Origin of the sequence: Paenibacillus lautus NBRC 15380 (genome assembly GCF_004000945.1) — a bacterium.
In the GTDB taxonomy this organism is placed as follows: domain Bacteria; phylum Bacillota; class Bacilli; order Paenibacillales; family Paenibacillaceae; genus Paenibacillus_AQ; species Paenibacillus_AQ lautus.
Map to the genome: position 1 here is coordinate 1 of NZ_BIMF01000018.1, position 114945 is coordinate 114945.

Annotated in this window: 110 protein-coding genes, 2 tRNA genes, 2 pseudogenes and 1 riboswitch (1 of these 115 only partly in view); of the genes and pseudogenes, 87 read left to right on the forward strand and 27 right to left on the reverse strand. The window is 50.5% G+C overall.

Going from position 1 to position 114945, the window contains the following annotated elements; translation table 11 throughout:
• Positions 1 to 524: 524 nt before the first annotated feature.
• Positions 525 to 2546, forward strand: a complete 2022-nt coding sequence (gene tkt / locus PLA01S_RS24500) for a transketolase (RefSeq protein WP_127594430.1) — start codon at positions 525 to 527, stop codon at positions 2544 to 2546.
• Positions 2547 to 2647: 101 nt separating this feature from the next.
• Complete coding sequence (gene ppnP / locus PLA01S_RS24505; RefSeq protein ID WP_006212330.1) at positions 2648 to 2965, forward strand: pyrimidine/purine nucleoside phosphorylase; 318 nt, start codon at positions 2648 to 2650, stop codon at positions 2963 to 2965.
• Between the two features lie 131 nt (positions 2966 to 3096).
• Here ppnP and PLA01S_RS24510 read toward each other — a convergent pair whose 3' ends face one another.
• Positions 3097 to 4023: a copper amine oxidase N-terminal domain-containing protein gene (locus tag PLA01S_RS24510; RefSeq protein WP_127594431.1), complete on the reverse strand. Its 927-nt coding sequence runs from the start codon at positions 4021 to 4023 to the stop codon at positions 3097 to 3099.
• 168 nt (positions 4024 to 4191) lie between these two features.
• Positions 4192 to 5088 carry an NAD(P)-dependent oxidoreductase gene (locus tag PLA01S_RS24515; RefSeq protein WP_127594432.1) on the reverse strand — a complete coding sequence of 299 codons (897 nt, stop codon included), beginning with the start codon at positions 5086 to 5088 and terminating at the stop codon, positions 4192 to 4194.
• A 196-nt stretch (positions 5089 to 5284) separates the two neighbouring features.
• Between PLA01S_RS24515 and PLA01S_RS24520 the strand changes: the two genes are divergently transcribed.
• The 3 genes from PLA01S_RS24520 to PLA01S_RS24530 all read left to right on the forward strand — a co-directional run bounded on the left by PLA01S_RS24520 (position 5285) and on the right by PLA01S_RS24530 (position 7979).
• Positions 5285 to 6640: a glucose-6-phosphate isomerase gene (locus PLA01S_RS24520; RefSeq protein WP_006212326.1), complete on the forward strand. Its 1356-nt coding sequence runs from the start codon at positions 5285 to 5287 to the stop codon at positions 6638 to 6640.
• Between the two features lie 106 nt (positions 6641 to 6746).
• Positions 6747 to 7379: a YigZ family protein gene (locus PLA01S_RS24525; protein ID WP_100539030.1), complete on the forward strand. Its 633-nt coding sequence runs from the start codon at positions 6747 to 6749 to the stop codon at positions 7377 to 7379.
• A 6-nt stretch (positions 7380 to 7385) separates the two neighbouring features.
• Positions 7386 to 7979 (forward strand): TetR/AcrR family transcriptional regulator, encoded by a 594-nt coding sequence (locus PLA01S_RS24530; protein WP_100539029.1) that lies wholly within the window; start codon positions 7386 to 7388, stop codon positions 7977 to 7979.
• Positions 7980 to 8160: 181 nt separating this feature from the next.
• Here PLA01S_RS24530 and PLA01S_RS24535 read toward each other — a convergent pair whose 3' ends face one another.
• Positions 8161 to 8562: a secondary thiamine-phosphate synthase enzyme YjbQ gene (locus tag PLA01S_RS24535; protein WP_071222616.1), complete on the reverse strand. Its 402-nt coding sequence runs from the start codon at positions 8560 to 8562 to the stop codon at positions 8161 to 8163.
• Positions 8563 to 8861: 299 nt separating this feature from the next.
• Between PLA01S_RS24535 and cysT the strand changes: the two genes are divergently transcribed.
• Genes cysT through PLA01S_RS24555 form a run of 4 tightly spaced genes read left to right on the forward strand, consistent with a single transcriptional unit; the run spans position 8862 to position 12631 of the window.
• Entirely contained in the window at positions 8862 to 9677 is an 816-nt protein-coding gene (gene cysT, locus PLA01S_RS24540; RefSeq protein ID WP_127594433.1) for a sulfate ABC transporter permease subunit CysT, read from the forward strand.
• Entirely contained in the window at positions 9674 to 10471 is a 798-nt protein-coding gene (locus tag PLA01S_RS24545) for a sulfate ABC transporter permease subunit (protein ID WP_071222618.1), read from the forward strand. Before cysT ends, PLA01S_RS24545 begins: the two co-directional genes overlap by 4 nt.
• Before the next feature lies 1 nt (position 10472).
• A complete protein-coding gene (locus PLA01S_RS24550) occupies positions 10473 to 11537 on the forward strand; it encodes a sulfate/molybdate ABC transporter ATP-binding protein (protein ID WP_127594434.1) in 1065 nt (354 codons plus the stop codon).
• Positions 11538 to 11572: 35 nt separating this feature from the next.
• Positions 11573 to 12631, forward strand: coding sequence for a sulfate ABC transporter substrate-binding protein (locus tag PLA01S_RS24555; RefSeq protein ID WP_127594435.1), 1059 nt, complete (start codon positions 11573 to 11575; stop codon positions 12629 to 12631).
• A 223-nt stretch (positions 12632 to 12854) separates the two neighbouring features.
• Here PLA01S_RS24555 and PLA01S_RS24560 read toward each other — a convergent pair whose 3' ends face one another.
• Positions 12855 to 13421: a GNAT family N-acetyltransferase gene (locus PLA01S_RS24560; RefSeq protein ID WP_127594436.1), complete on the reverse strand. Its 567-nt coding sequence runs from the start codon at positions 13419 to 13421 to the stop codon at positions 12855 to 12857.
• Positions 13422 to 13610: 189 nt separating this feature from the next.
• On the opposite strand from PLA01S_RS24560, the gene PLA01S_RS24565 reads away from it, so the two are divergent.
• From PLA01S_RS24565 to PLA01S_RS24580, 4 genes are all read left to right on the forward strand, one after another.
• Positions 13611 to 14891 carry a serpin family protein gene (locus tag PLA01S_RS24565; protein WP_127594437.1) on the forward strand — a complete coding sequence of 427 codons (1281 nt, stop codon included), beginning with the start codon at positions 13611 to 13613 and terminating at the stop codon, positions 14889 to 14891.
• A gap of 112 nt (positions 14892 to 15003) precedes the next feature.
• Positions 15004 to 16032, forward strand: a complete 1029-nt coding sequence (locus PLA01S_RS24570; RefSeq protein WP_127594510.1) for a TIR domain-containing protein — start codon at positions 15004 to 15006, stop codon at positions 16030 to 16032.
• Positions 16029 to 16265 carry a hypothetical protein gene (locus PLA01S_RS24575; protein ID WP_071222624.1) on the forward strand — a complete coding sequence of 79 codons (237 nt, stop codon included), beginning with the start codon at positions 16029 to 16031 and terminating at the stop codon, positions 16263 to 16265. The genes PLA01S_RS24570 and PLA01S_RS24575 overlap by 4 nt, the downstream gene beginning before the upstream one ends.
• A gap of 161 nt (positions 16266 to 16426) precedes the next feature.
• Positions 16427 to 17206 carry an MBL fold metallo-hydrolase gene (locus PLA01S_RS24580; protein ID WP_127594438.1) on the forward strand — a complete coding sequence of 260 codons (780 nt, stop codon included), beginning with the start codon at positions 16427 to 16429 and terminating at the stop codon, positions 17204 to 17206.
• A gap of 100 nt (positions 17207 to 17306) precedes the next feature.
• Here PLA01S_RS24580 and PLA01S_RS24585 read toward each other — a convergent pair whose 3' ends face one another.
• Positions 17307 to 17714, reverse strand: coding sequence for a GNAT family N-acetyltransferase (locus PLA01S_RS24585; RefSeq protein WP_246059808.1), 408 nt, complete (start codon positions 17712 to 17714; stop codon positions 17307 to 17309).
• Positions 17715 to 17939: 225 nt separating this feature from the next.
• On the opposite strand from PLA01S_RS24585, the gene PLA01S_RS24590 reads away from it, so the two are divergent.
• Positions 17940 to 18701: a TioE family transcriptional regulator gene (locus PLA01S_RS24590; RefSeq protein ID WP_127594440.1), complete on the forward strand. Its 762-nt coding sequence runs from the start codon at positions 17940 to 17942 to the stop codon at positions 18699 to 18701.
• A gap of 131 nt (positions 18702 to 18832) precedes the next feature.
• Here PLA01S_RS24590 and PLA01S_RS24595 read toward each other — a convergent pair whose 3' ends face one another.
• Both PLA01S_RS24595 and PLA01S_RS24600 read right to left on the reverse strand, forming a co-directional pair.
• Positions 18833 to 19639, reverse strand: a complete 807-nt coding sequence (locus PLA01S_RS24595) for a Cof-type HAD-IIB family hydrolase (protein WP_127594441.1) — start codon at positions 19637 to 19639, stop codon at positions 18833 to 18835.
• A gap of 38 nt (positions 19640 to 19677) precedes the next feature.
• Positions 19678 to 20580, reverse strand: coding sequence for a DMT family transporter (locus tag PLA01S_RS24600; RefSeq protein WP_127594442.1), 903 nt, complete (start codon positions 20578 to 20580; stop codon positions 19678 to 19680).
• A gap of 285 nt (positions 20581 to 20865) precedes the next feature.
• On the opposite strand from PLA01S_RS24600, the gene PLA01S_RS24605 reads away from it, so the two are divergent.
• Complete coding sequence (locus PLA01S_RS24605; RefSeq protein WP_127594443.1) at positions 20866 to 21579, forward strand: metal-dependent hydrolase; 714 nt, start codon at positions 20866 to 20868, stop codon at positions 21577 to 21579.
• Positions 21580 to 21669: 90 nt separating this feature from the next.
• On the opposite strand, the gene lplA is transcribed toward PLA01S_RS24605, so the two are convergent.
• Entirely contained in the window at positions 21670 to 22671 is a 1002-nt protein-coding gene (lplA, locus tag PLA01S_RS24610) for a lipoate--protein ligase (protein ID WP_127594444.1), read from the reverse strand.
• A gap of 174 nt (positions 22672 to 22845) precedes the next feature.
• Here lplA and cobD point away from each other — a divergent pair, with 174 nt between their 5' ends.
• The 11 genes from cobD to PLA01S_RS24665 all read left to right on the forward strand — a co-directional run bounded on the left by cobD (position 22846) and on the right by PLA01S_RS24665 (position 34036).
• Entirely contained in the window at positions 22846 to 23973 is a 1128-nt protein-coding gene (gene cobD, locus PLA01S_RS24615; protein WP_127594445.1) for a threonine-phosphate decarboxylase CobD, read from the forward strand.
• 68 nt (positions 23974 to 24041) lie between these two features.
• Positions 24042 to 24776 carry an adenosylcobinamide amidohydrolase gene (locus PLA01S_RS24620; protein ID WP_127594446.1) on the forward strand — a complete coding sequence of 245 codons (735 nt, stop codon included), beginning with the start codon at positions 24042 to 24044 and terminating at the stop codon, positions 24774 to 24776.
• Positions 24773 to 25750, forward strand: coding sequence for an adenosylcobinamide-phosphate synthase CbiB (gene cbiB, locus PLA01S_RS24625; protein WP_127594447.1), 978 nt, complete (start codon positions 24773 to 24775; stop codon positions 25748 to 25750). Before PLA01S_RS24620 ends, cbiB begins: the two co-directional genes overlap by 4 nt.
• Positions 25747 to 26457 (forward strand): histidine phosphatase family protein, encoded by a 711-nt coding sequence (locus PLA01S_RS24630; RefSeq protein ID WP_246059817.1) that lies wholly within the window; start codon positions 25747 to 25749, stop codon positions 26455 to 26457. Before cbiB ends, PLA01S_RS24630 begins: the two co-directional genes overlap by 4 nt.
• Before the next feature lie 152 nt (positions 26458 to 26609).
• Positions 26610 to 26812, forward strand: a riboswitch (cobalamin riboswitch).
• A gap of 256 nt (positions 26813 to 27068) precedes the next feature.
• Entirely contained in the window at positions 27069 to 28073 is a 1005-nt protein-coding gene (locus PLA01S_RS24635; RefSeq protein ID WP_127594449.1) for an ABC transporter substrate-binding protein, read from the forward strand.
• Positions 28070 to 29116, forward strand: a complete 1047-nt coding sequence (locus PLA01S_RS24640; protein ID WP_127594450.1) for a FecCD family ABC transporter permease — start codon at positions 28070 to 28072, stop codon at positions 29114 to 29116. The genes PLA01S_RS24635 and PLA01S_RS24640 overlap by 4 nt, the downstream gene beginning before the upstream one ends.
• Entirely contained in the window at positions 29113 to 29898 is a 786-nt protein-coding gene (locus tag PLA01S_RS24645; protein ID WP_127594451.1) for an ABC transporter ATP-binding protein, read from the forward strand. Before PLA01S_RS24640 ends, PLA01S_RS24645 begins: the two co-directional genes overlap by 4 nt.
• Before the next feature lie 66 nt (positions 29899 to 29964).
• A complete protein-coding gene (gene cobT / locus PLA01S_RS24650) occupies positions 29965 to 31035 on the forward strand; it encodes a nicotinate-nucleotide--dimethylbenzimidazole phosphoribosyltransferase (protein WP_127594452.1) in 1071 nt (356 codons plus the stop codon).
• A complete protein-coding gene (cobU, locus tag PLA01S_RS24655; RefSeq protein ID WP_127594453.1) occupies positions 31032 to 31610 on the forward strand; it encodes a bifunctional adenosylcobinamide kinase/adenosylcobinamide-phosphate guanylyltransferase in 579 nt (192 codons plus the stop codon). Before cobT ends, cobU begins: the two co-directional genes overlap by 4 nt.
• Entirely contained in the window at positions 31607 to 32428 is an 822-nt protein-coding gene (cobS, locus tag PLA01S_RS24660) for an adenosylcobinamide-GDP ribazoletransferase (RefSeq protein ID WP_127594454.1), read from the forward strand. The genes cobU and cobS overlap by 4 nt, the downstream gene beginning before the upstream one ends.
• Before the next feature lie 213 nt (positions 32429 to 32641).
• Complete coding sequence (locus PLA01S_RS24665) at positions 32642 to 34036, forward strand: L-cystine transporter (protein WP_127594455.1); 1395 nt, start codon at positions 32642 to 32644, stop codon at positions 34034 to 34036.
• Between the two features lie 126 nt (positions 34037 to 34162).
• On the opposite strand, the gene PLA01S_RS24670 is transcribed toward PLA01S_RS24665, so the two are convergent.
• Positions 34163 to 35251, reverse strand: coding sequence for a M24 family metallopeptidase (locus PLA01S_RS24670; RefSeq protein ID WP_127594456.1), 1089 nt, complete (start codon positions 35249 to 35251; stop codon positions 34163 to 34165).
• A 249-nt stretch (positions 35252 to 35500) separates the two neighbouring features.
• Between PLA01S_RS24670 and PLA01S_RS33085 the strand changes: the two genes are divergently transcribed.
• The 4 genes from PLA01S_RS33085 (at position 35501) to PLA01S_RS24690 (ending at position 37640) form a co-directional block, all read left to right on the forward strand.
• On the forward strand, positions 35501 to 35668 hold the full coding sequence (locus PLA01S_RS33085) for a DUF2569 family protein (RefSeq protein ID WP_127594457.1): 168 nt from the start codon (positions 35501 to 35503) through the stop codon (positions 35666 to 35668).
• Positions 35669 to 35759: 91 nt separating this feature from the next.
• Complete coding sequence (locus PLA01S_RS24680; RefSeq protein WP_127594458.1) at positions 35760 to 36260, forward strand: GNAT family N-acetyltransferase; 501 nt, start codon at positions 35760 to 35762, stop codon at positions 36258 to 36260.
• A gap of 214 nt (positions 36261 to 36474) precedes the next feature.
• Positions 36475 to 37053, forward strand: coding sequence for a GNAT family N-acetyltransferase (locus tag PLA01S_RS24685; protein ID WP_127594459.1), 579 nt, complete (start codon positions 36475 to 36477; stop codon positions 37051 to 37053).
• 110 nt (positions 37054 to 37163) lie between these two features.
• Positions 37164 to 37640 carry a GNAT family N-acetyltransferase gene (locus tag PLA01S_RS24690; RefSeq protein ID WP_127594460.1) on the forward strand — a complete coding sequence of 159 codons (477 nt, stop codon included), beginning with the start codon at positions 37164 to 37166 and terminating at the stop codon, positions 37638 to 37640.
• Positions 37641 to 37700: 60 nt separating this feature from the next.
• Here PLA01S_RS24690 and PLA01S_RS24695 read toward each other — a convergent pair whose 3' ends face one another.
• A complete protein-coding gene (locus PLA01S_RS24695) occupies positions 37701 to 38045 on the reverse strand; it encodes a hypothetical protein (RefSeq protein ID WP_127594461.1) in 345 nt (114 codons plus the stop codon).
• A 186-nt stretch (positions 38046 to 38231) separates the two neighbouring features.
• Between PLA01S_RS24695 and PLA01S_RS24700 the strand changes: the two genes are divergently transcribed.
• The 5 genes from PLA01S_RS24700 (at position 38232) to PLA01S_RS32125 (ending at position 45201) form a co-directional block, all read left to right on the forward strand.
• Entirely contained in the window at positions 38232 to 39389 is a 1158-nt protein-coding gene (locus tag PLA01S_RS24700) for a response regulator (RefSeq protein ID WP_127594462.1), read from the forward strand.
• Positions 39390 to 39561: 172 nt separating this feature from the next.
• Positions 39562 to 40053: a hypothetical protein gene (locus tag PLA01S_RS24705; protein ID WP_127594463.1), complete on the forward strand. Its 492-nt coding sequence runs from the start codon at positions 39562 to 39564 to the stop codon at positions 40051 to 40053.
• A 152-nt stretch (positions 40054 to 40205) separates the two neighbouring features.
• The gene (locus PLA01S_RS24710; RefSeq protein ID WP_246059810.1) at positions 40206 to 43337 is read left to right on the forward strand and encodes a hybrid sensor histidine kinase/response regulator; all 3132 of its coding nucleotides are present in this window, start codon (positions 40206 to 40208) and stop codon (positions 43335 to 43337) included.
• A gap of 663 nt (positions 43338 to 44000) precedes the next feature.
• Positions 44001 to 44921 (forward strand): AEC family transporter, encoded by a 921-nt coding sequence (locus PLA01S_RS24720; RefSeq protein ID WP_127594465.1) that lies wholly within the window; start codon positions 44001 to 44003, stop codon positions 44919 to 44921.
• Between the two features lie 115 nt (positions 44922 to 45036).
• Complete coding sequence (locus PLA01S_RS32125; protein ID WP_164817510.1) at positions 45037 to 45201, forward strand: hypothetical protein; 165 nt, start codon at positions 45037 to 45039, stop codon at positions 45199 to 45201.
• A gap of 138 nt (positions 45202 to 45339) precedes the next feature.
• Here the strand turns inward: PLA01S_RS32125 and PLA01S_RS24725 are convergent, their stop codons facing one another.
• Positions 45340 to 46134: an LCP family protein gene (locus tag PLA01S_RS24725; protein WP_127594466.1), complete on the reverse strand. Its 795-nt coding sequence runs from the start codon at positions 46132 to 46134 to the stop codon at positions 45340 to 45342.
• Between the two features lie 118 nt (positions 46135 to 46252).
• Here PLA01S_RS24725 and PLA01S_RS24730 point away from each other — a divergent pair, with 118 nt between their 5' ends.
• Both PLA01S_RS24730 and PLA01S_RS24735 read left to right on the forward strand, forming a co-directional pair.
• Positions 46253 to 46696 carry an Rrf2 family transcriptional regulator gene (locus tag PLA01S_RS24730; protein ID WP_127594467.1) on the forward strand — a complete coding sequence of 148 codons (444 nt, stop codon included), beginning with the start codon at positions 46253 to 46255 and terminating at the stop codon, positions 46694 to 46696.
• A 222-nt stretch (positions 46697 to 46918) separates the two neighbouring features.
• Positions 46919 to 47773: a VOC family protein gene (locus PLA01S_RS24735; protein ID WP_127594468.1), complete on the forward strand. Its 855-nt coding sequence runs from the start codon at positions 46919 to 46921 to the stop codon at positions 47771 to 47773.
• 82 nt (positions 47774 to 47855) lie between these two features.
• On the opposite strand, the gene PLA01S_RS24740 is transcribed toward PLA01S_RS24735, so the two are convergent.
• Entirely contained in the window at positions 47856 to 48371 is a 516-nt protein-coding gene (locus tag PLA01S_RS24740; protein WP_127594469.1) for a hypothetical protein, read from the reverse strand.
• 305 nt (positions 48372 to 48676) lie between these two features.
• Here PLA01S_RS24740 and PLA01S_RS24745 point away from each other — a divergent pair, with 305 nt between their 5' ends.
• Positions 48677 to 49282, forward strand: a complete 606-nt coding sequence (locus tag PLA01S_RS24745) for a winged helix-turn-helix domain-containing protein (RefSeq protein WP_127594511.1) — start codon at positions 48677 to 48679, stop codon at positions 49280 to 49282.
• A 24-nt stretch (positions 49283 to 49306) separates the two neighbouring features.
• Entirely contained in the window at positions 49307 to 50113 is an 807-nt protein-coding gene (locus PLA01S_RS24750; protein WP_127594470.1) for an MBL fold metallo-hydrolase, read from the forward strand.
• A gap of 218 nt (positions 50114 to 50331) precedes the next feature.
• On the opposite strand, the pseudogene PLA01S_RS24755 reads toward PLA01S_RS24750, so the two are convergent.
• Positions 50332 to 51545: pseudogene (locus PLA01S_RS24755) on the reverse strand (serine hydrolase domain-containing protein); the annotation flags it as partial.
• Between the two features lie 448 nt (positions 51546 to 51993).
• Here PLA01S_RS24755 and PLA01S_RS24760 point away from each other — a divergent pair.
• On the forward strand, positions 51994 to 52530 hold the full coding sequence (locus PLA01S_RS24760; protein WP_246059819.1) for a sensor domain-containing protein: 537 nt from the start codon (positions 51994 to 51996) through the stop codon (positions 52528 to 52530).
• A 64-nt stretch (positions 52531 to 52594) separates the two neighbouring features.
• Positions 52595 to 54421 (forward strand): annotated as a pseudogene (locus PLA01S_RS24765) (response regulator).
• 73 nt (positions 54422 to 54494) lie between these two features.
• Here PLA01S_RS24765 and speD read toward each other — a convergent pair.
• The 3 genes from speD to PLA01S_RS24785 form a co-directional block, all read right to left on the reverse strand.
• Positions 54495 to 55310: an adenosylmethionine decarboxylase gene (gene speD / locus PLA01S_RS24770; protein WP_127594472.1), complete on the reverse strand. Its 816-nt coding sequence runs from the start codon at positions 55308 to 55310 to the stop codon at positions 54495 to 54497.
• Positions 55311 to 55686: 376 nt separating this feature from the next.
• Positions 55687 to 56148, reverse strand: a complete 462-nt coding sequence (locus PLA01S_RS24780) for an SRPBCC family protein (protein WP_127594473.1) — start codon at positions 56146 to 56148, stop codon at positions 55687 to 55689.
• An 89-nt stretch (positions 56149 to 56237) separates the two neighbouring features.
• Positions 56238 to 57023, reverse strand: coding sequence for an AraC family transcriptional regulator (locus PLA01S_RS24785; protein WP_127594474.1), 786 nt, complete (start codon positions 57021 to 57023; stop codon positions 56238 to 56240).
• Between the two features lie 187 nt (positions 57024 to 57210).
• On the opposite strand from PLA01S_RS24785, the gene recQ reads away from it, so the two are divergent.
• The 3 genes from recQ to PLA01S_RS32130 all read left to right on the forward strand — a co-directional run bounded on the left by recQ (position 57211) and on the right by PLA01S_RS32130 (position 61301).
• Positions 57211 to 59091, forward strand: a complete 1881-nt coding sequence (gene recQ / locus PLA01S_RS24790; protein ID WP_127594475.1) for a DNA helicase RecQ — start codon at positions 57211 to 57213, stop codon at positions 59089 to 59091.
• Positions 59092 to 59142: 51 nt separating this feature from the next.
• Complete coding sequence (locus tag PLA01S_RS24795) at positions 59143 to 60915, forward strand: B12-binding domain-containing radical SAM protein (protein ID WP_127594476.1); 1773 nt, start codon at positions 59143 to 59145, stop codon at positions 60913 to 60915.
• A gap of 209 nt (positions 60916 to 61124) precedes the next feature.
• The gene (locus PLA01S_RS32130) at positions 61125 to 61301 is read left to right on the forward strand and encodes a hypothetical protein (protein ID WP_164817511.1); all 177 of its coding nucleotides are present in this window, start codon (positions 61125 to 61127) and stop codon (positions 61299 to 61301) included.
• Between the two features lie 203 nt (positions 61302 to 61504).
• Here the strand turns inward: PLA01S_RS32130 and PLA01S_RS24800 are convergent, their stop codons facing one another.
• The 4 genes from PLA01S_RS24800 to mnmL all read right to left on the reverse strand — a co-directional run bounded on the left by PLA01S_RS24800 (position 61505) and on the right by mnmL (position 65129).
• On the reverse strand, positions 61505 to 62482 hold the full coding sequence (locus PLA01S_RS24800) for an alpha/beta hydrolase (RefSeq protein ID WP_127594477.1): 978 nt from the start codon (positions 62480 to 62482) through the stop codon (positions 61505 to 61507).
• Between the two features lie 57 nt (positions 62483 to 62539).
• On the reverse strand, positions 62540 to 63508 hold the full coding sequence (locus PLA01S_RS24805; protein WP_100539515.1) for a type I phosphomannose isomerase catalytic subunit: 969 nt from the start codon (positions 63506 to 63508) through the stop codon (positions 62540 to 62542).
• Positions 63509 to 63585: 77 nt separating this feature from the next.
• Positions 63586 to 64176, reverse strand: coding sequence for a tRNA 5-(aminomethyl)-2-thiouridylate-methyltransferase MnmM (gene mnmM / locus PLA01S_RS24810; RefSeq protein WP_127594512.1), 591 nt, complete (start codon positions 64174 to 64176; stop codon positions 63586 to 63588).
• Positions 64176 to 65129: a tRNA modification radical SAM protein MnmL/YtqA gene (gene mnmL / locus PLA01S_RS24815; protein ID WP_127594478.1), complete on the reverse strand. Its 954-nt coding sequence runs from the start codon at positions 65127 to 65129 to the stop codon at positions 64176 to 64178. Before mnmL ends, mnmM begins: the two co-directional genes overlap by 1 nt.
• A 311-nt stretch (positions 65130 to 65440) precedes the next feature.
• On the opposite strand from mnmL, the gene PLA01S_RS24820 reads away from it, so the two are divergent.
• Together PLA01S_RS24820 and trmB are read left to right on the forward strand one after the other, a co-directional pair.
• Complete coding sequence (locus PLA01S_RS24820) at positions 65441 to 65623, forward strand: hypothetical protein (RefSeq protein ID WP_127594479.1); 183 nt, start codon at positions 65441 to 65443, stop codon at positions 65621 to 65623.
• 190 nt (positions 65624 to 65813) lie between these two features.
• Positions 65814 to 66527, forward strand: coding sequence for a tRNA (guanosine(46)-N7)-methyltransferase TrmB (trmB, locus tag PLA01S_RS24825; RefSeq protein ID WP_100538978.1), 714 nt, complete (start codon positions 65814 to 65816; stop codon positions 66525 to 66527).
• A 116-nt stretch (positions 66528 to 66643) separates the two neighbouring features.
• Here the strand turns inward: trmB and PLA01S_RS24830 are convergent, their stop codons facing one another.
• Positions 66644 to 67771, reverse strand: a complete 1128-nt coding sequence (locus PLA01S_RS24830; RefSeq protein ID WP_127594480.1) for an MGDG synthase family glycosyltransferase — start codon at positions 67769 to 67771, stop codon at positions 66644 to 66646.
• A 230-nt stretch (positions 67772 to 68001) separates the two neighbouring features.
• Between PLA01S_RS24830 and PLA01S_RS32895 the strand changes: the two genes are divergently transcribed.
• The 6 genes from PLA01S_RS32895 (at position 68002) to PLA01S_RS24855 (ending at position 71626) form a co-directional block, all read left to right on the forward strand.
• The gene (locus PLA01S_RS32895) at positions 68002 to 68133 is read left to right on the forward strand and encodes a hypothetical protein (protein ID WP_272868169.1); all 132 of its coding nucleotides are present in this window, start codon (positions 68002 to 68004) and stop codon (positions 68131 to 68133) included.
• 304 nt (positions 68134 to 68437) lie between these two features.
• Positions 68438 to 69676, forward strand: a complete 1239-nt coding sequence (locus tag PLA01S_RS24835; RefSeq protein ID WP_127594481.1) for a glycosyltransferase family 2 protein — start codon at positions 68438 to 68440, stop codon at positions 69674 to 69676.
• 280 nt (positions 69677 to 69956) lie between these two features.
• Positions 69957 to 70451 carry a translation initiation factor IF-3 gene (gene infC, locus PLA01S_RS24840; protein ID WP_071222668.1) on the forward strand — a complete coding sequence of 165 codons (495 nt, stop codon included), beginning with the start codon at positions 69957 to 69959 and terminating at the stop codon, positions 70449 to 70451.
• Between the two features lie 26 nt (positions 70452 to 70477).
• On the forward strand, positions 70478 to 70678 hold the full coding sequence (rpmI, locus tag PLA01S_RS24845; protein WP_007127239.1) for a 50S ribosomal protein L35: 201 nt from the start codon (positions 70478 to 70480) through the stop codon (positions 70676 to 70678).
• A 30-nt stretch (positions 70679 to 70708) separates the two neighbouring features.
• Entirely contained in the window at positions 70709 to 71068 is a 360-nt protein-coding gene (gene rplT, locus PLA01S_RS24850; protein ID WP_006212255.1) for a 50S ribosomal protein L20, read from the forward strand.
• Between the two features lie 204 nt (positions 71069 to 71272).
• Positions 71273 to 71626, forward strand: a complete 354-nt coding sequence (locus PLA01S_RS24855; protein ID WP_127594482.1) for a hypothetical protein — start codon at positions 71273 to 71275, stop codon at positions 71624 to 71626.
• Here PLA01S_RS24855 and PLA01S_RS24860 read toward each other — a convergent pair whose 3' ends face one another.
• Positions 71627 to 72076, reverse strand: a complete 450-nt coding sequence (locus PLA01S_RS24860) for a GNAT family N-acetyltransferase (RefSeq protein WP_127594483.1) — start codon at positions 72074 to 72076, stop codon at positions 71627 to 71629.
• A gap of 598 nt (positions 72077 to 72674) precedes the next feature.
• Between PLA01S_RS24860 and ilvB the strand changes: the two genes are divergently transcribed.
• From ilvB to PLA01S_RS24880, 4 genes are all read left to right on the forward strand, one after another.
• The gene (gene ilvB / locus PLA01S_RS24865) at positions 72675 to 74417 is read left to right on the forward strand and encodes a biosynthetic-type acetolactate synthase large subunit (protein ID WP_100538974.1); all 1743 of its coding nucleotides are present in this window, start codon (positions 72675 to 72677) and stop codon (positions 74415 to 74417) included.
• 1 nt (position 74418) lies between these two features.
• A complete protein-coding gene (gene ilvN, locus PLA01S_RS24870) occupies positions 74419 to 74904 on the forward strand; it encodes an acetolactate synthase small subunit (protein WP_071222673.1) in 486 nt (161 codons plus the stop codon).
• A gap of 167 nt (positions 74905 to 75071) precedes the next feature.
• Positions 75072 to 76064, forward strand: coding sequence for a ketol-acid reductoisomerase (gene ilvC, locus PLA01S_RS24875; protein ID WP_009589347.1), 993 nt, complete (start codon positions 75072 to 75074; stop codon positions 76062 to 76064).
• Positions 76065 to 76232: 168 nt separating this feature from the next.
• Positions 76233 to 77771, forward strand: coding sequence for a 2-isopropylmalate synthase (locus PLA01S_RS24880; RefSeq protein WP_127594484.1), 1539 nt, complete (start codon positions 76233 to 76235; stop codon positions 77769 to 77771).
• A gap of 195 nt (positions 77772 to 77966) precedes the next feature.
• Here the strand turns inward: PLA01S_RS24880 and PLA01S_RS24885 are convergent, their stop codons facing one another.
• A complete protein-coding gene (locus tag PLA01S_RS24885; protein ID WP_127594485.1) occupies positions 77967 to 78947 on the reverse strand; it encodes an aldo/keto reductase in 981 nt (326 codons plus the stop codon).
• 136 nt (positions 78948 to 79083) lie between these two features.
• On the opposite strand from PLA01S_RS24885, the gene PLA01S_RS24890 reads away from it, so the two are divergent.
• The 14 genes from PLA01S_RS24890 (at position 79084) to PLA01S_RS24950 (ending at position 96191) form a co-directional block, all read left to right on the forward strand.
• The gene (locus PLA01S_RS24890; RefSeq protein WP_127594486.1) at positions 79084 to 79854 is read left to right on the forward strand and encodes a hypothetical protein; all 771 of its coding nucleotides are present in this window, start codon (positions 79084 to 79086) and stop codon (positions 79852 to 79854) included.
• 641 nt (positions 79855 to 80495) lie between these two features.
• Positions 80496 to 81572, forward strand: coding sequence for a 3-isopropylmalate dehydrogenase (leuB, locus tag PLA01S_RS24895; protein WP_127594487.1), 1077 nt, complete (start codon positions 80496 to 80498; stop codon positions 81570 to 81572).
• Positions 81573 to 81746: 174 nt separating this feature from the next.
• A complete protein-coding gene (locus PLA01S_RS24900; RefSeq protein WP_009593058.1) occupies positions 81747 to 82286 on the forward strand; it encodes a peroxiredoxin in 540 nt (179 codons plus the stop codon).
• 285 nt (positions 82287 to 82571) lie between these two features.
• The gene (locus tag PLA01S_RS24905; RefSeq protein WP_015737147.1) at positions 82572 to 82979 is read left to right on the forward strand and encodes a hypothetical protein; all 408 of its coding nucleotides are present in this window, start codon (positions 82572 to 82574) and stop codon (positions 82977 to 82979) included.
• A gap of 324 nt (positions 82980 to 83303) precedes the next feature.
• Positions 83304 to 84428, forward strand: a complete 1125-nt coding sequence (locus PLA01S_RS24910; RefSeq protein ID WP_100538969.1) for an ATP-binding protein — start codon at positions 83304 to 83306, stop codon at positions 84426 to 84428.
• Positions 84429 to 84512: 84 nt separating this feature from the next.
• A complete protein-coding gene (locus PLA01S_RS24915) occupies positions 84513 to 86030 on the forward strand; it encodes a leucyl aminopeptidase (RefSeq protein WP_127594488.1) in 1518 nt (505 codons plus the stop codon).
• Positions 86031 to 86172: 142 nt separating this feature from the next.
• Positions 86173 to 87135: an aldolase catalytic domain-containing protein gene (locus PLA01S_RS24920; protein WP_127594489.1), complete on the forward strand. Its 963-nt coding sequence runs from the start codon at positions 86173 to 86175 to the stop codon at positions 87133 to 87135.
• Positions 87136 to 87317: 182 nt separating this feature from the next.
• Positions 87318 to 87391, forward strand: a tRNA-Pro gene (locus PLA01S_RS24925).
• 70 nt (positions 87392 to 87461) lie between these two features.
• Positions 87462 to 87532: transfer RNA gene (locus tag PLA01S_RS24930), tRNA-Gly, on the forward strand.
• A gap of 335 nt (positions 87533 to 87867) precedes the next feature.
• Complete coding sequence (locus tag PLA01S_RS32135) at positions 87868 to 88008, forward strand: hypothetical protein (protein ID WP_164817512.1); 141 nt, start codon at positions 87868 to 87870, stop codon at positions 88006 to 88008.
• 92 nt (positions 88009 to 88100) lie between these two features.
• Positions 88101 to 89969, forward strand: coding sequence for a ribosomal protection-like ABC-F family protein (gene abc-f, locus PLA01S_RS24935; RefSeq protein ID WP_127594490.1), 1869 nt, complete (start codon positions 88101 to 88103; stop codon positions 89967 to 89969).
• 483 nt (positions 89970 to 90452) lie between these two features.
• On the forward strand, positions 90453 to 91487 hold the full coding sequence (gene pheS / locus PLA01S_RS24940; RefSeq protein WP_127594491.1) for a phenylalanine--tRNA ligase subunit alpha: 1035 nt from the start codon (positions 90453 to 90455) through the stop codon (positions 91485 to 91487).
• A 29-nt stretch (positions 91488 to 91516) separates the two neighbouring features.
• Entirely contained in the window at positions 91517 to 93967 is a 2451-nt protein-coding gene (pheT, locus tag PLA01S_RS24945; RefSeq protein ID WP_127594492.1) for a phenylalanine--tRNA ligase subunit beta, read from the forward strand.
• A 259-nt stretch (positions 93968 to 94226) separates the two neighbouring features.
• Positions 94227 to 96191 (forward strand): hypothetical protein, encoded by a 1965-nt coding sequence (locus PLA01S_RS24950; protein WP_127594493.1) that lies wholly within the window; start codon positions 94227 to 94229, stop codon positions 96189 to 96191.
• Positions 96192 to 96283: 92 nt separating this feature from the next.
• Here PLA01S_RS24950 and PLA01S_RS24955 read toward each other — a convergent pair whose 3' ends face one another.
• Positions 96284 to 96670, reverse strand: coding sequence for a cupredoxin domain-containing protein (locus tag PLA01S_RS24955; RefSeq protein WP_100538962.1), 387 nt, complete (start codon positions 96668 to 96670; stop codon positions 96284 to 96286).
• 309 nt (positions 96671 to 96979) lie between these two features.
• Positions 96980 to 97339 (reverse strand): phage holin family protein, encoded by a 360-nt coding sequence (locus tag PLA01S_RS24960; protein ID WP_100538961.1) that lies wholly within the window; start codon positions 97337 to 97339, stop codon positions 96980 to 96982.
• A 156-nt stretch (positions 97340 to 97495) separates the two neighbouring features.
• Between PLA01S_RS24960 and PLA01S_RS24965 the strand changes: the two genes are divergently transcribed.
• The 4 genes from PLA01S_RS24965 to PLA01S_RS24980 all read left to right on the forward strand — a co-directional run bounded on the left by PLA01S_RS24965 (position 97496) and on the right by PLA01S_RS24980 (position 102472).
• Positions 97496 to 99865 (forward strand): endonuclease MutS2, encoded by a 2370-nt coding sequence (locus tag PLA01S_RS24965; RefSeq protein WP_127594494.1) that lies wholly within the window; start codon positions 97496 to 97498, stop codon positions 99863 to 99865.
• 120 nt (positions 99866 to 99985) lie between these two features.
• A complete protein-coding gene (locus PLA01S_RS24970; protein WP_100538959.1) occupies positions 99986 to 100405 on the forward strand; it encodes a DUF350 domain-containing protein in 420 nt (139 codons plus the stop codon).
• Positions 100406 to 100566: 161 nt separating this feature from the next.
• Positions 100567 to 101124, forward strand: coding sequence for a hypothetical protein (locus tag PLA01S_RS24975; RefSeq protein ID WP_127594495.1), 558 nt, complete (start codon positions 100567 to 100569; stop codon positions 101122 to 101124).
• Positions 101125 to 101245: 121 nt separating this feature from the next.
• Positions 101246 to 102472 (forward strand): MFS transporter, encoded by a 1227-nt coding sequence (locus tag PLA01S_RS24980; RefSeq protein ID WP_371860457.1) that lies wholly within the window; start codon positions 101246 to 101248, stop codon positions 102470 to 102472.
• 147 nt (positions 102473 to 102619) lie between these two features.
• Here PLA01S_RS24980 and PLA01S_RS24985 read toward each other — a convergent pair whose 3' ends face one another.
• Entirely contained in the window at positions 102620 to 103846 is a 1227-nt protein-coding gene (locus PLA01S_RS24985; RefSeq protein ID WP_127594497.1) for an NAD(P)/FAD-dependent oxidoreductase, read from the reverse strand.
• A gap of 141 nt (positions 103847 to 103987) precedes the next feature.
• On the opposite strand from PLA01S_RS24985, the gene PLA01S_RS24990 reads away from it, so the two are divergent.
• The 13 genes from PLA01S_RS24990 (at position 103988) to PLA01S_RS25050 (ending at position 114192) form a co-directional block, all read left to right on the forward strand.
• Positions 103988 to 104224 (forward strand): hypothetical protein, encoded by a 237-nt coding sequence (locus tag PLA01S_RS24990; RefSeq protein ID WP_127594498.1) that lies wholly within the window; start codon positions 103988 to 103990, stop codon positions 104222 to 104224.
• 49 nt (positions 104225 to 104273) lie between these two features.
• A complete protein-coding gene (locus PLA01S_RS24995; RefSeq protein ID WP_127594499.1) occupies positions 104274 to 104669 on the forward strand; it encodes a spore coat protein in 396 nt (131 codons plus the stop codon).
• A 176-nt stretch (positions 104670 to 104845) separates the two neighbouring features.
• Positions 104846 to 105346, forward strand: coding sequence for an Lrp/AsnC family transcriptional regulator (locus tag PLA01S_RS25000; RefSeq protein ID WP_071222693.1), 501 nt, complete (start codon positions 104846 to 104848; stop codon positions 105344 to 105346).
• Between the two features lie 14 nt (positions 105347 to 105360).
• Positions 105361 to 106566 carry an aminotransferase class I/II-fold pyridoxal phosphate-dependent enzyme gene (locus tag PLA01S_RS25005; RefSeq protein WP_127594500.1) on the forward strand — a complete coding sequence of 402 codons (1206 nt, stop codon included), beginning with the start codon at positions 105361 to 105363 and terminating at the stop codon, positions 106564 to 106566.
• 118 nt (positions 106567 to 106684) lie between these two features.
• The gene (locus tag PLA01S_RS25010) at positions 106685 to 106948 is read left to right on the forward strand and encodes an aspartyl-phosphate phosphatase Spo0E family protein (protein WP_009590300.1); all 264 of its coding nucleotides are present in this window, start codon (positions 106685 to 106687) and stop codon (positions 106946 to 106948) included.
• Positions 106949 to 107184: 236 nt separating this feature from the next.
• The gene (locus PLA01S_RS25015; RefSeq protein WP_127594501.1) at positions 107185 to 107745 is read left to right on the forward strand and encodes a cob(I)yrinic acid a,c-diamide adenosyltransferase; all 561 of its coding nucleotides are present in this window, start codon (positions 107185 to 107187) and stop codon (positions 107743 to 107745) included.
• A 3-nt stretch (positions 107746 to 107748) separates the two neighbouring features.
• Positions 107749 to 108762 carry an RluA family pseudouridine synthase gene (locus PLA01S_RS25020; RefSeq protein WP_127594502.1) on the forward strand — a complete coding sequence of 338 codons (1014 nt, stop codon included), beginning with the start codon at positions 107749 to 107751 and terminating at the stop codon, positions 108760 to 108762.
• 34 nt (positions 108763 to 108796) lie between these two features.
• Complete coding sequence (locus PLA01S_RS25025; RefSeq protein WP_127594503.1) at positions 108797 to 109159, forward strand: arsenate reductase family protein; 363 nt, start codon at positions 108797 to 108799, stop codon at positions 109157 to 109159.
• A gap of 402 nt (positions 109160 to 109561) precedes the next feature.
• A complete protein-coding gene (locus tag PLA01S_RS25030; RefSeq protein WP_174819249.1) occupies positions 109562 to 110458 on the forward strand; it encodes a 5'-3' exonuclease in 897 nt (298 codons plus the stop codon).
• A gap of 2 nt (positions 110459 to 110460) precedes the next feature.
• A complete protein-coding gene (modA, locus tag PLA01S_RS25035) occupies positions 110461 to 111303 on the forward strand; it encodes a molybdate ABC transporter substrate-binding protein (RefSeq protein WP_127594504.1) in 843 nt (280 codons plus the stop codon).
• A complete protein-coding gene (gene modB, locus PLA01S_RS25040; RefSeq protein WP_246059815.1) occupies positions 111300 to 111983 on the forward strand; it encodes a molybdate ABC transporter permease subunit in 684 nt (227 codons plus the stop codon). The genes modA and modB overlap by 4 nt, the downstream gene beginning before the upstream one ends.
• A 94-nt stretch (positions 111984 to 112077) precedes the next feature.
• The gene (locus PLA01S_RS25045) at positions 112078 to 112974 is read left to right on the forward strand and encodes an ROK family protein (RefSeq protein ID WP_100538947.1); all 897 of its coding nucleotides are present in this window, start codon (positions 112078 to 112080) and stop codon (positions 112972 to 112974) included.
• A 192-nt stretch (positions 112975 to 113166) separates the two neighbouring features.
• Positions 113167 to 114192: an HRDC domain-containing protein gene (locus PLA01S_RS25050; protein ID WP_127594505.1), complete on the forward strand. Its 1026-nt coding sequence runs from the start codon at positions 113167 to 113169 to the stop codon at positions 114190 to 114192.
• 77 nt (positions 114193 to 114269) lie between these two features.
• Here PLA01S_RS25050 and corA read toward each other — a convergent pair whose 3' ends face one another.
• A protein-coding gene (corA, locus tag PLA01S_RS25055; protein ID WP_127594506.1) for a magnesium/cobalt transporter CorA crosses the window boundary here: on the reverse strand, positions 114270 to 114945 show its 3' portion. Its footprint extends 260 nt past the window's final position; 676 of the gene's 936 nt are visible here — the last part of the coding sequence; its start codon lies beyond the right edge, outside the window; its stop codon occupies positions 114270 to 114272.

Consider the following 114945-nt stretch of genomic DNA (forward strand, 5'->3'; position numbering starts at 1 on the left):
CAGGGCGCGCGCAAGGGAAGCGCGCCCACGCCGCCTCCCCCGCCGCCGCAGGCGCAGGGGGACGGCCAAGGCCGGCCCGAGGGAACCGGGCCGGCTCCGGAAGGAGGCTCCTCTATGGATCGCCTCCTCAAAGCCAAAAAACGCGGCACGCGCTGATGTGCCGCCTTACGCTTCGGCCTAAGCTGTCTAATGTGCAGCTAAGGCCGAAGCTTTTTTAATTGTCGAATGAAGTAACTTTTTCCATGCCGCCGATGTCCGAAAAATCGTTTAACGGATGTCGAATCCGGTTATAACCGGACTATTAAGGGAAATAATGCAAGGGGGATGTCGCTCTCCCTGACGGCTTTTACACAACTTTGACAATTACGTTATGGAAATGAAAGACGTGTGGTGATACAATAAGAGTCAAAATGATATTCTCAACATTCCTAACTGCTCTGATACCATATGGATTGGGGTTGGAGGGACGTAAGAAGCCTTCATTTTCGAAGCTTACTATGGAAAAGATTTGAGGAGGACGAATCATGACAACTGAACATAACCAAACGATCGACAACCTGTCCATCGCAACGATCCGGACATTGGCGATCGACGCGATCGAAAAAGCAAACTCCGGTCATCCGGGCATGCCGATGGGGTCTGCACCTATGGGCTACCAACTGTTCGCGAAGACGATGAACCATAACCCGGACCAGCCGGCGTGGATTAACCGCGACCGTTTTGTCTTGTCTGCAGGCCATGGCTCCATGCTGCTCTACAGTCTGCTTCACCTGAGCGGTTATGACTTGTCCATTGAGGATCTGAAGCAGTTCCGTCAATGGGGAAGCAAAACCCCGGGTCACCCGGAATTCGGCCACACGGCCGGCGTTGATGCAACGACAGGTCCGCTTGGACAAGGCGTGGCCATGGCTGTAGGTATGGCAATGGCTGAAGCTCATTTGGGCGCGACTTACAATAAAGAGAGCTTCAACGTGGTTGATCACTATACGTATGCGATTTGCGGCGACGGTGACATGATGGAGGGCGTGGCTTCCGAGGCAGCTTCCCTGGCAGGTCATTTGAAGCTTGGCAAATTGATCATGTTGTACGATTCCAACGATATCTCCCTTGACGGCGAGCTCAGCCTGGCATTCTCCGAGAACGTAGCGAAGCGCTTTGATGCTTATGGCTGGCAAGTGCTGCGCGTAGAAGACGGTAACGATTTGCCTGCGATCGAGAAAGCGATCGAGGAAGCGAAAGCCGATACGAACCGTCCGACGCTGATCGAAGTGAAGACCGTCATTGGTTACGGCAGCCCGAACAAACAAGGTAAAGGCGGCCATGGCGGTACGCACGGTTCTCCGCTTGGAGCTGATGAAGCGAAGCTGACCAAGGAATTCTATAACTGGGTATATGAAGAGGACTTCCATGTGCCTGATGAAGTGCGCGAGCATTTTGGCAAAGTGAAAGAACGCGGCATTGCAGCCTATCAAGCTTGGGTTGACCAATTTGCGAAATACAAAGAGGCTTACCCGGAACTGGCAGCGCAATTCGAGCGCGGCGAATCCGGTGAACTGGCTTCTGGTTGGGATAAAGACCTTCCGAAATACAGCGCGGATGACAAAGCGGTTTCCACTCGCGTGGCTTCCGGTAAAGCGCTGAACGGTTTGACTGCAGGCGTGCCGCAGCTGCTTGGCGGATCGGCTGACCTGGAAAGCTCCACGATGACTCACCTGAACGATCTGGCCTCTTTCACGGCGGACAGCTACGAAGGCCGCAACGTGTATTATGGTGTTCGTGAATTCGCAATGGCCGGCGCCATGAACGGTATCGCTCTCCATGGCGGACTGAAGATTTTCGGCGGCACGTTCTTCGTATTTACGGATTATCTGCGTCCGGCTGTACGTCTGGCCGCGATCATGAAGCTGCCGGTTACGTATGTGCTGACTCATGACAGCATCGCTGTCGGCGAAGACGGTCCTACGCATGAACCGATTGAACAATTGGCTTCCCTGCGCATCATTCCAGGCCTGACAGTGATCCGTCCTGCAGATGCCAACGAAACTTCCGCGGCATGGGCTTATGCGGTTGAGAACACAGATCGTCCGGTAGCATTGGTGCTGACTCGTCAGAATCTGCCAATCCTTGCAGGCACGGTGGATCATGCACGTGAAGGCATCAAACGCGGCGCTTATGTTGTTTCTGACGCGAAGGATGGCAACGTGCAGGCTCAAATCATTGCAACGGGTTCCGAGGTTCAGCTTGCCGTTAAAGCGCAAGCAGCATTGGCTGAAGAAGGAATCTCCGTACGCGTCATCAGCATGCCGAGCTGGGATCTGTTTGACAGCCAGGATCAGGCATACAAAGATTCCGTGCTGCTTCCTGACGTAAAAGCCCGTCTGGCTATTGAAATGGCTCATCCGTTCGGATGGGAGCGTTATGTCGGAGACAAAGGCGACATCCTGGGCATCAACACATTTGGCGCTTCGGCTCCTGGCGACCGCGTCATTGCTGAATACGGATTTACCGTTGAGAACGTGGTTAGCCGCGTAAAAGGCTTGCTGTAATCCAGGCGGATCTAACTCTATATTGATTTTCCGGCACCCGCATCATGCGGGTGCCGTCCATATATTAAGCCATAACGATGTTGGAGGAGGAGAGTTTGTCGATGTCACAATTTAAGAATGCTACCGTTACGAAAGCAGCCAACGTTTACTATGAGGGGAAGGTAACCAGCCGTACGGTGCTGCTGGAGAATGGCGAGAAGGTAACGCTCGGTATCATGCTTCCGGGAAGCTATGAATTCGGAACGGATGGCCCTGAGATTATGGAGATTTTGTCGGGCGATTTGCGTGTCCTGCTGCCCGGAGAGCAGGAGTGGTTAGAGATTCAAGGATCCGCTACCTTTAACGTTCCGGGCAATTCAAGCTTTAAGCTGGAAATCCGCACGGTTACGGATTATTGCTGCTCTTATCCAACCATGTAATAGATGAAATGCCGAATGTGACTTCGTGTCCGTAAATAAACAACAAAAAGGCTCAGAGCCGTTGGCTCTGAACCTTTACTGTCAATGCCGGATGTCAACGCATGCGGTTAACGGTGGTTGTTATAATGGACTCATTCCTCCGGAATCGTCACGATCTCGCCTTTGTAGCCTGGTGAGTGGTTATCAAGCTCTACGTACCCTTCGCCCCATTCCTTGCCGCGGTCGAGCAGTCGGTAGCTGGTGACGCCGGAAGGGTAGCGGAATACGAATTTGGCTACAGTCCAGTTCTTGACATCCGGCTGCTTACCGACCTCGGCTTGAATCGCAGGCAGGAAGAACAGGTTCTGGTTTGCAGCCGCTTTGGCGGAGTAGTCCAGCTTGCCTTGCCATTTCAAATATTTGACGCCACCCTGGATTTCGTAATATTCAGCGATGTCGTTATCGACCAGGAAGAAGCGATTGGATTTGCCTTTTGGAAAATAATAATCCACGCCCTGCATTTCCAGAGGGAGCATTTCCAGCTCAGGTTTCTGCAGTTGGGATGAATAAGGCAGCTTGGCTGCAGCATTCCGGGCGGTGGCCAGATCGGAACTCTTTAAATCAGCGAGCATAATGGCATCTGCCTTATTGATATAAGCTGTTTTTAAAGAGCCGTTCCAATAGACGCTGGCATCAAAGGCTTGGGCAACGGCCCTCAGGGGAATCAGGGTCTTGCCGTTATGCAGCAGCGGGGCTGCAGGGAGCGCCTTCTTAACGCCGTTCACTTCCATGCTGGTGTTTCCGGCCGCGAGAATCACCGTTCGGTTATCACCTTGAATGGTCACCTGCTTCTTGCTGTTGTCATACTTCATGACGTAGTTACCCAGAGGCTTGAGATCGGTAAGGGTAACAAAGGTGGTGCCCTGCTTGATCAGCACGTCACCGCTTGCGTTTACGTTGTTAATGGTAGCGGATGGTTTAACTGCTGCAGAAGCTGGTGAACCGGCTATTGCAGGAGACAGAACAGCGGTTAGTATGACAGCAGCTGCCATTGCTTTTAATCTTTTGGTCCATTTCATGTTGTAATTCCTCCCTTTGCATAGTAGACGGAAGTGAAATGCAAAAAGTTTCTTTCTGAGAGGAAAATGATGGAATGACCAAAAAAAATAGCTCCTTCCTCCTAGTCCGGATGAACCGTAAACCAGCAAGAAGGAGCCATTATAAGATATAGCACGGCTTGTTTGTTATTACTGCTGCTGTTCGCCGATCTTCTGACCGATCCAGGCTTCATAGCATTTCACGACAGCGGAAAGATCCTCTTCGCCGTAGCCTTCGCTCGCACCGGCTTGAAACAGGCTTTTGGCCAGATTCAGCATAGGGGAAGGCATTCCGATGCCATCCGTGAGTGAAGAGGCCAGCTTGAGGTCCTTGAGCATGAGCGCAAGCGAGAATTGGTTGCTGAAATCGCCCTCGATAATTTTGCGTCCCTTCAGTTCTGCCGCTTTGCTGCCGGCCGATCCCAGCTGCACAAGCTCCAGGAAGTTGTCAGCGGGAATGCCTGACTTCGCGGCGATGGCGAAGCCTTCGGCTAGCGCCAGATTGTTAATGCCCACAATGGTATTATGCGCAAGCTTCGCAACAGCGCCGCTTCCGTTAGGTCCCATGTGGATGACTTTTTTGCCCAGGGTGTCAAATACGTCCGCATGCGCTTCGATGACGGCGGCATCACCGCCAACCATGAAGACCAAGGTTCCATCAATCGCTGCAGGCTTGCTGCCGGTTACCGGGGCATCCAGGAAGGAAGCGCCGAGACCGGATACGGCGGAAGCAATTTCCTTGACAAGGCTCTCGGAGATCGTGCTGCAGTCAATGACGGTCATCCCGCTCGTCAGGGAGCCGAGCAGACCATTCTCGCCATAGAATACATCACGGATGGATTGGTCGTTGCTTACCATTGTAATGACAAGATCTTGTCCATCAGCCGCTTCACGAGGCGTCTCCGCAATGGAGGCTCCCTGTTCGGCGAGCGGACGGCACTTTTCGTGGGTGCGGTTATACACGGTCACATCGTAATCCTGCTTCAGCAGATTGGAGGCCATGGGAGCGCCCATGGTGCCCAGTCCGATAAACCCGATTTTTTTCATAGCTATATCACCTTCGATTATGGATTCCTGATCCACTCTATCTTAGCATGGGTTCCTGAAACGAAGCCAGCGTTTGTGAGGAATGGAAGCGGTAAGGAGATCCGCGCATGAAGAATAGATGACAGTTGGCCCGTGAAACTTGCGGTCTTTATTAAATTAAAGTATCCTATTTCTAAATTCACAGGAGGTTTAAGGCATGTCTAAAAAAATCAAGTTTGATTACAGTAAAGCACTGACTTTTGTCAATCAGCACGAAGTTGATTATTTCGCAGAGCCGATCCGCACAGCTCATGAACAGTTACATAACGGTACGGGAGCCGGCTCCGATTATCTGGGTTGGATCGACCTGCCGACGCAGTATGATAAAGAAGAATTCTCGCGCATCCAGAAAGCGGCTGCCAAAATTCAAAGCGATTCGGACGTTCTGATCGTTATCGGAATCGGAGGTTCTTACCTCGGGGCACGCGCTGCCATCGAAATGCTGTCGCATTCGTTCTATAATGAGCTGTCGAAGGACCAGCGCAAGACACCGGAAATCTACTTTGCGGGTAACAACATCAGCTCCACTTATGTGACTCACCTGCTTCAATTGATTGAAGGCAAAGACTTCTCCGTCAACGTCATCTCCAAATCCGGCACAACGACGGAGCCGGCTATCGCATTCCGTATTTTCCGTGCGGAACTGGAGAAGAAATACGGCAAGGAAGAAGCCCGCAAGCGCATTTACGCTACAACGGATCAAGAGAAGGGCGCCCTCAAGAAGCTGGCTACCGAGGAAGGCTACGAGTCCTTTATCATCCCTGACGATGTGGGCGGACGTTATTCCGTGCTGACTGCGGTCGGTCTGCTTCCGATTGCTACGGCAGGCATCAACATTGAAGAAATGATGCAGGGCGCGGCTGACGCATCCAAGGAATACAGCAGCCCGAACGTAGCCGAGAACGAGGCTTACCAATATGCGGCGGTTCGTAATGCGCTTTACCGTAAAGGCAAAGGCATCGAGATCCTCGTGAACTACGAGCCTTCCCTGCATTTTGTATCGGAATGGTGGAAGCAGCTATATGGCGAGAGCGAAGGCAAGGATTACAAGGGCATCTATCCGGCTTCCGTCGATTTCTCTACCGATCTGCACTCCATGGGTCAATTTATCCAGGAAGGCAGCCGCAACATCTTCGAAACGGTCATTCAGGTTGAGAACGTATCCGAACATATTACGATTGAATCGGATCCGGACGATCTGGACGGATTGAACTTCCTGACCGGGAAAACATTGGATTTTGTCAACAAAAAGGCCTTCCAAGGCACCATGCTGGCCCATACAGACGGACAAGTTCCGAATTTGATTGTGACAATTCCAGATTTCACTCCCTATTCGTTCGGATATCTGGTATACTTTTTCGAAAAGGCCTGCGGTATCAGCGGCTATCTGTTGGGTGTCAACCCGTTTGACCAACCGGGCGTAGAGGCGTACAAGAAAAATATGTTCGCATTGCTCGGCAAACCTGGGTATGAGAAAGAGAAGGCCGAATTGGAAGCTAGACTTTCCGAATAACCTGACACTTTCATTGGATTAGACGTAAGACGCTGAAGGAAGCAGTCCGCTGGCATATCGTTGCCGTGGACTGCTTTCTTGGCAATATAGAGGTGGTTGTAGTTTCATGCTGGATCGTTACAAAACGGTACGTCAGGCGGGCTCCAAAGAGATTGTCATCAAGAAATCGCGTTTCATCGGGCATGTGATGCCGGTTGAAACGGAAGAGGAAGCCGTCGCTTTTATTGAAGAGATCAAGAAAAAACATTGGAATGCTACGCATAATTGTTCCGCTTATATGATCGGCGAGCGGGATGAGATTCAGAAGCAATCGGATGACGGGGAGCCGAGCGGAACGGCGGGTAAGCCGATTCTCGAGGTGATCCGCAATCAGGGGCGGAAGAATGTAGCCATTGTGGTCACGCGTTATTTTGGCGGCATTATGCTGGGTGCGGGCGGATTGATCCGGGCGTACACCGACGGAGCCGTGGCTGCAATTGAGTCAGGCGAACCGATTACAAGGGTTCTGCATCGGGAGATTTTCGTGGAGCTGGATTATACCTGGCTGGGTAAGGTGGAGAACGAGCTTCGTAACCGGGGCGTTCGAATGGGAGAGACAAACTTTGCCGACACGGTAACCTTGACCTGCTTGCCGCTCGATGGTGATGCGGAGAGCTTTATGACTTGGATGGTGGATTTGACACAGGGGCAGTCCTTGATCACGGAGGGAGAGCGGCTTTATTTTATTGAAGGGGAATAAAATAATATGGCAAGAAGAGCTGTAGAACGCGAGTTGTCGAGAGAGCGGATACTGGAAGCAGCCAGGCATTTGTTCATAACCAAAGGATACAGGGCCATATCGATGCGAAGCATCGGGCAGCATCTGGGTTATAGCCACGGCTCCTTGTATTATCATTTTAAGGAAAAGGCGGAGCTTTTCTACGCCATTGTCATGAAGGACTTTAATGATCTAAATGATTTGCTGTTGGATGTCTCGGGAAAGCCTCCCTGTGACGGGGTATCGAAGCTGGAGCAGCTGATGCTGGAATTCGTTCGTTTCGGTCTGGATAATCCTTACCAGTACGAAATCATGTTCATGATTCGGGACGAAGAGCTGCTGTCCTACTGTCGCTCTGAGCAGGGACGCTGTTTTGAAATGTTTGCTATGCTGGTCCGTCAGTATTTGCTTGAGGAGAATTACAGTGAGGAAGAACGGCGAACCGTTCCGCTGACTTTGTTTTTGTCGCTGCATGGATTTATATCGTATTATATTCAGGACAGAATTGGTTTTGATGAGATTAAACCGGCCGCTCTTACCCATATCAAAGTGTTATGCCGGAGTCTGTACAGCAGGGTCTGATTTTTAAATGCTGCCAAGACGTGCAGCTTGATACTTCAATCCGTTACAACGACTTAGCGTTGAAACGTCAATCACCTAATGAATAAAACACAGACAGGTCCACACGCCCCCTAGCATGTGCCTGTCTGCTTTTTGTGTTGTTATACATACGCCGGCGTCAACATACATCTTATTTAAGGGATCATCCTTCCATGATCTTCACATGATATTGGCGCTGCCTTGGACCGTCGAATTCGCAGAAATAAATGCCCTGCCAACGTCCGAGAAGCAGGTGCCCGTTCTGAATGATAACGGTCTGGGAAGGGCCGCAGGTGATCGATTTGAGGTGGGAAGCGGTGTTGCCCTCCGCATGGCGATACTTGGGATGATTCCAAGGATAGACCTCATCGAGCGACATCAGGACGTCCCGCTTCACATCGGGATCCGCGTTCTCATTGATGGCAATCCCCGCCGTCGTATGCGGACAATAGATCAGGACCGTTCCTTGCTGGACCCCGCTTTGTTTTACGTAAGAGTGGATCTCCCTTGTAATATCCCTCATCTCATCGCGACCTTGCGTATCCAATTCACCGGTATACAGCATGTACCATACCTCCTCATTTTTTAAGAGATAAGAAAGTATAAACATCCGCGGCTTAGCATCCTTATCTCGCAAGAAAAACTTCCGCTAAAAGCGGTCTGTCTACTGAGAAAGTACGTCGACAGACGTTTTTCTTACCATTTCTATTATTTTACCCGATAAAGTGCAAAAGATGGATTGACGATGGGATTCAGCTTTTGGTAAAGTATGTGTAAAGAAAACCAAGTATACAAATAGGAAATATAAAGATGGTTTGTGAAAGTGTCGACCGGAATGCCATCCGGAGGCGGGAGGGATACGATATGACAACATGGATTCGTCATAAAGGTTGGACTTGGGGGTTTCGAAGTACCGTACTGCTTTATTTTCTTGCCTTGATCGTACTGCCGATCTTTGGGGTATATGTGCAATCATTCTCAGCAGGATGGAGTCATTTTACGGAGAGCATTATGGATCCGATCGCGTGGAAGGCTGTGCTGCTTACCATCAAGCTGGGCGTCATCTCTACTTTCATCAACGTGCTTATCGGAACGATGATTGCATGGGTGCTTATACGCTATAGGTTTCCGGGAAGGACGCTGCTGAACAGTCTGGTCGACCTGCCCTTTGCGCTGCCGACAGCCGTAGGCGGTCTGATGATATTGCTGCTGCTGGGACCCGGGAGCTTTCTCGGTGGTTTGGCAGAGAAATTGGGTTTTGAAATTGTGTTCCACCAGCCCGCGATTGTGATAGCGATGATGTTTGTCACGTTTCCGTTTGTTATCCGGGCGGTTCAGCCGCTGCTGGAGGAGCTTGACCCGCTGGAGGAAGAAGCGGCCTATACGATGGGGGCTTCCAGGACGAGAACCTTTTTTAAAGTTATCCTGCCGTCGATGCTGCCGGGGATTATCAGCGGAGGGATGCTGGCATTCTCAAGGGCGTTGGCCGAATTCGGGGCCGTTGTCTTGGTGGCTGGCAACATTCCGGGAAGAACGCTGATTGCATCGGTTTTTATTTTTGGTGAGGTCGAGAGCGATAATCCTGCTGGAGCAGCTGCGGTATCGATTCTGCTCCTTACCCTCTCTTTCATCATCCTCTGGGTGATCAATGCCGTTCAGCAGAGGGGGAGACGAGTTTGAGACGTCTGTGGATCGGGCTTACGTACGCCGTATTTATCATTCTGCTAATCATCCCCCTGTCTCGAATTGCGATCGGTGCGTTTGATAAAGGGCTGAGCGGGTTTGCCGAAGGTCTGTTCAGGCCGGAAGCCCTGCATGCCCTGATGATGACGGGTCTTATTGTGGTATTCGTTACGTTCTTTAATGCGTTATTTGGCATCATGATGGCGTTGTACCTGGTACGGGCGAATTGGCTCAGCCGAAAGATCAAAGGCATCCTGAACAGCATTGTCGATCTGCCCTACGCTGTATCGCCGGTTATCGGCGGTTTGATGATTGTACTGCTGCTCGGACCTGACAGCATCATCGGCGGTTTTTTTGAAGGGATCGGGTTTAAGGTGGTTTATGCTTTCCCGGGCATGGTGATCGCGACACTCTTCGTCACGTTTCCGCTCATGGTTCGCGAAGTCATGCCTGTCCTGCAGGAAATTGGAAATGATCAGGAACAAGCGGCAGCGACGCTAGGGGCTTACGAATGGACAACGTTCCGGAAAGTAACGTGGCCTTCCATCCGGTGGGCTGTCGTGTATGGCCTGGTGCTCACGGTAGCCCGTTCATTGGGCGAGTTTGGTGCCGTGCTGGTGGTGTCCGGTAATATCATGAACAAAACTCAGACGGCGACGACGCTGGTATATCAGGATGTGGAGAATTTTAACGTGGCTGCGGCGAATGGCGTCGCATTGGTATTGGCTGCCTTCTCGGTAGGACTTTTGCTGCTGATGGAATGGGCCAAAAAAAGAAAGGATGTGCATTGATATGCATGTGGAAGTTCGCGATCTGAACAAGCATTTCGGTACGTTTCATGCGGTCAAAGATGTCAGCTTTGAGATTGAGAAGGGACATCTGATCGGACTTCTGGGGCCCAGCGGAGGCGGTAAAACGTCCATCCTGCGCATGCTGGCCGGGCTTGAGAATCCGGACTCCGGGCAAATCTCCTTTCATGGCCAAGTAGTCAATGATCTGCCGCCGCAAGAGCGCGGGATCGGCTTTGTGTTCCAGAACTATGCCTTATTTAAACATATGACCGTGTTTGATAACATCGCTTTCGGTTTGAAGGTGAAGAAGACTCCCAAAGCCATCATCAAGGACCGGGTGATGGAGCTGGTGGAGCTGACCGGTTTAAAAGGTTTCGAGAGCCGCTATCCGCACCAGTTATCGGGCGGACAGCGTCAGCGTGTAGCCTTTGCCAGAGCGCTGGCGCCCGAACCGCAGCTGCTCTTATTGGATGAACCGTTTGCCGCCATCGATGCGAAGATCCGTCAGGAGCTGCGCTCCTGGCTTCGCGAGCTGATCGAGCGGGTCGGCATTACATCGATTTTTGTTACGCATGACCAGGATGAGGCGATTGAAGTCGCGGACGAAATTATGATTATTAATCAGGGGCGCGTTGAGCAGAAGGGGACGCCTTGGGATATTTACAAGGAGCCGAAGACGCCGTTTGTCGCTTCATTCATAGGGGAATCTACCGTGATTTCGAGCGCGGCTGAGCTGAAGGGATTTGAGGCAGCGGCTAACAAGAATGCGACGCGTGCGCTGATTCGCCCGGAATATATCGAGATTGGAAGCAAGCATGATTTCAGCGTGCTGTCTGCAACGGAGACGGGGATCGTTCGTCATCTGCATTTTCGCGGCAGCGAATGGCTGGTGGAGGTGGAGGTTAAGGGACATAAGCTGATCACCTACCGTTCACTGGAGAAGGAAACGCTGCAGCCGGGTCAAGAGGTCCGCGTCCTCGTTCACCGGGCTTATCTCTTTAATGAGGAGCACAGCTGGATCGAGGAGAATCGACTGAAGGTCGACCCGATGCCAATTATGATCTGATGGTTCAAAATATCCGAAGGGAAGTGGATTCATTCATGCGGATCTTGAATATGAAACGTACCTCATTCCTGCTGGTTGGCATGGCGCTTCTCTTCAGTTTTTTCATGGCAGGATGCGTCAGTGATCAGCCTGATAGCGAGGAAGTGACATCCCCAACCGGAGAGAGAACGATCGTTCTGGGCGCGTATAGCGTGGCCAGAGACGCCCTGTCCGAGATCATCCCTGCTTTTCAAGCGCAGTGGAAGGAACAGACGGGAGAAACCGTTCGGTTTCAGGAATCCTACGAGGCTTCCGGAACACAAGCTCGTGCCATCACGGGCGGATTCGAGGCCGACGTAACGCTGCTTGCCATGGAAGGGGATGTCGACAAACTGGTCAGGGAAGGGCTTGTGGACCCCGAATGGAAATCTCAGCCGTATAACGGCATGGTGACACGTTCGATTGTCGTTCTCGGCACGCGCGAGGGAAATCCGAAAGGGATACGGGATTTCGACGATCTGACCCGATCGGACGTCAAGGTGCTGTATCCGAATCCGAAGACCTCGGGCGGTGCGCAGTGGGATATTAACGCGATCTACGGCGCGGGGCTGAAACAATCGGAAGAGAACGGAAAGCGTGATCCTGCCGAAGCGAAAGCTTTCCTTGAAGCGGTTCACCGCAATGTGGAGTCGCTCGATAAAAGCGGGCGGGCTTCGATGGCGGCTTTTGAATACGGGGTCGGAGATGTAATCGTAACGTATGAGAATGAGCTGCTTGCCCGGATTGCCCAAGGCGTCCAGTATGATATCGTTGTGCCGCAGCATACGATGCTGATCGAGAACCCCGCTGCAGTCGTCAAACGTTTCGCTGAAAAACATGGCACGGAGGATGTATCGGCGGCTTTTGTGGAGTACTTGCGCACGCCGGAGGCGCAGAGCATATTCGTGAAATATGGGTTCCGTCCGGTTGAAGAATCGGTGTATGAACAGACGAAGGATCAGTTTTCCAACCCGCCGGGGCTATTCGATATCGAGTATCTGGGCGGATGGGATCAGGTGCGCGAGACGCTGTATTCCAAGCGAGGGGTTTGGTATCAGGTGCTGGCCGGGCTATGATACTTGATGGCAGACGGAGCGTTGGATGGACTCATGAGGGATAGTCGTGTGCTGAGTTCCGTTTCGTAAATGGCCCGTCGATCAAAAAAAGAGAAAGCGAGCCGTCCAGGATCTACTGGGCCGGCTCGCTTATTTGTACGTACAGAATATTAGCAATCGTCTGAATAATGCCTCATGCGCTGCAAGTATTCTGTGTATAGGGATTTTGCAGTACAATCTTGCTCTATACGCGTGCTTTCCGAGCTTCCCATTCTTCGCGCAGAATGCCCATGCGAATGGAATCGTAGTAGACGCCCTCGTAATATCTGCACTTCCGCATGCGGCCTTCGAGCTGCATGCCGACCTTCTCCGCGCAGCGCATCATTCTCGGATTGCCGGACCAGGTGGTGATGCCGACACGGGCGATGGTGAGATTTTGGAACAGGCATTCCACCCACAGCGAAAGGGCTTCCGTACCGTATCCGCCGCTCCAACGGCTCGGATCGTAAATCAGGATTCCGGCTTCCAGCCAGCGTGAGGCTTCATGCTCCCAATAGAACGTGACGATGCCAATCGTCTTTCCCTCCACTTCGATGAGCAGGTCATTCGGAAATTGATCGGCTTCGAAGTCGGCGTTCCACTGCGTTTCAAATATTTCGTAGGAAATCGGCTTGAGCGGGAAATAAGGAGCGTCGTATTTTTTCCATTCCGGATTTTTGGTGCCATAGATCAGATTATATAAAACCGGGGTATCCTCGGGTTTCCTGGATCTTAGCGTAACTTTGCTGCCTTCAAGGCGAATTTTTTGCATATGTAGAAATTCCTTTCGCTCTGTATTCTGTACATGCTTAAGTACGTTGCGGGTTCTCTACATTGTAACGGTGAAGAAGTTGATTGCCAACTAAATTTGGATAAATGATCCTTTATATGAAACATTAGGCGGTATCATTCCGTCAATAGCAGATAGACAAAGAATCTGACATTGAAGGGGGACAAGGTTATGCGAAAAAGAAAGGTACTCACAGGTCTATGCTTGCTTATGGGGCTTACCGCTTGCGCTCAGGGCGGTGAGATCCAGTCAGGGGAACCGCAAGCGATTGTGGATAAGCAGCCCAAAGTGAAGGAATTGTCGGCTGAGGAACGTAAAGAGGTGTTGAGCAAGATTGATACCGGCATGGTGGAAGCGCAGAATGATTTTGGCTTACGCTTGCATCAAGCGTTATCGAATAACCCGGAGTACGCGAACGGTAATCTGATTATTTCTCCATACAGCATTACGCAAGCTTTGGCACTGGCCTATAACGGGACAGCAGGCGGTACGGCCGCCGAGATGTCCGACGTACTTGGATGGAAGGGCATGAGTGTGGCCGATATCAACGACGGGAACCGCCAGCTGCGATCATTGCTGGAGAACGGAGGAGGCGTCGTGCTGAATGTGGCCAATTCCGTGTGGCACACGCAAGGCATTGAGATGAAGAAGACGTATTTGCAGGCCGTTAAGGATAGCTATCGTGCTGAAGTTAAGGAGGCCGACTTGATGCATGCCGATGCCATGGATGCCATAAACCAGTGGGTGAACGACAAGACGAGCGGCATGATCCCTTCGATATATGATAAGCCTCCGGGCGGCGTTGCGGTTCTGATCAATGCCATTTATTTTAACGGCGGGTGGATGGATGAATTTGATCCGGCGAATACCGTAGATGAAGAATTTACGCTTTCTGACGGCACCACTCAAAAAATTCCGATGATGAAGCGGGAAGGACGATACAGTTACAAAGAAGGGGAGTCCTGGCAGGCGATCCGCATTCCTTACGGAGATGGCCGCATGCATATGCTGGTCATCCTGCCGAAGGACTCCTCATCCATGGATGAGCTGCAGCAGCAGTTGTGGAAGGATGCGTCCGTCTGGAAAGGCGATTTCCCGCATGAGACCATCCAGCTTGGGCTGCCCAAATTCAAGGTAGAACAGACCTTTGAGCTCCCAGATGCGCTTCAAAGCCTGGGGATGATCCAGGCATTCGACAGCGATGCAGCTGATTTTAGCGCCATGGCAGCTGATGGAGAGAAATTTTGGATTGATAAGATAAAACATAAAACCGTAGTTGATGTCAGCGAAAAGGGCACGGAGGCCGCCGCGATTACAGCGGTCGGGATCGATACAACCGCAGCTGAGCCTACTGAGCCGATCGCCATGAATATCAACCGCCCTTTTTTCTTTGCTATTGAAGATCGGGATACCGGCACCTGGTTATTTATGGGGTCTGTTTTGAAACCTTAGCATATACTATACCAACATGCGCCTGCCATAATTTTCACCCAAAAATAGGCAACTTTGTTATAATGGTCGAATAAGACTAAAATGTATAACAAAGGGAGAATAGGATGTGCCTATGACCATACCGAAGCCGAATTTATTCATAGGTTCTTCCAGAGAGGCCATCAAGTATGCAAGGGCGATCCACGAACAGCTTAAACGGTCCGCCCAAGTGACGCCTTGGTACGGCGGAACGTTCGGGGCAAACATGTATACGATGGAAGCTTTGGAGAAGCAGCTGGCGTCCAGTGATTTTGGTGTGTTCGTCTTTTCTCCGGATGATGTCGCACTCATTCGAGGCAAACATGTATTTGTTACCCGCGACAACACGCTGTTCGAGATGGGGCTGTATTGGGGAAGGCTCGGGCGGCGAAGGGTGTACTGCATCATCCCGGATCAGGTAGAGGCAGACAGCAGCTCCGTTGAAGACGTTATTGTTAAGGATTACCATCTACTCTCCGACCTGCAAGGCTTAACGCTGCTCGAATACGAACTGCGAAGCGATGACGATTACAAATCAGCTGTTGATGTCGCTTGCGGGCATATTCTGAGCGCGATCGAAACCGAAGGATTCTACAACAACCCGAGCACCGTGATTGAGCAGAAGGATGCGGAGCTGAGGCGCAAGCAAAGTGTGCTGCATTTTTTCTGGGAATATAATCGAAACGTGCATGTGACGGATGAATCGGAAAAATATCATGCACTGAGTGAAGCTGTCCGAAACTCCTTGCTCCCGCCGGCTGCAGGGGATTTCAGGGTGACCGGCGCCGCCTTCTGGGGCCGAAGAGATGAAGGCATTGCCCAAATTGGGGGTAATGTAGGTAGAGGACGGTATTTCCCGTTCGATGGGAATAAGGAACATTCGCCAAGTAACCAGTCGATTTATGTGATGGATGTCTATCATAGTGGAAAATGGGCATTTTATCACGAAGAGGAAGTTGCACAGGTGTATGTGTTCTGCTATCCTTTAGGAGTAAATCATGTATTGTCCGTGCATTTTACGGGACATGAGATTCTTACGGATGAAGATCTCGCGGAGGTTGTAGAACAGAATCGTGAGCTGCTTCGTACCATCAGGCATTTAGTTGGAGGGGATTCGTCGTGAGCAGGAATGAGAAGAAGAGAACGTCAGGTCATCCGCAGGGGTCCGCCAATGGCAGCAGCTGGGTGGTTCGGGGACCCGTACCGATGATGAGTACGCTGAAATCCCGGAAGCGCTCGGTTAGACGCCCAAGCAAGAATAGTGTATATGTTGGTCCTTCCGTGGAAGGTGTAGATAAGAAGTACGTCAAGGTCATCAGCGGAGCTGTTGACGATAATAAACCCTCGTTTGCTTAATGAATTGCTATCATAGCCATATCAATCGTATGACAGAAATGACGAAAGACCGTTCGGGATGAGCCGGGCGGTCTTTGTTTTTTCTTTGTGCGCTTATACAATATAGGGACAAGGTTTGCATAACCAAGAACGAATCTATAAACACAAATGGGGGATGCCATGTGAGCGGGGATACATTAACTTTTTTGGGAACGGGAGATGCCATGGGCGTTCCACGGGTATATTGCGATTGCGAGGTATGCACGGAAGCCCGGAATACGGGAATCAATCGGCGTTTGCGCTCTTCCGTGATGGTGGAGTGCGGCGAAACGTCCTTCATGATCGACTGCGGCCCGGATTGGCGCTCTATGATTGAGGGGCTGGGAAAGCGGAAGATGAGCGATATGCTGATTACGCACGCCCATTTTGATCATATCGGCGGCCTTCCGGAATGGAGCGATGCTTGCAGATGGCAGAGGGAAAAAGGTCGGTTATACGCCCCTGCCGAGGTGCTGGAGCAGATTGTACGGCAGTATCCATGGCTTCCACGCCAGATGGAGATGACGGCTGTGGACGATGGGATGACGCTTGGCGGCTGGGAGATTTCCTGCTGGAAAGTAAACCATGGCCAGAACGGATATTCTTACGCATACCGGTTTCAGAAGGAGGGGTACACATGGGTATACAATTCAGATTCGATCAATCTAAGCCTTGAGGAAAAGGAGCCGCTGAAAGGTGTGGATCTCCTGGTACTTGGAACCAGCTTTGTTCACGAAACCGCCAAATTCGAGACACGCTCCGTCTATGACATGAAGGAAGCGGCAGAGCTGCTCTCCGAGGTGAAGCCTCGCCAAACGGTGTATACCCATATGTCTCATGACGTCGATGTTCGGAAGGAGCTGCCTCTTCCGGAGGGAGTCCGTGTGGCGAGGGCGGGGATGACAGTAAAGCTGAGTAAATGAAAAAAATAGTGAGTTTGTGTGACTAGGAGTGCAAAAATGTAGCGGAAGCGATTTCGCAGCCCAGTGGGATGCCTTACACAGGTTTGAAGGCGCCGCTCTCTTACACAGACCTGGCCATGCCGTATCGATCAGGGTACAGCAGCTTGAAGCCGACATGCTGGTACAGCTTGATTCCGGGCACGTCCGTGATGACGGTGACCTCGGCTCCGCTTGGTGCTATTTTTTTCAGGCGAGCCAGCAGTTCGGACACGATCGTATCTTCAAGCCCTTGATCCCGATAGGATACCGCGGTCATAATATCTACCAGTTGAAAATAGAAAGCGCCGTCGCCAATCACCCTTCCCATCCCGATCAGCCGGTCATTGCTGTCTCGGGCCAGAAGGGACAGCAAGCTGCGGTTTAGCGCCGTCTCTATGGCCGAAATCTCAACCTCAGGCAGTCCTGCATCTAATCTTAGGTCCATGTATTCTTTACTCTGTGGAAATTCTTCGGTTATGTGCATATTCATCATAGTCAGCCTCCCGCTGTTAAGAAATGAGTTCCACTTGCCTCTACACCACTCAATATACAACATTGATGCAAGTGAGAAGATGCCTTGTAGCAAATTCAACCAAGTCGAGGATGTTATCCCGTAGACCTTCTCAAAGCACTTTAATGTTTTAATTTAAGGTTTGCCAATGGCTTGCGATTCTGGTAAAGTAGGTTCTCAATCGTGATTGGGGAGGGAACCGGCGTGCATTACTACAAGCCGAAAGATATCGCCAAAGAGCTGCAAATCAGCACGAGTGCTTTAAGGCATTATGAATCTTGGGGAGTGGTACCTCCTCCTGACCGGAACGAGAAGGGATACCGTCTATACACGAAGATGCATCTGGCCTACTTCCGTTGTCTCCGCGCCATGTTTCCCGGGTTCGGTTATGCGGTTACTTATGATGTGATTCGACACATTCAGAAGAGGGAGATGGATGAAGCCCTCTGGATCGTGAATGGGGAACAGGTCAAATTGCAGCAGGAGAAGACCATTGCAGACGAAACGCTTGCCCTGCTTGAGAATCCGGAGCTTAACATCATCAAGGACAAAAAGCTCAAAGCCCATATGACGATCGGAGAAGTCGCCGAACTGACCAACGTGGAGTCGTCCGCCATCCGTCATTGGGAGAAGGAAGGATTGATCACCCCGGATCGAAACCCCGAGAATGGATATCGGCTGTACACCCCGTCGCAAGTCAGACAGATTTTGCTGATTCGCTCGCTAAGGCGCACCGTGTATTACTTGGAAAGCATCAAGGAGATTATTCAGGCCGTGGAGCATCAAAGCATTGAGCAGGCCCAAAAAATGGTTCGCGAAGCGTTATCCGTCATTCATCAACGGAATCTGCAGCAATTTAACGGCATCCATAAATTGATGGAGCTGTGCATGGAGGTAGGCCTGCTGGAGTTCGACGATACGGCACTTCTGAAGCCGATTCTAACATTTAACCCGGATCGGGAATAATGGATAGGCCGAGGGCGGCTTTGCGCTGCCCATTTACTTGTTAACGAACACATGGACTCAATTTATAGACATGAATAAGCCCCCATGGATATCATGGAGGCTTATTTGCGTATATCTATTTGTCCCGGATATTAACCTTGGTTAAGCACGAATTTATCAATGACATGTTTCACGCCGTCTTCGTTATTCCCAAGCGTTACGTAATCGGCAATCGCCTTAAGCGGCTCAATCGAATTGCCCATAGCGACGCCAAGTCCGGCGGCCTCCAGCATTTCGTGATCGTTCCAGGAGTCGCCGACAGCGATGGTTTCCTTGAGATCGCAGCCAAAATGATCGGCTAGGAAGGTGAGCGCATGTCCTTTCGTGCCTTCCTTATGCATGAATTCAAGAAAATGAGGCTTGGATTTGGTAATATGCACTTCATCGCCCAGCAGCTCGCGGAATACAGGGATCAGTTCATCCAGATAGTCGGGATCGTCAATAATGAGCATTTTCGGGGTCGGTTTCTGAACCATCTTCATAAAATCAGGCTCGATATAATACGGCGTCCGGTTTAGGGCGCAGTAATCGATTAGCTTCTGGTTCTCTTCGCGGGCATACAGCTTGTCATCGATGTAGGTTTGCAGATGGAGATTATGCTCTACGCAGTATTCATACAGCTTCACGGCAGCGTCGACGGGAACGAAGCGTTCGTAGAGAACCTTTTCGTCGAGCAGATTTTTAATTAAGGCACCTTGGTAGGTGATAATAGGAACATTAAGTCCGGTTTGACGGGCAATTGCCTGAGCCGACGCATAGGCTCGTCCGGTTGCCAGTGTCACAACGACACCGTGGGCTACGGCTTGCTCAAGCGCCTGCTGGACGCCGGGGGTTACTTCCTTATCGTCGTTGATCAGGGTGTCGTCAATGTCGATCGCCATCAATTTGTAAGTTGTCATGGGTATCTCTCCTTTGGATTCTGTCTCTGTCTTTAACTCTATTGTACCTTCTGTGGCGCAGACTTCAATTCCGCAATCATCATTCCTGCCAAAATACATAGACAACCGATGCCGCCGGTGAGCGTAAGCCGCTCTCCCGCAAACAGGATTCCGGTCAGCGCGGCGAATACCGGCTCCGTTGCATAGATGATGGCCACCCTGGACGGCGTCGTATATTTTTGACAAACGGTTTGGATCCAGAAGGCGAATGCGCTGGTGGGTCCGATGGATACAACCAGTGCCCACAGCACGTTCGGTTGGGTTAGCTTGTCCATCAGGTCGGTTACATTGCCGACATGTTCGGTTAGTGCAGATGCCGCTAAGCTAAATACCCCCACGACAGCCATCTGGAGCGCCGCCAGCAGCAAAGAGGGATATCGACCGGCATAAACGCCCGTATAACCAATATGGAGCGCAAAACCGATGGCGCAGACGAATACCAGCAAATCCCCCTTATTCAAGCTCATGCCGGAACCGGCGAAGGTAAGCAGATACAGACCCGCTGCCGCAAGCAAGGCACTGATCCAGGTGAATCTGGAGATGGAGTGCTTTAACAGGGCATAGGATATGAAAGGGACCAGCACCACGGACAAGCCGGTAATAAAGCCTGTATTGGACGTGGTTGTGTACAGAAGGCCCGCGGTTTGAAAGGCGTATCCTATAAATAAAAAAAGACCCAGCAGGCAAGCATGCAGCAGCATTTTGCCGGATATTAGCTTCCACTGACTTCGGTAAAAGAGGGTGATGATCAATACAAGGAGCAGGGCCGCTCCCAAAAAGCGGACGGAATTGAAAGCCATCGGCGGGAGCACGCGGACCGCATGCTGAACGATGAGGAACGTAGATCCCCACATCATAGCCACCAGAAGCAGGCTGAGATCGGCAATTCGTGAGCGATTCACTCGGTAGTCATCCTTTCTTGAAGATGTGAAACTCCTGATGAGATTCCCGTGCATTCGTCCCGGTCGTAACCTTGGGCAAGTGATCAAATTGTATCCCATATCAGAGAATCGGACAACCATTTTTAAGCCTAACCCAAGTGGAAGGGGTAGACAAAAAGAGGATGATTTTGCTATACTATTGAACCGAACGTATATTCTCATAACCCTGGGCTATCGGACGTGAAGACCGGCAACGATCCATCGATCCCATAGTCAGCATTGAGCTTAGAAAGGAAGATTGTCATCATGATGGGCAGAGCTCATTTGATTATTAGCACAGGGGTCACGTTATCCGTCATGGGCATGAGCGGAGTGCCTGTCACATTGCCGGCTGCCGCAGTGGCTTTGGTTAGCGCACTGCTTCCCGACATCGACGAGCCCAACTCTCTGCTGGTTCGCAAAGCCATTCCTTCCGGGCTGCTGCGAATCCTTCAGCTGGCGATGATTGGCGCAGCCATCTTCGTTGTCTTCTACGGCAAGGAGTATGCCCCATGGAACATCGCCCTGGCCGGGCTGATCGGGGTTGTTTCGTACCTGCCAAGCCGGACCCTGCGCCATATTGTCATGTTCCTGATCGGTCTCGGACTGATATCCTTCGGGCAGGGCTTCAGCCCATGGAACACGATCACAGGCAGCGTGCTCATTGCAGGCTCCTTGGTGACCCACCGGGGGTTAACCCATACCGTCTATGCCGCTGCCGGATGGACGGGTCTGCTGTATTTTGCATCGCAGGGCAAGATCGGCGGGGAAAGTCTGTGGTTTGCCGGAGGTTTATCCTACTCGATTCATTTGCTCGCAGATGCACTGACCAACCGCGGAATCCGTCCGCTTCCTCCGTTCAAATGGAGAATTAAACTGAAAATCATGAGCACCGGAAGCAAATGGGGACGCACGGTAGAGAATGCATGCATTGTGTTGACGCTGGTCCTTGTTTGGTATGTGTTTATGGCCTCCTCTTGATCCGAGGTATTCCTGTTTGAAATGAAAGAGCCTCCCACCCTTATGCAAATTGCACACGGGGCGGGAGGCTTATTTAGATTTCAGCCGGATCTATTCCTCAAGAAAGATGAGGCCGATCAGATCGTCGAACTCCAGGTTGCCGAAGTAATGCTTGACGTTGATGCCGGATAGGGCCGTGCGCACCGCAGTTTCTTCATACCGTTTGCCGCGCAGCAGGTTTTCAATATCCGCCACATCGCCGACGCCGAAGAAGTCGCCGTAAATCTTGATCTCTCCGATATGCCCTTCACGGATGTCCATACGGATATCGATAATGCCCACCGGGAACTTCTTGGCATGCTTCACATTGCTTTCAGGGGATAGTCCATAGTTCCAATCCCAATTCTGGTAGCGTTCCTTCGAAATCTGGTTGATGATCTCCCAGTCCTTCTCTTGAAGGACATATTGGGGTACTTGATCAGGCTCCATACCGAAAATCGAGCGAAGCAGCTCCGCGCGGAACTGTTCAATCGTCATATCCGTACCAAGCAGCTCCTTAATGTTCGCCACGCGGCTGCGGACGGATTTGGTGCTCTTGGATTTGAATTTTTCCGGATTGGCATTCAGCGAGGCTTGTACATCATCCAGGTTCAGGTCAAACATGAGCGTGCCGTGGCTGAACATGCGTCCCCGCGTCGAGAACTGCGCGTTCCCCGAAATTTTCTTCTCGCCGACCTGCAGGTCATTCCGGCCGCTGAGCTCGGCGGGTACGCCCATCTTTTGCAGGAAGTTGATGACCGGCTGCGTGAACTTCAGGAAGTTGTGGAAGGACTGTCCGTCATCCTTCGTAATGAAGCTGAAATTCAGGTTGCCGAGATCATGGTACACAGCCCCGCCCCCGGACAACCGGCGTACAACCTGAATGTTGTTGTCACGAACGTATTCCTGGTTGATCTCTTCGATCGTATTCTGATGCTTTCCGATAATTATGGAAGGCTTGTTGATATAAAAGAGAAGGTAGCTCTCGTCCATGGACAAGTGCTTCAAGGCATATTCTTCAATCGCTAGGTTAATGGATGGATCATGGATCCCCTGATTATCGATAAATAGCATAGTATCCTCCGTCGTCACAATTCAAAATGTGGTGCTTCCAGACTATTGTAAACCAATTTTAAGACAGAGACAAAGCATTCCATGTTGACGAGTCAGGGACGGTAGCGACATAATGATGGCATTACATAACGGCAGGGCTTGCAAGAGCCAGGGCATGGAACAGGAGGAGCCCTTATGAACGACAAAAAACAACCCTTGATCGAGGTGTACGGCCACGGAGGGGACGTGGAGACGGCGGCTGCCGCATTCGGAAGGCAAGCCTCGGCTTTCCTGGATTACAGCGCCAATATTAACCCGCTCGGACCGCCGCAAGGGGTAATTACGGCCTTACAAGAGGGAATGAGTGCGGTCATTCGTTATCCGGATCCGGGACATCGCAAGTTTAAGGAGCTGCTCGCAACGGAGTTAGGCACCGATCCCCGGCGAATCTTAGTCGGCAACGGGGCGGCCGAGTGTATGGCGCTGTTGTTGATGGGCCTTACGCCAAGGACTGTGGGCGTGGTTGACCCGTGTTTTTCCGAATACCGGGAGTTGTCCTTAAAATTTGGCTCGGACATCCGCTCCGTGTGCGGACATCCGGAGCGGGACTGGCGTGCAGACAAGGCGGATGTGATGGAGCTGTTGGCTCGCACGGATCTCGTGTTTTTGGGACAGCCCAACAATCCGAACGGGGTTCAGTACAGCCTTGAGGACATCCGTGAAATAGCGGCATGCGCAGAGCAAGAAGGGACCTGGCTGGTGCTGGATGAAGCCTTTATTGACTTTATTCCGCTTGAAGACAGACAGACCCTGATGCCAGAGCTTCATGACTATCCTCGAACCGTGATTGTCCGATCGATGACCAAGTTTTATGCGATTCCGGGTTTGCGGCTCGGGTATACGGCCGCGCATCCCGATGTGATACGCAAGATGGTCGGCAAGCAGGTGACATGGAGCGTCAATGGACTGGCGCTGCTTGCAGGAGAGGCATGTCTTGGCAGCGGCAGGGACTACGAGCAGAATACGCTTCATTTGATTCGCGCAGAACGCGAGAAGCTCATACGGGGTGTACGAACGCTGGGGCTTGACGTTACGCCGGGGGAGGCCAATTTTCTACTCATGGAGCTTCCACGACCATGGAATGCCGAGATGTTTCAGTCGGAGATGGGGAGACGCGGCGTGCTTGTCCGCAGCTGCGCCATGTACCCGGGCCTCGGTGAGCGTCATATCCGGCTGGCCGTTAAACATGTCGAAGATAACGACAGGCTGCTTGCCATTATGGCGGAGGTTTTTGGGATTTCTTCTGAAGAAGAAGCAACCTAGGGTATCAAGCGGCAAATGGAGTTTGGGATCAGGCGGATTTAGATCATAGAGAGCAGGGAGAGAGAAACATGGCCGTACCTTTTCTGAAAGGCAAGAATCACTTATATCGTTCGAATGCGTGGCAAGGAGCGGTGGTGTCCCTCGAATCGGAGCAGGAACAGCCGCATATCCGCATATCGCTCCCGGAGTCGGCTGCGTCTATTAGCAGCGCCATATATGGCGGCGGATTCGTACGTTTGGATTATATCGTGAACCGTTATGTGGACCGGCATTATGATTGCAGCGACCCCGTGAACGATATGTTTAGCTTTATGGGTGCTCACGGTTATCCGGCTGAATCCACAGCTGGATTGATGACGGCGGTAAAACTGAAATATGCCTCCATCCGGGAAGAGCGGAGTGAACAAGCTTCCATCCTTTGCTGCACCACCGCCGGCGTGGGCAATGCAGCCCGCGCCGGGTCGAGCCGGACGACCTTTGCGGCTTACCAGCCGGGCACGATTAATATTATGCTGCTGATCGACGGGATGATGACGCCGGCATGCATGCTGAATGCCGTGTTGACCGCGACGGAAGCGAAGGCCGCCGCGCTGCATGACCTGGGCGTGAAGGATCATGAAACCGGAGCCGTCGCGACCGGGACGACAACGGACGCCATGGTCCTTGGGGTCAGCGGCAATACAGCCTATGGCGTAAATCACCATTATGCCGGAACCGCAACCGATCTGGGCGGCATGATCGGCCGCCTTGTCTACGAGAGTGTTACGGAAAGCATTGTCTCCGAAAGAGAGGACCGGATATGACCGTTGTGTGGGTCATTTGGGCGGCGGTTGTACTGGACCTGCTGATCGGAGATCCGAGATGGCTGCCGCATCCCGTCATTGGCATGGGGAAAGCCATCCGCCGGGTTGAAGGCTGGATTCGCCATCGGGCGACTTCCGCTCAGAGCCTGAAGCGGGCGGGCATTCTGCTGCCGGTGATCGTGGTCGGCGGCTCCTTCGTGCTGGCCTGGCTGCTGCTGTTGTTGTGTGCAGCGATTCATCCTTGGCTTGCGTGGGGGGTGGAGATCGTGCTTATTGCGACTACGATTGCCATCAAGGGGCTGCGTGAAGCAGGATTGGAGGTCTACGGCCATCTTCGCTCCGGCCATATCGCGGAGGCCAGGCGCGCGCTCAGCATGGTTGTCGGGAGAGACACCGGCCATCTGGATGAGCCGGAGATTGTGCGGGGAACGGTGGAGACGGTTGCGGAGAATATCGTGGATGCGGTCATCGCTCCGCTGTTTTTTGCCCTGATCGGGGGAGCGCCGCTGGCGATGGCCTATCGGGCCGTAAACACGCTCGACTCCATGGTCGGTTATAAAAACGAGAAATACCAGCATATCGGCTGGGCATCCGCAAGGCTGGACGATATGGCCAATTGGATACCGGCACGCCTGACCGCAGGACTGTTGACCATGGTAGCTGCGATGTTTTCGCTGCAATGGAAAAAAGCGATCAAGATGGTCAGAAGAGATGCGCGAAAGCACCCCAGTCCGAACAGCGGCTTCCCGGAATCGGCCGTTGCCGGTGCTCTGGGCATTCGTCTGGGAGGCGAGAATTCCTATCAAGGTATCATCTCGTTCCGGGCTTACATGGGGGACGCTGATCGCCCGCTTGAAGCGGAGGATATCCGGGTGACCAACCGTTTGCTGCTGGGCGTATCGGTTTTGTTTACGTTACTGGGTACCGTGGTGCTCGGACTTGTTGCCTCATCAGGAGGAAGGCTGTGGATATGAGGTTTACCCTGCATCTGGTCCGTCATGGCCGCACGCTGTGGAACGAGGAGCGCCGTTATCTCGGTCACGAGGATCAAGGGATTCTGATGGAAGGCAGACAGCAGCTCCTCCCGCTGCGGGAAAGGTTTTTTACCAGGCAGTTCGCCAGGATCTATTGCAGTGATCTCCTTCGATGCAGGCAGACGCTGAATGTTATCCTATCGGATTCAACAATGGCTGCTATTCCTGATGATGAAGTTTTGGGCAGGTTTATACCGGGTGTCGAGTATGATCCGCGCCTGCGCGAGCTTGATTTCGGAGATTGGGAAGGGGACACCTACGAGGATTTGAAGTCGGATACCTCCTATCGGCGCTGGATTGATAACCCTGCAGAAGTTACGCCGCCGAATGGGGAGAGCTGGGAAGCGTTCCGTTCCCGGGTTCAGGCATTTTTGACCGGATTGTATTTGGATTTAAAGGAACTGTTGCATGTGGAGGAAGATCCGGATACCCTTGTGCAGGCAGAGCCTGCTGGTTACGGCCTTGGAACACAGAGAGCGGGGCTTGATGTGCTTGTGGTCACCCATGGGGGCGTTATCCGGCAGATCGCCGCAGCCACCCTTCCGCATACGGAATTCTGGGAGACGCAGGTATCGCCGGGCGAGGAGCTCAAGCTGCAATTGACATGGGATGGAGAACGCTGGCAAGGCGTACGGGTAAGCGAATAAATGAAATCGTATGATATCGGTGCGGAATGGGCGATAACGGGATAAATCCGTATCATAACGCATTTGAAACGACCGAAACTTTCGGTTGTAAGAGGAGGGTTTATCGCCTATAATCTTGGGCAGAGAAACCATGCTTGGCCTATCATACATAAATTCATATTATTTGCGAGGGTCCCGGACAGAAGGCGTTATTGTCTTTCTGCCGGGTTAATAGGGAAGCCGGTGCAAGTCCGGCACGGTCCCGCCACTGTGAAGCAGGGACTTCTCCATATGCCACTGAGCCATAGCGCTTGGGAAGGCGGAGAAGTCGTTACAGCCTGCAAGTCAGGAGACCTGCCCTCGGCGAATGAATGACGGTCCTTCGAGGAGAGGATTACGTTTGCCGGCCCCATGCAGCATGTATGGGCGGAAGTTTAAGGCGCTATCTGTGAACGGTTATCCAGATGTCCTTATGTTAAAACGTAATCCCTGAGTCCTTGTTTACGAGGAGTCAGGGATTTTTGCTTCTTTTGGAGTATGACGATTGATGTTTTTCTCCCGGTAAGGATCAGTTGAAGGAATGTAGACTTGCAGCGCCAGGTTCTCAATTATGTATAGGGGGATTTCAAGAGATGAAAGCATTGAACAAAACATGGTCCGTACTTCTGGTAGCCTTACTGATGGCCCTGGCCTTGATTGGCTGTGGAGGGGAAGAAGCGGCGCCGAAGGATACAACGCCGCCTGCACAGCAGGAAGAGCAGAATAACGAAGCGCCGGCGGATTCAGGCGAAGAGCTTAAAACGACGTATCCGCTGACCGTTAAGGATTCAACCGGGGTTGAAATGACGTTTGAGAAAGCACCGGCCAAAGTTGCATCCCTGACACCGTCCGAGACGGAAAAATTGTTCGCCTTGGGCCTGGATGAGGAAATCGTTGGCGTGTCCGATAATGACGATTATCCGGAAGCGGCCAAATCCAAGCCTAAATTGGGCGGGTTTCAAGTGAATGAAGAGGCTATTATTGCAGCCGATGCCGATGTGGTATTTGCGGCTTCGATGAATGCCCAGAATGCCGAGAAATTGCGTGAGCTTGGCGTTACCCTGTTCGTCAATGATCCGAAAACCATTGATGCCGTGATGGAGAACATCGAACTGATCGGGCAAATTACCGACCGTCAAGCGGAGGCGAAAGCGGTCGTGGATCAGATGAAGCAGGAATTGGCTACCGTTACGGAAGCCGTGAAAGCCGTGAAGGATGAAGACAAGAAGAAAGTGTACGTAGAATTCTCTCCGGGATGGACTGTCGGCAAGGGCGAGTTTATGGATGAGATCATCACCTTAGCTGGCGGCGTCAACGCAGCCGGCGATGCGGAAGGCTGGTTCGAAATCAGCGAGGAAAATATTATCGCTGCGAACCCCGATGTCATTTTGTACACGGACGATGTGGTAGATGAAGCAACCAAGAAAACATTGGATCAGCTGATTAAGGAGCGCGGCGGCTGGGATCAGATCGATGCCATCAAGAATGATCAGGTCATTTCCGTGGATGCGAACCTGCTGAGCCGTCCGGGTCCCCGTGTGACGCAAGGGTTGATTGAAGTGGCGAAGGCCGTTTATCCGGAACTGATGAATCCATGAGTAAAAAACTTGCAGGATTCGGTGCGGCCGGCATACTCCTATTACTGTTAACCTTGGTTGTCAGTCTCGGAATCGGCTCCGTGCACCTGCCTGTGAGAGAGATTGGGGCGATGCTGCTGCACCGGCTGCCGGGAATCGGCGATTCCATCGTTCCGGGCTGGGAAGCTTCATCCGAGCAAATCTTAATGAAGGTGAGATTGCCGCGCATATTGCTGGGGATGCTCGTAGGAGCCTCCCTGGCCGTCGCCGGAGCCGCCTTTCAAGGGGTATTGCGAAATCCGCTGGCGGATCCGTTTACGCTCGGTGTATCCTCGGGTGCTGCGCTTGGCGCAGCATCCCTGATTTTTTTCGGGATGGAATACTCCTTTGCCGGAGGTTACACGCTGCCGCTGGTAGCGTTTATGACCGGAGCAGGCACCCTATGGGCCGTTCTGCTGTTGGCAAGGGATCAAGGAAAACTGCCGATCCACGGGCTCATTCTGTCCGGTGTGGTGATGCAGTCGTTTCTGGGCGCCGTCGTTTCCTTTTTGACGGTCATGTCCAAAGATACGGTAAACCAGATCCTGTACTGGACGATGGGGAGCCTGAGCATGCGTGGATGGTCGTATACGGCCATCCTTTTCCTGTATTTTATCGCAGGTTTTATATACTTATGGAGCAGGTCGCGGGCGCTTAATATTTTGTCGCTGGGGGAACGGCAGGCCGCCCATATGGGCTTGAATGTGGATCGGCTGAAGACCACCGTGCTCATCGTGGCTACCCTGCTTGCCGCCGCAGCCGTGTCGGTCTCCGGCGTGATTGGATTCGTGGGACTTGTGGTACCGCATATGATCCGGCTGATCACCGGCTCCGATTATCGCGTCATTGTTCCACTGTCGGCTCTGGGCGGCGCGATATTCATGGTCTGGTGCGATACGGCGGCACGGTCCGTGCTAGCACCAACGGAAATACCGCTCGGTGTGGTTACGGCATTCATAGGCGCTCCATTCTTTGCGTATTTGCTATACCGGAACAAAAAACGGCGCAGGGAGGGTTTATCATGATTACAGCTCAAGGACTTGGCAAAGCCTATGGCAAGGTGCCGATTCTTGAAGGCGTGGACCTTCATATTGCCGAAGGGGAATGGTGGGGAATTATCGGTCCGAACGGAAGCGGTAAGTCTACCCTCATGCAGGTGTTATCCGGTGTGGAGAGTCCTACGAAAGGAAGCGTGACGCTTCGGGGGAAGGCGCTTGGACACTATAATCGAAAGGCACTGGCCCGGATCGTGGCGGTGCTTCAGCAGGAAGGGCTTGATCCTACCGATTTTACCGTCCGGGAAGTGCTGGAGATGGGAAGATTCCCATTCCTGAACTGGCTTGGCCGTGAAGATAAGGATGCAGCACCGCTCATTGAGGCCATTATCCGAAAGCTGGATCTGCATGGTCTGGAGGAACGGCGGCTTACCGAGTTAAGCGGCGGTCAACGCCAGCGTGTAGCACTTGGCAAGGTAATGGTCCAGGAGCCTTCGCTGCTGATGCTGGATGAACCGACGACCTATCTGGATATCCGCTATCAGCTACAATTCATGGATATGGTGGCGGAGTGGCGGAACTCGTCCGGAATTACGGTGATCAGCGTACTGCATGATCTGAATCTGGCGGCTCAATTTTGCGATAAACTGCTGGTGCTTGATCAGGGAAAGATCGCGGGGGTTGGCAAGCCGGAGGAAGTTTTGACAGCGGCGTATATACGCCAAATCTTCCGAGTGGAGCCCTCGATTGTCGCCCATCCCGAGAATGGTGCTCCGCAGGTGCTGTTAACGGCGAATAGCACGTGGTCCTGACCGATGTTGCCGCATGTTCCGCTGGGGATGTAAGATTTAGGAACAAGATATGAGGAGGTCGTTTCATTGACGGATACAATCGTGAATCGTTTAAATCGTTTCATGGCTAACATTAAACCGCTGAGTGTGGAGGTGCAGAACGAAACAGCCGCTTATTTGGATACGCTGACGAAGCCTCCGGGCAGTCTGGGCAAGCTGGAGTCGCTAGCGATCCAATTAGCGGGGATCACAAGGAATATGAAGCCGTCGTTCACCCAAAAATCCGTCGTTGTCATGGCTGGTGATCATGGAGTCTGTGAAGAAGGAGTCAGCGCATTTCCGGCTGAGGTAACGCCCCAGATGGTCATGAACTTCCTGAATGGAGGGGCGGCTGTGAATGTGCTGGCCCGTCAGGCGGGGGCAGACGTGCATTGTGTGGACATCGGTGTTGCGATCGAGCTGAACCATGAGAAGCTGATGTCGCGGAATGTTGGCAGAGGAACCGCCAATATGGCCAAAGGGCCCGCGATGACAAAGGAAGCGGCGCTGCAGTCCATTGTAACCGGTGCTGAGGTAGCAGCCGAGTTGGTATCGCAAGGAACGCAAATGTTCGTGACCGGGGAGATGGGCATTGGGAACACGACACCGAGTGCGGCGATCTTCTCCGTTCTGTCCGGCAAACAGCCGTCTGAAGTCGTGGGAAGGGGAACCGGCGTAACCGATGAACGGCTGCTACATAAGATTCGAGTTGTGGAACAGGCTATACAAGTTAATAGACCTCATGCCGATGATCCCCTCGACGTGCTCGCCAAGGTTGGAGGTTATGAAATCGGCGGGTTGGCTGGTCTGATTCTGGGTGCGGCTGCCCATGGTTGTCCCGTTATCATTGACGGCTTCATATCCAGTGCGGCGGCGCTGGTTGCCAAATGCATCTGTCCGGATGCCCTCTCCTATATGATTGCCTCTCATGTTTCGCATGAACAGGCGCATGTTCTTCTGTTGAAAGAGCTGGGGCTGCATCCGATGCTGCAAATGGACATGCGTCTTGGCGAGGGTACAGGCGGAGTACTGTGCCTGCATCTGGTCGAGGGGGCGTGCCGGATCATGAATGAGATGGCGACGTTTGAGAGTGCCGGAATCAGCGGAGGGGCCGTATGAGCCATCGTGGAAGCGTGTTGGTAACGGGTGGGGCCAGAAGCGGGAAGAGCTCATTCGCGGAGAAGCTGTGCATGAAGCGCTCGGAGTCCGGAATGTACGTGGCGACTGCGCAAGCCTATGACGATGAGATGAGGGAACGGATCCGAATTCATCAAGACCGTCGGCATGATTCCGCCTACGGTTGGGAGACGGTCGAGGAGCCTGTCGCCCTGCCGGAACTGCTGGATACGCTGGGCCAATCGCAACCTGATGCCCCTGCGGTGGTAGTGGACTGCCTGACGCTGTGGCTTACGAACGTGCTGCTGCAAGCCGAGCCTGAAGGAAGTGCCGCAATGGAAGAAAGGCTGGGACTTCAAATCGGCAGATTGGCAAGAGCGGTGCAGGGTTATCCGGGAATGGTCATTCTGGTAACAAATGAAGTGGGGTCGGGGATTGTTCCGGAATACCCGCTAGGCCGAATATATCGCGACTGGGCAGGGATTATGAATCAGAGGCTGGCTCAGGTATGTGATGAAGTGTTTTTGGTAACTGCGGGAATTCCGATGGAAATCAAGAGCAGGGAGTATCGCATATGAGCAAGATGATCGAAGCGGCTGCGGCCGCTTTTCAATTTCTATCGAGGCTGCCGGTGCGGAGGGAAATTCCTTTTACGCCGGAAGTGCAACAACGGAGCGTCATTTTTTATCCATTGGTGGGGGCGGTTATTGGTATTATCGTTGCCGGAATGGGACTGGGCGTAAGCTTTATGCTGCCTTCCTTTCCTGCTGCCGTCATCCTGCTGGTTGTATGGGTAGCGCTGACCGGAGGGCTTCATCTCGATGGCTGGATGGACAGCGCAGATGCGCTGCTCAGCCATCGGTCGCGCGAACGGATGCTTGAAATCATGAAGGATAGCCGTGTAGGTGCGATGGGCGTCATGGCGTGTATGCTGCTGCTCCTTCTGAAAGCTTCCTTGATCATGTCTATGTGGGATTTGTCAGCCGGGGCATGGAAACAAGAGGCATGGCTGCTGGTGCTCGCTCCGGTTTGGAGTCGCTGGTTTATGGTCCATGCGATGTATCGCTGGCCGATGGCACGGGGAAGCGAGGGTCTTGCCGCTCTATTTCATGGATTGACCGCCGGCAGGAGATCGCTGGCGGGCGTAATGGCTGCTCTGATAACGCTAGTTATTGTAGGTTTCCTATGGATCACGGCAGGCGAGACTAATCTGGGGATGATTGAAATCGGAGGAATCCTTGTGATCCCATTCATAGCCTGGGCAGTTGGAAGTTTAACGGCTGAACGGATGAGCCGAAGACTTGGAGGACTGACGGGGGATACGTATGGAGCGCTCAATGAACTGATTGAGACGGTTGTGTTAATATTTGTGGTTCTCCTTTTGAAGTTTACATGATATGATAGTAGAGTGATATCAGTGGTAATCCGATCAACATAGTCGACATAATCCGCATCGATGGGAATATAACGATTTTTGACAGGAATTTTCTCAATCGGGTAATGATATGTTTAGAGTGGGCTGTAATGGATATGAATACATACTAGCGCACTTATGACATGAGGATGGAGCACATTTATCCTTATTTAAAGAATGGGAGGAATCATTAGGATGGAAACGCTTTGGGTTATCATCAATGTCCTTGTTCTGATTCTGCTGGTCGGTATTTTGTACTGGATGCAGAGAAAGCATTACTCGTTTACCAAACGCGTGTTTGCCGGACTTGGATTGGGTGTGTTGTTCGGAGTGGCACTGCAGCTCATCTATACTTCGACCTCCGATGTGGTGGTGAAATCCACCGATTGGTTTAATCTGATAGGATACGGTTACGTTAGACTTCTGCAAATGATGGTCATTCCGCTGATCATGGTGTCGATCATATCGGCCATCATGAAGCTGAAGGGCGGAAAGAATCTGGGCAAAATGAGCGGGCTTATCATTACGGTGCTGCTTCTGACGACAGCCGTAGCCGCTGCTGTCGGGATTACGACCGCGCTGGCCTTCGATTTGTCCGCGGTGAATATCCAGGGCGGTGCTGCGGAGGAGCAGCAGGGTGCCCTGCTGCAAGAGCGGCTCGGGGATGTTGAGGGCCGTACGCTGCCCCAGCAGATCCTGGATTTCATTCCGAGCAATCCGTTTGCCGACATGACGGGGGCACGAAGAACTTCGACGATTGCGGTCGTCATTTTCTCGGCCTTCATCGGGATCGCCGTTCTCGGGTTGGACCGAAAAAACAAGGAGCAGGCGGAAACGTTCCGCAACATGATCTCTGCGGTCTACGGCGTGGTTATGCGCATCGTGACGCTGGTGCTTCGTCTGACGCCTTACGGAATTCTGGCACTCATGGCCAAAACGATCGCCACGACCGATCTTGCGGTGATCATGAATCTGATCGATTTCGTCCTTGCTTCGTACGTGGCTTTGATCGCCATGTTCATTATCCATCTGGTGCTGCTGGCGATATTCGGGTTCAACCCGTTCAAATACGTCAAGAAGGTGTTCCCGACGCTGACTTTTGCCTTTACGTCGCGTTCCAGCGCGGCCACGATCCCGCTTAACGTGCAGACCCAGAACAAAAAGCTGGGCGTCTCGGAAGGCATCGCGAACCTCTCGGCATCGTTTGGCGCCACGATTGGGCAAAACGGCTGCGCGGGCATTTATCCTGCCATGCTGGCCGTCATGATTGCGCCGACAGCCGGCGTGGACCCAACCTCGTGGTCGTTCATCCTTACCCTGATCGTGGTCGTTATGATCAGTTCCTTCGGTGTGGCGGGTGTCGGAGGCGGAGCTACCTTCGCATCGCTCATCGTGCTCTCCACGATGAACCTGCCGGTTGCCTTGGCGGGCCTGTTAATTTCCGTCGAGCCGCTGATCGATATGGGACGGACGGCACTGAACGTGAATGACTCCATGACAGCCGGCGTGATTACCGGGAAAGTCATGAATGAAGTGGATAAAGACGTGTACAACGACGACAACATTGAACTGGATATGGTTCAGGCATAACATATCCGTGGGAGCCATCTTGAAGGCATTTTTTTGCCGGAGGATGGCTCTTCTAGTACATAGAGAAAGCCCGAATACCGTATGTGAAACGGGAATTCGGGCTTTTTTCGTATGCTGAAAATTGCATTATCCGAGGATGGTCAGTTCTTTCGGGAAAGAGGTCAACACCTCGACGCCATCCTTGGTTACGATCACATCGTCCTCGATCCGCACGCCGCCTACGCCTTGCAGATAAATGCCGGGCTCGATCGTGAATACCGCCCCCGGCTGCAAAATGTCCTGGTTCAACCCGTGGATGGATGGATATTCGTGGACATCCATGCCAAGCCCGTGCCCCAAGCGATGTACAAAAGCTTGCCCGTATCCTGCGTCGTCAATCACTTTGCGAGCCGCTTGGTCAATCGATCCATAGGTTACGCCGGGCTTTACAGCCTGAATGCCGGCCAGGTTCGCTGCGAGAACCGTCTCATAGATGTTGACGGCTTCGGGCTTCAGCTCGCCTACCGCAAAGGTACGGGTAATATCCGACGCATAACCACCCGCATACACACCCAAATCGAACATGAGCAGATCCCCTGCTTCAATCCGGCGCGTACCAGGAACACCATGAGGCAAGGCGGTGTTGGGGCCGGATAATACCATGGTGGCGAAGGATGGAGCATCCGCACCCAATTTTTTCATTAAGTACTCCAGCTCTGCCACAACCTCAATCTCGCTGACGCCGATTTTTATCTGGGCGAGGCCTTGTGTCAGAACATCCTCAACCAGTCTTACTGCATGCTTGATGATCTTCACTTCATCGGCCGATTTTCGGATTCGGAGATCTCGGAGCACAGCGCCAACATCCTCGATCCGGTTCGCGTTCACATGCTGCTGCAGCTGCTCATAACGGGAGACGGTAAGCTGATCCTTCTCTAGCGCCAGCGTACCGGCTGCGCCTTGAAACTGATGTTTCAGCAAGAGATACGGATTATCGGTATCCTGATGCGTGACAATATGCTTAACCGTTGAAGCCGCCTCGGCTGCGTCTGCATCCAACGCCGGTACGATCAGCACCGGATCATTCGCAGAGGAGAGGAGCAGGCCCAAAAAGCGTTCATGGGGATCACTCGCAAATCCGGTCAAATAGTAAACATGCTTGGGGTCAGTTACCAGGACATGATCCCAGCCCTGTGTATTCATGGATTGTAGCAAACTTTGCAATCGTTCATTCATCCTGTTCATTCCTTTCTTAATCCGAAGACGGTTATCACACCATTAATGCTAGGGTATCGCGTTCAATCGCGTAAGTAAAGTTTTCCTTTATTATGAGCTTAATCTTCCTATATAATGTTTTGGAGTAAAAAAATTACATAATATATGGAGGGAATTACACTCGAATGGATCCGAATCAAGTTCAGGAGAACAATAACGCTTCGCCGCAAGGCTATACACCCAAATATCTCATAAAGCCTTTCATTTAGTTTGCTGGTAAGCATCGTGGACTATGCTGCTGTTAGCCAAATTGAAATTATGGCTCAGGGGGATACCGGGAAATTCATAAGTGAATTGATCCGGTCGTTATTATACGCCAGTATCTGGATCCCGTGTTTCATTCGCTCCAAACGTGTGCGAAACACCTTCGTAAATTAACGCCTTGAAAAAATAGAAGCGTTTTTTCGCTGCCTCTTGTACAATAGATCTCGTACAAAAAGATTACGCATCTATTCGGAGGTAGGACATCGTGACGTTTCAATATCGTATCGATTATGCCGTCAAAGAGGATTTGCCGGCCATTGTGGACATTTACAATTCGACGATCTCAGGCAGAAAAGTAACCGCCGATCTGGAGCCGGTCACGGTGGAGAGCCGTATACGCTGGTTTGAAGAGCACAGCAACGATTTTCGTCCGCTGTGGGTTATGCGGTCCGATGACGGGATGGTTGCATGGATGAGCTTTCAATCCTTTTATGGTCGTCCTGCCTATAACGGCACAGCTGAGATCAGTATATACGTAAACGAGAAATATCGCGGCATTGGTGCCGGCAGCATATTGATTCAGAAGGCAATCGAGGAGAGTCCGCGCCTTCGCGTCAGTAATCTGGTCGGATTTGTATTCGGTCATAATGAACCAAGCCTCAAGCTCTTGAAGAAGTTCGGCTTTGAACAATGGGGACTTCTCCCCGGGGTTGCGGAGCTTGACGGCATCAAGCGGGATTTGGTCATTGTAGGTCGTGCCGTTTAAGTGTTGATTCGTTAATGGATTGATTTATGCTGTGCCTTAAAGCATGCAGATTTACCTATAAAAAAGCTGTCCCTCCGGTAAATGAGAGGACAGCTTTTTCATGGTGTTACGACATTGACAGGAAGCATTCGCGCTGCATATTGGGATATGTTTAATTTCTTGATATAGTATAAGGGACTTTAAGTTCCAGAGGAAACGGGAGGTTATATTCGATATGAACACAAACATAACCAATATGAAGCCGGTACGGTTTCTGGAAGGCGAGCGGATCTACTTGCGTCCCTTTGGAGAAGAGGAAACCGAAGGGTATTATCAAATGCTGTTTAATCCGGAAATGCGGCGGCTGACCGGGACGAAGCAGGCTTTTACGCTGGAAGGGGTGCGTCGGTATATCGAGGAGAAATCCGGTAATCATGACACCATCCTGCTGCTGATCGCTTTATCGGATAACGATCAGATGATTGGCGACATCGCGCTGCAGGATATCGATTACGTTAACCGGAACGCCAACATGCGAATCGCCCTTGATAAGGGTGAGCATCTCGGCAAGGGGTACGGACCGGAAGCCATCAGGCTTTTGTTGGAATACGCCTACGGAATTCTTAATCTTCACCGGATCGAGCTGCAGGTGTTTGATTATAACGAGCGTGCCATCAAGGCTTATGAGAAGGTGGGCTTCAAGCGCGAAGGGGTTCAGCGAGACGCTTTGTACTACCAACATCGTTACCATGACTCCATTCTGATGAGCATGCTGGAGGAGGAGTATAGGGCGCTTTACCATCAAGGGCAATAGCATCCTGGCTACCTGAACCATGAAGTTGCGTGCAAACCATTCGTGGTTTTCTGCATTCCAAATCCTGACCGACATCCAGTACACTTGGGGAAACGTAGGATGTAAAGGATGTGCGTGATTTGAAAGCAGAGATTCATATATATCAAGCGGAACGGAAGGATCTGGACAAGGCAGCCGCCATGTTTAATCAGTATCGTCAATTCTATAAGCGGGAAGATGATTTGAATGGGACCGAGCTATTTATCAGGGAGAGGTTGAACCAAGGTGATTCCGTTATTTATTTAGCGGATTGCAATAGCGGGGGAACCCTGGTTACGACTGGTTTTCTTCAGTTATATCCATCCTTCTCATCGCTATCGATGTCCAGGTTGTGGATCTTGAATGATCTGTACGTGGATTCCGAATATCGCGGGCTTGGTGTCGGAAGGAAACTGCTCCATCAAGCCCAAGCGCACGCCCTTCAGACCGGAGCCAAGGGGCTGACCCTGTCCACGCAGCTTCATAACGTGCCTGCTCAGCATTTATATGAATCCGCAGGGTATGTGCAGGATGAAGAATTTGCGTATTATTATTTGGATTTATCATAACGAAGGTTCATCAATAACAAACAAAGACGATACTCCGGAAGGAGTTATCGTCTTTGTTTGTTATTGATATATCGAGCGTATTTTGCGGAAAACCTCAACCCGGGCTATTTTAAGTTCCCACATCTGGTCCAGCAGCTTCCGCTGTTTATCTTTATCATCTGTTGCTTTCAGTTCATTGTACAGGGCAAACATGCGGTCATTGATTTGGTTCACGCATTGCCACAGCTCTTGTTCCGTGCATTCCTCCGACTTCACTTGGTTCTCGCCCTGCGGTTCCTGCATGTGATGAAGTGTACGAATAATGTCTGCTTGCCACTTCCGATCTTCTAAGCGAATAGCCAAACCGAGAAGATCCAGATAATCATCGAGGGTCAGAGATGTCGGTTCTTTATCGCATTGATCCAAGTTGAAAGCCCCCTTAGCAAACTGCTAATCATCTTTATACCAAGTATTATACTTGGAATTGTGAGTTTTTCAAGAGGGAAAATAACGAGTATATTGTTATAAACATGCTTTCGCTTGTTGCAACAATGCGAAGGAATCAATATAGTTAAATGTGACCGTATTTTTCCAATCCAAGGAGTAATATGAATGAAGGTAATTCTCGTAGATGACGAACCGTTGGCCTTGAAGTATTTAGAACGTCAGCTGTTAAAATTGGATACCATGTCTATAGATGTAATCGGTACATATACGAATCCCTATGAAGGACGAAACGAAATTCTTGCAAGGGACGTCGACATCGTGTTTTTGGATATCAGCTTGCCGGAATTGAACGGCATTGAGCTGGCAGAGCAGCTGCTTGAGCAGAAGCCTCATCTCTGTATTGTGTTTGTGACGGGGTATCACGAATATGCAGTCACCGCATTTGAATTGAATGCTGTAGACTATATTGTTAAACCTGTCCAGATGGATCGAGTCGCCAAAACGATGGAGCGTTTGCGAAGCCGCATAGCGTCCAGGCCGGAAGAGATCATGGAGCCTAATCGTAACATTCGGATGGCGATGTTTCGCCAGGTTATGATCGAGCAGCCGAATGAGCAGGGGCAATTCGCTCTGCTTCATTGGCGGACTACCCGGGCTCAGGAGATATTCATCTATTTGCTTCAGCATAGAGGACAGCTTGTACGAAAGTCGGCATTGATCGACATGTTATGGCCGGAGTTTGATATGGATAAAGCCTATCCCCAGCTGTACACGGCCATTTATCATATCCGAAAAACACTGGAGCCTTATGATACCCGATTCCAAATTACCAACACGACGGAAGGCTATGTGCTGAATATCGAAGGCGTGCAGCTGGACATTGAGGAGTGGGAGAACTGGTTCATGTCAAATCCCTCCGTGTCGGCCGAATCCATTGAAGGACATATTGAAATGATGAAGTTGTACACGGGAGACTACCTGCAGGAATATGACTATTGGTGGGCAGAAGGAGAGCGTCAAAGGCTGAAGGAGTTGTGGCTTAGCGTTTCTTTGTCCATGGCGGAATGGTATGTGGATCAGGAACGCATCGATGAAGCCATATTATGCTACTTCTCGATCCAGAGGCAGCACTCCCTGGAGGAGAAGGCTTATTTCTCATTGATGAAAATATATGCGTTGCAGGATAACCCAGCCCAGGTGCACCGTCAATTCAGTCTTCTGTGTCAGGTGTTTGAAGATGAGATGGGCGAGGAGCCCAGTCCTTACATTGTGAAATGGTACGACGAATGGAGCAATGGAATCCAAGTCACCAATATGAAATAGATCAAATAGCCAAGCACGCATACGATATGAAATCACCGGTCGTTTCGACCGGTGATTTTTTGTATATTGCTGCCCGAATCTGTGGTCCTCCCGGTGTTGTTCAGAAATTGTAGAGGACGGTCTCCTATACTGTGGAGTGAACCATAACAATCGGGAGGTACATGATTCGGTTATGAAATTCATTCGGAAATTTAAGGAATCTTCGCTGTATAAGGCCATGGGTTTGGAGCTTGGAACGTTTCGGGAGATCGAGCTTGAAGCGGAGAAGGACCTCCAGCATTGCAGAGGTTTCTATGTTCACTTCAACGGCAAACGGATTGGCATCGTTGCTACTGATGAGGGTCCGGTATTTCTGTGCGGTCAGGAAAAGTACTTGCTGGATGACCGTACCGTTCATTTTTTGTTGCAAAAAAATGCCGAGGTTAACACATTTATCTTCATGTGGGACGGGGGAGTAAAACTCCAAATTCCCTATTTGCGGTCGTTAATCGAGTACAACGGAAAATGGGTGGATGATTCAATTTTCGACTTTTTTTCGTGGATCTATGAAGCATCCGGGAGAAAAAGATTCTACTCTTACTATACGGTGAAGTATGTATCCGCTGCGGAATTATGTCCGCACCAGCCGCTGCAGCGCCCGGGCAAGACCTTATCGTTTGTATAGGGGCCTGACCCCGCCCGTTTATTTATTGGACTTTATGGAAAAGGAACAGACAACAGCTCCGTAACGATGTAAAATAATGGACAGTTATGTAGTGTTGTTGATTTTTTACAATATGTAATAAGGGACTGTTATTATTGTCGACCTATTCCAACTTGAAATCGAAACCGATCTCCGGCAGAAGGCTGCTGGGGATTACTTTTCTGTTTATTGTCATCTTACTTTCCGTGCGGTTGGCGTATTTTAAAATCATCATGATCCCTGAGGAAGTTCGGTTTCAGCAAGGCGTGCTGGATCTTCGGGATTGGCAGGCGGATTCACGCAATACGGTCGCGCTGAACGGGGAATGGGCCTTTTATCCGAATCAGTGGATGGGCCCGGATAGATTAACTCAAGGGGAGCGGCAGCCTGTCGCCGATCCGCACTGGATACAGGTTCCCGGTCCATGGGAAGGCGTAAACGAAAACGGGACCCAAATCGGCTTCGGAACCTATCGTCTCAAGCTGCTCGTACCGGAACGTAGCGTAGCTTACGGCCTCTGGATTACCGATATCCGTACAGCCTATCGTTTGTATGTCAATGGCGAGTTATTGTACGAATCCGGACATCCGTCCGATATGTCGGAGACCCATGTGGCAAGAATCGTCCCCCATGTCGAACTCATCCCTCCGGCTGCCGATGAAGAGCTGGATATCATCCTGGAAGTGAGCAATTATCAATATGCCGATTCAGGTGGGATCAAGCTGCCGATCAAATTCGGGACAGCTGCAGCGGTGATGAAGGGGAAAGCATTCTCGGAGAACATGCAGCTGCTGGTGTGCATTGTGCTATTTCTTCATGTCATGTATGTCTTCATTCTGTATCTAATCGGCTATCGGAACAAAGGCCTGTTTTATTTTGCGGCTCTTATCCTGTTTACGCTGCTGGCTACGCTGGTTGACGACGATAAGCTCCTGCTCGTTTGGCAGCCGGCTATCCGTTTCGAATGGTCAGTAAAGCTTAAGGTTGTTGCTTATGTGGCTATATCATTATGTTTAATTCTGTGTACCAAGCATCTGCTCCGACCGAAAATTAAAGAGGGATTTTACCGGGCCTATACAAGCTTTGTGGTTTCGTATGCCGTCGCCTATTTGCTGCTTCCCTTTCATCTGATGGTGCATCTCTCTACTTATTTATCGTTAGTATTAATAAGCTCCGTACTGTTCCTGCCTTCGATGGCCAGGAAGGCGGTCAGCGAGCGGACGGAAGCGGCCATATTCATCTTGCTGTCGGCGGTTGCCGTTTCCTGCAACATTATCGTGAGCGGAATATTAAGATTCCGGTATTTTAAGGAACTGCCTTATTACTCGATTGACCTGATCGTTGCGTTTCTCGGATTTGCTTCCTTTTGGTTTATCCGGTTTGCCCGAAACACCGTCGTGTTGAAAGAGCAGGCCGAACAGCTCCAGCACGCAGACAAGATGAAGGATGAATTTCTGGCAAATACGTCCCATGAACTGCGAAATCCGCTGCACGGCATGATTAACATGGCGCAAACGCTGCTGGAACGCAAAGGGAGTTTGCTTCGGCAAGAGGATCGCGACCATCTGGAGCTGATTACCGGCATTGGCAGGCGGATGTCGCTGCTGTTGGATGACTTGCTGGATGTCTCGTTATTGAAGGACAAGCGGATTCGGCTGAATATGGAGAGCGTCCATCTCGGTTCGGCTGCTCAAGGCGTGCTGGACATGCTCCGTCCGATGGCGGAGGGCAAGCGAATCGCGCTCGTATGTGAGATCGCGGATGACTTTCCCAAGGTATGGGCAGATGAAAGCCGCTTGGTTCAGATCGTATTCAATCTGATTCACAACGCAATCAAATATACGGAGTCAGGCCGGATCGCGGTGGCTGCCGATGTTGTTGATGGAAGGGCCTGCGTCCACGTTCTCGATACGGGGATGGGGATGGACGAAGAGACATTAAGACGGATATTCCTCCCCTACGAGCAGGGAGACTCCAGCTTTGCCGCGGCTGGAGGCGGGTTGGGGCTTGGACTGAGCATCTGCAAGCAGCTGGTTGAGCTGCATGGAGGAGAACTCTCGGTGTCATCGGCTCCGGGACAGGGGAGTTCCTTTACGTTCACGCTGAAAGTGGACGATATGATGAGGCAGGAGAATACGGATAAACAGGAGTTTATTGCGGGCTCCTCGGCTTCAAATTCAGAGAAAGAGAAGGAGAGGCTATCTAACATGTCAGATAATCAGGATGATGCCGAATCCGAGGCTAAGAAGCTTTCTCGTCAAACCGATGGCAGGCTGCTCATCGTAGACGACGATCCGGTTAACTTAAAAGTTATCCATCATTTGCTTGAAGACGAAGGGTATCAGATCGTGACCGTTACCCGGGCTGAGGAAGCCCTTCAATTATTGGAGCAGGGAGAATGGGATCTCATCATATCTGATGTGATGATGCCCCAGATGTCAGGATATGAATTGTCCAGGACGATTCGGCAGAGGTATATGATATCGGAGCTTCCGATTCTGCTGCTAACTGCAAGAAACCGGCCTGAGGATATCCATATGGGCTTCATTTCCGGAGCTAACGATTATTTAATAAAACCGGTGGATCATCTTGAATTAAAAACAAGGGTACGCGCACTGCTGGAGCTGAAGCGCTCCATTAAAGAACGGCTGCATATGGAAGCGGCTTGGCTCCAGGCTCAAATCCAGCCGCATTTTCTACACAATACCTTAAATTCGATCGCTTCTCTTAGTGAGATAGATCCTTCCCGGATGATTGCGCTGATTGGAGAATTCAGCCACTATCTGAGAGCCAGCTATGATATCAGCAATTTGGAACGTTTTATCCCGTTAGAGCAGGAGCTTGGCTTGGTTCGCTCATACCTGTATATCGAGGGGGAGCGGTTTGGGGAACGGCTGCGTGTCCGTTGGCATATTTCCGAGGAAGTCGCTGTTCAGCAGTGGAAGCTTCCCCCTTTGACCATGCAGACGATTGTGGAAAATGCGGTCGTTCACGGGGTATTGGCGCGGACCCAGGGAGGCACCGTAACCATCCGCATTGTAAGTGAAGCTGAATCCGCCGCCAAGGTCATCATTGCGGATGATGGTGCCGGGATGGATCCCGAGAAGCTCCGCTTGATGCTGGGAAGCGGACAGCGTACCGGCAAGGGAGTCGGCCTTATGAACACGGATCGGCGTTTGAAGCAAGTCTATGGGCAAGGGCTCATGATCGACAGCACAAGGGACAGAGGAACCACGGTGTCGTTTGTCATCAGGAAGATGGCATAATGAAAGCCTAAGCCTATAAAACCTATAGTCTATGAATCTTGGACGAATGCTTGAGGTATGGGTTAGGATGTAGAGAGGTGGAAATGACATACCGTTTCATTAATATGAATGTCGGACAATTGATGGGCAATATGTACTGATGACGGGTGATATGCAGGGATGATGGGCAATATGCACGGATGTATGCGGACAGGAGGTTCGCTATTTTCCAACAACTGTGCCAAATTCAAGGCTTTGCGGACACCTAATCCGTTATTCGCCGCTTTTCCCTGTTTTATGGTGTAATATGCCGGCAATAGCGGAACATGTGTCCGCTTAACCTTATGTTTAGCACCTTTGCTAACGAATAGCGGAATCTCAGTCCGCACGGAGCTGCACTAATGACTGTACAACGTGTGCACTGCTCCCTGTGCGCACGTTGCGTGGTCCGGGGCATGCTTCCGATGGCTGTCGACCACAAAGAAGCCATCTCTTGAAGCGACGTAAAGATCAACCGAAAACGGGTGGATCATCAGGCTCTGGCGAATATAAATCCGTCAGAAGATATTTAGTTTCCCAAAGTGAAAATAAATCGATTATTTATGGCTCAACCAACGGGATACGTTAGTTGAAATGACAACCGCGGCGGATCAAGACTTTTTACTTTGAATAAAGGTGGACCTCATGATCTCTTCTTTCTTAGTTACGATTTATAGTGTATTCCTCCCCATATCGCTGCCCGTCATCGGCGGAGCACTGCTCAAGCGGTTCAAGGGCATTGAAACCAAGGGGCTTTCGGCCCTGTCTTTATATGTGTTGAGCCCGGCACTGATCTTCGAGACGCTGGAGAAGGCTTCGATTACCTCGAATGAGGTCACGGTAACGGTTGCGTTTTGCTTGTTGAATGTGATCGCCCTATGGGCGCTGAGTGCCTTTGCCGGTAAAATGCTGGGCTTGTCCCAGACAGAGAAATCGGGTCTCGCCTTGACCACTATTTTTACCAACAGCGTGAATTACGGGCTTCCCCTCGTCCTGCTTGCCTTCGGGCAAGCAGGGCTGGATAAAGCTTCTGTGTATGTCATTGTACAGATTATCATTATGAATACACTAGGGGTGTATCTGGCAGCGAGATCTCATTTTTCGGCTGTAAAGGCGATCAAATCAGTGTTTACTCTCCCCTCGGTCTACGCGGCGGCACTCGCCGTACTCTTTCGGTTGACGGACTTTCAGCTTCCAGAAGGGTTGAATACCGGCGTTTCCATGCTGTCCGCGGCTTATGCGCCGCTGGCGCTTGTCATCCTAGGAGCCCAGATGGTGGGGGTTCGTGAGAGCGGCGCTTCCGCCGTCTCCAAGCGTGGATTCTGGTCGGGCATGGCGATGCGAATGCTGGTGGGCCCATTGGTGGCATGGGGATTGCTCGCGATTTTATCCATTGAGGGAACATTGTTTGCGGTTATCCTGATTTTGTCGGCGATGCCTGCAGCCGTGAACGCGGTAATCCTTGCCGAAGAATACGATGCCGCACCCAAGTTGGTATCCAGGTGCATTCTGTGGACCACATTGGCTTCCTTTATCGTTCTGCCTGCTATGATCGGTTTTCTCTAAGCCTGCCATCTCCTGGCCTGAAGATTGGTTCAATCTCAAGACGTGTGTGTAAAGAGTAGTAAGCGTCAAGAGATACCATCATCTGCAACTAAAGAATCGGATGGAGGTGGAGACTATGAGCAGGCAGCGTGACCGAGACGTGGAGATCGAGACCCGTAATATCGAGGAGCGTAACGACTCCAGCAGGGTAGCATCTACGTTGATTAAGTATGTTGCTTATCTGATTATCTTCTTTGGATTCTTGTATTTTCTTATCAAATACGTATTTCCGATGTTCTAAATGGAGCAGATGGTATTCGTTCGTTAAAAAGCCTCCCTTTCGTGGTACGCGAAAGAGAGGTTTTTTATCATGGATCGGCTTTTTTTATATCAACTTCACCTTCTAGTTAGGCGATTCACCTAGCCTTGGTGATGGGCTTTACTTCGCAGCTGGGATCATCAAATCTTCCAGCTTGGTCTCTTCATCAGACCAGTTGGCGAGCAGTTCTTGAATATACCGGATGTCCGAATCGTCCGGATCATAGAAGTAATCGCCGCGGATCACTAAATCTTTTCCCTTCAGCATGTAATTCTCAAATGTAGGTGGGGAGTCATTAAAAAATAGGTTTTCGGCCAGATTGAGAATGAAATCGGAGTTTAAGTTCATCGTAAGATTGCTGCCTCCGATATGAATCAACTCCGGGATTTTCGTTATATTTTTCAATTCAAATACCCGATCCATTAAGGAGCTGAGGAATATGCGCTGACGCTTGGTGCGGTTGAAATCCGAATCTTCCCGGTATCTGACATAATTTAATGCATCTGTGCCATCGTAAATAGGCTTGTTGGGCTCGATCCGCAATTTGATGTGACTCGCCTTCTTGTTCTCGATGATTTTATCGATGGGGAGTTTAATCCCATCCAATGCATTGATGATATCCGTTAATCCGTAGAAATTAATGGCTGCATAATAATCAACAGGGTGCTGAAACAGATACTCAACCGTGTCAATGGCCATTTTCGCGCCGCCGTGGGCGTAAGCGGAGTTGATTCTGGAGGTGACTCCCCTGCCGATGACTTCAGTATATGTATCCCTGGGAATGGAGACGAGCAATATTTTATTAAGGTCTGGCCGGATGACAGAGTAGATGATCGTGTCGGAGCGGGCAGGCTCGTCCTCGCGTTGATCAACGCCCAGAAGCAGGACCGAGAATGGCTCTTTTGAAATTTGTATATCGAAAACCTGATTTTGGCTTAAGTGACATCGGCTTCACCGTTGACTTTAGGGATTATTGTAACTATGATGGTTACATGCTAGTCATCTGAAGATTTGGTCCGTCAGGAGGGGTCACATGAACATAAGCAGCCGATTTGCAGTGGCCATTCATATTCTCTCCGTGCTGGAGATGAATAAGGCTGGCGTCAGCACCTCAGATTATATTGCGGAGAGTGTGAACACGAATCCGGTGGTTATCCGGCGCATTGTAGGCATGCTGAGCAAAGCGGGCCTGGTCGAGGTTAAACCTGGCGTAGCGGGAGCGAAGCTGGCAAAGCATCCGTCCGAGATTACGCTGCTGGATATTTATCATGCCGTTCATGTCGTGCAGGAGGATTCCCTGTTTGGCATTCATGCGAATTCAGACGCGAAATGTCCTGTTGGCAAACATATTCAAACGGCGATCGTTCCGGTTTTTTCAGCGGCCCAGAAGGCCATGGAGAACACGCTGCATGAGGTGAATCTGGAAGAAATCGTCCGGAAAATTTATGCCTCTGCGAATGAAACATCAAATGAATAAGCGAAAATCACACGCTCGATCCTATGTAGGATGGGCGTTTTCTTTTGGCCAACCATTGGAGACTCTTTGGTTCACCTGTAAATTACTGGATTTGACAACGAGGCTGTCCTGTAACTATAATGATTACAAGTAAGATGTAACTGATTTGATTACAAGTTAAGCCTCTCGTTGACCTGAATATATGTAATGAACAAAACAAACAACAATTCAAGGAGTGAGAATATGACAGCTATTATACATCCATCCACAAAGCTCGGACCGGTCTCTTTGCGGATCAGTAATCTGGCACAATCCGTACGCTTTTATACGGAAGTCGTCGGTTTGAAAATGCTTCGGCAGCATGGCCGTGTTGCCGAATTGACGGCAGACGGGAAGCAGCCGCTGCTGATTGTAGAGGAGATTCAAGATCTGGTAAGACCGCAGACCCGGACGGCAGGTCTATACCATTTTGCGATCTTGGTTCCGAATCGGGAATCGCTCGGGCTTGCGCTTGCCAACCTGATCGCGCATAACATTCCTGTCGGCCAAGGCGATCATCTGGTCAGCGAAGCATTGTACATTAATGATCCGGACGGAAACGGCATCGAGATTTATGCCGACCGACCAAGGGATACCTGGAAGCGTGATGCCAAAGGAGAATATGTGATGACCACGGATCCTGTTGATGTAGAGGGACTGCTGGCTCTCTCCAAGGACAAGGAATGGTATGGACTTCCTGAAGGGACCGTTATCGGGCATGTACACTTCCATGTGTCCAACCTGCACGATGCCCGCGTATTTTATTGCGATGTTCTGGGTTTTGAGCTGACAGCCCATTATGGAGACGCTGCGTTGTTTATATCCGCAGGAGGATACCATCACCATATCGGGCTCAATGTTTGGGCAGGACTCGGTGTACCAAACACTCCACGGAGCGCTGCGGGTATGGAAGATTATACGATTGAGCTTCCTAGCCATGAGGTGCTTGAGGCGGTAACCGGCCGTATCCGTGAGGCGGGGCTGCGCCTGGAGCAGCGCGATGGCGTCTGGGCCGTTCAAGATCCCTCGGATATCTGGATCCGATTGGTTGTTGCTTAAATAATACAAGTCGAAGAGGCCTGTCCGCTATGTTAGCGGGCAGGCTATTTTTATGAGCTATCCGTTATCTTTATCAGGGAAGCTATATCCGGTCTAATTCCTCCAGCGTACGAAGCATGAACTCCAATATATTCGGGATATCTCCCATCTGTTCTTCGTTGATCCTGCGGGGAAAGCGAAGCTCGATCGTGTTGTGGAGCGGTCCCGGATCATCGCTGTAGGTGTACCGTAACGTTTGCAGCGGCGGAAGCTCCGGATTCCATATCTCCTTCATGATCTGGGTGATAGCCGGACAAGCTATGGAAGCATCAGCGATGTTTTTGTGAAAGAGGAGCTTCAGCTCGCAGGCCGGCTGACCTTCCGGAATTTCCAAAATCTCGGCCGCCAAATCCCGGAGCCCGGTCTCCAGGCAAATTTCGGCCGAAGTCGTGGATTGCGCAGCCAGCTCGAACCGGAGGCTAAAACTTCTGGACAACGTCGCCATATCCAGAAGATCCTTTCGATCGGTAACACGAATGATTTCATCGAGGTTGTCGAGGTCGTAGACCGCATTTTCGATGCCAACCTTTAAATTTTCGAATATTGTCGGGTCAAACATGAGGCACATCCTTTGAACATAATAATGACGTACATACGATTGTGGATAATATATCATAATTCAGCTGTTTAAGGGGAACATACTGGTCCTATAAGCCGTGACCTCTCCGCGTGATTTCCTTCGTTCTATAACAGTATTGCCTAATCGTATCATCGTTGACTCGTACTCGGTTTCCGGTTTGCGTATAACCGTAAAATCGTAGGAGCAGCAAGATTGACCCAAGAGTAAAAGTCATGATAGGATGAAGCATGAACAACAGTAAAAATAAATTTACCGGTAAAATGTATGGAGGTGTTAAAATAAAAATGACAGGTGTCTATAGAATTAAAACCCATGAGCAGCTCAAAGCAATTGCCGATCCACTGCGTACCAAGATCCTGATGAATCTCGTGAAGGATGCCTACACCGGACAGCAGCTAGCCGAGATACTGGACATTACGCGGAACAATATTTACTTTCATCTGAAGGAGCTGGAGAAGCATGGCATCATTCATGTGGTCCGGAAGGAAGAGAAGAACGGTATCGTACAGAAATACTATCGTGCCGTCGCAAGCCGCTTCATACCGGAAGATCATCTGCTGCCAAGCCTGGATTTGGTGGAAACGTCCAGACAGGTATTTATGGAGACGCTCGATGTTACCCGAACGAAAATTGAGAGCGCACCGGCTTCTTCTTTTTCATTGGACAGCGCGAGCGAACAACATAGGAAAAACATTGCAGGAACCTACCGCTTTCATGCAACAAAAGAGAGCTTCCATGCTTTTGTGGACGAGTTCAAGCAGCTTATGAATAAACACTTCACGATGGAGACGGCCGAAACAGGCAGTACGCCTTTGTCCGCAGAAGAAAAAAATTACTATATGTCGTTGATCGCATTTCAAGATGATCAGGAGGATATCACCATTCGATAATCCTTGATGGGGGAGTAAGTACATATGGAGAATAATCAATATAACGTCGTTATCGATGATGCATGGTTTACCGTATCGCAGCTGGATGAAGCCACGTTTGCAATCAGTGAATACGGACATTGGGAGAAGGTGCATTCGTTTCTGTTGATAGGGAACGAGCGTGCCGCATTGATCGATACGGGACTCGGCATCGACAACATGAGGCGGATGACGGATCAGCTGACGGATTTACCTATTATCGTGCTAACCACGCATGTTCACGCGGATCATATCGGCAGTCATGGGCAGTACGGGGAGATTTATGTGCATGAGGCTGAGGAGGACTGGCTCGTCAGCGGTATTCAGAAGCTTTCCATTGAACAAATCCGCAAGGACATATCACGCGATATCACGAGACCCGTACCGGCTTCCTTCGATCCGGCAACCTATACCCCTTATCAGGGGCAGCCGGCCGGTATTCTCCGGGATCGAGATGTCATCGAGCTGGGCGGGCGGAGTTTGGTCATTTACCACACACCGGGCCATTCTCCCGGACATATCGCGGTATTTGATATAAACCGAGGTTATTTGTTCACAGGGGATTTGTTGTATGATGAGACGCCGGTATATGCTTTTTATCCAACGACAAGTCCGGAGGATCTCGTAAACTCTCTGGAGCGGATAGTGAATATCGATGGCGTAAAGCGAATCTACGGTTCTCACAATACGCTTGGGCTGGATCCGGCATTGCTGGCCGTGGTTCAAGAGGCGGTTCAAGAGCTGCGGGCAAAAGACCTTGTCCGATTTGGAACGGGCATTCATCGGTTCAACGGATTTTCGGTTCAATTTTAATAGCACCGTTATAAGAAAGAGCCGCCTGCAGATCCGAAGTAATCTGGATCAGGAGGGCGGCTTTTTTACGCAAAAACGATTCTCTCAGGGGATAAGCTACTTCCACATGTTGATGAGCATCTCGGCATGGTACGACAAATTCATCTGCGCTCTATCCGATATCGCCCCCCCCCCCGGTTTCTTATTCTCCCTTAGCTGGCAACCTGCGCCCGGTACTTGTGTTTCCCGGTCGTGGAATCCTCCATCGTAAGGCGTCCATTCTCATACGCAAACCGAGTCCGAATACTAAAGACCCGAGTATTTTGATAAAGGCCGGTATAGGATTTGGCTTCCTCTTTGCTTAATTCTACAAACACAGGCTTCGGATTTGATGCCGTTTCCGGAAAGTAATGATCCATGAACTCCTCGTATATTTCCAAGCTCATATTGGTGTCGTTATTATAGGACATATAAAAGCCTGTGTTCTTCTCCGGAATCAACACCATCAAGGAGGAGTGTCCCGGCATATTGCCGCCTTTTAGCACCACATGGTGTCCATTCATCAATTCTTTGTAGAAGCCTTCGAAGCCAACGGTGGCGATCGGTACAGAAGGCTCAGCGTAAGTTTGATAGGTATGCATCTGCTTCAAGCTTTGCGGACTTACCAGCTGATGATCGCCATATTTCCCATTCTGCAGCTGCATGAGCAAATAATTGGCCATGTCCTCACCCGTCGATAAGATGCTCCCCTGCGGGCCATCGGTGGGTGCGTGACCATACAGTGGTTGAAACTCCCCGGTTGGACTGTAGTGGGAGGCCATTCGCGCAAGCAGGTCAGGTGTGAATCGAACACTTGTGGATTTCATCCCCAAAGGCTCAAAAATATTCTTTTTCATGTACTGGTCAAAACGCATGCCGCTCATATTCTCCACTGCATACCCGGCGAGCATGAATCCAAAATTATCGACACGTAGGCTTCCCCCGGCGGTCTGACCACGGTTGGCATATGTTTTTCCAAAAAATCCCGGGTTGGAATGTCCTGCTTCACGTATTCCGGCGATGTATAGGTTGTAATGTCAGGCATATCCACGCCGCTGGTGTAGGTTAGTAAGTCGAACATGGTTAGCGGCTTCCCTGTTCGATTCGGAATTTTCAGCCCTCCCAAGTACTCTTCGATATTATGTTTTAGATTGATTTTGCCTTCATCCACGAGCTGCATCGCGGCCAATGCCGTGAATGTCTTGCTAATGGAAGCAATTTGAAATACGGTTTGCGAGTCAACGGGAATTTGCTGTTCTTTATTGGCATAACCATACCCCTTATTGACAAGCACCTTGCCATCTTTGACGACTACAAAGTTGGACCCTACGACATTGTACTTCTTCATCTTGTCGGCAAACAGCGGGTCCGCGAATTTCAACAATTCCTGTGTATCGGAAGGTCCGCTGTGGATGGAGGCGGATAATGCGGCAGAAGAGGCGCAAGTTTGGTCGAATCGGAAGCCGCGGCTTTGGGTAGGAGAGGTCCATTTCCCATTAATGTGGCAGCCGTTAAAGCCCCCGTAGATACAAGTAGAAATGCTGTTTTCACTTTTTGATTGTTCCATTTCATTGATACCATACTCCTTCAGAGATGTGATTGGATAAGGCTCGCCCTCATGCTTCATTCCGGCAGTCCTAGCAATAAGCGAACGATCTCCCACAGTATGGCTGATGGTAAGTCATATCGGTCAGTAACATTCGGTCACTTCTTTGGGAAGGCGTGTCATATGACATTTTGACACTGTTGCACATGACAACGAGTGCAGTAGGATACAGAAATATCAAGGTCATGAAGACATGAAAGGAGCCTAATCTATGAAGAAATGGCTGAGGGAGTACCTGTTAAACTTTTGTTTTTTGATGTTGACTTTTGGAACTGGAGTGTTTTACTTTTGTTACTATCTTGTGGGACTTGTATTTGGCTTCAGCATGAGTTTTACCCTGATCGGGATACCTGTTCTTACCTTTGTAATGCGAACGTCACGGACCTTCATGAATTACGATCGAACTCAGGCAAAGTTCTATATGGACATAACGATCGAACCTGTTATGAAGAGAACATCATCCGGCTCCTACTGGAATCAGGCTATAGTGGAGCTGTCGGACATCCGAAATTGGAAGGCCGTATCGGTGCTCATGCTGAAGGTTATCGTTGGCATCGCTAGTTTGTTCAGTGCCGTCATCTTCTTTATCGTTCCCATTCTATGGATATTGGCCCCATGTATCAGTTCCTTTGCGGATATCAACGTAGGACTTATTCGCATCGATACCTTGCCCAAGTCCCTGCTTATGATGGGAGTCGGCCTTCTGTTTGCTTATGCAGGGTCGTGGGCGGCTAAGGGAGCGGCGAGATGGACAGCCCGGTACACGCAGTGGATGTTTTCGGTTTGGAGGTAGACACATTGTTGGGGCCGTGTCATATTAAGGAGGACCGTGAAGGAACTGCAGGGAGTGAAAGTTTTTGTTTGATATAGTGAAACAATGGAAATGGTACGACTGGGCGATGCTCTTTATTCGCATGATGGGCTGCATCTCCCTGATCATCACATGTATAGAGTTCAGGCACCAGCTTACCGCAGCGTTATGGATCGTCGTCATGTGGGAATTGGCAGCCTTCTCGATACCTTGGCTGTGTCTGCTTCTGAATCGTAAAGCATATTTGTTCACCGAGATCTTATTATCAGGCGGAATCGCCGTTTATTTGACTTCCTTATTCCCGGGGGCTTACTTGTCATTTATCATTCCGGCCTTTCTGATGGCTGCGAACAGCTATGGAACCACGTACAGATGGACAGCCCCCCTTGCGGCTATCTTGGTTCCAATACTGATCAAGCTGTATGCCCCGTCAACGGATTTGTTACTGATGATAGAGCATGTTGCTTTAGCGTTTGCATTAGGATTTGCCTTTCATCTGTTGATGGCCAACTACAGCCAAAACGAAATTATTCGGACACACAATACGATATTGGAGCAGTATTTATCTCAGGTCGAGCGGGTCACGCTGTTGGAAGAACGGGAACGCGTGTCCAAGGAACTGCATGATACGATGGGCCATACGTATACTGCGGTCATCATGGGCTTGGAAACGCTTCGTTCTACGGAAACAGATGCATCAGCTCAGCGTAAGCTGTCCAATCTGCTGGAACTGACGCGGAGAAGTCTGGATGAGGTCAGAGGGTATTTGCATGAGCTGGATTCACCGCTAGAGCAGATTCCCTTGGTGCAGTCACTGAGACAGGTAACAGAGGATTTCGAGCGCAATACCGGGGTAAAGGTAGGACTTAGAGTGCTTGGTGAAGAGTACCCGGTATCCCGGCAGGCCAAAATGACCTTCTTCCGCTGTCTTCAGGAGTCCTTAACGAATAGTGTGCGGCACGGTAATGCGACGAGGGTTGACGCCGTGCTTCAATTCGAATTGCAGCAGACCCGGCTAGAAATTCGGGATAACGGCAGTGGAAGCGTGCAAATCCAGGAAGGTTTCGGTTTAAGCGCCATGAAGGAAAGGGCCTATCGCCTTCAAGGCCAAGTATCGGTTTATTCAACTCCTGAGGCAGGAACCGTTGTGACCTGCAGCTTGCCTAGAATTTCGGAGCCTGCAGATGAAGTCATCCGGCTTTTATTGGTGGATAATGAACCTTTTATCAGGGAGGGTCTTGGCATCATTCTGGAATCGGAGAAGGACCTTGAGGTGGTAGGACGTGCAGAACATGGGGAACATGCTTTGGACATGTGTGAGAAGCTTAACCCCCAGCTGGTGCTGATGGATCTGGAGATGCCCGTGATGGATGGCATTACAGCCACCAGGTTGATCAAACAACGTTGGCCGTTAGTGAAGGTTATCATATTCACCACATTTGAACAGAGGGGCAAAGCTGTGGAAGCCATGCGAGGCGGAGCGGACGGTTATTTACTGAAGTCGATGGAACCACGTGAACTTGCCGAGAACATACGAATCGTGTATCGAGGGGGAACTTTGATGGATCCGGCGATTGTGGCGAAGCTCTTCGATGGGGAAGCGTGCGGCTTCATGAAGGAAGAGGGTGGCTCAGCATCTGTAATCGAAGCCGATCCAGCGTCGTCTCCACTTCTGAAGTTATATGATTTGACACCAAGGGAGATTGAGGTTCTGAAGTAACTCTCCCAAGGATTGCGGTACAAGGCGATTGCGATGAAATTGTATCTCTCAGACGGGACTGTACGGAATTATGCCTCAACTTTGTATGCCAAGCTGGGCGTCCGCAACCGGGACGAAGCGATAGAAGTTGCAAACCAGGCCGGACTCTTATGAGCCTAGCCTGGTTTGTTTCATTTATTTCCCTGTATAGAAGCAGATGTTATGGCATCACATCAGGAGTCCATCATCAGTAACTGCGGTCCATGTTTTTGCCGTAATAAATTTCGTCCATCTCCAGTTTGATGCGCTCGGTTATTTTCTGCTGCTCGGCATCGGATAGCTTATCCTTTGTGTAACCGAACAGATAATTGTCCAGATCAAACTGCTTCAGCTTACACTTGGTGTGGAAGATGTTTTCCTTGTATACGTTGACATCAATCATATCGAATAAATCCTTGGCTTCGTCTGGAATATAGTTCTGAATGGAGCTGATCTCATGGTCGATAAACAGCTTGTGCCCGTGAATATCCCTCGTGAAGCCCCGAATTTTATAGTCGATCGTCATAATATCCGTATCAAAGGAGTGGATCAGGTAATTTAAGGCTTTCAGCGGAGAAATCTCCCCGCAGGTCGACACGTCGATATCGGCCCGGAAGGTGCTGATTCCCTCATCGGGATGGAATTCCGGATACGTATGGACGGTAATGTGGCTCTTGTCGAGCTGCAGGATGACGTTATCCGGCAGCGGACCCGGCGATTCGTCATAGGATTCCTCCGGAACCTCCACGACAGGACCCTCGGATACTAGCACCGTCACGCTGGCGCCCTGCGGGATATAATCCTGCTTGGCAATGTTCAGGACATGGGCTCCGATGATTTCGGCCACATGGCTCAATATTTTTGTGAGTCGATCCGCGTTATATTGTTCATCAATATATTCTAAGTACGCTTCTCGTTCTTCTCGGGTCTTCGTATAACAGACATCGTACATATTAAAGCTGAGCGATTTCGTCAAGTTGTTGAACCCGTGCAGGGTAACGCGTTCTTCTGGTGTCATATCCATATGAATTTCCCCTTGTGTCGTTAATATATCAGTTCGAGTACCTATTATTTCCGAAACCGGCGATTCCTAATCTGCCCGCGCGTCGCCTTCTGCGTTAACATTAATATGTTCTTACCCGCATCGGGTTCAACATTAACAGATGGTTCTGGAATGATAGAGACAAGACTCGGAATATAAAACAAAAAAAGACATCCTGCGCATGCAGCATGTCCCTTCATATTTTCCTATGGGCATCGTATTGCCAAATAACCATCATGCTTCCTAAACGTCACGATTACTCCGCGAATTCCAGCAGTTCGATCACATTGCTAAAAGGGCCTCGGATCGCGCTGTATAAACCGGGAGGGCAGGGCTGCGGGGTATCAAAGACCTTGTTTTATTGGCAGCATAAAATGCCTTCACCGGATTCCATGATGGATTTTAAGCTGGCCAGCATGCCTCTCCATGCATCCACATGCCATTCCCGGGCTTGCAGCGACGCCTCGGTATCCTTCCAGCCCGTGTGCTCCAAGGTGATTCTCGTGCCGCCGTCCTGTTCAGGTCTAAAAGACACCTTGACCGTGGTCAATTTCCCCTGATTCATCGTTTCCGCAAAGGGATCGGGTCCTTTCCACTCAAAAACGAGGATATGCGGCTCATCATACTGCAAAAGGGTACAGCCTGCGGTGCACATCGATTCACGATTGGTGGGATTAAAATAAAGCTCGAATTTCCCGCCCGTCTTCGGTTCAATTTCAGCAGCCGGCGCAAACCACTCGGTTATCCTCGCAGACTCCGTCCATGCTCGCCAGACTAGCTGCACATCGGCTTGAATCACGGTTTCTTGAATAATGGTCATATGTATTCCTCCATCATATAGCGCTCTTTGTTTTCAGATAACGCTTCTTGCAGTTCCATTATAAATGGACATGCGCTTCAAAAATTCTTCTACCTTGCGCTGTTGTTCCGATCCTTCTCAAACAAGAGCAAAGGCAGATTAACAACAATCGGCGGGTCGTAGGGCAGAGGCTCGCGCAAGGTGATGTTCACGGCGAGATCGGTTTCTTCGTCGATATGGACAGGCTCCTCCCGCTTGCCGCGCAAGGATTTGCTCAGCAGAAAATAATCTTTTGGATTGAGGCTCCAGGGGATGCCCGCTGCCAGCACATAATACGTTCCGGTTGGTATGCCGGTTAAGGTACAGGTCCGGTTCTTGAGGTTGACCGCCGTACCGGAGACGGGCTTCTGATCAGGCACGGGTCTTGGGAACAGACCAACGTAAATCATGCCGCGGAACGCCTCGGGAGCTTCGATCCGGCAATGAATCCTGGGCAGAGCATGTCTTTCTTCCTCTGCCCAGGCTATTGGCTTGTGCTCATATTGATTCACGTAACGATGCAGGGACTCGGTGGTGGAGCGGAACCTTTTCGGAGACAGACCGACAAACTGCTTGAAGCGGGTATTGAAGGTGCCGGGACTTGCCAAACCGATGCTCAATCCGATTTTTACAAGCAGGGAAGGACTTTGAAGGAGCTCGATTTTGCCGGATTCAACCCGGAGCGCGGACAGGTATTGCCTGAGCGATATGCCGGTTACTCGTTTGAATACTCTGGAGAAATGGTAGGGGCTGTATCCCGCAAGATCGGCGAGCTGCTCGGTCGTCATGGGCTCGTCCAGATGCTCCTTCATATATTGAATGGTTTGATTTATGGCTTCGGTATGTGCGTCATTCATTAAGATCACCAACTTCATTTTTTGGGCTTTACATGATAGCAAGCCTTTTTCCACATTTATGAAGTTCTCCTTGTCGAATGCAATTTCCTTCCCCGATTCGGTTGCCCATTCATGGAAAGGCCGTTAAACTTAAAGGATGAAGGCTTTTCGAAACGGAAAACCAAGGTGAATTAAGGAGTTTTTATCCATGAATGTGGAAACAAATGATAGAGAATCGATGAATATGGATACAGCGCGGGATTATCTGCAGAAATATTACGGCTATCCTGATTTTCGGGAGGGCCAGAAAAAAATCGTTGCCAGTCTACTGACGGGTCAGGACACGCTCGGGATTATGCCGACGGGCGGAGGCAAATCGATCTGTTATCAGATTCCGGCGCTCCTGTGCCCGGGTCTGACGTTAGTCGTATCGCCTTTGATCTCCTTAATGAAGGATCAGGTGGATGCACTCACAACAGCGGGCGTGGCGGCAGCCTATATCAACAGCACGCTTAGCGGTAAGGAAGTGAACGAGCGCATACGTGCGGCCAAGCGCGGAGAACTGAAGCTGTTATATGTCGCTCCGGAACGGCTTGAACTGGATTGGTTCCGGGAGGAGATGGCCGGTCTCGACATTTCGATTGTGGCTGTCGATGAAGCGCACTGCGTATCCCAGTGGGGGCATGATTTCCGGACCAGCTATCTCTCGGTGGCTCCTTTTGTTAAAGGGCTCCCGAACCGTCCGATTGTGGCGGCCTTCACGGCCACGGCCACGCCTGAAGTGATGGAGGACATGCAGCGTCTGCTTCGACTGGAACAGCCGCAGGTGTTCGTGACGGGCCTTGGACGCGATAATCTGGAGATGTCGGTGCTTCGCGGCGAGAACAAGCGGGAGTTTGTGCTGGACTATGCGGCCTCGCATACCCACCAGCCGGGAATCATCTATGCCGCCACTCGTAAAGAGGTGGATGATTTATGCCAGCGCCTTCAAGCCAAAGGGCTTCTTGCGGGGCGATACCATGCCGGCATGAGTGACGCGGAGCGAGCGGAGAGCCAGGAGGCCTTCCTCTATGACGATATTCGCGTTATTGTGGCAACGAACGCATTCGGTATGGGGATCGATAAATCCAACGTCCGGTATGTCATCCATTACAATATGCCGAAAAATATGGAGTCCTACGTGCAGGAAGCGGGTCGCGCCGGACGGGACGGGGAGCCCAGCCAGTGCATACTGCTGTTCAGCGCCCAGGATATTATGACGCAGAAATTTCTGATCGAACAGAATCCCCAGGAGGGCGAGCGCAAGCAGAACGACTACCGGAAGCTGCAGCAGATGATCGATTACTGCTACACCACCCGGTGCCTGCGCAGCGCGATGCTGGATTATTTCGGGGAAGAGCACGAAGATAAGCCCTGCGGTACGTGCAGCTCCTGCACGGATGACCGGGAGCTTGTCGATATCACGGTGGATGCTCAGAAAATCTTCTCCTGCATCCACCGGATGCGCGAACGCTTTGGCGTGTCTATGGTCGCCTCCGTGCTGAAGGGCTCACGGGCGAAAAAAGTGCTGGAATACGGCTTTGACCGCCTTCCAACCTACGGCGTGATGTCGAATCGGACCGAGAAGGAGATATCCGAGACGATCAATGTGCTCATCTCGGAAGGGTTCCTGGCGCTGACAGAAGGCCAATACCCTGTCGTGAAACTGCAAAGCGAGGCGGCCGATGTGTTAAAAGGTCAGCGCGAAGTGATGCAGCGCGTTCCGCGTCCTTCCAAAGCCGCAGGCAGCCAGCGCAGCGGCAGCCGCCGCGATTATTCGCCGTCAGCCGTCAACGAGACGGTGTTCGAGCAGCTCCGCTTGATTCGGCGTGAGCTGGCAAGCAAAGAGCATGTGCCGTCCTACATCATTTTTAACGACGCAACATTGCGGGAGATGAGTGTGGTTTGCCCGCAAAGCGAGGATGAGATGCTGAATGTCAAAGGGGTCGGCGAAGTGAAATTCCGTAAATACGGCCGTCCGTTCCTGGAATTCTTCCTGAATGGTCAGGGCACATCGAGTGACGGTGACGACTTGTACGACTATGAATAATAGGCTGGCATAACCGGCAGAAACTAATTTAGAAGGAAAGTGGACCCTACCATGAAAGTCATACTATCAACCTTGAATGCCAAGTACATTCATACCTCCTTGGCTATTCGCTGCCTGAAAGCATACAGCGAGAAGGATTTCGATATCGAACTGACGGAGTACACGATTAAGGACCCCGTGATGAATATCGTCTCCGACCTGTTCCAGCGCAAGCCGGATGTGATCGGATTCTCCTGTTATATATGGAATATCGAAGAAACAATTAAAGTGATCGATATCGTGAAGAAGATTATGCCGGAGGTCACGATCATACTGGGCGGACCTGAAGTATCCTACGATACGGAGTATTGGATGAAACGGCTGCACAATGTCGACTTTATCGTCATGGGTGAAGGCGAGGAGACCTTCCACCATTTGCTGCAAACGATAGAGGGGGACCGGAAGTATCATTTCGTCTATGGCGTAGCTTACCGTAAGCAGGACGAAGTCATTGTGAATCCCGGGAGACCGAAGAGCATTCTGGCGGAGCTGCCTTCCCCGCATCGTTTTCCGGAGGATATCCCACATCTCGGGAAGCGGGTTGTCTATTTTGAGACCAGCCGGGGCTGTCCCTTCAGCTGCCAGTTCTGCCTGTCGAGCATCGAGGTGGGGGTTCGCTACTACGATATTGAACGGACCAAGGCGGATATTCTCTACCTGATCGAGAACGGAGCGAAATTGATCAAGTTCGTAGACCGCACCTTTAACATTAAGCGGGATTACGCGCTTGAAATGTTCGAGTTTTTGATTGAAAACCATGGCGGCTGCGTGTTCCAGTTTGAGATCACGGCGGATATCATGCGTCCCGAGGTGCTTGATTATTTGGCGAAAAATGCGCCTCCCGGCATTTTCCGGTTTGAAATCGGGGTGCAGTCGACCAACGATCCGACAAACGAGCTGGTGAAGCGTCGCCAGAATTTTACTAAGCTTTCGCGCACGGTGACAATGATCAAGGACAGCCGCAAGATCGACCAGCATTTGGATTTGATCGCAGGTCTTCCCGAAGAGGATTACGATACGTTCCGCAAAACGTTTAACGACGTATTCGCGCTTGGGCCGGAGGAGCTGCAGCTAGGCTTCTTGAAGATGCTGCGGGGAACCGGGCTGCGGATCGATGCGGACAAGTACAACTACACCTATATGGATCATGCTCCGTATGAGATTCTGGGCAGCGACGTGCTTCCGTTCTCGGATATCGTTCGATTGAAGAGACTGGAGGATGTGCTGGAGAAGTATTGGAATGCGCACCGGATGGACCATACCCTGAATTATTTGATGAAGCATGAATTTACGTCGCCGTTTGATTTCTTCCAAGAGTTTGGCGACTACTGGGAAGGACAGGGCTGGCAAAAAATCGGCCATCAGCTCGAGGACCTGTTCACCCGTTTAACAGCTTTCCTTGAAGATCGGAAGACCCCGCATATGAACGTTGTCTCCGGTCTCATGAAGTTTGATTATTTCCTGGGCCATAAATATAAACCGCGGAAAATATGGTGGGATCATAATCAGGATAAAGCGCAGTGGACCGCCAATGTTCGCAAAATCGTTGAGGAACCTGCGGCCCTATCCGACGGTTTTGCCGATCTAGGTATCACGGAGCGCGATCTGCAGAAACATGCGATGATCGAGGTGCTGCCATTTAACCTCATCGATGCCATCCAGGGTGGCACCGGAATCCCTGACAACGCGGACCATGCAACGATGCTGCTAGTATTGTACCAGCAGAACGAAACAGGGCAGCCGCAGTACTACACCATGCCTGTGGAGTTAGCGAAGCAGGCATAGTAGAGGAAGCGAAGGACAACCCTTTATCGGAATTTGATGCGAGCGGCTTGTCCGTTTTGGCAAAATATCTTTCTTCTAGGTTTAGGGATTGGTAGGGACTGATAGGATTGAAACTGTGATCATGCCCCCTCGTTATCGTAACGGACCCGGAATAAAACACCCTTGGGATCGGTATTCTAATCGCATCAACCGATGAGGAGGGGATGTTTATGAACGGGAAACAGAAGGGGCGGGAACAGCATCCGCAGGACGAGCCCACCATTGCGCCAGGCATGGAAACCAATGACGATCTGCGCGAAGAGGCTACGGAGGATGAAGTAGCGCATGGCGATTACACTGAGGTCACGCAGCTGATCATCGACCGCACGCCGAATGAGGAAGAGTAAGAGGCTGGGCTGTCCCGTTAATTAGGTTTACTTACTTGACGGATAGCTTGTCAGATTAAAAAAGGGTATTTGGATTCACTAAAGGGCAACCTCTTTTTGTTTATGTTAAGGGTGGATATGCACAGCGTCATACAACAGACAGAGGGGGTGTCCCAAAAGGTCAATTGACCTTTTGGGACACCCCCTTTTTAATTCGTCCTGCATCATTCTTTTACATCATCCGTTTCGATTCTTGCGGTGTCTGCTGTCTCATGCGATCCCGCTGTGTGCCGTTCGAGCCAGTCGAGAACATGTGCCGCTACTTCATCCCGGTTGATTTCATGCAGCATTTCGTGGCGGCCGCCGGGATACAAACGGTATTCAAGATCCTGAATGCCATGTTTCCGGTACAATTCGATCAACCGCCGTACGCCTTTACCGCGGTGTCCGACCGGATCATCCTCGCCCGAGAAAATATAGACCGGCTTATCCTTTAGAAGGCATTCCATCAGTTGAGGTTTATGAATCTGGGACAGCAGCTTGAAGAAATCATGGAAGAAACGAGCGCTGCATACCTGACCGCAGTAGGGATCGTTGATATACTTATCCACTTCCGCTTCATCCCGGGATAACCAATCAAATGGAGTGCGAATAGGACCGAAACCTTTGTTGTAAGGGCCGAACACGATGGCGTTCAGCATCAGACTCCGGTGCGTGTTTCCTTGGAGGCGCATTTGGGCCGCTGCCAGATTCAAACCGAACGCTAGTAGTCTCTGGGGACCGTTGGTGCCGGACAGAATGAATCCGTCGAATAATCCGCCGTTCGAACACATGATCTTTTGGGTCAAAAAAGACCCCATGCTGTGACCCATCAAGTAATGTGGAACATCCCCATGGCGCTTTTGAAGCTCGGAAGCAAGAAGCAGCAGGTCTTCAATCATCCCTTCGAATCCATTCTCCCCGGCATCGCCGAGAAGCGTAAGGCCGGACGTTTGTCCATGACCCCGATGGTCGTTGCAGTACACGGCGTAGCCGTGTGCTGTAAGCAACTCGGCAAGTTCCTCGTATCGTATGCCGGTTTCGCACATGCCATGCGCAATTTGCACGATGGCACGAATAGGATGGTCCGGCTCCGGCAGCCATTGATATACAAAAACATGCATGCCCTGCGTATTCAGCATCGTAAACGTGTCGGTTTGCATTACAGGCCTAACACCTCCACAAAAACGAATGGTTTATTTCAATTATTTATACCCTGTTTAAGGAAGATAGGAACGAAGAACCGTAGATTGCCCATCCAATGTATATGCACCCAGGTTAGCTGGCAGCAGGAAGCATTGTCCGGAGGTATAATCGATGGAGCCGTTATCCCAGCTGAGGGTTCCTTGACCATCGCATACCACCACGATCGTGAAGCTTTCAACTGAAGTGGACAAGGACCAGGCACCGTTAACAACGCCTTTTTCGACTACAAAATAAGGAGATTTGGCAAGCTCAAGCCATTCTCCAGGAGCGGTTCCTTCCGTGCTCATGGTAGTTGCGCCCGATCCTTCATAGGCCGTCACGTTTAAGGAGTCCTCAATATGAAGCTCGCGCGGCTTACCGTCCAGCCCTGGTCGATTATAATCAAAAATCCGGTAGGTGGTATCCGAATTTTGCTGAATTTCAGCCACGACAACGCCCGCACACAGCGCATGTACCGTACCGGCAGGTATGTAGAATGTATCTCCGGCTTTTACGGACACTTCTTGCAGCTGGTCCATAACCGTGCCGTTTTCCATGGCTTCTTTCAAAGTCTCGCGGCTGACGCCTTCTTTCAGACCGTATATGATTTTGGCGTCCGGCTTCGCATCCAGCACATACCACATTTCAGTCTTGCCCAGCTCGCCTTTCGGAAGCCCCTCATAGTCATCGGTCGGATGGACCTGAACGGAGAGGTTGTCATTGCAGTCAAGCAGCTTGATCAGCAGCGGGAAACGTCCGTTAACCTCGGAGAATCCTTTGCTGCCAAACCACTCCCGTCCGAATTGCTCCCGCACCTGATCAAGACCGCGGCCGGCAAGTTCACCGTTCACAATGCTGGTTGTACCGTTCGGATGGTCGGCGATCATCCAGCCTTCTCCGATATGTCCTTCAGGAATATCCAAGCCGAATTGCTCCAGGGCACGGCCACCCCACACACGTTCTTTAAATTCGGGTTGGAACAACAATGGATATGGTTTTGTCATTGTAATCATCTACCTTTCATCATGTTTGGAATATTCTATGGATGTTGTAAAGTGCGGCACCTCTCCTAGAACTTATATCATATCGGCTTCTTCCGTTCCAGTGCAATGAGATATGGCGCTTCGGAACGCTGAAGACCACGATATAATATCGTTTGCACTTTGTGCTGGGGCAATTCCGCGGCCCAGGCCAACACGGCGTCCGCTTCGGCATCGCCGCCCTTGTGGCCTGGATACAGCACGATGGTGATAATGCCGCCGGGTCGGAGCAGCTCGATGGCAGCCTCCAGAGCCGTCAGTGTGCTGGCGGTTTCCGTCATGATCCGTTTATCCGATGAATCTGACGGAAGGTAACCGAGATTGAACATGATTGCACCCATGCGGCCATGCTCGCGCTCAGGTACGCATTCTCCCATAAGCGCATGGCTCTGATGGTGAAGAGTAACCTCTGCAAGGGTGTCGGGGGGTTCCTTGTCCAGCCTATCACGAGTCAGCTGCAGCGCCTGTTCCTGAATATCAAAAGCGTACACTTTGCCCTTTGAGCCTGTGCATTTGGCTAGATACAGCGTATCGGCCCCGGTTCCGGCCGTCGCATCCAGCGCAATGTCTCCAGGCCGCAGCCTTTCGGACACGAGTTTATGGGCAAAACTCAAAACCGAGAGGAAGCCCATCAGGATCCCCCCCACAATTTACCCTGCCATGTATCCCGGCGTTTAAGCTCGGCGTCAATGCCGTTAAGCACTTCCCATTTCTTGAGACTCCACGTCGGGCCGATCAAGAGATCCCGTGGAGCGTCTCCGGTCAGACGATGAACAATCATATCCGGGGGCAAGAACTCCAGACTGTCTGCGATAAGGCTGATGTATTCGTCCTGCTCCAGGAACCGCAGCAGCCCGGCCTCATATTGTTTCACCATCGGCGTCTTGCGCATGAGGTGCAGCAGGTGGATCTTGATTCCCTGCACATCCATCTTGGAGACCGCTCGGCCGGTGGCGAGCATCATGTCATGGTCCTCTTGCGGAAGGCCATAAATGACGTGTGTGCAGACACGGATGTTATGCTTGCGCAGCTTTTCGACCGCTTCCAGATAACATTCGGTATCATGGGCACGGTTGATCAGCTCGGAGGTGGAATCATGGATCGTTTGCAGGCCCATTTCCACCCAGAGATAGGTTCGCTCATTCAGCTCCGCCAAGTATTCCACGACGTCGTCAGGCAGGCAATCGGGGCGTGTCGCGATCGACAAGCCGACAACACCCGGCTGCTGCAGAATGACTTCATAGTATTCCCGAAGCTCTTCGACCGGAGCATAGGTATTGGTATAGGCTTGGAAATAACCGATGTACTTGGCGCTCGGCCACTTCTGGTGCTGCCGGTCACGAATGGTGTTGAACTGGGTAACAAGATCATCCCGACGCCGTCCGGCAAAATCACCGGAGCCGCGGGCGCTGCAGAAGGTGCACCCGCCCTTGGCAATCGTGCCGTCGCGGTTCGGGCACGTAAAGCCCGCATCCAGCATAACCTTGAATACTTTTTCCTCGAATTGGCTGCGCATCTCGTAATTCCATGTATGAAATCGTTTGTCGCCCCATAACGTTGGGGCGGGTTTAAGTGGTGTACTCATGTGTGCTCCTTTTTATAGCCGCATAAGATGAATAGAGACAGACAGCCTTAGCCGTGCCTCAGAGTATACATGTTTGACTTAACCTTTACTTAAGCAGATATGTCCATTGTAACAAAAAATAAAACTTTGCGTTATATACAGGTCTTCAAGCCTAATTAAAATGTTGTTACTTGAATGAATTGCATATAATTGGTATATTTAAAATAGAAAAATAAAAATATGATTCAAGCAATTTTGGCATGGGTATATATCGGATAGGATTCATATTTGTGTGACGTCATGGATACAATAATACCGTGAGGTGATTACGAATGAATTCATCGACAGTAAAGAATGACAGTAGAGACAAAATCGCTGTGGAGCTTACCCCGAACGAAGCTTTAGCCCTTACCGGCGTGGAGTTTAACTCCAACCAGGATGTGAAGGCTTCGGCACGTCGCAAGATTCGGGCCGCCTTTGAGAAGACGTTTGATTTTGCGTCGGAAGAAAGGTAGATTATTCACAGTTTAACCATCGCGGAACCCCAATTCCAAATATAAGAAAGAGGAACCTAAATCCTTTGCGTTAAGCAGAGCATAGGTTCCTTTTTCTATGGGGCTCTTTACTTTTGGGATTAACTTCGTCACAATAAATGCAGTATCGGGATATCATTCTAAATTACTTGGAAAGTTTCGGAGGTATGACATGCGTTTACGCGGAAGAAAAGGTATACGGGAAAATCTGGAGCAGCAGGAAGACCTGGTCGTTTTGGACCCCGGTCAATATAGAGGAAAATGGGCTTCATTATTTGGCAATGACCTTCCGATTCATGTCGAATTCGGCATGGGCAAGGGCCAATTTATTAGCCAGATGAGTTACAAGCATCAGCAAGTGAATTTTATCGGGGTGGACATGTACGACGAGCTGATTCGCCGTGCAAGCGAAAAGGGACGCAATGTCTGGGCTCAGGACGGTATCGATACCCCGCCGAATTTGAAGCTGGCGCTGTTTAATATCGAGAACGTCGAGCAGGTTTTTGAACCCGGCGAGATCGAACGTTTATATTTGAACTTCAGTGATCCGTGGCCAAAATCGAAGCATGCCCGCCGTCGTTTGACGCATCCGCGTTTTTTGGACAAGTATTCCCAGATCCTGAACGAACGCGGGGAAATTCATTTCAAGACCGATTCGGTTACACTCTTTGAGTTCTCCCTGAATGCATTTGCCGATTATGGCTTGCAAATGACGAACATTTCGCTGGATCTGCATCGTGACGGATTGAACGAAGAACACGTGATGACAGAATACGAGACCAAATTCGTCGGTCAAGGTATGCAGATTCATCGCTGCGAGGCTATTGTCGGCAAGGAAGCACTTGCTTCCTACCATAAGAATCGCCTTGAAAAATACGGTAAATAACGTCTGTACACTAGAGTCTTCCCGATGATAGCGTTTGCATCTATTATAATAGTAGGAAATCTATCAACTGCGATGACATGTTCGCGGAAAACGACGTAAAAAAGGTGTGCTCCTCTTCAGGAGTACACCTTTTCGTTTTCCAGCATATCGATGATGCTGCGTGCGCTTTGCATCGGATGGAATCGTTCGATGTCTCGCAAATTTTGCGCCCGTTGCTGTTGGATTACGTCGTATTGATGAAGCAGTTTGTTCATCCAGCTGCCAATAACCTCCAGCGAGTGGATAGGCTCACCCAATCCCTGCGCCGTAAAGTATTGGCAATTCTCTTCTTCCTGCCCCGGAAGAGGCTGATGGAACAGCATCGGGATTCCTTTGGCAAGGCCTTCGGTGCATGTCATGCCGCCAGGCTTCGTAACGAGCAGATCCGACACCTCCATCAGCTTGTCGATCTCACGCGTAAAACCCAAAATCCGGATGTTTGGATGCTGGAACCGAGGGTTGTTCTCCATCTCCTCGCGTCCCTTGTCGTTATTGCCGAGGCAAAATATAATCTGTACTTCTTCCCGCCATCGGGTCAAAAATTCATGCACAACTTCGTCATTCATGATGCCCCAGCCTCCGCCCATCACAAGCACGGTAGGCATATCGGACAGATTAAATCGTTCCCTGATTTCCTTCTTGCTCGGATGCGTCCAGAAGTCGGGATGGATCGGAATGCCGGTGACCTGAATTTTGGCTTGCGACACCCCGCGATTGAGCAGCTTTCGCTTCACTTCCGGCGTGGACACGAAATATCGGTCGACCTCAGGACTAATCCATGTATCGTGAGCATCATAATCGGTTATAACGGTACACAGAGGCACATCAATGCCCAGCCGTTTCAAACGCGAGATGACCGCACTTGGTATAAAGTGGGTACACACAATGATGTCGGGTTTGAGCTGTCTAACCACGTTTTTGGTGCTTGTATAGAACATTCGGTGAAGAGCTAAAGCCGTAAAGCGGTTAAAGGACTTTTGATGGCGATACATGTACCCGACCAATCTCGGGCGAGTTGTAATCGTCTTTCTGTAGGCCGAAATGATCAGTGGAGCGATTTTAGGGTTCAAGAAGCTCCCGAGCTCGAGAACTTTGGTCTGTACGCTAGGCGATAACTGGCGCAGGCTGCTGGAGAGTGCATAAGCGGCCTGTGTATGGCCTGCACCGAACCCTTCAGATAACAGCAAGACTCTTTTTTTAGCCACTACTTTTCACCCGTTCTGCAGCGTTATTCTTTAACTTTAACATATCGACTTTGGGAAAAGAAATCAACCATTCTCCGCTTGTGTTTCAGGGACTTTGGTCCCGGAAACGGAATCTTTATTCGGCAAGCTGCTCGCTGGCACCTTGCTACTTAAGGAGTTAGTCAGCGGCGCGCATTTTGTAGAAAATCAGGGTCCGTGGTCTTTTGACTTGAGTATGAGATGCCGCTACAATGATTCAAACGGACATCAAAAAGTTTATTAGAGAAAGAGCATTAAAAAAACGAAAACTTTTTGGGTGTCTGTTGCGTTTATTTATTGACGGACAAGTCGAAAAAGAAAAAATGGGCAGCCAAGAGAAATAAAAAGCAAGAAAACGGATGAAAATAAGAACTAAAGCCGTTTGAAACGAAGCTTGCTGGCAAACGGGATTGCAAGCTGAGCTCTTTTACGAAGTTTTTCCGTAAATTAGAGCATTCCACGGTTTTGACAAAAGATTCAAAAGTGTGGAAAATCGTGTATGACGTGCAAAGTTGCCCCGCGGCACCGAGGCTACTAGAAGGACAGACACAAGTCACAGGGTCATAGCAACAACAAAAAAAGCGAAAAACTTAGAGAGAAAAAAATAACAAACATTCTCGGGTTATAAAAAGGGGGTAACGGAGAATCATGACAGACGCCATCTTTATCGCGCTCCAACTATTCTTGGCCGCGGTGGGTGTGTACCAGTTCGTATTCTCTTTGTTTGGTCTGGTCAAAAGAAAAAAGAAACAACAGTTCGAACCCAATAAATCATTTGCAGTGTTAGTTGCTGCTCATAACGAAGAACAGGTTGTCGGTGCATTAATGGAGAACCTGAAACAGCTTAATTATCCAAAACATCTGTACGACGTATTTGTCATCTGTGACAACTGTACAGACCGTACAGCAGAGATCGTCCGTGCCCACGGGATGAACGCATGCGTGCGTACGAATCAGAATCTTCGAGGCAAAGGTTATGCCATCGAATGGATGCTGAAAGAGCTCTGGGCGATGCCGCGCCAGTATGACGCGGTCGTCATGTTTGACGCGGATAATCTGGCGGATCCGAATTTCTTGATTGAAATGAACAATGATCTTTGCTCTGGAGCGAGAGTTATCCAGGGATATATCGATACCAAGAACCCTGAGGATTCCTGGATCACTGCCTCTTACGGGGTGTCTTACTGGTATATAAACCGCTTGTGGCAGCTTTCCCGCAGCAATCTGAACATGGCGAACTTCCTTGGCGGTACGGGAATGTGCTTTGAGACCAATCTCTTGAAGGAGATCGGCTGGGGCGCAACCAGTCTGGTTGAGGACTTGGAGTTCACGATGCGCAGCGTTATGCGCGGCGTGTATCCGAAGTTCAACTATGACGCGAAGGTATTTGACGAAAAGCCGCTTACGTTTAAGGCTTCCGCCAGACAACGCCTGCGCTGGATGCAGGGTCACTTTACGGTTGCCCGTCGTTATTTCTTCCCGCTGCTGTGGCGTGCCATTAAAGAACGCAGCCTTGTGAAGCTGGACTTGGCCTTGTACGGAGTCAACGTTTACATCGTACTGCTGACTTTCTTGTTGACGGCCATCATCTGGGTGGACAGCTCATTCTTCAATGGTCCGAATATCGCGAACCTGTACGGTTATTTACCGCTATGGCTGAGCTTTACAGCGATCGCGGCGAATGTGTTCACGTTCATGATCGCGATGATTCTGGAGAAGGTGAAGTACAAGAAGGTGTACATGTATCTGGTGCTGTTCCCGATTTACCTGCTGTCGTGGTATCCCATCACGGTGTATGCGTTCTTCACGCAGAACAACAAGCAGTGGAGCCATACGGAGCATACCCGGGTTGTGCGCCTTGAAGAAGTTCAAAGCAAACAAGGCTAATCCCATTTTTTTATTCCCTCTGTGTTGACAGAAGATAGGATGACCTGTTATACTATCCTAGTCTGTTAAACAGAATATCTGATTGCAAGCAGAAGCGCCGCTTCTCACCTGACCGACATGTGTTGGCTGGTTTGATCACGAAATCAATGAATGGATTTAACTTCATTTGTGAGATGAGTATCAAATAGGGATGTCGGTGATTAACCCGTCATCCCTTTATTTTTTTTGCAAACAGGAACAACAAGTAATTTGGAGGTGGAGGACTATCAGTAAAGAACATATGATCAATGACGAGATTCGGGCCAAGGAAGTACGTTTGGTTGGTGCCGAAGGTGAACAAATCGGGATCAAGCCGATTCGTGAAGCACTGCAAATGGCAATTGATCTCAATCTGGATCTGGTGAACGTGGCCCCTCAGGCGAAACCGCCGGTATGCCGCATCATGGACTACGGTAAATTCCGCTATGAGCAGCAGAAGAAAGAGAAGGAAGCACGTAAGAACCAGAAAATTGTGGATATCAAAGAAGTATGGTTCCGAGCCAACATTGAGGAGCATGATTATCAAACCAAGCTTCGCAATGTCGTTAAGTTTTTGAAAGACGGCGACAAAGTGAAATGCTCCGTGCGTTTCCGTGGTCGTGAAATCACCCATGCTAACATTGGTCAAAAGATTTTGGAGCGCGTGAAGGTGGAAGTGGCGGATCTCTGCGTCATTGAACGTCAACCGAAATTGGAAGGCCGAAGCATGATTATGATTTTGGCTCCAAAAGCCTAAGAGAAATTAGAGGAGGAAGTACTACAATGCCTAAAATGAAAACACATAGCAGCCTGAAAGGCCGCTTCAAGATTACTGGTACTGGTAAAGTTAAACGTTATAAAGCTTACAAAAACCACTTGCTTTCCCACAAATCCAAGCGCGCGAAGCGCGTATTGTCCAATAGCCCAGTTATGGCGCCTGGAGATGTTAAACGTTTGAAGCAGGGTCTGGCTAACTTGAAATAGTAAACAACAATTATTGGGAGGTCTTTTGATATGGCACGAGTTAAAGGCGGATTTGTCGTTCGTCGTCGACATAAAAAAGTATTGAAGCTTGCGAAAGGTTATTTCGGTTCCAAACACCGCATTTTTAAAACAGCGAACGAGCAGGTAATGAAATCCCTCGTTTATGCATACCGGGATCGTCGCAATACGAAACGTAATTTCCGTAAATTGTGGATCGTTCGTATCAACGCGGCTGCTCGTCAAAACGGTCTGTCTTACAGCAAATTGATGCATGGTCTGAAGCTTGCTGGCGTGGACATTAACCGTAAAATGCTGGCTGATCTGGCTGTTAATGATCTGAACGCGTTCAATTCTTTGGCTACTGTAGCTAAAGAAAAAGTGAACGCTTAATTATACGTGTATGAAGAAACCGCCGTAATATTACGGCGGTTTTTTTATTTTGCGCTCCTGTCCGTCATACATAGGAATCGTAAGCGCTGAATGAAGGGCATGAGGAGTTTTTTACCTATCTTTAGCCATCGTAAGGGCCATGAAACAAGCAAGGGAACTCCTTCCGGAATAGATTGAAATGTATATTACCTGAGGAGGGATCTTATGCACAAGCCTGTCAGCAAGGCAAAAGTGAAATCATATGTGGGCAAACAGATCGTAGCGTATAAGAAGGACGGGACGATGGTGACAGGCAAGCTGGTACGCGTTTCCGGCAACCGCCTTTTTGTAGAACCGGCAACCAAGGGGAAAAAGGTGAAGACCAAGGCGATTCTTCCGCTCGCATTGTTTGACCTTCTTGCCATTGGGACGGCACCCTATGCGTTCGGTGGAGGCTATGGTGGCGGATTCGGTGGATATCCGGGAGGCTATCCAGGAGGATACGGCGGCTTCGGACCGGGGTATGGCGGCTTCGGGCCGGGCTTTGGACCTGGTTTCGGACCAGGCTTCTTCTGGTAATTAGAGGAACCAAATCTTCTCCAACTCATAACATCGGCTGAGTTCGATCATTCTTGTCACCGTATAGCCAAGCTTTCGGTAAAAGTTAAGTCCGGTGTGGTTGCCAATATCCACCATAACCTTGGCGCGTTTGCATCCGCGGGATACAGCGAAACGTTCGGCATGTTCCATCAATCGGACACCCCACCGTCTTCGCTGTGCGGTGGATGCAACGGCCAGCATATCGATATACAGAAGTTCGCCGTGCATCATAAAATGGATAAAGGCAATGATTTTATCGTTATCCTGAGGCGAAGCAACAAGGGTCACGCCGCGTCGTAATCGAGAGGGAATATCCTTGCGTATGATGTCCAGCTCTTTTTGGGTCATATGGGAAAGCGGGACGAGTTGGGACTCAATGAGTTGTAGAATCATCGGATCATCCAGCTCCGGTGTTCGATAGCGGATCATCGTGTTGTTTCCTCCCTTCACCGCTATTAAGGATAGCTCCATTTATCATATGTAGCAGGGTTTAAGAGCGTGTTTTGCATCAAGAAGGAGAAGGGATTGCTCCAATTGTGAATGAAAATCTTTCATCGGAAGTAAAATAAATGTGTTGACTTCTGGAATGAATGAATCATATAATGTTTCTAAACATTTTAACGAATATATCCAATCGGCAATGATGAGGACGAAGTTTAAAGGGCTCTTTTGTTCAGAGAGTGGATGGATCAGCTGAAACCACCACCAAAACCCCTTTTATACGAGCTCACCTCGGAGCTGTTTCCCTGAAAGATGCTACGCTATGACTTTATCGCATTAAGTCGTAACAGCGTTTATTAGGGGGAATCGTCTTAGTCCACGTTACGGACTGCAGATATTGAAGAGTTGTGTTCATTGTGTTCTTCATACCTGCTGAGGCTTTACACTGCGAAGTGTAGGGCAAACATGGGTGGTACCACGGAAGCTAAACCTTTCGTCCCTCACACGGAGATACTCCGGGTGTGGCGACGGAAGGTTTTTTTGTTGCTTGAAGGAAGAGTGCCAATATTTGAGAGGAGGATGACTGATGAGCGCGCAAACTCCAGAAGTGCGGTCTACAGAACAATTACGAGAGAAATGGTTGAAGCCTGAAGTGATTACCGGATCGGAAATCTTGCTTCGGAGTCTTCTGCTCGAAGGTGTCGAATGCGTCTTTGGGTATCCGGGCGGAGCGGTCCTGTACATCTACGATGCCATGTATGGTTTTGAGGATTTCAATCACGTCTTGACCCGTCACGAACAAGGCGCCATTCATGCAGCTGACGGTTACGCTCGCGCAAGCGGCAAAGTCGGTGTGTGCATAGCGACTTCAGGACCGGGGGCAACGAACCTTGTGACCGGTATCGCAACAGCTTATATGGATTCCGTTCCGCTCGTTGTGATAACCGGTAACGTTGCAACAACCCTGATCGGTACGGACGCTTTCCAGGAAGCGGACATTACGGGCATCACGATGCCGATTACGAAACACAGTTATCTGGTAAGAGATGTAAAGGATCTGCCAAGGGTGATTCACGAAGCCTTCCATATCGCTTCTACCGGCCGCAAAGGTCCGGTACTGATTGATATTCCGAAGGATGTATCCGCGGCAACCACGCTGTTCCAGCCGGAAGAACGAATTCAACTGAGAGGATATAATCCTCGGACGGTACCAAACAAACTTCAGTTGGATAAATTGGCCCGTGCGATTGAGGAAGCCGAGCGTCCTATGATTCTTGCCGGCGGCGGCGTGATTTACTCCGGAGCTCATGAAGGTCTGTACGAATTCGTGAATAAATCCGGGATTCCGATCACGACAACGCTTCTGGGTCTGGGTGCCTTCCCGAGCGGTCATGACTTGTGGACAGGAATGCCGGGCATGCACGGAACCTACACCTCGAACCATGGTATTCAGCAGTCGGACCTGCTAATCAACATCGGGGCAAGATTCGATGACAGGGTTACAGGCAAGCTGGACGGATTCGCGCCACATGCGAAGATCGTTCATATCGACATCGACCCGGCAGAGATCGGCAAGAACGTGCCAACCGATATCCCGATTGTCGGCGATGTGAAGACCGTGCTTGAGATGCTGAATCCGCTCGTTCCATACGCTGCGAAAGCAGATGCCTGGAGAGACCAGATCAGAAAATGGAAAGCCGAATACCCATTCCGTTACGTCGATTCGGATACGGTGCTGAAGCCGCAATGGGTTATCGAAATGCTGAACGACACCACAAAGGGTGAAGCGATTGTAACGACTGACGTTGGCCAGCACCAAATGTGGTCCGCTCAGTATTACAAGTTCAACCAGCCGCGTTCCTGGATCACCTCCGGCGGTCTTGGAACGATGGGCTTCGGATTCCCGTCCGCGATTGGTGCCCAGATGGCGCATCCGGATCGCCTGGTCATTTCGATCAACGGGGACGGCGGCATGCAGATGTGTTCGCAAGAACTTGCCATCTGTGCCATCAACAACATTCCGGTAAAAATCGTTGTCATCAACAACCAGGTGCTTGGCATGGTTCGTCAATGGCAGGAGCTGATTTACGATAACCGTTACAGCCACATCGATCTGGCAGGCAGCCCTGATTTCGTCAAGCTGGCTGAAGCCTACGGTGTCAAAGGACTTCGTGCCACCACGAAAGAAGAAGCACAGCGTGCTTGGGCCGAAGCGATGGAAACACCGGGACCCGTCCTCGTTGAATTCGTTGTAGAGAAAGGCGAGAACGTGTATCCGATGGTGACGCAAGGGTCGACAATCGATCAAATGCTGATGGGGGATGCGTAAGATGAGTACAAAACATACCATTGCCGTACTAGTGAACGACCAGCCGGGTGTCCTGCAGCGCGTATCCGGGTTATTCGGACGCAGGGGCTTTAACATCGAGAGCATTACCGTGGGGCAGTCGGAGGAATCCGGCTTGTCCCGGATGGTTATCGTAACCACGGGTGATGAAACGACGCTGGAACAGGTGGAGAAGCAGCTCTACAAGCTGATCGATGTAATTAAAGTTATCAACCTGAGCTCGAAACCGATGGTAGCCAGAGAGCTCGCCCTGATCAAAGTAAAAGCCGAGCCTTCGGCCAGACCGGAAATTATGGGAGTTGTCGAGACTTTCCGTGCATCCGTCGTGGATATCGGCACAGCCAACCTGATGGTTCAGGTTGTTGGCGATACCGTCAAAATCGATGCTATGATCGAACTGCTTAAGCCGTATGGCATCCAGGAGCTTTCCCGTACCGGGGTTACCGCGATGATTCGCGGTAATGCGTAATTATTTTATACGATTGTCTTGAACCGGGATAACAAATTATAGCTAATATCAGCGTTAGACACCTGCATGTCATGAGCGGGTGTCTCAGCAGATCGAGAATGGATTCGGTCTATTGAGATACCCGCTCATCATGAAGGGTCTTTAAAATCAAAGGAGGACTTATACAAATGGCAATTACTACTTATTATGAACAAGATGCAGAACTCAGCGTGTTGAAAGACAAAACAATCGCGGTTATCGGTTATGGAAGCCAAGGTCATGCTCAAGCGCAAAACCTGCGTGACAGCGGACTTCAGGTTGTCATTGGTCTTCGTGAAGGCAAGTCGTTCGACAAAGCGAAAAACGATGGTTTCGAAGTGCTTCCTGTAGCTGAAGCCGTTAGCCGTGCAGATGTGGTGCAGATCCTGATGCCGGACGAAACACAAGCAGCGGTGTACAAGAACGATATCGAGCCAAACCTGAAAAAAGGCGCGGCACTGATGTTCTCCCACGGTTTCAACGTTCATTTTGGTCAGATCGTAGCTCCTAAAGACAACGACGTTCTTCTGGTGGCGCCTAAATCCCCAGGTCACATGGTTCGCCGTACGTATGTTGAAGGCTTTGGCGTACCTGGATTGATTGCAATCGAGAAAGATGCAACTGGACAAGCTAAGGCGATCGGTCTTGCTTATGCTAAAGGTATCGGTTGTACTCGTGCAGGCGTTATCGAAACTTCCTTCCGCGAAGAAACCGAAACCGACTTGTTCGGTGAGCAAGCGGTATTGTGCGGCGGTGTATCCGCATTGGTCAAAGCCGGTTTTGAAACATTGACTGAAGCTGGATACGCGCCGGAAATGGCATACTTCGAGTGCCTGCATGAGCTGAAATTGATCGTGGACATGATCTATGAAGGTGGTCTTGCAAGCATGCGCGACTCCATCAGCAACACGGCGGAGTACGGCGACTATGTAACAGGCCCGCGCGTGGTAACCGAAGATACGAAGAAGGCAATGAAAGAAGTCCTCTCCGATATTCAACAAGGTAAATTCGCTCGCGACTTTATCCTTGAGAATCAATCGGGACGTGCTTTCCTGACAGCTACCCGCCGCAACGAGTCCGAGCATCCGATTGAAGTGGTTGGTGCGGAGCTTCGCGAAATGATGCATTGGATCAAGAAATAAGAATATATAGAATTCATAAGGAATTCTTCCGGGTATGGAGCAGTCAAGCATGAGATGGATGGTGCTGCTGCATGGGACCCGTTAGATTAAAGCAGCCGGCGGCAGGGGATTAAGTCAACCTGCCGCCGGATGTTTACGTCAAGCGATAAACTTCAAGGAGGTGCCGACATGCGAAAGATTTATGTCTTTGATACAACGCTGAGAGATGGAGAGCAGTCTCCTGGCGTGAATTTGAACACTCGGGAAAAGGTGGAAATCGCCCTTCAACTCGAAAAGTTGAAAATCGACCGCATGGAAGCAGGGTTTCCAGCGGCGTCACCCGGTGACCTTGCTGCTGTGAACGCAGTGGCACGTGCGGTTAAAGACGTCACGGTCATTGGATTGTCTCGTTCCAGAGAGAGTGACATCGATGCGGTTCGCGAAGCGCTTCAGGGAGCACAGGATCCATGCATACACGTGTTCCTGGCGACTTCCCCGATTCACCGCAAGTTCAAGCTGCGGATGGAGAAGCAGCAGGTGCTGGAAACGGCGCAGGCCTCGATCCGTTATGCAAAGAAATACTTTTCCAAAGTGGAGTTTTCCCTGGAGGATGCCGGCCGGACAGAGCTTGATTTCATGGCAGAGGTCGTCGGCATGGCTGTGCGCGAAGGCGCCAATGTCGTGAACATTCCGGATACCGTGGGTTACTTGAACCCTTCGGAATACGGGGCCATCTTCAAATACTTGAAGGAAAATGTTCCGGATATCGAGAAGGTGCAGCTGAGTGCGCACTGCCATAACGATCTGGGCATGGCGACGGCAAATACCCTTGCTGCCATTCTGAACGGGGCCGATCAGATCGAAGGCACGATCAACGGAATCGGTGAGCGTGCAGGCAATACCGCAATCGAGGAAATTGCGATGGCGCTGGAGACGCGTTCCGAATTCTTCGGAGCGAAGACGGGGCTGGTCTTGACCGAAATCGCCCGCACGAGCCGCCTTGTGAGCAAGCTGACCGGTATGGTTGTGCCTGGTAACAAAGCGATTGTCGGCGCGAACGCATTCGCTCATGAATCCGGCATTCATCAGGACGGCATGCTGAAAGAGAAGACGACCTACGAAATTATGACGCCGGAGTCCATCGGGCTCAAAGAAAGCAAGCTGGTGTTAGGCAAGCACTCCGGCCGTCATGCTTTCCGTGAGAAGCTGCTGGATCTGGGTTACGAGCTGAGCGAAGAACAGGTGAATGACGCATTCGCCAAATTCAAGGTGCTGGCTGACAAGAAGAAGGAAGTATCCGATGAGGATCTGCTGGCTTTGCTGGAAGAGAAACTGATCGATACGCCGGAAGTGTTCAAGCTGGAAACGATCTTTGTTGCTTACGGCAATGAATCAACGCCGACGGCGCGGGTTCGCATTGCGACCGTGGATCAGACGATTGAGGAAGAGGCTGAGGGCAACGGTTCCGTGGACGCGATCTATAACGCGATCGACAAGGTGACCGGCGAAGAAGTTACGCTTGCGGATTATTCGATCAAATCGGTTACGCACGGCAAGGATGCTCAAGGCGAAGTGCATGTGGTGCTGTCGCAGAACGACGTGGCGGCGCAAGGCCGCGGCTTGAGCACCGACATCCTGGAAGCGAGCGCAAGAGCTTACGTGGATGCGGTTAATGTCCTGATCGAGAAACGCAAAACGTTTAGCCGGCGCGAGCGCGCTACACTGTAATCCATACTTGGTGTGATGGGAGCTCTGCTTGCAGCGTGAGCGCTGAAGGAGCATACCATGAAAAAGAGGGGCAGCTATTGAAGCGGCTCCTCTTTTATTTGTTTTATTTATGCTTGGCCAGTCGTGTAATGCTGGTATCAAGACACTTACACCAAGCCTTTAACCATCATGGGTGTGGAAGCGAAAAGTCGAATCTTACCAGGCATAGGCCTGTGGAGCGGCGCCGCCCGGACCCGGGAATATTTCATCCAGACGTTTCATCACGGATTCATCAAGTTCGATCTCAAGCGAGCCCAGGGAGCTTTCGAATTGCTCCAGCGTGCGCGGTCCGATAATCGGTCCCGTAACGGCCGGGTTCTTAAGCACCCAGGCAAGGGCGACGTTATCCTGCGGTTCGCCGAGCTCTTGGCAGAGTGCGGCGAACTGTTCCAACTGCGAGCGGTGTTTCTCCACGCGCTCCGCGTTGCCTCCGCTGCGCGAGCCCTCGATTTTTTTAAGCGCATTGCGTCCCAGCAGTCCCCCGTCCAGCGGGCTCCATGGAATAACGCCGAGTCCGAGCTGCTGCGAAGCGGGAAGCACTTCGAGTTCCGGCAATCGGCAGGTCAGGCTGTATTTATGCTGCTCGGAAACGAGGCCCAGGAAGTGACGGCTTTGGGCCGCGGCTTGCGCAACCGCAATCTGCCAGCCCGCAAAGTTGCTGGACCCGACATATCCGATTTTTCCTTGATGAACCGCAACCTCAAAAGCTCCCCACAGCTCGTCCCATGAAACGGAAGGATCCACGTGATGCATTTGGTACAGCTCGATATGATCCGTTTGCAGACGCTTGAGCGATGCTTCGAGATGACGACGAAGTTTATAGCTTGATAGTCCGGCTTCATTGTTGGGGCCATCCAGAGGATCACTCATGGAGCCGTAGAATTTGGTTGCCAAAACGACTTTTTCACGGCGGCCTCCGCCTTGATTAAACCAACGTCCGATAATGGTTTCGGTCAGTCCGGAGTTCTCGCCCCAGCCGTAGACGTTCGCCGTATCGAAGAAATTGACGCCGGCGTCAAGCGCAGCATCCATAATGCGGAAGGCTTCTTTCTCATCCGTGGCAGGACCGAAATTCATCGTCCCCAGACACAGGCGACTTACTTTCATACCGGATTTACCTAGAGCAGTGTACTTCATAATCGATGATCACTCCTTGGTCGTTTAAGGTATAAGACAAATTCACCCCTATTGTAGCGTATTGGCAGAAAAATGTAACTAACGGCGTTCGGAAACGTTAATATGGATAGTGACTGATTTTACGAGGAGGGGTAGGATGAATCGACTAGTTCCTTTCAGGAAACTTTCATTGCTTGTTGTGCTAACCTCGGCGTTGATAATCACCGCCTGCAACCAAACAGAGCCAAAGACTACTGTCGATACTGATTTCAAGGAATCCATGTCTGATCTGACCAGTTTTCAATCCATTTCGCTAACGGAAATTAACAAACAAATCATTAGGGAAGCCTTTGATTCGATGAAAGTGCTTCAAGACAAACTCCAAAATCATCCCAGCCCAACTTGGGTTGTAGATAAAGAAGATGTGAAGATATCGCTGAGCGAATTTGTTCTAGCCAGGAAAAACAGAGATTTGATATATGCCCTAAACCAAGTGCAAGAGATTCCTTCCGATGCCGTATTGCTGCAAGAAATGGTCATCACGCAGTTAACGGCGAATTACGCCAAACAGTCAGGCACAGTTGTATCCCCCGAAGAAGTCAGAGAGGCCATCGATTTTCAGAAAGCAGCGCTGAATGAAGCTGATCCGAATGACGAAAACCACCGGTTAATTCTTTACATCATGGAGAACCGCATTCGTATTTCGGATAAGACGGAGGAAGAGTTTTGGAGCAGTGATGAGGTATATCAGGGCTACGAAACCTCGCTGTACAAAAGCAAATTAATCGAAAGCATCCTGTCCGATGAGAGCATGAAGGGGATGGACAGTTATTACGAGCTTCAGGAAAAGCTGTTTAACGATTTCCAGAAGACGCATCCGATTCAGGTACCGGACCTTGACGAGTTGTCCAAAAAAGCCAATTTGTAATTTCCCTGCTCCTCCATCCAGGAGTTCGTCGGATGAAAGAGCAGAAGCGGTGAGATAGGTGGAAGTTGGAACATTGCAGGAACGCGCAAACAGGAGGAGCTAGGAGCAAGGAGCAGAATCAAGCAGCAGAATCAAGTAGCAAGAGCAATTACAAGAACAATAAGCAAGACCAGGAGTAACCGAGCTCCCAACAAGATGTTACCTTGAAGAGCCGTCCCATGCTTATGCATAGGGCGGCTCTTCAAACTCCCACCACCCTTGTGGTCAGGGAGATTCGCTCTTCTCCGTTGAGCCTGCTAATCCGTTCGGCTTCGAAGCAGCGGAGAGGACGAATCGATTCCGGAAAAGCGAAGCGGTCGCCTTTGGAGCCGAATTTCAACCCCTGAAATACAATTCAGAAATTCGGCGACAACAGCGATTGGAGGAACGATACGTACTCGGAGCCTCCCACATTAACTCTTCGAAGCTTCTGCACGACTCTTCGACGCTGCCATCTCCCTGATCACATTCCCCCTACTTATAGGCAAAACGAATTAAGTTCATAGTTTCTATATCTTGGTCAATCGAGGGGGAAGTATGTTACAACAGTAACTAGATGATTAAATACGACCAGTGTATATATAAATAAGGAGTGACGAAGAATGGCAGAAACGAAAAAAATCGCGGTAATTGCCGGAGACGGCATCGGTCCTGAAGTAGTGGCCGAAGCGGAGAAGATCATGAAACGTACCGAAGAGGTGTTCGGATATTCATTTACGACGGAACATGCGCTGTTTGGCGGCATTGCCATTGACGAGAAAGGGACGCCGCTGCCAGAAGAAACGTTGAATGTATGTAAAAGTGCCGATGCTGTATTGCTTGGAGCGGTGGGCGGACCGAAATGGGACAACAATTCGAAGGAGCTTCGCCCGGAAACGGGATTGCTTGGCATCCGTAAAGAGCTTGGCCTGTTCTCCAACCTGCGTCCGGCTGTCATTTTCGATTGCTTGAAAGATGCGTCCACATTGAAGCCTGAAGTTCTGGAAGGTACTGACCTGATGGTCGTTCGTGAGCTGACAGGAGGAATATACTTCGGCGAGAAGTTCAGACGTGAAGGCGCTGGTGGAGAAGAGGCGGTAGATACCTGCGTATACAACACGGCGGAGGTAGAGCGCATCGTCCATCAAGCCTTCGAGATTGCACAGAAGCGCCGGAAGAAGTTGGCTTCCGTCGATAAAGCGAACGTGCTGGAAACGTCCCGCTTGTGGCGCGAAACGGTAAACCGCATCGCTCCTGAATATCCGGACGTGGAACTGGAGCATGTGCTGGTAGACAATTGCGCGATGCAGCTTCTGCGCCGTCCGTCCAGCTTTGACGTGATCGTAACCGAGAACATGTTCGGCGACATTCTAAGCGATGAAGCAGCCATGCTGACAGGTTCCATCGGGATGCTGGCATCCGCATCCATGGGCGAAGGAGCTTTCGGTCTGTATGAGCCGGTACATGGTTCGGCACCGGACATTGCCGGCCAAGGCTTGGCGAATCCAATCGCAACGATTCTTTCCGTGGCGCTGATGTACCGCCTCACGTTTGGCTACGAGGATGCGGCAGACGCAATTGAACGCGCAGTTGCCGAGGTGCTTGATGCCGGACACCGGACAGCAGACATTGCCGTGGATAAGAGCAAAGCGCTCAGCACGACGGAGATGGGCGATTTGATCGCCGCGGCTATCCGTTAATAAAGGAAGCGATCGTTCAAAGAAACTCCTTATTTATAATAATTATAATAAAGTAACGTCTACAATCTTGACTTTGATTAGCCTCAATGATAACATTTCTATTAAATGTTCATAGGAACATAGCATGTAGAAAATACACGTATTTTCTTACATATGTTAAGGAGGAATTCAATCATGGCAGAACGTTTGGTTGGTAAAGCGGCTCCTGATTTCACAATGGAAACTGTATCAGGAGACGGTAAAGATTTTGGTAAAGTAAGCCTGTCCGACTACCGCGGCAAATGGCTCGTATTCTTCTTCTATCCGCTTGATTTCACTTTTGTATGTCCAACTGAAATCACGGCTCTCAGCGATGCTTACGATCAATTCAAAGCATTGGATACTGAAATTCTGGGTGTAAGTGTTGACTCTATCCACAGCCACAAAGCTTGGATCAACACAGCTAAAGAAGCTAATGGTCTGGGAGCATTGAACTTCCCGCTGGCTTCCGACATCACCAAAAATGTAGCAAGAGACTACGGTGTTCTGATCGAAGAAGAAGGCGTTGCTCTGCGCGGCTTGTACATCATCGATCCAGAAGGCGAATTGAAATATCAAGTGGTTAACCATAACGACGTAGGCCGCAGTGTAGAAGAAACGCTTCGCGTTCTTCAAGCACTTCAATCCGGCGGATTGTGCGCTATGAACTGGAAACCAGGCGACAGCAACCTGTAATTCCATTTCGTTAAAGTGAAGGCAACCCTCATTATCTGACATTATGTGCAGGTAATGGGGGTTTTTTCACCTCTGATTTTATTGGATGAAATAGGGGAAGACTCTTGTTTAGAGAACCGCATTCTGCGTTGATATATAATTAAATATATAGGCTTACTGACTTATGTTTAGGGAATCGTGCTTTAAAATTTTAATCGAGGTTTTTTTCATGAAGGAATTAGCGGGACTGAAAGCGAATACAATATTTTGAAACGGTAGAGAATCCACAAAAGGAGGGTGAACGATATGAGTTTTTGCTGTGGGGCTAGTATGATGGGTACAAAGGGTACACTGAAGCATTATCGCACTCAAGTACATAATGTTCCCCTGCTGTCTTGTCCGGTCTGCCATCGCGTCGAGGTACATCATCGGGTTGAGAATGAGTATGAAATATTAGCTGAATATGCCCATGGTGACGGAGCATCCCAGGTGGATTTTCAGGATTATGTGATGGAAGATGAGGATGCGATTTTTGAGAATGTTGTCAACCGGGAGTCGGAGGATCCGCTAACGGTGGTGCAGAGTCAGATTGATATGTCGTTAGATCTCCTGGTGGTTGCCAAATGGATGGAGGATGAGAAGTGGCAGGGCGAACTGAAAAGACGGCTTGCCGTGATGAGTCAGCGCAGGCTCCGGCTCCAGAAGCAACCTTAATGCAGGAATTAATAAAGCCTCGTGAATACCCGGGGCTTTTTTAATGTTTCAAATCAAACACAAGGGGGTAATGTTTATATTAGTTGTTTGAAAATAGGTGTTATATACAATACATAAACAAAAATACATAAGAGCGAGGAATGGTATTTTTATGCAATTTTCCATTTTTCGACAGGATTTCTGATTGACGTTTCTTTGTCTCGATGACTATCATGGAAGGAAGCAGATTCGGGCTGCTTCTGATTCAAAGGCGGACAAGCTGATTTTTGCAAGTTTTTTTGTCGGTTTGGTGAGTTCAACTTTTCAAGAAAAGGGGGAGCCATCTTGTTGAGTCAAATCCGTGAATCTGAGCTGCAGGCAATTCGTTCTTTTCATTCCAGCCAGCTTATTAGGAACAAGTATGAGAACATACTGGAGAATCTCGACAGCGGGATCATCCTCTTTGATAGTGACGGTGTGTTGGCATTTGTTAATGTACAGATGGCAAAATTACTAGGTGTATCCCGTAAATCGCTGACTGGCTGTACGCTGACCCAACTGTTGCGTCATCCCCAGCTATCCAAATTTAAGAAGAGGAAAATACTTCGCATTTTTCGGGAAACGGTATTCCATCGCAAGAGATTTCATGAATTGGTTGATGAATATGGCAGATCGTGGCTGATCACGATGACTTATGGGGACCAGATGGAAGGCGATTTTCTGATCAGCGTGAAGGATGTATCCGACTTCAAACGAATTGAGCAAACCGCTTATCAGAACGATAAGCTGGCCATGCTGGGAAAGATCTCGGCCTCCATTGCCCATGAGATACGCAACCCGCTCACCTCCATCCGTGGCTTCATCCAACTGCTTCGTCCGCATCTCGTAAGTTTAGGTAAGGACGAGTATGCCAGAATTATACTTACGGAGATCGATCGTGCGAATGATATTATATATGAATTTCTAAATTCCTCCAAACCCTCGGCTCCAGAAACCAAGATTGTGTCCGTATCCTCCTTATTGAAGGAAGTCGTTCTGCTAACTGAAAGTGAAGCCTTAATGAAGGGATGCCAGATTAATCTGCATACCGATAAGACCCCACCTGCCTTTATATCCGTGGATGTGAAGCAGATCAAACAGGTGATTCTGAATATTATTAAAAATGCCCTGGATGCGATTAATGAGCATCATGATGAGAACATCACCGGAGTGATTGATATTTCCGCCCGCGATACGGGAAAACATATCAACATCTGCATTTCGGATAACGGCGGCGGCATGGATCAGAATACACTGAACCATCTGTTCAATCCGTTCTTCACGACCAAGGAGAGTGGAACGGGGCTTGGATTATCCGTGAGTTACAGTATTATCCGGAACCATGGCGGCTCGATTGCCGTGGATAGCCAGATAGGTGCCGGGACGGAGTTTGTGATTACATTTCCCAAGTTGGACGTTTCGGAAGTCTAAGATTGTACGATACGTGCCTGAAATGAATACGAGAGCAGCTGTTCCGATGGAATGGCTTTTTCTTTTTTAGGAGGAGAAGAACGCATGAAGTGGACATTAAAGGACCGTTTATCATCTGGGCATGTGCATACCGATGCCATCATTGTTCCCGTAACGAAAAAACAAGCGACGGAAGGCGGTGTTTCCGAGTCCTGGGATCCGCTGCTCAAACAGTTGGCCGAGAATCGGTTATTTGACGGCACTCCCAATCGGTCATTCGTATGGCCGGAGAGTATCGAAGGCGGAGCGCGCCTATTAATATGGCTGGGCCGTCCCGAAGGAATTCTGACATCCGAGCAGCTGCGGCTGCTTGCAGCACAGGCGGTAAAAGCCGCCGGGAAATCGGGTGTACGCAGTGCTGCCATTCAAATTCCGAATACGATGCTCAACTTCACTGCGGAACAGACTCCGCAAGATGCTGCTCAGGCTTTAACTGAAGGTTTTATCCTCGGAAGCTATCGCAAACCTCATTATAAGCGTGATGCTTCCGAGCAAACGAATATAGAAGAAATCCTCTATTATATAGAAGGCGATATGGATGCGGAATTTGAAGCCGGGTGGACAAAGGGGATGTCATTAGGGGCAGCGATTGGGGAAGCGACCTGTCTGGCACGGGATTTAACGAACCTGCCCGGCAATATGCTGTTGCCGGAAGACTTGGCCCAGAAGGCGCTTCAGGTTGCGAAACGGTACGGTTTTGAAGCCCAGGTGCTGGACGAGGAAGGAATTGTCGAGAAGGGCATGGGCGGCCTCCTGGCCGTCGGTAAGGGCAGCATACATCCACCGCGCATGATCGCGATCCGTTATCAGGGACGAGAGACGTGGGAGGATGTTGTCGGCCTTGTTGGCAAGGGGGTTACGTTTGATACCGGTGGCGTCTCGCTGAAGAGAGCATCCGGGATGGAGGATATGATCAGCGACATGGGCGGGGCGGCTACCGTACTGGGCGTCATGGAAGCGCTGGGACGGATTCGCCCCAGAGTAAATGTAGTGATGGTGATTCCGTCAGCCGAGAATGTGATGAGCGGTAGCGCCTTTAAACCCGGCGATATCGTCACGACACTGAGCGGCCGCACCATCGAAGTATTGAATACGGATGCCGAGGGCCGTATCGTGCTTGTGGACGGAATGACCTATGCCAAGCAGCTCGGGGCTTCGCGATTGATTGATGTGGCCACATTGACGGGGGCTGTTGTTTCGGCTCTGGGGGATATCGCCACTGGGGCCGTAACCAATGATGAGACCTTTTTACAGGAGCTTATTGCCTCCTCCCGGAGGGCCGGCGAAAAAATATGGCCGCTGCCATCCTATCCGGAGTTCTGGGATAAATTGAAGAGTGAGGTGGCGGATTTGCGAAATCAAACGGGCCGAGAAGGCGGGACGATAACAGGCGGTCTTTTTGTGGGGACATTTGCTGAAGGGCTGCCTTGGGTGCATTTTGACATAGCAGGTACGGCATACTTATCCAAGGAGCGGGGCGTGGATCCTAAAGGGGCAACCGGCGTGCTCGTCCGTACCATCACCGACTGGATACTCAAGCAGGCCCAGGTCGTCATGGATTGAAGCGCTTGTTATGAAATGAAGAGGCAGTGGCAGTCCGATATCCCTTTGTAAAACGTCCGTCCTTCGGACGTTTTTGCTTTACTTTTCAACCGGCATTCAAGTATGATGAAGAGAAAAATTGCCGAGAGGAGTTTAGCTTAGAATGATTAAGAGTAGTCAGACAAAGATTGTAGACTGTACCATTCGCGATGGCGGACTGGTAAATAATTGGGATTTTAGTGTGGAATTCGTACAAAATTTATATGCGGGCCTGAATGAGGCTGGCGTGGACTATATGGAAATCGGTTATAAAAATTCGCCTAAACTGCTGAAAGGCGCTGATCAAGCGGGCCCTTGGCGTTTTCTGGATGATGAGTTCCTCAGAGAAGTGATTCCTCATAAAGGTAAAACCAAACTGTCCGCACTTGTAGATATCGGCCGTGTGGATGAAGACGATATTTTGCCGCGCGAGGAAAGCTTGCTGGATCTTATCCGTGTCGCTTGTTACATCAAAGACGTGGATAAGGCGCTGGCGCTGGTACAGACCTTCCACGATCGTGGTTATGAGACTACGCTGAACATCATGGCTCTCTCCAACGTGATGGAGAATGAGCTCTTGGAAGCTTTTGAGCTGATCAGGGAGAGCGTCGTGGATGTAGTGTACATCGTCGATTCTTACGGAAGCCTTGATCATAAAGACATGGAATACCTTGTGAATAAGTTCAAGACGCATCTGCCGAACAAACGTCTTGGCGTTCATACCCATAACAACATGCAGCTGGCGTTCTCCAACACGCTGGTTGCTGCAGATATTGGCGTTGAGCTTCTGGATGCATCCGTATACGGTATGGGACGTGCGGCCGGCAACTGCCCGACCGAGCTGCTGGTTACCCATTTGAAAGGCACGAAGTATGAGCTGCGCCCGGTTTTGGACATTATCGAGCGCTACATGATCCCTCTTCGCGAAAAAGAAGAGTGGGGTTATATCATGCCTTACATGATTACAGGCACCCTGGACGAACATCCACGCTCCGCCATGGCACTCCGTGCTTCGGACGATAAAGACAAAATTGTGGATTTTTATGATAAATTGACGACGCCGGAAGTGACTTTCGACAAGAAATAGGCAAGGTGCTCTTGCAGCCCTGCTACCTATATAAGTCAAGGAAATACAGCATCTTTCCCTCCTCGGAAGGATGCTGTTTGCTTTCTAATACGGACGATCCATTTTCCATAAAATACATGTTGAAATTACGTGTTCAGCATGGTATATTTATTTTTGTCTTCAAAAGACAGCATCTTCACTATCGGGACGTAGCTCAGCTTGGTAGAGCACCTGGTTTGGGACCAGGGGGTCGCATGTTCAAATCGTGTCGTCCCGATTCGCTTATGCCTCGCAAAAGTAATCGGAATATGCTTCAAAGCATAGCTACCACTTTTGTGGGTTGATATGCGGGTGTAGTTCAATGGTAGAACTCCAGCCTTCCAAGCTGGTAGCGTGGGTTCGATTCCCATCACCCGCTTATAGTTAGAACCGGAAACCCTTGGTGACAAGGGTTTTTTGTTTACTTTTTTTCGAAATGTATATGGGACCGGAATAAACATGGGACAGCAGGCATTCAAATATGTAGAGATTCAGCTAATAACCCTTTTACATCTTAAGAATATCTGTTATAATGACCATAATTTCATTCCAAGAATGCGAGGTAACCCAATCCAATGAAGTAAGACACCCTTTTCTCTAAACAACTGCATGTGGTTTTGCAGGCGTTTCTCTACGGCGGTAGAGGGAGAGATTTGGTGTGTCTGAACAATCTGACTGGGGTACCTCTTTTTGTTATGTCAAAACGGTGCTCTTATGCAAAACAATCACATATACGGAACGGATTTGCAGCTTCCGCTAACGGCCGAGGTTATTGAGCTTCATCTCAATGACAGTCAAGGCTGGACTGGAATGAACAGCCGAAGTCGTGTCGGTCGTGCAAATTCGTCCCGGTAATCAGACCAGCCCCATACCTCTCTTTATAACATCCGCCGCAGGCCATCGCTTGCGGTTTTTTTAGTTTTTTCAAAGAGAGAGGATGAGGCGATATGACCATGATTCTAAAAGCGAAAGATATAAGTATGGAGCTCCAAGGAAGGCCGCTGTTTGAAGGCATTCAGCTGGAGGTGGCGGAAGGAGAACGGATTGCGCTGTACGGGCGTAACGGCACCGGCAAAACCACGCTCCTCTCGATCCTGGCCGGCGAGCTCGAGCCGACCTCGGGCGTTGTGGAGACGATTCTCCCACGAGAGCGCTGGGGCTGGCTCAGACAGCAGGATGAGCCGGACGAAGTCGATAGGAGTGCTATCGATACGGTGCGCAGCCGCAGTCACCCAACATTATGGCAGCTGAAGCTTCAGCTTGCCGGAGTCGAGCAGCGGATGAACGGCGGCAGCGCTGCAGAAATGGAACCATTGCTTGAGCAATATGGCAATCTGCTGGAGCGCTACGAGTCCCAGAACGGTTTCCAGTGGGAGACCGAGGTGGAGAAAGCGATGACGATGCTGGGCATCGGGCCGGAGGTATGGCCTGTATCCTACCGTGAGCTGAGCGGAGGCCAGAAGACGAAGGTCATGCTGTCAGGGCTCCTTGTATCGGCACCGAAATTTTTACTGCTCGACGAGCCCACGAACCATCTGGACAGTGACAGCTTGGTCTGGCTGGAGCAGTGGCTGGTGTCGTCCTATAAAGGCACCGTGTTGTTTGTTTCCCATGACAGGGAATTCATCGACCGGGTAGCAACCTCTGTATGTGAGCTGACCTCGGAGGAACTCCGGCGTTACCGGGGAGGATATACGGATTACCGTCGCGAAAAAGAGCGGGAGCTGCGCGAGCGGGAGACGCTTTACCGGAAGCAGGAACTGGCCCGCAAAGCGCTGGAGGAATCGATCCGAAGATACGAGGAGTGGTTCCATAAAGCGCATAACGCGGCCGGAGACGTAAGTGACGTCAAGATCACCGCCAGCTTTTACAAGGCCAAGGCTAAGAAGAACATTTCAAGATATCATGCTAAGGAAAAAGCGCTGGAACGGCTGGAAGCAGAGCGGGTGGATAAACCGCGAAACGGTCCTAAGCTGAACATGGACCTGGAAGGGGAAGCTTTTGGCGGCCGTACCCTTCTCCAAGTGAAGGACATCTGTTTTGGATACGGAGATCAACCGCTTTTTAATAAACTCACCTTCTATCTGAACCGCGGCGACCGGTTGGCCGTAAGAGGCCCTAACGGGAGCGGGAAAACGACACTGCTCAAGCTGCTGCTGGGCGACATCGAACCGCAGGAGGGCCGGATTACCCGAAATCCTTCCGTCAAGATCGGTTATTTCTCACAGGAGCTTGAGGGGCTTGAACATGAAACCAGGCTGCTGGATAGTCTGCTCGTCATTCCGGGAATGACGGAGAGCCGTGCGCGTACCTTGCTGGGTTCGTTCCTCTTCAGGCGGGACGATGTGTTTAAGAAGATGGGGCAGCTAAGTATGGGAGAGAAGTGCAGAACGGCTTTTCTCAAGCTGTATTTCAGCGGGGCGCACCTGCTCGTGTTGGATGAACCCTCGAATTACCTGGATGTGGATACCCGCGAGGTGATTGAACAAGTGCTCGTGAGTTTTCCGGGTGCGATTGCGCTCGTATCCCACGACCGGTATCTGGTGCGCAAAATCGCGAATCGGCTGCTCACGCTGAAGCCTGGGGAAGCTCCGGTTTGGTTTGAGGGAAGTGTGGACGAGGAGGAGGAACAGGCCTCGCGGACCGGTGTGATCAGGGGGAATACGGAGAAGGACAATCGGCGAATGGAGCTCGAATATCGGATTCAGGAATTACTGGGCTTATCAGCCGAAGATTTTGAAGCCGGGGACGAGGCGAGTTGGCTTGCCGAGATCAGGGCGCTCCGGGCTGAGCTGACCAGGCTTCAGTCGGAATAAGATCAGGGATCATGATTAAAATCAGTCAGAAAGGGTTAAAATGGGGAAATGAAACTTGCCATATCCCGAAAGGTTGCATATAATAAACCCTATATATTTGCATATGTAATAAATGCGTGGATGGAGAAAAGTAGCTAGTGCCTCTTTACAGGGAAGGGATACCGTGGATTGAGAGTGTCCCTATAGAAACAGGCTAGTGAAGTTCGCTCCGGAGCAGTTCCTTGAACACGGCATGCAGCCGGTCAGTAGGGGATAACGGGTCCGATTCGTTACGTCGGTCAAGTGAGCATGATGATGCATACTCGGGGCCTAAGGCCTTTTACCGCCTTGGTTTGGGTATGATGCATGTTAACAAGGGTGGTACCACGGTCTCTTCGTCCCTTTTCGGGAGGAGAGGCCTTTTTTGTTTTCAGTCTTTTTTGTTTTCAGTCTTTTTTGTTTTCAGTACTATGATGGAGTTTACAAAGGGGTGTGCGAATAGCCATGAAGGAAAAATTAGAAGCATTAAAGCAGGAAGCATTGGCGCAATTGCAGGATGTTACCGATCCGCAGCAGCTGAATGATTTGCGGGTGAAATACCTTGGCAAAAAAGGTGCTCTGACGGAAATCCTGCGCGGAATGGGAGCGCTGAGCGCAGAAGAGCGTCCCGTTATCGGCCAGGTGGCCAATGACGTTCGGGGCGCGATTGAGGAAGTCATCTCCGGCAAGCAGGAAGCGTTTCTGCAGCAGGAAACCGAAGAGCGCCTGCGTGCAGAGAAGGTGGACGTAACCCTTCCGGGACGCAAGCTCAGCCAAGGCGCGGTTCATCCTTTGAGCAAGGTGATCCAGGATATCGAGGATATTTTCATCGGGATGGGTTATCAGGTAGCGGAAGGCCCTGAGGTGGAAACGGACTACTTCAACTTCGAAGCGCTGAATCTGCCGAAGAATCACCCGGCACGCGACATGCAGGATTCCTTCTATTTGACGGAAGATCTGCTGATGCGTACTCAGACATCCCCGGTGCAAGCCCGGACGATGCTGTCGATGAACGGAAAAGCTCCTGTCAAAATCATCTGCCCGGGCCGCGTATTCCGCCGGGATGACGATGACGCGACGCATTCGTTCCAGTTCCATCAAATCGAGGGCTTGGTCATCGGCGAGAACATTCGCATGAGTGATCTGAAAGGGACGCTGCTGCAATTCGTGCAGGAGATGTTCGGCGATAACACGCAGATCCGTCTGCGTCCAAGCTTCTTCCCGTTCACGGAGCCGAGCGCGGAAGTGGACGTATCCTGTGTAAGATGCGGCGGCAGTGGCTGCCGTGTATGCAAGCAAACAGGCTGGCTTGAGATTTTAGGCTGCGGCATGGTTCATCCGAAGGTGCTTGAAATGGGCGGTTATGACCCTGAGAAGTACAGCAGTTTTGCTTTCGGTATGGGGGTTGAGCGAATTGCCATGCTGAAATACGGCGTGGATGACATCCGTCACTTCTTCAACAACGATACAGCATTCTTGAATCAGTTCACGCGGATCTAATTTTAACGATAAAGGGAAGTGAATAGACAATGAGAGTTTCAACCGATTGGTTGTCCGATTATATTTCGCTCGAAGGTGTAACCTCTGAGGATTTGGCGAGCCGTATTACTTCGGCTGGTATTGAAATCGATGTGATCGAGAAACGGAATCAAGGCATTAACAACGTGGTCGTAGGCTACGTTAAGAGCAAGGAGAAGCATCCTGACGCAGACAAGCTGAATGTATGTATCGTGGATGCGGGTCAGGAGGAAGATCTCCAGATCGTGTGCGGAGCAAAAAATGTGGATGCTGGCCAGAAGGTGCCGGTGGCGCTTGTTGGCGCGAAGCTGCCTGGCGGTATGGATATCAAGAAGGCCAAGCTGCGCGGCGTGCTCTCCCAAGGCATGATCTGCTCGGCGAAGGAACTGGGCATGAATGATAAACTGCTGCCTAAAGAGCTGCAGGAAGGGATTCTCGTCCTTCCGGCTGATACGGAAATCGGCAAACCAATTCTGGATGTGCTGGGTTTGAACGATGAAATTTTGGAGCTGGATCTGACGCCAAACCGCTCCGACTGCCTCAGCATGCTGGGAGCAGCTTACGAAGTGAGCGCCATTCTGGGGCGTGAGCTGAGTCTTCCGAACCCGGAGAAGGAGATTCTGGAGGTTCAAGATGCAGCAGCCGATCATATTTCGGTTACGATTGGTGCTGATGAGCAGTGCAGCCATTACGCGGCACGTTACATTACGGGAGTAAAGATCGGTCCTTCTCCGCTGTGGATGCAGAACCGGTTGATCGCAGCAGGCGTTCGCCCGATCAGTAACATCGTGGATATTACGAACTATGTGATGCTGGAATATGGCCAGCCGCTGCATGCTTTTGATGCGGATCAGCTGAAGGATGGCGCGGTTCACGTGCGTATGGCTGAAGCTGGCGAAACGATGGTGACACTGGACGGCACGGAGCGCCGCCTGGAGCCGCATATGCTGGTGATTACAGCAGGGGGCAAGCCGGTAGCCTTGGCTGGCGTTATGGGCGGCCTGGACTCCGAAGTAACGGACAGCACGGTGAATATTTTCCTGGAATCGGCGAAGTTCGATGGCGGTACCGTCCGCAAAACATCCCGTCAGCTGGGACTTCGTTCGGAGGCAAGCTCCCGCTTCGAGAAGGAAGTGGATCCCGCCGCAGTTATTCCTGCACTGAACCGTGCAGCGGCACTGATGGCGAAATATGCCGGCGGCGCTGTCCATCAGGGAATCGTCGAAGCAGGCAGTGCCCAAACCGAGCCTACCGTGATTACGTTGTCGCTGGAGAAGCTCAATCGTTATCTGGGTACGGAGCTGTCTCTGCTTGAAGTAAAAACGATCTTTGCCCGATTGCATTTCCCTTGCGGAGATGCGGGCCAAGGAATGGTGGATGTTCAAGTGCCGTCCCGCCGCGGCGATATCGTGTTTGACGTGGACCTTATTGAAGAGGTTGCCCGTCTGTATGGATACGACAATATTCCGACAACGGCGATTGAAGGTCCGACGACACCGGGTTCATTGACCATCGCTCAGGCCATCCGCCGCTCGCTTCGTCGTTTGCTGACGCATAGCGGATTCCAGGAGGTTCTGGGTTATTCCTTCATCCATCCGCAGCAAGCGGAAATGTTCACTTCCCTGTCGTCAGATGGCACGGCGGTTAAGCTGGCCATGCCGATGAGCGAGGACCGCAGCGTCCTTCGCACCAGCCTGCTTCCGCAGCTGCTGGATATCGCAGTATACAATCATAACCGTAAGCAGCCGGACCTGGCTCTGTTCGAGATAGGGAACCTGTTCCATACGCATGAGAAGACGTTGACGAAGCAGCCGCTGGAGCGTCCGGTTCTCGGTTTGCTGTTGTCGGGACGCAAAGGCAGCAAGCAATGGAATGTCCAGCCGGCCAAAGTGGATTTCTTCGATTTGAAGGGGGCACTCGAAACAGTGCTCGACTACCTTGGAATTCGCGCAGAAGACATCACCTACGAGGCCAACGGACCGGTTGGCTTCCATCCGGGACGTTCCGCATCCGTATATGCGGGTCAAGGCGAGAACAAGTGGCTTTTAGGTGTACTTGGACAAATTCATCCGAAGACGCAGCAGGAGCTGGATTTGGAAGATACCTATGCCGCTGAGATTCTGCTTGAGCCGCTGTATGATCTGACCAACGCCCGCGTCGTTTACCGCGATTTGCCTAGATTCCCGGGCATGGAACGCGATCTTGCCATCGTGGTGAATGAGGAGGTTGAAGCCGGCTCCCTGATTCAAGTGATCAAGGAGAATGCAGGTGAGCTTCTGCAGCAGATTCAGGTATTTGACGTCTTCACGGGCAGCAAGCTTGGAGAGGGCAAGAAGAGTGTTGCCATCTCCATGACGTACCGTCATCAGGAACGGACGCTGACCGATGAAGAGGTTGCCGGCGTCACGGAAAAAGCCGTTGCTGCCCTTCAGCAAACTTTTGGCGCAGAATTAAGAAAATAGCAGGAATTGTGAAAGCCCGCATCGAATCCATTACATCAGAGATTCGATGCGGGCTTTTTTGCTCTAAATTGAACTGGGATTTGCATCAGGACGCCCGCAGGGTACATAATTATAAGCACAAAACTGTGTTATCATATACCAAACTTCGGTCTGTTTTCTTGAGGTTCGTCTACAGATGTTATCTCATATATAATGAATGTAGAGAATAGACCATTTCAGACATCATAGAATCTACACATAATAGAAGGAGGGCACAATTTTGACTACATCGGACCGTAAAAGCGTTACCGTAGACATCTACGGAACTTCCTATAAACTCGTTGGCAATAGCAGTGATTATACCAGACAGGTAGCGAATTATGTAGATGACCGCATGCGTACCATATCCAAGGCGCACTCTCGATTGGATACCCCGCGCATTGCCGTCCTAGCTGCAGTACATATGGCTGAAGAAGCTTTGCAGAAGCTGGAGTTTCAGAATGAGGCCAAGCAGATGACGGCCGAGCGGAATGAACTGCGCACGGAGCTTGCCAAGGTGCAAGGACTTCAAATCGAGCAGCAGGAGAGACATCGTCAGCAGTTAGAGCAGCTGGAGCACAAGCTGGCGGAGCAGACAACGCTGGCTGAGGAATACAGGAAGTCCAAGGAGAATCTAACCGCGGAGTCAGAGCGTACGAAGGAATTGCTCCAGAAGGAATCCGACCGCGTGGCTGAACTGCTGAAGGAGAAGCAGCAGCTTGAAGCACGTCTTAAGGAGCAGCGCGAGAAGCTGGAGAGCGGCCATAAGCAGTCGATTGAAGATATGAAACGCCGCTATGAAGGACAAATTTCGCAGCTGACGCTCACTCATAAGCAGGCCATCGAGAAGCTGGAACAGAGTCTACGGAACTCTGCGAAGCAGGCCGAAGAGAAGCTGGTTGAGCAATTGAAGAAACAGGAGAGCACCTATAAACAAGAGGCGCTCCTGAAGGAGCAGCAGCACTCGAAGACCGTGCAGGATCTGGAGCAGAAGTATACGAAGACGGTGCAGGATCTGGAACAGAAGAATACGAAAACCGTGCAGGATATGGAACAAAAGCATACGAGGACCGTCCAGGAGCTGGAAAAGCAGCTTACCGAGCAGCGAACTCGCGGCGGGCAGCTCCAATCACGCTTGTCGACTGCGGAGAAGGAACTGGGTGCTGTAAAAGCGGAATCGGACAAGCTGAAGGAAACGCTCCAATCGTCCAGACAGCAAGCCGAAGCCTCTTCGCAGGAGCTGCGCTCCTTCCGTACGAAGGTGGAAGGGCTGACGAAGGAGCTCGAAGGCCTGAAGCAGGAATCCGCCAAGTCGGAGGAAGAGCGCCGTCGTCTGCAGAAACTTGTGGTGGATGCGAATCAGACCTCCCGCAAACAGCAGGAAGAGCTGCAGCGTTTAAGCAGCGAGCTCCAATCTTGGCGCACGCTGGCGGATCAGCGCAAAGAGGAAACCGGCGAGCTGGAGATGAGAATTGTCGAGCTTATGGAAGCAAACGAAAGCCTGGAAGAAGGAATGAAGGGACTTCAGGATGAGATCCAGGTCATGAAGGAAGAAGCTGACCGGAGCATGTCCGAACGCAGAAGTGCCCAAGAGGAATTGAAGGAACTGCAGCTTCGCCATGAAGAGCTGGAGAAGCTCACGAAGGAAGCGGGAATCCGAGAGGAAGAGACCAGCAAACTGTACGCCATGCTGGAAGAAGAGTACGATACGGTGTCGAATCAGCTGGATGAGCTTCGCAAGAAGGCGGCTGCCAGTGAAGAGCGCGCACGTGAACTCGCCGAGCAGCTGAGAGATTCAGAGGAACGTGCCGTTCAGTGGCAGGAGCAATACCAGCAATGGATGGCGGAACGGGAACAGCTTGCCGAGGGCAGCGAGAAGCTGGCAGCAGAGCGTGATGAGTGGAAGCGAACCAAGCTTGCTCTCGAAGAAGAGCTCCAGTCCTGGCAGCAGGAAATTGCATCCGCACGCCAAGCCTGTGAGCGCCTGGAAGGCGAAAAAAGTGAAGCAGCACAGCAGTATTCTGATTTAGGTGAACAGTATGAGCTGGTTATGCACCAATATCGTCTGCTCCAGGCGGAGCAGGAATTGAAGGCGGAGCAATCTGCGCAGCTTGAAGAAGAACACCGCAAGCTGAAGGAAGAGTATGCGAAGCTCCAAGTTGAATATAATGAGTGGATCGAGTTGATTGAGCAGGATCAGCGTTAGGCCATGGCGAAGATGTGAACCTGAAAAAACCTCCGGATTAGACAGAGGATACTCTGGCGATCCGGAGGTTTATTTTCGTGAGGAAGATCTACTTATTCTTCGACGATAAGTTTGGATATCATTTTGCTGTGACCCGCTCCGCACATAATGGAACACGAAACTTCGAATTCTCCCGCCTCATCCGGCGTAACAACAGTGGAGTTGTTTTTACGGTCCAGCTGCAGGCCAAGCGCAGGAATCATAACGCCGTGGTTGCCGTCTTCGTTCTCGTAAGTAATCTTGACGGGCACCCCTTTCTTGAGACGATATTCCTCTTGGTCGAATTGAAAATTGGTACCCTTAATCACGAGTTCAGCTTCCGGTGCTACGCCAGTATCCGAGATCCCTGAATCTCCCTGAGACTCTTTCTGGTCTCCGCCGCAGGCAGCCAATACAAAAAGGAGCATACATGAAACAAGTAAAGCTATGCCTTTTTTCACTATAATCTCTCCTGACTATGAAATAATTGTGAATATAATTTCCAATCTTTATGATAGCGCAGAAAAAGAGTGGATGCACATATGTGTTATGAAAAATTGGTGAACGTGAACGGTTTCAAACGATGATATGGATTTACTTTATAATATAGGGGAAGATGGAAATAAAGGAATTGAGGTTTTTACCCAAAATGAAAACCCCCTGCGCAGAGTAGCAACAAGGGGTTAATGTGGGGAATGCAGCCGCCGATCAGTTCGTTTAGGAAGAGGGCTCCAGAGGAATCCTCTAACAAAAGCGGGCGTTCTTCTATCTTATTCTTTGCGGTTTTTGCCTGCTTCAAAAGGGGTGGAAATCGGTATGAACAGATCGATGATCCCGATGACCAGTGCAGCAAGCAAGGCGCCCAGTACGGAGACGCTAACGCCTCCAACGATGAATTGGGCAAGGTAAATCACGAGTGCGCTCACTAGGAAGCCCACGATGCCACGTCCAAACGGCGTGACTTTTTTGCCGAAGATGCCCTCGATAGCCCAACCAATCAGGGCGATGACGAGTGCAAGCAATAGGGCGCTTCCGAATCCGCCGACGGAGAATTGAGGGACAATCCATCCGACAACCATAAGAACGAGCGCGGCAACGATAAATCGAACAACGTGCCCGAGAAATTGCATGGTACCTGCCTCCTTAGAATAAGACTGGAATGTTACGCAGAATTTATTTTGTTCAATAGGGCCGTCGGTTATGTGTGGAAGGATTTTGGATTCCTTGGCGATTTCGTATCACTTTCGATATAATATATGCATTGATTGAGAGGAGTTGTGAACTTCTTGAATGACAAGATTTTGCAAACTTTAGAATACCGAAAAATTTTAAATACATTAACACAATACACTCAAACCTCCATGGGAAGTGCGAGAGCTGAACAGTTAATGCCTGAAACCGACCTGGAGGCTGTAAAGGATCTGCTTGCGGCTACCGATCAGGCCTACACCGTAGACCGACTAAAGGGCAATCCGTCTTTCCGCGGGATTACCGATATCAACGACGCTTTGAAGCGGGCCAGAATCGGAGGGACGCTCAGTCCCCATGAATTGCTGGCTACGTCGAATACGATTCATGGATCTCGCCGAATCAAGCGGTTTATAGCGGCGATTCACGAGGACGAGAAGATTGAGATCCTCTATAATCTGAGTGATCTTATTTCGGAGCAGAAGCCCCTGGAAGATACCATTCGGCTGTGTATTGATGATGCTGCTGAGGTGCTGGACTCCGCAAGCGCGGAGCTTGCCCAGATCCGGCGGGAGCTGCGGGGCGGAGAAGTTCGCATTCGCGAGAAACTGGAGTCCATGATTCGATCGCAATCCGTGGCGAAGATGCTGCAGGACCAGTTAATTACGATACGCGGCGACCGTTTTGTCATTCCCGTTAAAGCGGAATATCGCTCGCATTTTGGCGGCATCGTGCACGACCAGTCCGGGTCAGGCGCGACGCTGTTTATTGAGCCGGAATCCATCGTAGCCATGAACAACAAGCTGCGTGAGACGCGAATGCGGGAAGAACGGGAGATCGAAGTGATTCTGCAGAAGCTGACTGCTCAGGTCGGCGAACAGGCTGAGCTGCTGTCCATTGACTTGGATCTGATCGGCCAGCTCGACTTTATTTTTGCCAAGGCTCGTTTAGCCCATGTCATGAAGGCTTCACTGCCAAGAATGAATGACAGAGGTTATATTAAGCTGCGTAAAGGCCGACATCCGCTGATTCCGGCGGATCAGGTTGTGCCGCTTGATGTGGAATTGGGCAATTCCTATACTTCCATCATCGTCACGGGCCCGAATACCGGTGGTAAGACGGTTACACTCAAGACGATCGGATTATTAAACCTGATGGCGATGTCCGGACTCTTTATTCCTGCTGAAGAAGGCAGCCAGATGTGCGTGTTTGATGCGATCTACGCGGATATTGGCGATGAGCAAAGCATTGAGCAGAGCCTCAGTACCTTCTCCAGCCATATGACGAACATCATCCGCATTTTAAGCAAGATGACGCCAAAGAGTCTCGTGCTGCTTGATGAGGTAGGAGCGGGGACGGACCCTGCGGAGGGTTCCGCTCTGGCGATTTCCATTCTGGAGCATATCCACCGCATGGGCTGCCGCATGATCGCGACGACGCACTATTCGGAATTGAAGGCTTATGCATACGAACGCAAAGGCGTGATCAACGCCAGCATGGAGTTCGATATCAATACCCTAAGCCCGACCTATCGGCTGCTGGTAGGCGTACCTGGACGCAGTAATGCGTTTGCCATTGCAGAACGTCTGGGATTGCCGGGATCCATTCTGGAATTTGCCCGGGGCGAAGTGAAGGAAGAAGATCAACGGGTGGAGCATATGATTGCATCGCTCGAGGAGAACCGTCACACCGCGGAAGTAGAGCGGGAGAAGGCAGAGCAGGTTCGGAAGGAAATGGAGGAATTGCGTCTTCGTCACCAGCACGAACTTCAGAAGCTGGAAGAGCAGAAGGACAAGCTGGTTGATAAAGCTCGTGCGGAAGCGAGACAGATCGTGGACAAGGCGCGGAGCGAGGCCGAAGAGATCATTTCCGATCTGCGCAAGATTGCCCAAGAAGAAGGCGCCTCCGTTAAGGAGCATAAGCTGATTGCAGCCAGAAAGCGTTTGGATGAAGCCGAACCGCAGCAGGGCAAGAAAACGGGCGGCCAGCGTTCAGCGAAGCAGCAGCGCAGCATCGAGCCCGGGGATGAGGTGCGGGTATACAGCCTGAATCAGAAGGGGCATGTCGTGGAGATGTCCGGCTCGAAGGAAGCGGTTGTTCAGCTCGGCATTATGAAGATGAAGGTGGCGCTGGATGATTTGGAGCTGCTGTCGAATCCGGCAGCCAACGCTAAACAAGCGCCGAAACAGCATGCGACCGTCTTGAAGCGGACTCGCGATACCAACATCCGGAATGAGCTGGATTTAAGGGGCGCGAATCTGGAAGAGGCGCTGATCGAGGTGGATCGGTTTATTGATGAGGCATTTCTGGGGAACCTGGGTCAGATTTACATCATTCATGGCAAAGGCACCGGGATCTTGCGAACCGGAATTCAGGATTATTTGCGTAAGCACAAACATGTGAAGAGTCATCGTTTAGGTAATTACGGCGAAGGCGGCAATGGCGTTACCATTGCCGAGTTGAAATAAGGAAAGTAAGAAATCAGGAACCGTTTTCTCCTTCAATCGTATAACATATCATCATAGGGTTCAGAACGACGGGATGCGAAAGGTGCCGCATCCCGTTTATATCAGGGAGGAAATAAGGTAATGACGGAAGCGATTGATCATTTGCTGACCCATCCACTTGGGGTGCTCGTCGGCTATTTCTCGGTTGCGATACTTGCACTTATTGTTTACTTGTATTGCTTTGAACTGGTTACCAAGTACAATTGCTGGGATGAAATACGCAAAGGAAATGTTGCCGCGGCCATGGCGACCGGCGGCAAGGTCTTTGGCATCTGTAACGTGATGCGGTATAGCATAACGGCTAATACGTCCATTTACGGCATGATTAAATGGTCGTTCTTCGGGTTTATACTGCTTTTATTGGCGTATTGGTTGCTTGAGTTCTTGACGCCTGTGTTTTCGGTAGACGAAGAGATTGGCAAGGATAATCGCGCAGTGGGCTTGATCGTACTTCTTATCACCGTATCTTTATCTTACATTATTGGAGCGAGCATCATTTAATGGCTTCGGGAGGAAAAGGACGATGAAATATTTACCGCGGATATTGTTTGCGGCTGCCTTGATTTTTTTTGTGGCGGGTATTGTATACTTGATGTCTCAATAAAAATAAAGTTAACAGGGCCATTTATGGCCGTTTGAATAAGGAAAGGGATGAATGATCGATGGAACCGACGGTTTGCCCATGGTGCCAAAGTGAGATTGTATGGGATGAAGAGATAGGTCCCGAAGATACTTGTCCTCACTGTGCGAACGAGCTTAAAGGCTACCGCACATTGAATATCGCATTGGAAGAAGAGGAAACACAGGAAGACCCGGAGGAATATGAAGAGGCTTACGAGGCTTCCGATGAGGAGGCGGGTGATCTTCATCGTATTTGGGGATCCGACCATGAATCGCTGTCCTCGCTTCGAACCGTGGATAAGTACGGGGAGGATCACGACCTATTTGCATTTGAGGAGACCGTAGAGGGAATTCTGGACCAGCAAGAGGAAGTTCCCGAGTGCTTGCATTGCAAGGAGTATATGCTTCATGCCGGAACGCAGCACGTGAGCGGGGAAGGCTTCCAGCCGGTTAACGCAGCCTTGATTCAAGGCCCTATACTGCAGCCGCCATATGACTTAAACGTATACGTGTGTCCCGGATGCTTCCATGTACAGTACAATCTGGCAGAGAATGATCGGCTTCGGATGATCAAGAGTTTTATCCATAAAAAGGAATAGAGTTTACGGAAAGGCGCAATATGCCGATCCACGGCTATCTTAAGGAAACTGCTTGCGGCGGTTTCCTTTTTTTTGTTCATGAAGTGGGGATTAGAAGGGTAAAATACCTTGGACTTCAAGTGTGAGGGCAAGGGAGGAACTGTATATGAAGTTGACAAAGGACCCCCAGGCTATGCTTCTGTTATCGGTTCATGGGTTGTTTATACTATCGAGTGCATTGTCGGGTACATTCCTCAACGTATACTTATGGAAAAGCCGCCAGGATTATACGATGCTCGGTTGGTTCACGATTGCTCAGCAGGTCGCACTCGGCTTGACGTTCTGGGCCGCCGGCAAATGGGTGAAGGAGCATAACAAAATGAATGCGCTTCGCCTGGGAATTGCGGTGTCCGGCCTGTTTTATCTATGCGTTCTGTGGGCAGGGCGGGACGCCGTCCATTATATTTGGCCTCTGGGCTTGCTGTTCGGCGTGTCATTAGGATTATTCTGGTTAGCCTTTAATGTGGTTTATTTCGAGGTTTCGAGCGCGGAGAATCGGGACTGGTTTAATGGCTGGATCGGACTCCTGGGCTCCATCACGGGGATTATCGGTCCGTGGCTGGCGGGTTGGATCATCACGATGATGCATGGGGATCGGGGCTACCGGTTTATTTTTACCGTATCGATGGTCATCTTCGCAGCGACGGTGGTGCTGAGCTTTTTTCTGCGAAAACGGCCGGTCCAGAGCGACTACCATTGGCTGGAGGGGGTGAGCCGGCTCAAGGAGGGCGGCGTTTGGAAATACGCCGTATTCGGATTGGCCGTTCAGGGAATCAGGGAAGGTGTGTTTTCCTTTCTCATTACGCTCCTTGTTTTTGTGGCGACGGACCAGGAATCGAAGCTGGGGCAATACGCATTGATTACTTCGGCGGTTTCGCTGGTCAGCTACTGGGCCTGCGGTAAGTGGTTCAAGCCCAAATTCCGTAAAACCGGCATGCTGGTAGGTTCGATATTGATGCTGTTGGTCATTTTGCCGCTGCTGTTTGCCGTCAACTATACTACGCTGTTGGTGCTGGGAATCGGGACGTCGCTGTTTATTCCGCTGTACATGATGCCGGCTATATCGGCCAGCTTTGATCTTATGGGAGTGAATGAGGAAAATGTGGAGAAGCGGGTGGAACTGGTCGTGCTGCGGGAACTCAGTCTAACCATAGGCCGAATTACGGGTTTGCTTGTGTTTATTCTTGTCCTGTCATTTAGACAGGACACGTTAACGGTGACGCTGCTGCTGCTGTTTCTGGGGGCGTCCCCTATCGGATCATGGCTGTTTATACGAAAGCTGTTTCCTTCCAAAGGACAAGTCACCTAAGTCCGATTGCATCCAGATGAGCGTGTAGGATAACACAGGTCAACCACGGTATGTTTAAAACATTCGGCTGCGTCGCGACGCAAATCGTATACACGCAAAGAAGGTATCTCCAAGGGCGTAGGGCCTGTAGGGGATACCTTCAATTATTTAGGTGTGGTTCAGGTCGATTGGCCGTGTCAGGGAGAACCATTTCAGTTCTTCGGGCTCATGTCCTGCAATCGTCTTGCCCAGCAGATCCGCAGCGATCATGCTGTAAACGGTCCCGTTTCCGCCATACACCTCGATAAAGTAGCTGTGCGGATATTGCGGGTGTCTGCCGATCAGCGGGATGCCGTCTTTGGTTGTGGCAAACACGCCGGCCCAACTGCAGGCGATATTCAGATCCGTCATATGGGGGAACAGCTGATGAATTTCATTTAGCAGTCTCCGGCCTCTTGGTTCAGCGTATTCCTCTGGTTTGCCTGAAGGAGGAAGGGGCTCATCCAGCCCTCCGGCTATGATTCGCTGATCCGGCGTTGTCCGGAAATAGAGATAAGGGCGATTTGTTTCCCATATGAATGCCCGCTCATACCATGAAGACAGATCGGATACAGGCTCCGTCAGGATGGCATAGGTGTTGAGCAGCTCCGCTTGATAATCAGGCTTCCATTCTTGGGTGCTATACCCAGTGGCCCAGATCACGTTTCTGGCCAGAACGCTTCCTTGATCGGTTAAAACGGTGACATCGCTATCGGTATACCGTGTTTCCTTCACTTCGCTATTTTCATAAATTCGCAGCCCATGCTCGCTGGCATCTTGGAGAAGATTATGACCGAAACGGTAGGGATCGACTTCGGCATCGCCGCGGGTATAGATGGCCGCTTCTTTTGAGAACGGGAAGTTAGCCTTCACCTGCTCACGGCTCCAGTACTCTACATCGAAGCCCTTGCGTTTGAGCAGGTCATACTCATGCCGAAGCATGCCGACATCTTGGGGGTTACTGGCATAGTAGAGGCTGCTTCGCGGGATCAGGCCGGAATCCCTGGACAGATGATTTGCGATTTCGGTGAGCCGTCGTACAGCGTTTCTGCACATCATGTAGAAGGAGGAGCCCCGTTGTTCACCAAATTGTTGGATCAGATCAGATAGGGGGCAGTCGCTAGAGAATTGCAGCAGCCCCGAATTGGCGGATGTGCTGCCTTCGCATACGCGTTTTTTGTCCAGCAGGATCGTGTCCACGCCTTGCTTGCTCAGCACATAGGCCATCAGCGCGCCGCTAATACCGCCGCCGACAATTAGCACATCACAGCTGAGCTGTTCTGATAGACCGGGGTATTTTTTTACAGGTTCACTGTTTAAATATTTCCAGGGCGTTGTTCCGCCGGTCAGTAACATGGTCCCTCACCCCCTCATTGTCACATCGTTATTAGTTTGGACGTTCCTTTCGTATTTAATGACATCTCACGACATAGATTTTTATATAGGTGGCATACTAGCTCCTGTGCAACTTAAATGGAAAGGGGAACAAACACAAAGATGACGCCTAATCAGCAATTACAGCCTCTAACCTCAAAAGAACTGGACTATATTGCGGATTGCATCTCCAACGAGACCATGCTGGCCAAGCATTGCGCCGCGACGGCAGCAGCCAGTCAGAATCCTGCTATCCAGCAGACGCTGCTGGGATTCGTAAAACGCCATGAACAGCATCTGGACATGTTGGTGAATTCTCTGCAGAGTCACAGCAATATTGCGCCGACGCAGCCTCAATAAGAGGAGATTTATAGACTTTCGAAGTTAAATTGTTAAGGAGGAACGACTTATGGTAACCCCTAATGGATCTTCATACCTGCCCGAAGAGGACATGCTTAGCCCTATTCTGGGAGAACTGAAACGGTCTGTTCGAGAGTATACAACAGCCACGACGGAGGCCTCTTGCCCTGACGTGCGTCAAATGTTTACGGATTTGACTGCAGATACACTGAAGCTGCAAGGTGAGTTTTTTAATATGATGAAGCAGCAGAACATGTATACCGCGCCTCGGCACGCATTGAAATACGACGTGGACAAGCAGTATAAGCAAGCGCAGCAGTCCCTGCAAAAAACTCAGGAAACCATTCATCAAAAAACTTCCAGCATGGGCGCGTTCGTCCATCATCCGAATGTCGCGCCGCATGCCACCAATGTCGCGCCTACTTCTAATAATGTAACCCAATGATCCCATGGTTAACTCAAACGATACGCCGATGACACCCGCAGCCGTTGCTGCAGGCATGCATCGGTATTTTTTTTTGCACATCCCGTGTAAGTTATTGTAATATAAGTATTAATCTCTGTTCCGAAATATCATGCATGAAGAACGGTTATTCGGAATAAGTGCTGGAGGATACGTATATGGAAGAGCTTAGCGAATTGAAACTGAAGGTGCTTGACCTGCTGAAAGAAGACGCGAGAAGATCGCCGGCTCTACTCTCTACTCTACTCGGTGTAGATGAGGAAGAAGTAAAGACCTCCATTGCGGAGCTTGAACGAGATCACGTCATTGTCAAGTATGCGACCGTTGTCAACTGGGGCAAGGTGGAAGACGAAAAGGTTACGGCGCTGATCGAGGTTCAAATTACACCTGAGCGCGGAAGAGGCTTTGAAGGAATTGCGGAACGGATTTATTTATTCCCGCAGGTGAAGTCGGTCTATCTTATGTCTGGCGCCTACGACTTGCTGGTTGAAGTGGAAGGTGGAAACTTGCGTGAGGTGGCCAACTTTGTTTCGGAGAAACTGTCACCTATCGATTCTGTATTATCGACCAAAACGAATTTTATTTTAAAAAAATATAAACAAGACGGGATTATTTTTGAAGAACGTCAAGAAGACAATCGTCTCCTGATCTCGCCGTAAAGGAAGCGTGTGCTATGATTGTGAACGAACAGCAGCTTGCAGAAAATAACAGGAAATCGATGAGCTCCTATTTGGCGCCTAGGGTCAGGGACATTCAACCCTCCGGAATCCGGAAATTTTTTGATCTCGTCAGTGGAAATAAGGATATCATCACACTTGGTGTCGGTGAGCCTGATTTCGTAACGCCGTGGCATGTACGAGAAGCCTGCGTGTATTCATTGGAGCGCGGGTTTACAGGATATACGTCCAATGCCGGTATGCCGGAACTGCGGGAGGCGATCGCGGAATATTTGAACGACAGTTTCCACGTGACCTATAATCCTGCCAATGAAATGATCGTAACCGTAGGCGGCAGTGAAGCGATTGATCTGGCTCTGCGTGCCTTGATTGTTCCCGGAGATGAAATTCTGATTCCCGAGCCGTGTTACATTTCTTACTCGCCGATTGCTTCAATCGGTGGTGGGGTGCCCATTGGTATTGAAACGACGGCAGAGCATCATTTCAAACTGACGGCCGAGGCGCTCGAAGCGCAAATCACCCCTAAATCGAAGATTCTGATCCTGTGCTACCCAAGCAATCCGACAGGAGCCATCATGACCTATGAGGATTGGCTGCCCATTGCAGAAGTGGTAGAAAAACACGATCTGATTGTGATCTCCGATGAAATCTATGCTGAGCTCACATATGAAGGCAAGCACGTCAGCTTTGCCTCGATGCCAGGCATGATGGACCGCACCATACTGGTGAGCGGCTTCTCGAAGGCGTTTGCTATGACCGGTTGGCGTATGGGGTATGTGTGCGCTCATGCCGATCTGATCGGCGCCATGCTGAAAATACACCAGTATACAGTCATGTGTGCACCCGCAATGGGGCAAGTCGCAGCACTTGAAGCATTGCGTAACGGCATGGGGGAAAAGGATCGAATGGTTGAATCCTACAACCAGCGGCGCAGACTCGTGGTTCAAGGGCTGCGGGAGATCGGTTTGGATTGCCACGAACCGCAGGGAGCGTTCTACGCATTCCCGAGCATCAAGCGAACGGGACTCGGCTCGGACGAATTTGCCCAGCGCTTGCTGACCGAGGCGAAGGTGGCCGCCGTACCGGGCACCGCATTCGGTCTTGGCGGGGAAGGATTCATCCGCTGCTCTTATGCTACATCCATTGCCCAACTGAATGAGGCTTTGGAGAGAATGGGCAATTTTGTGGAAAAAATAAAGTAGGCAAGGAAATCGTTGAACTTTTTCCTTGAATTAACAAAAAAATCACTTTCCATTGGCAAAATATATGTTATAATTTTATTTTGGGGGCAGAATTTTACTTTCCAAGGAGGGATCACCAGTGTTTTGTGATTATGAATTGTCAAACTACCGTGGTGACTATACGGCCGAAGACAATAATCACGGTAAATGGTCAATTAAATCAGCCAAATCCACTCCTCAGGAAATTACCCTGGAAGATGAAATTCACATGCTTCGCCGGAAGATGGAACAAATTTTTTTGGAAGAGCAGTCCTTCACGTCGGAGATTGTCATCGAGATCAGCAGTTTGCTGGATTTGAAGATCAACGAGTATATGAAGGCCCATCCCAAAAAGAAACTATAAAATACGACATGATTGAATAATACAAGGCTGCTCCTGAGGCTAGATGCCTCACGGATCAGCCTTGTTTGCGTTTAAAATAATCCTCTGGTGCAAAAACTCGCCCGGAATCATGATCGGCATGGGGCTTATTCTGCCGTAGAGGGACCGTTATTGGAAATTATGCTATAGTTGAGCATAATAAGAAATATGGTGTGTTCGTTCAATATGGATCGGACTTTGAAATGGAGGAAGATGTGATGAAGGTATATACGAGAACGGGAGATGCGGGGGAAACTTCAATTATTGGCGGTCGTGTGCCCAAGGATGATCCGCGCATCGAGGCGTATGGCACGATCGATGAATTGAACAGCTTTGTCGGTCAAGCCGTATTTTTGGCCAAGGAAGCCGACTTTGAGGAGCTGCATCTTCAGCTCGTTCGAATCCAGCATGAACTGTTCGATTGCGGCTCGGATCTGGCCTATGCGAGACCTCGTGAGGATAAACTTAAGGTAAGCGCCGATCTTGTGGATAATCTGGAGGTATGGCTGGATGCATTCGAGGAGAAAAACCCTCCGCTTGAGCGTTTTATCCTGCCAGGTGGAAGCGCGTTGTCCTCCATGCTTCATGTATGTCGGACCGTATGCCGCCGCGCCGAGCGGTTGACCGTATCGCTGCAGCGAACCACGGAAATCAATCTGGAGGTTCGCCGCTATCTGAACCGATTGTCCGACTATTTCTTTGTGACTGCGCGGGCAGCCAATGTGCACGCCGGGATTCCGGATGTCGAATATGAGCGAAGTGGAAAGGTGTTTCGGTAATTCATGAATTTGTATTATCCGCCAATCAGCTATGTCGTGTCACCGCAAGAAGACGGCATGCAGCTTAAGACCATTTTACAAAAACGAATGGGGGTATCCCGTAAGCTGCTCTCGCGCCTCAAGTTGACCGAGCAGGGCATCATGCTGAACGGGACCCGTGTATACATTAGCGTTAAAGTGCATGCGGGAGATCTGATCGAAATCCGGATGGAGCAGGAACGGTCAGACGATATGCTGCCCCAGCCGATGAAACTTCATATTCTGTACGAGGATGAGCATCTGCTTGTTCTGAACAAGCCGGCAGGGATCATCGTGCATCCGACGCACGGTCATTATACGGACACACTGGCGAACGGCGTTGTTTACTATTGGCGGGAGAAGGGCTGGAATTACCGGTTCAGAGCGGTTCACAGGCTGGATCAGGAAACCTCCGGCGTGCTGGTGGTGGCGAAGAATCCGTATATTCACCAGCATGTTTCCGAACAAATGATAGCCGGCACGGTTGACAAGAGGTATGTAGCATTTGTTCATGGCAAGCCTGCTATGCCGTCAGGCGATATTGACGGTCCGATTGATCGGGATCCGTTAGAGCCCCACCGTCGCATCGTAACTCCGGATGGATATCCTTCATTGACACGGTATCAGGTATGCGAAACCTATCCTTCCGCATCCTTGGTTGAGTTGAAGCTGGAAACGGGCCGGACCCATCAAATTCGGGTGCATATGCTTAGCATCGGCTGTCCATTGATTGGAGATCAGATGTATAGGCACCCGGTTTACAGCGATCGGGAGTTGCCATCAGATGGGACGGAAGCTGCTTCCTATGAGAACGAGGGACCGGCAGAGCCGGAAGCCGCATCCATCATGAGGCTGGACCGCTGCATGGGCAGGCAGGCGCTGCATGCAGCAAGCCTGACGCTGATGCACCCGATTGAGGGGACCCCGATGGTATTCACCGCTCCGCTCCCTGAGGATATGAACTCTCTGAGAAACGTGCTTGCGGAAGAGGCGACCTAATTTTCAAAACAACATAAGAAGGAGAACGTATCGAATGAGCAAACTGAAAGTATATCAATACCCGAAATGCGGGACATGCCGTAACGCGGTGAAATGGCTGCAAAACGAAGGACATGAACTGGAACTTCAAAATATTTTTGAACAACCGCCGAAGAAGGAAGAATTAGCCGACCTTATCGCCAAGAGCGGCCTGGAGCTCAAGAAATTTTTTAATACGAGCGGCGAGGTCTACAAGGAAATGAACCTGAAAGATAAGCTGCCTGGGCTCTCCGACGAGGAGAAAATCGAACTGTTGTCGTCCAACGGAAGATTGATTAAGCGTCCGATCGTGACGGACGGCAGTAAAGTGACCGTCGGCTTCAAGGCTGAACAATATCAGGATTCATGGCAAAAGTAGAATGGCTGTTTTTAGCCGGAGGCAAAGACAGGCCCAATAAAGGCGGGTTAAAAGAGCTGATGGAACCCGATTGTTGAAGGGCAACGATCCGGCATTGACGCATTCTCCTGCTGGTAAAGGTAGAGCATCCCAAGGTCCTTTGGCCACCGGGATGTTCTTTTGTGTTAAGAGATAAGAAAGTATAAACATCCGAGGCTTAGCATCCTTATCTCGCAAGAAAAACTTCCGCTAAATGCGGTCTGTCTACTGAGAAAGTACGTCGATAGACGTTTTTCTTATGAACAGCCAATGATAGGAAATTCAAAGAAATGCCTTGTGACTAGCCCAAGTCTATATAGGGATATGGTATAATGACAAGGTATATTTAAGGTTATATCAGAGAAGTTAAAGTTAGGAGCGATCATGACTGTGATACCCAATCAACAACCATCCTTAATGCTTGTAGACGGGATGGCTTTATTATTTCGTGCTTACTATGCGACCGCGTCAAGCGGCTATATCCGTCGAACCAAAGCGGGTATGCCGACCAACGCGATTTACGGCTTCCTGCGGTATATGTGGGATGCTATCGATAAATTTCAGCCTACCCATGTGGCGTGCTGCTGGGATATGGGCTCAAAAACATTTCGTACAGAGCAATTTGCCTCGTATAAAGGCAATCGTCCGGAAGCGCCGGATGATCTGGTTCCGCAGTTTTCGTTGGTGCGTGATGTGACGGAATGTCTGGGAATTCCGAATCTGGGCGTCGTGGGCTATGAGGCTGATGATTGCATCGGTACGCTGGCCAGACGGTATGGGGATAGCATGAATGTCATGATCCTGTCGGGTGACCACGATCTGCTTCAGCTCGTGAACGATTCGACTTCCGTCATTATTATGAAAAAGGGACACGGCAATTATATGCATTATACTCCGGAAACGTTGTATGCCGAAAAAGGACTTTCCCCAAGACAGGTGATCGATGTGAAAGGCCTGATGGGAGATACGAGCGATAATTATCCGGGCGTACGCGGGATTGGTGAGAAAACGGCGGTCAAGCTGATTCAGGAGTATGAATCCGTGGAAGGAATTCTTGCGAATCTTGATTCGCTGACCAAAGGGGTCCGCACCAAGATCGAGGCGGATCTGGAAATGCTGCATCTGTCCCGGGCTTTGGCCGAAATCCATTGCGAGGTTCCAATGGAGTGCGAATTGGATCTATGCCGCCTGAGCGTGGATCACGAACGGGCATTAACCAAACTGGAGGAGCTCGAGATGAAGAGCCTCGGCCATCTTTTTGGGGTGGCGGTGGTTTCCTAGTCATGTGGAGACCGTTTAATTTCGGAAGAACGTCAATCTTGACCGGGTTGCTGCTTGGGGCCATGCTGCTTCTAATATCCGCATGTGCCTCCAACCAGACTCCTTCAACCGATACCACTAAGCAGCCCTCAGGGGCTGAGAAGAAGGTGGAAGTGATTGTTTCGGCAGCAGCAAGCCTAAAATCCAGCCTGGAAGAGACCGGACGACGATTTGAAGCAGAGTTTCCGAATGTTACGCTGCGTTATAATTTCGGCGGTTCGGGCTCTCTTGGACAACAGCTCGAGCAAGGGGCGCCTGTAGATTTGTTTGTATCCGCGGCAACGGAGCCGATGGATCGACTGGTCGAGAAGGGGATCGTACAATCCGATGCGGTTCAGTTCATGTTTCGGAATGCGTTGGTGCTGATTGAGCCTGTTGGCAAACAGAACGTGAAGCAGTTATCGGATCTGCTCAAACCTGAAGTACGCGTTCTGGCTATCGGGCAGCCGGATACGGTACCGGCCGGGGAGTATGCGAAGGATGCTCTTCAGAATGAAGGCCTTTGGGATGATGTCGAATCCAAGGCGGTGTATGCCAAGGACGTGACGCAAGTTCTCGCTTATGTGGAGTCGGGGAATGCGGATGCCGGTTTTGTGTATAAAACCGATCTGAAGAGTTCGACCAAGGCAAAACTTGCGCTTGAGGTCGACCCGGACAAGCACCAACCGATTGAATATCCTGCAGCGGTTCCCGGTAATGCCAAGCATCCGCAGGAGGCTGAGGCGCTCCTTGAATTTATGCGGAAGCCCGAGATCAGGGATATCTTCACGGAGGCTGGATTTGAGGTAGCGGAGGCGTCGCCGTGACCACGACCGAAATGTTCTGGATGCCGGTATGGCTGTCGATAAAAACATCACTGCTGTCCAGCATCATTGCCTTTATACTGGGATCAGCGGCGGCACGCTGGATGTCCCGGCGCGCGTTTGTCGGCAAAACGGCCGTCGAAACGCTGCTGATGCTTCCGCTTGTGCTTCCGCCTACGGTGGTAGGCTTTCTTTTGCTTGTAATGCTGGGCAGAAACAGCTGGATCGGCGCAGCCGTCGAATGGCTGTTTGCCAAGCCCGTCATATTTAGCTGGGGTGCTGCTGTCATAGCGGCTATTGTGGTTTCATTTCCGCTTGTATATCAGAGCATGCGGGTGGGCTTCGAATCCGTGGATCCGGAGCTTGAGGATTCGGCGCGATCGGCCGGAGCCGGTGAATGGCAGGTGCTTCGCTGGATTACGCTGCCGCTGGTCCGCAGGGCAGGCGTATCGGCGTTCATTCTGGCTTTTGCCAGAGGCTTGGGCGAGTTTGGGGCAACCTGGATGGTTGCAGGCAATATACCGGGCGTCACGCAAACGCTGCCCACGGCGATTTACGTTGCGGTTAGCAATGGCGAAAGCGGGCTGGCATGGGCGTGGACGGCGGTCATTATTTTGTTCTCATGGCTGTTACTCGCCGCGTCAGGAACGGGCAGAAGCAGAGAAAGCGGCAGGCAGACTTGACGGGAGCACAATGTTTACATATGCTTCGAATAGAGCTTGTTAGCAACCAAATAGAGAACAAGGCACAGCACATCGTGGAGAGGATGGAAGAAGCATGAGTTTACTTGGAGCAATTGAAGCAGGAGGAACCAAGTTCGTTTGCGGCGTGGGTATGGAGGATGGAACGGTTGTGGAGCGAGTGAGCTTCCCGACAACAACCCCGGAAGAGACCATGGCAAACGTCTTTAACTTTTTTGCTGATAAGGATATAGAGTCGATCGGAGTCGGTTCTTTCGGACCGATTGATCCGGTGAAGGGCAGCCCGACTTATGGCTGCATTACAACGACACCGAAGCCGCATTGGAGCAATTACAATATTGTCAAAGCATTGGAAGAGCGTTTTCATGTTCCGATTGGATTTGATACCGATGTAAACGGAGCAGCTCTTGGAGAATATACATGGGGCGCTGCCCAGGGACTGGATAGCTGTCTGTATATCACCATCGGAACGGGAGTAGGAGCAGGCGCCGTGGTAGCTGGTGAATTGATCCACGGCTTGTCTCATCCGGAGATGGGGCATATTTATGTGCGCCGTCATCCGGAAGACCGGTATGAAGGGACCTGTCCTTATCACGCCGACTGTCTGGAGGGGCTTGCAGCCGGACCATCCCTTGGCAAACGTTGGGGAGTTCCCGGCGTGGAATTGACGCCGGATCATCCGGCTTGGGAGATGGAAGCTTATTATCTGGCTCAAGCGCTGATGAATTATGTCCTCATTCTGTCCCCCCAGCGTATTGTGATGGGCGGAGGCGTTATGAAGCAGGAGCAGCTGTTCCCGCTGATCCGCACGAAGCTTCAGGAGCTGCTGGCCGGATATGTTCAGCATCCAAGCCTTCATGACGGGATTGATCAATTCATCGTTCCGCCGATGCTCGGCGATAATGCGGGGCTCTGCGGCGCATTGGCGTTGGCCAAGCTGGCAGTAGATGAGGCCAAGAGCGTTCAGGCTTAACCTTATTTCTTAATTTCTTATATAGAGTGAGCCAAAATTGATTTGATTTTATTACAGATTATGGTATTATGGTTTCAACAGTATAACGTATGGAACGGGAAGCACCTTTCTTTGTCGCTGCGGCGGAGGAGAGGTGCTTTTTTGCGTTGTGCCATCGTTGTGCTGAATGCTTAAACGGGAGGTATTCGAGGGATGCAAATTGTGTTCATGAATCAGATGAGCGGAGCGGATGAGTCAGGTCATCTCCGTTCTGCTCAAGTATGGATCGGTGAGGAAGAGGGGGGATGGCAGCTCGGTTGGCGGAATATGGATCCGGACGGTGAAGTATCCGATGAGGAGTGGTATGAAGGAAATTCATGGAATGAGTTATTATGCGTGTACCGACATCAATTAGCGAAGAAGCTTGGAGAGGGCTTCCGGCCGCTTGTTGAGGGGGTATTCCATGAACCGGGAGAGACGGGAGGCAAGAATCTTGGTGTGCAGAAGCTGCAGTGCTACAGTGAGCTGTATGGCTCGGAGGAGCTGTACACGGAGCTGTGTGCCTGGCGCAGGAGAAAGGCGGCCTCCGGAAGAAAAGCCCCTTACTTCATTGCCAGCAATCGGGTGCTGCGCATGATTAGCGCTTTCATCCCCCAGAATGAGGAAGAGCTGCTGCAGCTTCCGGGAATCGGGGTCAGCAAGGCCTCGGAGCATGGGGCGGAGTGGCTGGAGATCACGACGAAAATCGAGCGAACCACAACCTTTCCATTGGATTGGGTTTATAAGCAGCTGCAGGAAGAAGTGTTCTTGTCCTGGCTGTATAAACAGAAGGAGCAGCGCTACAAGCAAGAGCTGGACCGCTTCCGAATCCGTCGTACGATGCTGCTTGGCATAGCAGAAGGAGCGTCGCTGACCCAGCTGGAAGAGCGCACCTCATTATCTCGTCGGGATTTGGTTGAGGAATTGGAGGGGCTCGAGAAGGAAGGTTATGACACCGAGCAGCTGCTGGAGGTAGAATTGAATACGATGACGGCTTCAGAGCAGGCGACGGTATGGAAGGCTTTTGAAGAGCTGGGCGATACGTTTCTTAAACCGGTATTACAACGGGTATATGGAGAAGGACAAGCCCGGAATGGAGAGGTAGAAGAGATTGGCGGAACGGAGAAGCTGTATGAGCGGCTGCGCCTGATACGGATTCGCTTCCGGCGGGAAGAGCCTGGCAAAGCGAACGCAGGCTAATCCGCACGAACGAAATCAGGACGGATTTCCTTGGGCAAGGAGATCCGTCCTGATTCTGTCTGTGGTGCTGTGGTATTTCATATCCAGTCCTTTTTGCGGAACAGATAAAACATGAGGGCACCGGCAGAAATCATGATGCCTATAACCACATAATAAGAATATTCCCAGTGAAGCTCAGGCATATTGTCAAAGTTCATGCCGTAGATGCCCGTAATCAGCGTCAGTGGAATAAAGATCGTTGTAATGGCGGTAAACACACGCATGATTTCATTGGCCCGATTGGCGATACTGGATTGGTAAGCCTCTCGAAGGTTGCCCATGAGATCCCGGTAGGTCTCGAAGGTTTCGGAAATTTTCACGGCATTTTCATAGATATCGCTGAAATATTTCTGCAGCTGGTCATCGATCAGCCGGAGATCTTTTTTGTTAAGTGTATTGATAACTTCCTTTTGCGGTCCAAGCACCTTTTTCAACCAAAGAATCTCGCTTCGCAGACCGATAATCTCGCTTAAGTGTGATTTTTTGGTATGCATCAGGATGTCTTCCTCCAGCTTTTCAATCCGCGCCTCGATGCGGTCCCCGACGGAGAAATAGTTGTCCGTGACAAGGTCGATCAAGAGGTAAAGGAAGCGGTCAGGCGTGCTGACTTCGTCCTCCCAGAGAAGCGGCTTAACGGTGCGAAGCTCGTGGATCTTTTGCTTGGTTACCGTAATAATAAAATGTCTGCCCAGGAAAACATTCAATGCCCGAAGG

What these genes read in the sequence shown, in the direction of transcription:
- PLA01S_RS32895 (WP_272868169.1), top strand. Translation starts at nt 68,002, where the DNA reads ATGATTCAAACGGACATCAAAAAGTTTATTAGAGAAAGAGCATTAAAA.
- PLA01S_RS24985 (WP_127594497.1), bottom strand. Translation starts at nt 103,846, where the DNA reads ATGTTACTGACCGGCGGAACAACGCCCTGGAAATATTTAAACAGTGAA.
- PLA01S_RS24565 (WP_127594437.1), top strand. Translation starts at nt 13,611, where the DNA reads ATGCGAAAAAGAAAGGTACTCACAGGTCTATGCTTGCTTATGGGGCTT.
- PLA01S_RS24665 (WP_127594455.1), top strand. Translation starts at nt 32,642, where the DNA reads ATGGAAACGCTTTGGGTTATCATCAATGTCCTTGTTCTGATTCTGCTG.
- cobS (WP_127594454.1), top strand. Translation starts at nt 31,607, where the DNA reads ATGAGCAAGATGATCGAAGCGGCTGCGGCCGCTTTTCAATTTCTATCG.
- PLA01S_RS24900 (WP_009593058.1), top strand. Translation starts at nt 81,747, where the DNA reads ATGGCAGAACGTTTGGTTGGTAAAGCGGCTCCTGATTTCACAATGGAA.
- modA (WP_127594504.1), top strand. Translation starts at nt 110,461, where the DNA reads ATGTGGAGACCGTTTAATTTCGGAAGAACGTCAATCTTGACCGGGTTG.
- PLA01S_RS25030 (WP_174819249.1), top strand. Translation starts at nt 109,562, where the DNA reads ATGACTGTGATACCCAATCAACAACCATCCTTAATGCTTGTAGACGGG.
- PLA01S_RS24905 (WP_015737147.1), top strand. Translation starts at nt 82,572, where the DNA reads ATGAGTTTTTGCTGTGGGGCTAGTATGATGGGTACAAAGGGTACACTG.
- PLA01S_RS24990 (WP_127594498.1), top strand. Translation starts at nt 103,988, where the DNA reads ATGACGCCTAATCAGCAATTACAGCCTCTAACCTCAAAAGAACTGGAC.
- PLA01S_RS24730 (WP_127594467.1), top strand. Translation starts at nt 46,253, where the DNA reads ATGAACATAAGCAGCCGATTTGCAGTGGCCATTCATATTCTCTCCGTG.
- PLA01S_RS24630 (WP_246059817.1), top strand. Translation starts at nt 25,747, where the DNA reads ATGAGGTTTACCCTGCATCTGGTCCGTCATGGCCGCACGCTGTGGAAC.
- PLA01S_RS24800 (WP_127594477.1), bottom strand. Translation starts at nt 62,482, where the DNA reads ATGCAAACCGACACGTTTACGATGCTGAATACGCAGGGCATGCATGTT.
- PLA01S_RS25015 (WP_127594501.1), top strand. Translation starts at nt 107,185, where the DNA reads ATGAAGGTATATACGAGAACGGGAGATGCGGGGGAAACTTCAATTATT.
- recQ (WP_127594475.1), top strand. Translation starts at nt 57,211, where the DNA reads ATGAATGTGGAAACAAATGATAGAGAATCGATGAATATGGATACAGCG.
- rpmI (WP_007127239.1), top strand. Translation starts at nt 70,478, where the DNA reads ATGCCTAAAATGAAAACACATAGCAGCCTGAAAGGCCGCTTCAAGATT.
- PLA01S_RS24520 (WP_006212326.1), top strand. Translation starts at nt 5,285, where the DNA reads ATGTCTAAAAAAATCAAGTTTGATTACAGTAAAGCACTGACTTTTGTC.
- PLA01S_RS24515 (WP_127594432.1), bottom strand. Translation starts at nt 5,088, where the DNA reads ATGAAAAAAATCGGGTTTATCGGACTGGGCACCATGGGCGCTCCCATG.
- PLA01S_RS24745 (WP_127594511.1), top strand. Translation starts at nt 48,677, where the DNA reads ATGACAGGTGTCTATAGAATTAAAACCCATGAGCAGCTCAAAGCAATT.
- ppnP (WP_006212330.1), top strand. Translation starts at nt 2,648, where the DNA reads ATGTCACAATTTAAGAATGCTACCGTTACGAAAGCAGCCAACGTTTAC.
- PLA01S_RS24550 (WP_127594434.1), top strand. Translation starts at nt 10,473, where the DNA reads ATGCATGTGGAAGTTCGCGATCTGAACAAGCATTTCGGTACGTTTCAT.
- PLA01S_RS24820 (WP_127594479.1), top strand. Translation starts at nt 65,441, where the DNA reads ATGAATTCATCGACAGTAAAGAATGACAGTAGAGACAAAATCGCTGTG.
- PLA01S_RS24700 (WP_127594462.1), top strand. Translation starts at nt 38,232, where the DNA reads ATGAAGGTAATTCTCGTAGATGACGAACCGTTGGCCTTGAAGTATTTA.
- speD (WP_127594472.1), bottom strand. Translation starts at nt 55,310, where the DNA reads ATGGATATGACACCAGAAGAACGCGTTACCCTGCACGGGTTCAACAAC.
- PLA01S_RS24620 (WP_127594446.1), top strand. Translation starts at nt 24,042, where the DNA reads ATGGCCGTACCTTTTCTGAAAGGCAAGAATCACTTATATCGTTCGAAT.
- PLA01S_RS24835 (WP_127594481.1), top strand. Translation starts at nt 68,438, where the DNA reads ATGACAGACGCCATCTTTATCGCGCTCCAACTATTCTTGGCCGCGGTG.
- mnmM (WP_127594512.1), bottom strand. Translation starts at nt 64,176, where the DNA reads ATGGGCTTCCTCTCGGTTTTGAGTTTTGCCCATAAACTCGTGTCCGAA.
- pheT (WP_127594492.1), top strand. Translation starts at nt 91,517, where the DNA reads ATGAGAGTTTCAACCGATTGGTTGTCCGATTATATTTCGCTCGAAGGT.
- PLA01S_RS24735 (WP_127594468.1), top strand. Translation starts at nt 46,919, where the DNA reads ATGACAGCTATTATACATCCATCCACAAAGCTCGGACCGGTCTCTTTG.
- PLA01S_RS24570 (WP_127594510.1), top strand. Translation starts at nt 15,004, where the DNA reads ATGACCATACCGAAGCCGAATTTATTCATAGGTTCTTCCAGAGAGGCC.
- PLA01S_RS24890 (WP_127594486.1), top strand. Translation starts at nt 79,084, where the DNA reads ATGAATCGACTAGTTCCTTTCAGGAAACTTTCATTGCTTGTTGTGCTA.
- PLA01S_RS24855 (WP_127594482.1), top strand. Translation starts at nt 71,273, where the DNA reads ATGCACAAGCCTGTCAGCAAGGCAAAAGTGAAATCATATGTGGGCAAA.
- PLA01S_RS24740 (WP_127594469.1), bottom strand. Translation starts at nt 48,371, where the DNA reads ATGTTTGACCCGACAATATTCGAAAATTTAAAGGTTGGCATCGAAAAT.
- PLA01S_RS24535 (WP_071222616.1), bottom strand. Translation starts at nt 8,562, where the DNA reads ATGCTGTATACCGGTGAATTGGATACGCAAGGTCGCGATGAGATGAGG.
- PLA01S_RS24885 (WP_127594485.1), bottom strand. Translation starts at nt 78,947, where the DNA reads ATGAAGTACACTGCTCTAGGTAAATCCGGTATGAAAGTAAGTCGCCTG.
- ilvB (WP_100538974.1), top strand. Translation starts at nt 72,675, where the DNA reads ATGAGCGCGCAAACTCCAGAAGTGCGGTCTACAGAACAATTACGAGAG.
- cbiB (WP_127594447.1), top strand. Translation starts at nt 24,773, where the DNA reads ATGACCGTTGTGTGGGTCATTTGGGCGGCGGTTGTACTGGACCTGCTG.
- PLA01S_RS32125 (WP_164817510.1), top strand. Translation starts at nt 45,037, where the DNA reads ATGAGCAGGCAGCGTGACCGAGACGTGGAGATCGAGACCCGTAATATC.
- leuB (WP_127594487.1), top strand. Translation starts at nt 80,496, where the DNA reads ATGGCAGAAACGAAAAAAATCGCGGTAATTGCCGGAGACGGCATCGGT.
- pheS (WP_127594491.1), top strand. Translation starts at nt 90,453, where the DNA reads ATGAAGGAAAAATTAGAAGCATTAAAGCAGGAAGCATTGGCGCAATTG.
- PLA01S_RS25000 (WP_071222693.1), top strand. Translation starts at nt 104,846, where the DNA reads ATGGAAGAGCTTAGCGAATTGAAACTGAAGGTGCTTGACCTGCTGAAA.
- PLA01S_RS25025 (WP_127594503.1), top strand. Translation starts at nt 108,797, where the DNA reads ATGAGCAAACTGAAAGTATATCAATACCCGAAATGCGGGACATGCCGT.
- PLA01S_RS24760 (WP_246059819.1), top strand. Translation starts at nt 51,994, where the DNA reads ATGTTGACTTTTGGAACTGGAGTGTTTTACTTTTGTTACTATCTTGTG.
- PLA01S_RS25050 (WP_127594505.1), top strand. Translation starts at nt 113,167, where the DNA reads ATGCAAATTGTGTTCATGAATCAGATGAGCGGAGCGGATGAGTCAGGT.
- abc-f (WP_127594490.1), top strand. Translation starts at nt 88,101, where the DNA reads ATGACCATGATTCTAAAAGCGAAAGATATAAGTATGGAGCTCCAAGGA.
- tkt (WP_127594430.1), top strand. Translation starts at nt 525, where the DNA reads ATGACAACTGAACATAACCAAACGATCGACAACCTGTCCATCGCAACG.
- cysT (WP_127594433.1), top strand. Translation starts at nt 8,862, where the DNA reads ATGACAACATGGATTCGTCATAAAGGTTGGACTTGGGGGTTTCGAAGT.
- PLA01S_RS24780 (WP_127594473.1), bottom strand. Translation starts at nt 56,148, where the DNA reads ATGACCATTATTCAAGAAACCGTGATTCAAGCCGATGTGCAGCTAGTC.
- ilvC (WP_009589347.1), top strand. Translation starts at nt 75,072, where the DNA reads ATGGCAATTACTACTTATTATGAACAAGATGCAGAACTCAGCGTGTTG.
- PLA01S_RS24645 (WP_127594451.1), top strand. Translation starts at nt 29,113, where the DNA reads ATGATTACAGCTCAAGGACTTGGCAAAGCCTATGGCAAGGTGCCGATT.
- rplT (WP_006212255.1), top strand. Translation starts at nt 70,709, where the DNA reads ATGGCACGAGTTAAAGGCGGATTTGTCGTTCGTCGTCGACATAAAAAA.
- cobD (WP_127594445.1), top strand. Translation starts at nt 22,846, where the DNA reads ATGAACGACAAAAAACAACCCTTGATCGAGGTGTACGGCCACGGAGGG.
- PLA01S_RS24525 (WP_100539030.1), top strand. Translation starts at nt 6,747, where the DNA reads ATGCTGGATCGTTACAAAACGGTACGTCAGGCGGGCTCCAAAGAGATT.
- PLA01S_RS24720 (WP_127594465.1), top strand. Translation starts at nt 44,001, where the DNA reads ATGATCTCTTCTTTCTTAGTTACGATTTATAGTGTATTCCTCCCCATA.
- PLA01S_RS24860 (WP_127594483.1), bottom strand. Translation starts at nt 72,076, where the DNA reads ATGATCCGCTATCGAACACCGGAGCTGGATGATCCGATGATTCTACAA.
- PLA01S_RS24975 (WP_127594495.1), top strand. Translation starts at nt 100,567, where the DNA reads ATGGAACCGACGGTTTGCCCATGGTGCCAAAGTGAGATTGTATGGGAT.
- PLA01S_RS24635 (WP_127594449.1), top strand. Translation starts at nt 27,069, where the DNA reads ATGAAAGCATTGAACAAAACATGGTCCGTACTTCTGGTAGCCTTACTG.
- PLA01S_RS32130 (WP_164817511.1), top strand. Translation starts at nt 61,125, where the DNA reads ATGAACGGGAAACAGAAGGGGCGGGAACAGCATCCGCAGGACGAGCCC.
- PLA01S_RS24970 (WP_100538959.1), top strand. Translation starts at nt 99,986, where the DNA reads ATGACGGAAGCGATTGATCATTTGCTGACCCATCCACTTGGGGTGCTC.
- PLA01S_RS24605 (WP_127594443.1), top strand. Translation starts at nt 20,866, where the DNA reads ATGATGGGCAGAGCTCATTTGATTATTAGCACAGGGGTCACGTTATCC.
- PLA01S_RS24510 (WP_127594431.1), bottom strand. Translation starts at nt 4,023, where the DNA reads ATGAAATGGACCAAAAGATTAAAAGCAATGGCAGCTGCTGTCATACTA.
- PLA01S_RS24585 (WP_246059808.1), bottom strand. Translation starts at nt 17,714, where the DNA reads ATGAATATGCACATAACCGAAGAATTTCCACAGAGTAAAGAATACATG.
- PLA01S_RS24670 (WP_127594456.1), bottom strand. Translation starts at nt 35,251, where the DNA reads ATGAATGAACGATTGCAAAGTTTGCTACAATCCATGAATACACAGGGC.
- ilvN (WP_071222673.1), top strand. Translation starts at nt 74,419, where the DNA reads ATGAGTACAAAACATACCATTGCCGTACTAGTGAACGACCAGCCGGGT.
- PLA01S_RS24795 (WP_127594476.1), top strand. Translation starts at nt 59,143, where the DNA reads ATGAAAGTCATACTATCAACCTTGAATGCCAAGTACATTCATACCTCC.
- cobU (WP_127594453.1), top strand. Translation starts at nt 31,032, where the DNA reads ATGAGCCATCGTGGAAGCGTGTTGGTAACGGGTGGGGCCAGAAGCGGG.
- PLA01S_RS24880 (WP_127594484.1), top strand. Translation starts at nt 76,233, where the DNA reads ATGCGAAAGATTTATGTCTTTGATACAACGCTGAGAGATGGAGAGCAG.
- PLA01S_RS24805 (WP_100539515.1), bottom strand. Translation starts at nt 63,508, where the DNA reads ATGACAAAACCATATCCATTGTTGTTCCAACCCGAATTTAAAGAACGT.
- trmB (WP_100538978.1), top strand. Translation starts at nt 65,814, where the DNA reads ATGCGTTTACGCGGAAGAAAAGGTATACGGGAAAATCTGGAGCAGCAG.
- PLA01S_RS24920 (WP_127594489.1), top strand. Translation starts at nt 86,173, where the DNA reads ATGATTAAGAGTAGTCAGACAAAGATTGTAGACTGTACCATTCGCGAT.
- PLA01S_RS24595 (WP_127594441.1), bottom strand. Translation starts at nt 19,639, where the DNA reads ATGACAACTTACAAATTGATGGCGATCGACATTGACGACACCCTGATC.
- PLA01S_RS24640 (WP_127594450.1), top strand. Translation starts at nt 28,070, where the DNA reads ATGAGTAAAAAACTTGCAGGATTCGGTGCGGCCGGCATACTCCTATTA.
- PLA01S_RS32135 (WP_164817512.1), top strand. Translation starts at nt 87,868, where the DNA reads ATGCAAAACAATCACATATACGGAACGGATTTGCAGCTTCCGCTAACG.
- PLA01S_RS24685 (WP_127594459.1), top strand. Translation starts at nt 36,475, where the DNA reads ATGAACACAAACATAACCAATATGAAGCCGGTACGGTTTCTGGAAGGC.
- PLA01S_RS25020 (WP_127594502.1), top strand. Translation starts at nt 107,749, where the DNA reads ATGAATTTGTATTATCCGCCAATCAGCTATGTCGTGTCACCGCAAGAA.
- PLA01S_RS24705 (WP_127594463.1), top strand. Translation starts at nt 39,562, where the DNA reads ATGAAATTCATTCGGAAATTTAAGGAATCTTCGCTGTATAAGGCCATG.
- PLA01S_RS25045 (WP_100538947.1), top strand. Translation starts at nt 112,078, where the DNA reads ATGAGTTTACTTGGAGCAATTGAAGCAGGAGGAACCAAGTTCGTTTGC.
- infC (WP_071222668.1), top strand. Translation starts at nt 69,957, where the DNA reads ATGATCAATGACGAGATTCGGGCCAAGGAAGTACGTTTGGTTGGTGCC.
- lplA (WP_127594444.1), bottom strand. Translation starts at nt 22,671, where the DNA reads ATGCTATTTATCGATAATCAGGGGATCCATGATCCATCCATTAACCTA.
- PLA01S_RS24555 (WP_127594435.1), top strand. Translation starts at nt 11,573, where the DNA reads ATGCGGATCTTGAATATGAAACGTACCTCATTCCTGCTGGTTGGCATG.
- PLA01S_RS24785 (WP_127594474.1), bottom strand. Translation starts at nt 57,023, where the DNA reads ATGAATGACGCACATACCGAAGCCATAAATCAAACCATTCAATATATG.
- PLA01S_RS24960 (WP_100538961.1), bottom strand. Translation starts at nt 97,339, where the DNA reads ATGCAATTTCTCGGGCACGTTGTTCGATTTATCGTTGCCGCGCTCGTT.
- PLA01S_RS24915 (WP_127594488.1), top strand. Translation starts at nt 84,513, where the DNA reads ATGAAGTGGACATTAAAGGACCGTTTATCATCTGGGCATGTGCATACC.
- PLA01S_RS24560 (WP_127594436.1), bottom strand. Translation starts at nt 13,421, where the DNA reads ATGCAAAAAATTCGCCTTGAAGGCAGCAAAGTTACGCTAAGATCCAGG.
- PLA01S_RS24530 (WP_100539029.1), top strand. Translation starts at nt 7,386, where the DNA reads ATGGCAAGAAGAGCTGTAGAACGCGAGTTGTCGAGAGAGCGGATACTG.
- PLA01S_RS25005 (WP_127594500.1), top strand. Translation starts at nt 105,361, where the DNA reads ATGATTGTGAACGAACAGCAGCTTGCAGAAAATAACAGGAAATCGATG.
- PLA01S_RS24995 (WP_127594499.1), top strand. Translation starts at nt 104,274, where the DNA reads ATGGTAACCCCTAATGGATCTTCATACCTGCCCGAAGAGGACATGCTT.
- PLA01S_RS24750 (WP_127594470.1), top strand. Translation starts at nt 49,307, where the DNA reads ATGGAGAATAATCAATATAACGTCGTTATCGATGATGCATGGTTTACC.
- mnmL (WP_127594478.1), bottom strand. Translation starts at nt 65,129, where the DNA reads ATGAGTACACCACTTAAACCCGCCCCAACGTTATGGGGCGACAAACGA.